The organism is Rossellomorea aquimaris TF-12, assembly GCF_001648555.1.
In the GTDB taxonomy this organism is placed as follows: Bacteria; Bacillota; Bacilli; order Bacillales; family Bacillaceae_B; genus Rossellomorea; species Rossellomorea aquimaris.
In genome coordinates, this window is the sequence record NZ_LQXM01000021.1 from 1 (window position 1) to 115,343 (window position 115,343).

At 36.2% G+C, this 115,343-nt stretch carries 123 protein-coding genes and 1 other RNA gene (1 of these 124 running past the window's edge); 17 read left to right on the forward strand and 107 right to left on the reverse strand.

Annotated features, from left to right (window positions below):
* Positions 1-24: 24 nt before the first annotated feature.
* From IQI_RS03605 to IQI_RS03665, 13 genes are all read right to left on the reverse strand, one after another.
* Positions 25-747: a lysophospholipid acyltransferase family protein gene (locus IQI_RS03605; RefSeq protein WP_231893379.1), complete on the reverse strand. Its 723-nt coding sequence runs from the start codon at positions 745-747 to the stop codon at positions 25-27.
* 167 nt (positions 748-914) lie between these two features.
* Positions 915-1,400 carry a dihydrofolate reductase gene (locus tag IQI_RS03610; RefSeq protein ID WP_064091373.1) on the reverse strand — a complete coding sequence of 162 codons (486 nt, stop codon included), beginning with the start codon at positions 1,398-1,400 and terminating at the stop codon, positions 915-917.
* Positions 1,397-2,191: a thymidylate synthase gene (locus tag IQI_RS03615; protein ID WP_064091374.1), complete on the reverse strand. Its 795-nt coding sequence runs from the start codon at positions 2,189-2,191 to the stop codon at positions 1,397-1,399. Before IQI_RS03615 ends, IQI_RS03610 begins: the two co-directional genes overlap by 4 nt.
* A 19-nt stretch (positions 2,192-2,210) precedes the next feature.
* Positions 2,211-2,891 (reverse strand): anthrax toxin lethal factor-related metalloendopeptidase, encoded by a 681-nt coding sequence (locus IQI_RS03620; protein WP_082892575.1) that lies wholly within the window; start codon positions 2,889-2,891, stop codon positions 2,211-2,213.
* A 761-nt stretch (positions 2,892-3,652) separates the two neighbouring features.
* Entirely contained in the window at positions 3,653-4,243 is a 591-nt protein-coding gene (locus IQI_RS03625) for a YpjP family protein (RefSeq protein WP_064091376.1), read from the reverse strand.
* Between the two features lie 301 nt (positions 4,244-4,544).
* Positions 4,545-5,321, reverse strand: a complete 777-nt coding sequence (locus IQI_RS03630; protein WP_064091434.1) for a class I SAM-dependent methyltransferase — start codon at positions 5,319-5,321, stop codon at positions 4,545-4,547.
* Between the two features lie 442 nt (positions 5,322-5,763).
* On the reverse strand, positions 5,764-6,198 hold the full coding sequence (locus tag IQI_RS03635; RefSeq protein ID WP_064091377.1) for a BrxA/BrxB family bacilliredoxin: 435 nt from the start codon (positions 6,196-6,198) through the stop codon (positions 5,764-5,766).
* A gap of 1 nt (position 6,199) precedes the next feature.
* On the reverse strand, positions 6,200-7,348 hold the full coding sequence (locus IQI_RS03640) for a conserved virulence factor C family protein (protein WP_064091378.1): 1,149 nt from the start codon (positions 7,346-7,348) through the stop codon (positions 6,200-6,202).
* A gap of 80 nt (positions 7,349-7,428) precedes the next feature.
* The gene (locus IQI_RS03645) at positions 7,429-9,318 is read right to left on the reverse strand and encodes an ABC-F family ATP-binding cassette domain-containing protein (protein ID WP_064091379.1); all 1,890 of its coding nucleotides are present in this window, start codon (positions 9,316-9,318) and stop codon (positions 7,429-7,431) included.
* A complete protein-coding gene (locus IQI_RS03650; protein WP_064091380.1) occupies positions 9,315-9,962 on the reverse strand; it encodes an HD domain-containing protein in 648 nt (215 codons plus the stop codon). The genes IQI_RS03645 and IQI_RS03650 overlap by 4 nt, the downstream gene beginning before the upstream one ends.
* 136 nt (positions 9,963-10,098) lie before the next feature.
* Positions 10,099-10,962, reverse strand: a complete 864-nt coding sequence (locus tag IQI_RS03655) for a DegV family protein (protein WP_064091381.1) — start codon at positions 10,960-10,962, stop codon at positions 10,099-10,101.
* 51 nt (positions 10,963-11,013) lie between these two features.
* Positions 11,014-11,502, reverse strand: coding sequence for a hypothetical protein (locus IQI_RS03660; protein ID WP_064091382.1), 489 nt, complete (start codon positions 11,500-11,502; stop codon positions 11,014-11,016).
* A gap of 43 nt (positions 11,503-11,545) precedes the next feature.
* A complete protein-coding gene (locus tag IQI_RS03665) occupies positions 11,546-13,234 on the reverse strand; it encodes a formate--tetrahydrofolate ligase (RefSeq protein ID WP_064091383.1) in 1,689 nt (562 codons plus the stop codon).
* 224 nt (positions 13,235-13,458) lie between these two features.
* Between IQI_RS03665 and IQI_RS03670 the strand changes: the two genes are divergently transcribed.
* Positions 13,459-14,592: an MGDG synthase family glycosyltransferase gene (locus tag IQI_RS03670; protein ID WP_064091384.1), complete on the forward strand. Its 1,134-nt coding sequence runs from the start codon at positions 13,459-13,461 to the stop codon at positions 14,590-14,592.
* A gap of 68 nt (positions 14,593-14,660) precedes the next feature.
* Here IQI_RS03670 and IQI_RS03675 read toward each other — a convergent pair whose 3' ends face one another.
* Entirely contained in the window at positions 14,661-15,335 is a 675-nt protein-coding gene (locus IQI_RS03675; protein ID WP_064091385.1) for a class I SAM-dependent methyltransferase, read from the reverse strand.
* 195 nt (positions 15,336-15,530) lie between these two features.
* Here IQI_RS03675 and IQI_RS03680 point away from each other — a divergent pair, with 195 nt between their 5' ends.
* The gene (locus IQI_RS03680; RefSeq protein WP_064091386.1) at positions 15,531-15,749 is read left to right on the forward strand and encodes a DUF3892 domain-containing protein; all 219 of its coding nucleotides are present in this window, start codon (positions 15,531-15,533) and stop codon (positions 15,747-15,749) included.
* Between the two features lie 76 nt (positions 15,750-15,825).
* On the opposite strand, the gene mntR is transcribed toward IQI_RS03680, so the two are convergent.
* From mntR to IQI_RS03705, 5 genes are all read right to left on the reverse strand, one after another.
* On the reverse strand, positions 15,826-16,242 hold the full coding sequence (gene mntR / locus IQI_RS03685) for a transcriptional regulator MntR (RefSeq protein WP_064091387.1): 417 nt from the start codon (positions 16,240-16,242) through the stop codon (positions 15,826-15,828).
* Positions 16,243-16,324: 82 nt separating this feature from the next.
* Positions 16,325-17,200, reverse strand: a complete 876-nt coding sequence (locus IQI_RS03690; protein ID WP_064091388.1) for a metal ABC transporter permease — start codon at positions 17,198-17,200, stop codon at positions 16,325-16,327.
* Entirely contained in the window at positions 17,190-18,485 is a 1,296-nt protein-coding gene (locus tag IQI_RS03695; RefSeq protein WP_064091389.1) for a metal ABC transporter permease, read from the reverse strand. Before IQI_RS03695 ends, IQI_RS03690 begins: the two co-directional genes overlap by 11 nt.
* 16 nt (positions 18,486-18,501) lie before the next feature.
* Complete coding sequence (locus IQI_RS03700) at positions 18,502-19,248, reverse strand: metal ABC transporter ATP-binding protein (protein ID WP_064091390.1); 747 nt, start codon at positions 19,246-19,248, stop codon at positions 18,502-18,504.
* Between the two features lie 18 nt (positions 19,249-19,266).
* The gene (locus tag IQI_RS03705; protein ID WP_064091391.1) at positions 19,267-20,205 is read right to left on the reverse strand and encodes a metal ABC transporter solute-binding protein, Zn/Mn family; all 939 of its coding nucleotides are present in this window, start codon (positions 20,203-20,205) and stop codon (positions 19,267-19,269) included.
* Positions 20,206-20,615: 410 nt separating this feature from the next.
* Between IQI_RS03705 and cspD the strand changes: the two genes are divergently transcribed.
* Positions 20,616-20,816: a cold-shock protein CspD gene (gene cspD / locus IQI_RS03710; protein ID WP_064091392.1), complete on the forward strand. Its 201-nt coding sequence runs from the start codon at positions 20,616-20,618 to the stop codon at positions 20,814-20,816.
* Positions 20,817-20,911: 95 nt separating this feature from the next.
* Here cspD and IQI_RS20115 read toward each other — a convergent pair whose 3' ends face one another.
* Positions 20,912-21,088: a zinc-finger domain-containing protein gene (locus IQI_RS20115; protein ID WP_064498963.1), complete on the reverse strand. Its 177-nt coding sequence runs from the start codon at positions 21,086-21,088 to the stop codon at positions 20,912-20,914.
* 75 nt (positions 21,089-21,163) lie between these two features.
* Positions 21,164-21,859, reverse strand: a complete 696-nt coding sequence (locus IQI_RS03715; protein ID WP_328585726.1) for a reverse transcriptase-like protein — start codon at positions 21,857-21,859, stop codon at positions 21,164-21,166.
* 355 nt (positions 21,860-22,214) lie between these two features.
* Here IQI_RS03715 and IQI_RS03720 point away from each other — a divergent pair, with 355 nt between their 5' ends.
* Together IQI_RS03720 and IQI_RS03725 are read left to right on the forward strand one after the other, a co-directional pair.
* Positions 22,215-22,601, forward strand: a complete 387-nt coding sequence (locus IQI_RS03720; protein ID WP_064091393.1) for a reverse transcriptase-like protein — start codon at positions 22,215-22,217, stop codon at positions 22,599-22,601.
* Between the two features lie 13 nt (positions 22,602-22,614).
* The gene (locus IQI_RS03725; protein ID WP_064091394.1) at positions 22,615-23,532 is read left to right on the forward strand and encodes a DMT family transporter; all 918 of its coding nucleotides are present in this window, start codon (positions 22,615-22,617) and stop codon (positions 23,530-23,532) included.
* Positions 23,533-23,620: 88 nt separating this feature from the next.
* On the opposite strand, the gene IQI_RS03730 is transcribed toward IQI_RS03725, so the two are convergent.
* Both IQI_RS03730 and IQI_RS03735 read right to left on the reverse strand, forming a co-directional pair.
* Positions 23,621-23,887: a DUF6123 family protein gene (locus IQI_RS03730; protein ID WP_064091395.1), complete on the reverse strand. Its 267-nt coding sequence runs from the start codon at positions 23,885-23,887 to the stop codon at positions 23,621-23,623.
* A gap of 34 nt (positions 23,888-23,921) precedes the next feature.
* Positions 23,922-24,410, reverse strand: a complete 489-nt coding sequence (locus IQI_RS03735; protein ID WP_064091396.1) for a divergent PAP2 family protein — start codon at positions 24,408-24,410, stop codon at positions 23,922-23,924.
* Positions 24,411-24,527: 117 nt separating this feature from the next.
* Here IQI_RS03735 and sspL point away from each other — a divergent pair, with 117 nt between their 5' ends.
* Complete coding sequence (gene sspL, locus IQI_RS03740; protein WP_064091397.1) at positions 24,528-24,665, forward strand: small, acid-soluble spore protein L; 138 nt, start codon at positions 24,528-24,530, stop codon at positions 24,663-24,665.
* A 96-nt stretch (positions 24,666-24,761) separates the two neighbouring features.
* Here the strand turns inward: sspL and IQI_RS03745 are convergent, their stop codons facing one another.
* The 6 genes from IQI_RS03745 to IQI_RS03765 all read right to left on the reverse strand — a co-directional run bounded on the left by IQI_RS03745 (position 24,762) and on the right by IQI_RS03765 (position 33,098).
* A complete protein-coding gene (locus IQI_RS03745; RefSeq protein ID WP_064091398.1) occupies positions 24,762-25,658 on the reverse strand; it encodes a 5'-3' exonuclease in 897 nt (298 codons plus the stop codon).
* Positions 25,659-25,879: 221 nt separating this feature from the next.
* Entirely contained in the window at positions 25,880-26,716 is an 837-nt protein-coding gene (locus IQI_RS03750; RefSeq protein ID WP_064091399.1) for a sulfurtransferase, read from the reverse strand.
* A 201-nt stretch (positions 26,717-26,917) separates the two neighbouring features.
* The gene (locus IQI_RS03755; protein ID WP_064091400.1) at positions 26,918-30,547 is read right to left on the reverse strand and encodes a dynamin family protein; all 3,630 of its coding nucleotides are present in this window, start codon (positions 30,545-30,547) and stop codon (positions 26,918-26,920) included.
* A gap of 642 nt (positions 30,548-31,189) precedes the next feature.
* Complete coding sequence (locus tag IQI_RS20510) at positions 31,190-31,360, reverse strand: hypothetical protein (RefSeq protein ID WP_156509831.1); 171 nt, start codon at positions 31,358-31,360, stop codon at positions 31,190-31,192.
* 101 nt (positions 31,361-31,461) lie between these two features.
* Positions 31,462-32,028, reverse strand: coding sequence for an isoprenylcysteine carboxyl methyltransferase family protein (locus IQI_RS03760; RefSeq protein WP_064091401.1), 567 nt, complete (start codon positions 32,026-32,028; stop codon positions 31,462-31,464).
* Entirely contained in the window at positions 32,028-33,098 is a 1,071-nt protein-coding gene (locus tag IQI_RS03765; RefSeq protein WP_064091402.1) for a type III polyketide synthase, read from the reverse strand. Before IQI_RS03765 ends, IQI_RS03760 begins: the two co-directional genes overlap by 1 nt.
* A 240-nt stretch (positions 33,099-33,338) precedes the next feature.
* Between IQI_RS03765 and IQI_RS03770 the strand changes: the two genes are divergently transcribed.
* Positions 33,339-33,800, forward strand: a complete 462-nt coding sequence (locus IQI_RS03770; protein WP_064091403.1) for a chemotaxis protein CheX — start codon at positions 33,339-33,341, stop codon at positions 33,798-33,800.
* Positions 33,801-33,875: 75 nt separating this feature from the next.
* On the opposite strand, the gene IQI_RS03775 is transcribed toward IQI_RS03770, so the two are convergent.
* On the reverse strand, positions 33,876-34,646 hold the full coding sequence (locus tag IQI_RS03775) for an SDR family NAD(P)-dependent oxidoreductase (RefSeq protein WP_064091404.1): 771 nt from the start codon (positions 34,644-34,646) through the stop codon (positions 33,876-33,878).
* A gap of 408 nt (positions 34,647-35,054) precedes the next feature.
* On the opposite strand from IQI_RS03775, the gene IQI_RS03780 reads away from it, so the two are divergent.
* Genes IQI_RS03780 through IQI_RS03790 form a run of 3 tightly spaced genes read left to right on the forward strand, consistent with a single transcriptional unit; the run spans position 35,055 to position 37,353 of the window.
* Positions 35,055-35,204, forward strand: coding sequence for a hypothetical protein (locus IQI_RS03780; protein WP_064091405.1), 150 nt, complete (start codon positions 35,055-35,057; stop codon positions 35,202-35,204).
* A gap of 21 nt (positions 35,205-35,225) precedes the next feature.
* Entirely contained in the window at positions 35,226-35,702 is a 477-nt protein-coding gene (locus IQI_RS03785; RefSeq protein WP_064091406.1) for a cupredoxin domain-containing protein, read from the forward strand.
* Position 35,703: 1 nt separating this feature from the next.
* Positions 35,704-37,353 carry a b(o/a)3-type cytochrome-c oxidase subunit 1 gene (locus IQI_RS03790; protein ID WP_064091407.1) on the forward strand — a complete coding sequence of 550 codons (1,650 nt, stop codon included), beginning with the start codon at positions 35,704-35,706 and terminating at the stop codon, positions 37,351-37,353.
* Positions 37,354-38,032: 679 nt separating this feature from the next.
* Here the strand turns inward: IQI_RS03790 and IQI_RS03795 are convergent.
* The 12 genes from IQI_RS03795 to IQI_RS03850 form a co-directional block, all read right to left on the reverse strand.
* Positions 38,033-38,503 (reverse strand): GyrI-like domain-containing protein, encoded by a 471-nt coding sequence (locus IQI_RS03795; protein ID WP_064091408.1) that lies wholly within the window; start codon positions 38,501-38,503, stop codon positions 38,033-38,035.
* Between the two features lie 25 nt (positions 38,504-38,528).
* Positions 38,529-40,043 (reverse strand): carboxypeptidase M32, encoded by a 1,515-nt coding sequence (locus tag IQI_RS03800; protein WP_064091409.1) that lies wholly within the window; start codon positions 40,041-40,043, stop codon positions 38,529-38,531.
* Positions 40,044-40,269: 226 nt separating this feature from the next.
* Positions 40,270-42,195: an ATP-dependent DNA helicase gene (locus IQI_RS03805; protein ID WP_064091410.1), complete on the reverse strand. Its 1,926-nt coding sequence runs from the start codon at positions 42,193-42,195 to the stop codon at positions 40,270-40,272.
* Positions 42,196-42,319: 124 nt separating this feature from the next.
* Positions 42,320-42,502, reverse strand: coding sequence for a hypothetical protein (locus tag IQI_RS03810; RefSeq protein WP_064091411.1), 183 nt, complete (start codon positions 42,500-42,502; stop codon positions 42,320-42,322).
* Between the two features lie 86 nt (positions 42,503-42,588).
* Positions 42,589-43,737, reverse strand: coding sequence for a THUMP domain-containing class I SAM-dependent RNA methyltransferase (locus IQI_RS03815; RefSeq protein ID WP_064091412.1), 1,149 nt, complete (start codon positions 43,735-43,737; stop codon positions 42,589-42,591).
* Positions 43,738-44,057: 320 nt separating this feature from the next.
* Positions 44,058-44,445: RNase P RNA component class B (rnpB, locus tag IQI_RS03820), an RNA gene on the reverse strand.
* 60 nt (positions 44,446-44,505) lie between these two features.
* Positions 44,506-44,811 carry a cell division regulator GpsB gene (gpsB, locus tag IQI_RS03825; protein ID WP_064091413.1) on the reverse strand — a complete coding sequence of 102 codons (306 nt, stop codon included), beginning with the start codon at positions 44,809-44,811 and terminating at the stop codon, positions 44,506-44,508.
* Between the two features lie 98 nt (positions 44,812-44,909).
* Positions 44,910-45,464 (reverse strand): SLOG family protein, encoded by a 555-nt coding sequence (locus IQI_RS03830; protein WP_064091414.1) that lies wholly within the window; start codon positions 45,462-45,464, stop codon positions 44,910-44,912.
* A 283-nt stretch (positions 45,465-45,747) separates the two neighbouring features.
* Positions 45,748-46,089, reverse strand: coding sequence for a CotD family spore coat protein (locus IQI_RS03835; protein ID WP_064091415.1), 342 nt, complete (start codon positions 46,087-46,089; stop codon positions 45,748-45,750).
* 342 nt (positions 46,090-46,431) lie between these two features.
* Positions 46,432-47,694, reverse strand: coding sequence for a ribonuclease H-like domain-containing protein (locus IQI_RS03840; protein WP_064091416.1), 1,263 nt, complete (start codon positions 47,692-47,694; stop codon positions 46,432-46,434).
* 17 nt (positions 47,695-47,711) lie between these two features.
* Entirely contained in the window at positions 47,712-49,976 is a 2,265-nt protein-coding gene (locus IQI_RS03845; protein ID WP_064091417.1) for a DEAD/DEAH box helicase, read from the reverse strand.
* Positions 49,977-50,020: 44 nt separating this feature from the next.
* Positions 50,021-50,275, reverse strand: a complete 255-nt coding sequence (locus IQI_RS03850; RefSeq protein WP_064091418.1) for a hypothetical protein — start codon at positions 50,273-50,275, stop codon at positions 50,021-50,023.
* Between the two features lie 96 nt (positions 50,276-50,371).
* Here IQI_RS03850 and IQI_RS03855 point away from each other — a divergent pair, with 96 nt between their 5' ends.
* Positions 50,372-50,836, forward strand: a complete 465-nt coding sequence (locus IQI_RS03855) for an Hsp20/alpha crystallin family protein (RefSeq protein ID WP_064091419.1) — start codon at positions 50,372-50,374, stop codon at positions 50,834-50,836.
* A gap of 38 nt (positions 50,837-50,874) precedes the next feature.
* On the opposite strand, the gene IQI_RS20230 is transcribed toward IQI_RS03855, so the two are convergent.
* Positions 50,875-51,360 (reverse strand): YppG family protein, encoded by a 486-nt coding sequence (locus IQI_RS20230; RefSeq protein ID WP_082892573.1) that lies wholly within the window; start codon positions 51,358-51,360, stop codon positions 50,875-50,877.
* 211 nt (positions 51,361-51,571) lie between these two features.
* On the opposite strand from IQI_RS20230, the gene yppF reads away from it, so the two are divergent.
* Positions 51,572-51,751: a YppF family protein gene (gene yppF / locus IQI_RS03865; RefSeq protein WP_064091420.1), complete on the forward strand. Its 180-nt coding sequence runs from the start codon at positions 51,572-51,574 to the stop codon at positions 51,749-51,751.
* Positions 51,752-51,837: 86 nt separating this feature from the next.
* On the opposite strand, the gene IQI_RS03870 is transcribed toward yppF, so the two are convergent.
* From IQI_RS03870 to IQI_RS03880, 3 genes are all read right to left on the reverse strand, one after another.
* On the reverse strand, positions 51,838-52,188 hold the full coding sequence (locus IQI_RS03870; protein ID WP_064091421.1) for a YppE family protein: 351 nt from the start codon (positions 52,186-52,188) through the stop codon (positions 51,838-51,840).
* 214 nt (positions 52,189-52,402) lie between these two features.
* Positions 52,403-52,657 (reverse strand): hypothetical protein, encoded by a 255-nt coding sequence (locus IQI_RS03875; protein ID WP_064091422.1) that lies wholly within the window; start codon positions 52,655-52,657, stop codon positions 52,403-52,405.
* Positions 52,658-53,042: 385 nt separating this feature from the next.
* Positions 53,043-54,053: a DUF2515 family protein gene (locus IQI_RS03880; RefSeq protein ID WP_231893378.1), complete on the reverse strand. Its 1,011-nt coding sequence runs from the start codon at positions 54,051-54,053 to the stop codon at positions 53,043-53,045.
* A 113-nt stretch (positions 54,054-54,166) separates the two neighbouring features.
* Between IQI_RS03880 and recU the strand changes: the two genes are divergently transcribed.
* Together recU and IQI_RS03890 are read left to right on the forward strand one after the other, a co-directional pair.
* A complete protein-coding gene (gene recU / locus IQI_RS03885; protein WP_064091423.1) occupies positions 54,167-54,775 on the forward strand; it encodes a Holliday junction resolvase RecU in 609 nt (202 codons plus the stop codon).
* Between the two features lie 100 nt (positions 54,776-54,875).
* Positions 54,876-57,572, forward strand: a complete 2,697-nt coding sequence (locus IQI_RS03890) for a penicillin-binding protein 1A (RefSeq protein ID WP_064091424.1) — start codon at positions 54,876-54,878, stop codon at positions 57,570-57,572.
* Positions 57,573-57,693: 121 nt separating this feature from the next.
* Here IQI_RS03890 and IQI_RS03895 read toward each other — a convergent pair whose 3' ends face one another.
* The 19 genes from IQI_RS03895 to IQI_RS03980 all read right to left on the reverse strand — a co-directional run bounded on the left by IQI_RS03895 (position 57,694) and on the right by IQI_RS03980 (position 75,765).
* Entirely contained in the window at positions 57,694-58,227 is a 534-nt protein-coding gene (locus IQI_RS03895; protein ID WP_064091425.1) for a YpoC family protein, read from the reverse strand.
* Entirely contained in the window at positions 58,224-58,880 is a 657-nt protein-coding gene (gene nth, locus IQI_RS03900) for an endonuclease III (protein ID WP_064091426.1), read from the reverse strand. The genes IQI_RS03895 and nth overlap by 4 nt, the downstream gene beginning before the upstream one ends.
* Before the next feature lie 332 nt (positions 58,881-59,212).
* Positions 59,213-59,920 carry a DnaD domain-containing protein gene (locus IQI_RS03905; protein ID WP_064091427.1) on the reverse strand — a complete coding sequence of 236 codons (708 nt, stop codon included), beginning with the start codon at positions 59,918-59,920 and terminating at the stop codon, positions 59,213-59,215.
* Between the two features lie 182 nt (positions 59,921-60,102).
* A complete protein-coding gene (asnS, locus tag IQI_RS03910) occupies positions 60,103-61,395 on the reverse strand; it encodes an asparagine--tRNA ligase (protein WP_156509832.1) in 1,293 nt (430 codons plus the stop codon).
* Positions 61,396-61,551: 156 nt separating this feature from the next.
* Positions 61,552-62,742, reverse strand: coding sequence for a pyridoxal phosphate-dependent aminotransferase (locus IQI_RS03915; RefSeq protein ID WP_064091429.1), 1,191 nt, complete (start codon positions 62,740-62,742; stop codon positions 61,552-61,554).
* A gap of 18 nt (positions 62,743-62,760) precedes the next feature.
* On the reverse strand, positions 62,761-63,237 hold the full coding sequence (locus IQI_RS03920; protein ID WP_064091430.1) for a cell wall elongation regulator TseB-like domain-containing protein: 477 nt from the start codon (positions 63,235-63,237) through the stop codon (positions 62,761-62,763).
* 12 nt (positions 63,238-63,249) lie between these two features.
* Positions 63,250-63,420: a YpmA family protein gene (locus tag IQI_RS20120; protein ID WP_064498961.1), complete on the reverse strand. Its 171-nt coding sequence runs from the start codon at positions 63,418-63,420 to the stop codon at positions 63,250-63,252.
* A gap of 185 nt (positions 63,421-63,605) precedes the next feature.
* Positions 63,606-64,448: a ComEC/Rec2 family competence protein gene (locus IQI_RS03925; protein WP_064091055.1), complete on the reverse strand. Its 843-nt coding sequence runs from the start codon at positions 64,446-64,448 to the stop codon at positions 63,606-63,608.
* Positions 64,449-64,527: 79 nt separating this feature from the next.
* A complete protein-coding gene (gene dinG, locus IQI_RS03930) occupies positions 64,528-67,326 on the reverse strand; it encodes an ATP-dependent DNA helicase DinG (protein ID WP_064091054.1) in 2,799 nt (932 codons plus the stop codon).
* A 482-nt stretch (positions 67,327-67,808) separates the two neighbouring features.
* Complete coding sequence (gene panD, locus IQI_RS03935; RefSeq protein ID WP_064091053.1) at positions 67,809-68,192, reverse strand: aspartate 1-decarboxylase; 384 nt, start codon at positions 68,190-68,192, stop codon at positions 67,809-67,811.
* Positions 68,185-69,054: a pantoate--beta-alanine ligase gene (panC, locus tag IQI_RS03940; RefSeq protein ID WP_064091052.1), complete on the reverse strand. Its 870-nt coding sequence runs from the start codon at positions 69,052-69,054 to the stop codon at positions 68,185-68,187. Before panC ends, panD begins: the two co-directional genes overlap by 8 nt.
* Positions 69,051-69,890 (reverse strand): 3-methyl-2-oxobutanoate hydroxymethyltransferase, encoded by an 840-nt coding sequence (panB, locus tag IQI_RS03945; RefSeq protein WP_064091051.1) that lies wholly within the window; start codon positions 69,888-69,890, stop codon positions 69,051-69,053. Before panB ends, panC begins: the two co-directional genes overlap by 4 nt.
* A 291-nt stretch (positions 69,891-70,181) precedes the next feature.
* The gene (locus IQI_RS03950; RefSeq protein ID WP_064091050.1) at positions 70,182-71,165 is read right to left on the reverse strand and encodes a biotin--[acetyl-CoA-carboxylase] ligase; all 984 of its coding nucleotides are present in this window, start codon (positions 71,163-71,165) and stop codon (positions 70,182-70,184) included.
* Positions 71,150-72,346, reverse strand: coding sequence for a CCA tRNA nucleotidyltransferase (locus IQI_RS03955; RefSeq protein ID WP_064091049.1), 1,197 nt, complete (start codon positions 72,344-72,346; stop codon positions 71,150-71,152). The genes IQI_RS03950 and IQI_RS03955 overlap by 16 nt, the downstream gene beginning before the upstream one ends.
* Before the next feature lie 57 nt (positions 72,347-72,403).
* Positions 72,404-73,525, reverse strand: a complete 1,122-nt coding sequence (gene bshA, locus IQI_RS03960) for an N-acetyl-alpha-D-glucosaminyl L-malate synthase BshA (protein ID WP_064091048.1) — start codon at positions 73,523-73,525, stop codon at positions 72,404-72,406.
* Between the two features lie 2 nt (positions 73,526-73,527).
* Positions 73,528-74,232 carry a bacillithiol biosynthesis deacetylase BshB1 gene (gene bshB1, locus IQI_RS03965; protein WP_064091047.1) on the reverse strand — a complete coding sequence of 235 codons (705 nt, stop codon included), beginning with the start codon at positions 74,230-74,232 and terminating at the stop codon, positions 73,528-73,530.
* 2 nt (positions 74,233-74,234) lie between these two features.
* A complete protein-coding gene (gene mgsA / locus IQI_RS03970) occupies positions 74,235-74,642 on the reverse strand; it encodes a methylglyoxal synthase (protein ID WP_064091046.1) in 408 nt (135 codons plus the stop codon).
* Between the two features lie 12 nt (positions 74,643-74,654).
* Positions 74,655-75,425, reverse strand: a complete 771-nt coding sequence (gene dapB, locus IQI_RS03975) for a 4-hydroxy-tetrahydrodipicolinate reductase (RefSeq protein WP_064091045.1) — start codon at positions 75,423-75,425, stop codon at positions 74,655-74,657.
* A gap of 1 nt (position 75,426) precedes the next feature.
* Positions 75,427-75,765 (reverse strand): nucleotide pyrophosphohydrolase, encoded by a 339-nt coding sequence (locus IQI_RS03980; RefSeq protein ID WP_064091044.1) that lies wholly within the window; start codon positions 75,763-75,765, stop codon positions 75,427-75,429.
* A gap of 172 nt (positions 75,766-75,937) precedes the next feature.
* Here IQI_RS03980 and IQI_RS03985 point away from each other — a divergent pair, with 172 nt between their 5' ends.
* Complete coding sequence (locus IQI_RS03985) at positions 75,938-76,807, forward strand: YitT family protein (protein ID WP_064091043.1); 870 nt, start codon at positions 75,938-75,940, stop codon at positions 76,805-76,807.
* Between the two features lie 83 nt (positions 76,808-76,890).
* Here the strand turns inward: IQI_RS03985 and IQI_RS03990 are convergent, their stop codons facing one another.
* From IQI_RS03990 to IQI_RS04145, 32 genes are all read right to left on the reverse strand, one after another.
* Positions 76,891-77,571 carry a zinc metallopeptidase gene (locus tag IQI_RS03990; RefSeq protein WP_064091042.1) on the reverse strand — a complete coding sequence of 227 codons (681 nt, stop codon included), beginning with the start codon at positions 77,569-77,571 and terminating at the stop codon, positions 76,891-76,893.
* Between the two features lie 59 nt (positions 77,572-77,630).
* Positions 77,631-78,425 carry a sporulation protein YpjB gene (ypjB, locus tag IQI_RS03995; RefSeq protein WP_064091041.1) on the reverse strand — a complete coding sequence of 265 codons (795 nt, stop codon included), beginning with the start codon at positions 78,423-78,425 and terminating at the stop codon, positions 77,631-77,633.
* Between the two features lie 68 nt (positions 78,426-78,493).
* On the reverse strand, positions 78,494-79,087 hold the full coding sequence (gene lhaT, locus IQI_RS04000; protein ID WP_064091431.1) for a lipoprotein heptaprenylglyceryl N-acetyltransferase LhaT: 594 nt from the start codon (positions 79,085-79,087) through the stop codon (positions 78,494-78,496).
* An 82-nt stretch (positions 79,088-79,169) separates the two neighbouring features.
* Positions 79,170-79,946 (reverse strand): menaquinol-cytochrome c reductase cytochrome b/c subunit, encoded by a 777-nt coding sequence (locus IQI_RS04005; RefSeq protein ID WP_064091040.1) that lies wholly within the window; start codon positions 79,944-79,946, stop codon positions 79,170-79,172.
* A gap of 41 nt (positions 79,947-79,987) precedes the next feature.
* Positions 79,988-80,662, reverse strand: a complete 675-nt coding sequence (gene qcrB, locus IQI_RS04010; protein WP_064091039.1) for a menaquinol-cytochrome c reductase cytochrome b subunit — start codon at positions 80,660-80,662, stop codon at positions 79,988-79,990.
* A gap of 13 nt (positions 80,663-80,675) precedes the next feature.
* Positions 80,676-81,185, reverse strand: a complete 510-nt coding sequence (locus IQI_RS04015) for a QcrA and Rieske domain-containing protein (RefSeq protein WP_064091038.1) — start codon at positions 81,183-81,185, stop codon at positions 80,676-80,678.
* 140 nt (positions 81,186-81,325) lie between these two features.
* Positions 81,326-81,790 carry a YpiF family protein gene (locus tag IQI_RS04020; RefSeq protein WP_064091037.1) on the reverse strand — a complete coding sequence of 155 codons (465 nt, stop codon included), beginning with the start codon at positions 81,788-81,790 and terminating at the stop codon, positions 81,326-81,328.
* A gap of 321 nt (positions 81,791-82,111) precedes the next feature.
* Positions 82,112-82,651 carry a ReoY family proteolytic degradation factor gene (locus IQI_RS04025; RefSeq protein ID WP_064091432.1) on the reverse strand — a complete coding sequence of 180 codons (540 nt, stop codon included), beginning with the start codon at positions 82,649-82,651 and terminating at the stop codon, positions 82,112-82,114.
* A gap of 107 nt (positions 82,652-82,758) precedes the next feature.
* Positions 82,759-84,018 carry a tetratricopeptide repeat protein gene (locus IQI_RS04030; RefSeq protein ID WP_064091035.1) on the reverse strand — a complete coding sequence of 420 codons (1,260 nt, stop codon included), beginning with the start codon at positions 84,016-84,018 and terminating at the stop codon, positions 82,759-82,761.
* Between the two features lie 30 nt (positions 84,019-84,048).
* Complete coding sequence (locus IQI_RS04035; protein ID WP_064091034.1) at positions 84,049-84,948, reverse strand: hypothetical protein; 900 nt, start codon at positions 84,946-84,948, stop codon at positions 84,049-84,051.
* A gap of 106 nt (positions 84,949-85,054) precedes the next feature.
* On the reverse strand, positions 85,055-86,347 hold the full coding sequence (gene aroA, locus IQI_RS04040) for a 3-phosphoshikimate 1-carboxyvinyltransferase (RefSeq protein ID WP_064091033.1): 1,293 nt from the start codon (positions 86,345-86,347) through the stop codon (positions 85,055-85,057).
* Between the two features lie 12 nt (positions 86,348-86,359).
* Positions 86,360-87,463, reverse strand: a complete 1,104-nt coding sequence (locus tag IQI_RS04045) for a prephenate dehydrogenase (protein WP_064091032.1) — start codon at positions 87,461-87,463, stop codon at positions 86,360-86,362.
* Between the two features lie 75 nt (positions 87,464-87,538).
* A complete protein-coding gene (gene hisC, locus IQI_RS04050) occupies positions 87,539-88,642 on the reverse strand; it encodes a histidinol-phosphate transaminase (RefSeq protein ID WP_064091031.1) in 1,104 nt (367 codons plus the stop codon).
* Between the two features lie 59 nt (positions 88,643-88,701).
* Entirely contained in the window at positions 88,702-89,067 is a 366-nt protein-coding gene (aroH, locus tag IQI_RS04055) for a chorismate mutase (RefSeq protein ID WP_064091030.1), read from the reverse strand.
* Between the two features lie 63 nt (positions 89,068-89,130).
* Positions 89,131-90,216 carry a 3-dehydroquinate synthase gene (gene aroB / locus IQI_RS04060; protein WP_064091029.1) on the reverse strand — a complete coding sequence of 362 codons (1,086 nt, stop codon included), beginning with the start codon at positions 90,214-90,216 and terminating at the stop codon, positions 89,131-89,133.
* Positions 90,217-90,220: 4 nt separating this feature from the next.
* A complete protein-coding gene (gene aroC, locus IQI_RS04065) occupies positions 90,221-91,393 on the reverse strand; it encodes a chorismate synthase (protein WP_064091028.1) in 1,173 nt (390 codons plus the stop codon).
* Positions 91,394-91,888: 495 nt separating this feature from the next.
* Positions 91,889-92,662 carry a CheR family methyltransferase gene (locus IQI_RS04070; RefSeq protein WP_064091027.1) on the reverse strand — a complete coding sequence of 258 codons (774 nt, stop codon included), beginning with the start codon at positions 92,660-92,662 and terminating at the stop codon, positions 91,889-91,891.
* Between the two features lie 153 nt (positions 92,663-92,815).
* The gene (ndk, locus tag IQI_RS04075; protein ID WP_064091026.1) at positions 92,816-93,262 is read right to left on the reverse strand and encodes a nucleoside-diphosphate kinase; all 447 of its coding nucleotides are present in this window, start codon (positions 93,260-93,262) and stop codon (positions 92,816-92,818) included.
* A 103-nt stretch (positions 93,263-93,365) separates the two neighbouring features.
* Positions 93,366-94,328, reverse strand: coding sequence for a heptaprenyl diphosphate synthase component II (hepT, locus tag IQI_RS04080; RefSeq protein WP_064091025.1), 963 nt, complete (start codon positions 94,326-94,328; stop codon positions 93,366-93,368).
* A gap of 24 nt (positions 94,329-94,352) precedes the next feature.
* Positions 94,353-95,069, reverse strand: coding sequence for a demethylmenaquinone methyltransferase (locus tag IQI_RS04085; protein ID WP_064091024.1), 717 nt, complete (start codon positions 95,067-95,069; stop codon positions 94,353-94,355).
* Positions 95,070-95,073: 4 nt separating this feature from the next.
* Positions 95,074-95,910: a heptaprenyl diphosphate synthase component 1 gene (locus IQI_RS04090; protein WP_064091023.1), complete on the reverse strand. Its 837-nt coding sequence runs from the start codon at positions 95,908-95,910 to the stop codon at positions 95,074-95,076.
* 253 nt (positions 95,911-96,163) lie between these two features.
* Positions 96,164-96,385 carry a trp RNA-binding attenuation protein MtrB gene (mtrB, locus tag IQI_RS04095; RefSeq protein WP_064091022.1) on the reverse strand — a complete coding sequence of 74 codons (222 nt, stop codon included), beginning with the start codon at positions 96,383-96,385 and terminating at the stop codon, positions 96,164-96,166.
* Positions 96,386-96,405: 20 nt separating this feature from the next.
* Positions 96,406-96,972 (reverse strand): GTP cyclohydrolase I FolE, encoded by a 567-nt coding sequence (folE, locus tag IQI_RS04100; protein WP_064091021.1) that lies wholly within the window; start codon positions 96,970-96,972, stop codon positions 96,406-96,408.
* Between the two features lie 224 nt (positions 96,973-97,196).
* Complete coding sequence (locus IQI_RS04105; RefSeq protein WP_034758336.1) at positions 97,197-97,469, reverse strand: HU family DNA-binding protein; 273 nt, start codon at positions 97,467-97,469, stop codon at positions 97,197-97,199.
* A gap of 558 nt (positions 97,470-98,027) precedes the next feature.
* Positions 98,028-99,506, reverse strand: a complete 1,479-nt coding sequence (gene spoIVA / locus IQI_RS04110) for a stage IV sporulation protein A (protein ID WP_064091020.1) — start codon at positions 99,504-99,506, stop codon at positions 98,028-98,030.
* Positions 99,507-99,756: 250 nt separating this feature from the next.
* Positions 99,757-100,449, reverse strand: coding sequence for a hypothetical protein (locus IQI_RS04115; protein ID WP_197489692.1), 693 nt, complete (start codon positions 100,447-100,449; stop codon positions 99,757-99,759).
* Between the two features lie 49 nt (positions 100,450-100,498).
* On the reverse strand, positions 100,499-100,687 hold the full coding sequence (locus IQI_RS04120; RefSeq protein WP_064091063.1) for a DUF2768 domain-containing protein: 189 nt from the start codon (positions 100,685-100,687) through the stop codon (positions 100,499-100,501).
* Between the two features lie 468 nt (positions 100,688-101,155).
* A complete protein-coding gene (locus tag IQI_RS04125) occupies positions 101,156-102,214 on the reverse strand; it encodes an NAD(P)H-dependent glycerol-3-phosphate dehydrogenase (RefSeq protein ID WP_064091019.1) in 1,059 nt (352 codons plus the stop codon).
* Positions 102,215-102,229: 15 nt separating this feature from the next.
* Positions 102,230-103,540, reverse strand: a complete 1,311-nt coding sequence (gene der / locus IQI_RS04130; RefSeq protein WP_064091018.1) for a ribosome biogenesis GTPase Der — start codon at positions 103,538-103,540, stop codon at positions 102,230-102,232.
* 175 nt (positions 103,541-103,715) lie between these two features.
* Positions 103,716-103,907 (reverse strand): capping complex subunit for YIEGIA, encoded by a 192-nt coding sequence (locus IQI_RS04135; protein ID WP_064091017.1) that lies wholly within the window; start codon positions 103,905-103,907, stop codon positions 103,716-103,718.
* On the reverse strand, positions 103,904-104,800 hold the full coding sequence (locus IQI_RS04140; RefSeq protein WP_064091016.1) for a YIEGIA family protein: 897 nt from the start codon (positions 104,798-104,800) through the stop codon (positions 103,904-103,906). Before IQI_RS04140 ends, IQI_RS04135 begins: the two co-directional genes overlap by 4 nt.
* Entirely contained in the window at positions 104,797-105,405 is a 609-nt protein-coding gene (locus IQI_RS04145; protein WP_064091015.1) for a YphA family membrane protein, read from the reverse strand. Before IQI_RS04145 ends, IQI_RS04140 begins: the two co-directional genes overlap by 4 nt.
* A 106-nt stretch (positions 105,406-105,511) precedes the next feature.
* Between IQI_RS04145 and IQI_RS20125 the strand changes: the two genes are divergently transcribed.
* Positions 105,512-105,643 carry a YpzI family protein gene (locus IQI_RS20125; RefSeq protein ID WP_064498960.1) on the forward strand — a complete coding sequence of 44 codons (132 nt, stop codon included), beginning with the start codon at positions 105,512-105,514 and terminating at the stop codon, positions 105,641-105,643.
* Positions 105,644-105,931: 288 nt separating this feature from the next.
* On the opposite strand, the gene fni is transcribed toward IQI_RS20125, so the two are convergent.
* The 9 genes from fni to prsW form a co-directional block, all read right to left on the reverse strand.
* On the reverse strand, positions 105,932-106,987 hold the full coding sequence (fni, locus tag IQI_RS04150; protein WP_064091014.1) for a type 2 isopentenyl-diphosphate Delta-isomerase: 1,056 nt from the start codon (positions 106,985-106,987) through the stop codon (positions 105,932-105,934).
* A gap of 12 nt (positions 106,988-106,999) precedes the next feature.
* Entirely contained in the window at positions 107,000-108,133 is a 1,134-nt protein-coding gene (gene rpsA, locus IQI_RS04155) for a 30S ribosomal protein S1 (RefSeq protein WP_064091013.1), read from the reverse strand.
* Positions 108,134-108,249: 116 nt separating this feature from the next.
* Entirely contained in the window at positions 108,250-108,831 is a 582-nt protein-coding gene (locus IQI_RS04160; RefSeq protein ID WP_064091012.1) for a lysophospholipid acyltransferase family protein, read from the reverse strand.
* 1 nt (position 108,832) lies between these two features.
* Complete coding sequence (gene cmk / locus IQI_RS04165) at positions 108,833-109,501, reverse strand: (d)CMP kinase (protein ID WP_064091011.1); 669 nt, start codon at positions 109,499-109,501, stop codon at positions 108,833-108,835.
* Positions 109,502-109,668: 167 nt separating this feature from the next.
* Positions 109,669-109,860, reverse strand: coding sequence for a YpfB family protein (locus tag IQI_RS04170; RefSeq protein ID WP_064091010.1), 192 nt, complete (start codon positions 109,858-109,860; stop codon positions 109,669-109,671).
* 51 nt (positions 109,861-109,911) lie between these two features.
* Positions 109,912-110,559: a flagellar brake protein gene (locus IQI_RS04175; RefSeq protein WP_064091009.1), complete on the reverse strand. Its 648-nt coding sequence runs from the start codon at positions 110,557-110,559 to the stop codon at positions 109,912-109,914.
* A gap of 161 nt (positions 110,560-110,720) precedes the next feature.
* Positions 110,721-112,067, reverse strand: coding sequence for a germination protein YpeB (gene ypeB / locus IQI_RS04180; protein ID WP_064091008.1), 1,347 nt, complete (start codon positions 112,065-112,067; stop codon positions 110,721-110,723).
* A 14-nt stretch (positions 112,068-112,081) separates the two neighbouring features.
* Entirely contained in the window at positions 112,082-112,891 is an 810-nt protein-coding gene (sleB, locus tag IQI_RS04185) for a spore cortex-lytic enzyme (RefSeq protein ID WP_064091062.1), read from the reverse strand.
* A gap of 150 nt (positions 112,892-113,041) precedes the next feature.
* On the reverse strand, positions 113,042-113,728 hold the full coding sequence (gene prsW, locus IQI_RS04190; RefSeq protein WP_064091007.1) for a glutamic-type intramembrane protease PrsW: 687 nt from the start codon (positions 113,726-113,728) through the stop codon (positions 113,042-113,044).
* 90 nt (positions 113,729-113,818) lie between these two features.
* Here prsW and IQI_RS04195 point away from each other — a divergent pair, with 90 nt between their 5' ends.
* Positions 113,819-114,793, forward strand: a complete 975-nt coding sequence (locus IQI_RS04195; RefSeq protein WP_064091433.1) for an asparaginase — start codon at positions 113,819-113,821, stop codon at positions 114,791-114,793.
* A gap of 118 nt (positions 114,794-114,911) precedes the next feature.
* On the opposite strand, the gene IQI_RS04200 is transcribed toward IQI_RS04195, so the two are convergent.
* Positions 114,912-115,343: the 3' end of a YpdA family putative bacillithiol disulfide reductase gene (locus tag IQI_RS04200; RefSeq protein WP_064091006.1), read on the reverse strand. Its footprint extends 531 nt past the window's final position; only the last 432 of its 963 coding nucleotides appear in the window; its start codon lies beyond the right edge, outside the window; the stop codon is at positions 114,912-114,914.

A 115,343-nucleotide genomic window follows, 5' to 3' on the forward strand; every position in this document is an offset into this window, starting at 1 on the left:
GCTAATGAGTTCGCCTTTTTATGTTTATGAAACTTTTCTTTCCTCATCTAAAGAGGATTGTATCTTACTTTGAATTTCACAGGATAATTCTTTTACATCTCTATTTATTATAGAAGCAGCAGGGATTGGCGGTAGTACTTCTACATGTATGTGTGAAGGCTTTATTCCCCAGGAATGGTTCTCGAACATGGAAGCTGTTCCTCTAATTGCAATCGGAACAATTGGTACCTCAGCATCTTTTGCCATCCTGATACCACCTGTTTTAAATTCTTTTAAACCCTTTCCCTTATTTCTCGTTCCCTCTGGAAAGATTAGAAGAGAATGTCCCTTCTTCAAAAGGTGGCTACCTTCTCGAATAGATTGAATTGCTTGTTTCCTATTTTTTCGATCGATAAAAATACAAGATATCATTTCCATCCATTCTCTAATAATCGGCATTTTTTTTATCTCTATTTTCGAAATGAATCCAAATGGTTTTTCAATATATCCTAATAGTACTGGTATATCAAAGTCCCCAACATGATTGGATACGAATAAAACCGGTCCCTTGGGAATATATTGTTGACCAGTAATATATACCGTGCTACCTGACCTTTTCATGATTCCTTTAGACCATCTCTTAGGTAGCTCATGTATAATCCGATCTCTTTCTTCTACCTTCATTACTCCACTAAGCCTCTTTACTTTATAAAGAGTGGGTATACTGTATAGAAGGTATAAACACATATAAATTAAAACATATATCATTCTGAACACAAAATATCCTCCTTGAAATTCCTCACTTTATTATACAAGAAAAAATTCTCTAATGGAGGAGAATTTCAATTTTTCAAGACTCTTTACTTTTTTTCTCTGTGATCATTACCGAAAAAGAAAAGGCACTCCAAATTTTTTGGAGTGCCTTTTCTTAATATTTATTTTCTTACAAACACCTTAAATTCATAATCATAAGGGTTTTTTTCATTCCTCTTACCTTTATCAGAGGAGATGCAAGTGAAATTCCCCCAAGGGATGCTGGGCATATATGTATCTCCTTCAAATTCATTATGAATAACTGTTACATAGAGTTTGTCTACATAAGGAATGAATTGCCTGTAAACTTCCTTACCACCCATAATAAATGTTTCACGCTCATTTGCTTCTGCTAATTGAAGAACATCTTCAACTCTATGAAGAACGATACAACCTCTTTGACTAAAATCAGTGTTTCTTGTAAGGATGACATTTTCTCTATTAGGAAGAGGCTTACCAATGGAATCAAATGTTTTTCTACCCATCACAATGGGATGACCGTCCGTTATTTTCTTAAAATATTTTAGGTCTTCTGGTAATCTCCAAGGTAAATCATTATTCTTTCCAATTAAGCCGTTCTCATCCATTGCCCATATAAAAGAAATCATACGCTCACTGCTCCTTTAATATGTGGATGTGGATTGTATTCCTCTAAGGAAAAATCTTCAAAGCTAAAACCGAATAGATCTTTTATGTCAGAATTTATTTTTAAAGTAGGTAATGATTTCGGCTCTCTTGATAACTGAAGTTTGACTTGATCCAAGTGGTTTTGATAAATGTGAACATCTCCAAATGTATGAATGAATTCTCCAACCTCTAAATCACACACTTGGGCTACCATCATGGTTAATAGTGCATAAGAAGCTATGTTAAAAGGTACACCAAGAAATACATCAGCTGAACGTTGATAAAGTTGACATGACAGTTTTCCATCTGCTACATAAAACTGAAATAAACAATGACATGGAGGTAGTGCCATATTTTCAACATCAGAGACATTCCATGCACTGACAATCATTCTTCTAGAGTCAGGGTTCTGTTTTATCGTGTGAATTAGATTGGTAATTTGATCAATGGTCTCTCCATTAGCCCCTGGCCATGACCGCCATTGATGACCGTATACAGGACCTAATTCTCCCTGTTCATCAGCCCATTCGTTCCATATACGAACACCATTTTCTTGTAAGTATTTAACGTTCGTGTCACCTTTTAAAAACCATAAGAGCTCGTGAACAATTGACTTTAAATGCAGCTTCTTAGTAGTAAGCATTGGAAATCCTTCATTTAAATCAAAACGCATCTGATAACCAAAAGTGCTTATCGTTCCAGTTCCGGTTCTATCCTCTTTTATTGTACCGTTTTCAAGTACATGTTTACACAAGTCTAAATATTGCTTCACATTAACCACCCTTTTATTTTTATAGTTCTTCAAAATATTGAAATGTAGCTGGTGCTTTCTCTTTTAAAAGATTTCTAGTTTCTGAGTTTAAAAAATACATAGCAAATGTTTCAGCAAAATATTCTTCTTTGTATTGAAGAAAGTAAGTATCATTAGGAAATAATAACGGGGCTTCTCTTTTCCAAACTGGAATCAAGGTCATATCAGAATAAAAATCATTTAGAACAAACCGGTCAATGCTGTGTGCTAATTCATGTAATTCAAGGTTTACCGAATTATGACCCTTACCCTTTTCACTATTGCCTATTTTCACCAATACAAGCTTAGATCCTCCAATACCTGGAACATCATCCCACGTTATACTTTTATTAGTGTACCCCCTAGGAGTAACTCCTTTCAAGTGACTTGTGGAAGAAAAATCAGTTAAATTTTTTTGAAACAGTCTTATTTTTATATTTTGAGAATTAGTAGACTCCAAAAGAGAAGTAGGAATGTGATCTAATCTCATAATAATTTCTTTAACCGCTTCTTTGTTATATTTTACTTCTGGTAGCAACACCATATTTTCCAGTTGACTGCTGGATTGTAAGTGTAATTGATTTTTTATGGGTGAATGTTTTAAGAGGACTCCACTATAATCGGCTTCAGTTTGATGCCATAAGAAGATTATAGTAGAGAAAACGGAGAAGAGAATAAACATGCGTTTCAATAAAGTACCTCCTTTAGGAGAGAAGTAATCACGAAATTCACTCTAACTATTATTTTACCATAATGAATCAATCCATTTAAGAATAGATTCTTTCCAGTTCTATTTAAAAAAGAAAGATCTTTTCGTAAAGATTGTTGTTTTATAAAACAGGATCTGCATGGCTCTGTCAACCAGTATTTACTGAATGGTGATGGGAACTGCTTTGCTTCCGGGGTCTTTAGCACGCCCGTTTTTCCGCAGGAGTCTACGCAGTTCCCCTCACCATATTAGATAGGTTTGTGTGACAGAGCTTAATAGGGAAAAACAAATTAAAAGAAAAGACTTTTTTTTACATGTTAATATCAACCGATGAACACTTTAAATAATGCTGTTCTTTTAAACGTAGGTAATAATATTACCTATTACAAAGAAACTCTCGCTTAGTAAATTGATTGGAACGGAAGGTGCTCGACTCCTGCGGGAATAGCGGGAAGGTACGAAAAGCGGAGGCGGCTCGCACAGCCACGACAAGCATAAGATGAATGGGCCTAAGAAGGCGCTCTTTGCCTTCTTGGACCATTTAGCTTATGACCTCGAGGGGCTAGACAAGTGAGACCCCACAGGGCTTAGCCCGAGGAGGCTCAACTCACGCCCCGCGGAAGGCGATGAAAATCCACCACTACTTTCCCTTAAAAGCAACAAACATTACCAAAAGAACCCAAAAATAAAACAAGTGCATTCGACGAGCGCACTTGTTTTACCGATTTATAGGATTAAGAAACAGTCCTCCATTGGGGTGGTGTATTTTTATCCCAATATATATTTCCTAAGTCATGATGTGCTTGAAATTGATCATGGACCGTGTGGTAGTGAAAGTTAAAATAATACCCTTCTTTAGGAGGGTTGTCTTTTCGAACGTGAAAACGAATAACATCTTCACCTGAACGATTATCATATATATGAAAAATCTTTTCAGTTTTAGCGTATTGTGGTACTTCTGAAATGATAAGTGACGTTAAGTCTTCTTCTGGAAATTGAGTTGCTGTTTCAACTATAGCCTTCTCAATCTTTGGAAGGATGAAAGATTTAAACTCGTTTTCGATGACAGGTTTAATCTTAGTCCCAAACTTTTCATAAGCGTTTTTTTCAGCTTGTACCACCATACTCTCTATAAATGCCTCACGTGAAATGACTGACTCTTCTTCCAGCTCTTCCTCTCGAGTAGACTCAACAGTGGAAGGTTTGCCATTACTTTTTGCTAGAGTATGACTATCTTCATTTAAAAAGGCTTGTGATGGAGAAACAAGACCAAATGTTAGAATAGATAATAGTATAAAAAACGACTTTCTTAGCCAGATTGACATAGATAACGTCCTTTCATATGTATTACGTCTATTATTATACTATTTTTTACGTACAAAAAGTGAAAAAGGTTTCATTTTTTTGTAGGATATAAAAATATTTATGTGGTAGTATATTATAGAGGATATTTAGTAAGGAGGATAACTAGATGGATACTGGAATTATGATTAACATTGGATACTTACTTCTATTAGGTTATTTTGTGGTACTAGGATTTACAGATTGATGTACTCCTAATCTAACGTTAGACAGGCTATTTGACGCCTGTCTATTTTATTATCCCTAACAACTACGCACGAAGTTCTATACAGTAATGACGCCAAAATGAAATTTAGACGAAGGTCTCTTTTGCACTTTGAAATTCAATTTATCAAATAGCGGAGACTGGTAATGCTCTTTTAAAATGACTCTTTTCTTCGCTACTCTCTTCGCTTGTGTTACCACCTCATTTGATAAACCAGAATAATGGGCCCAATTTCGTATTGGATTAATTCCATTTGAATCTGTAAGTGCTTCTTCGAACATTGGATCAAAATAAACTACATCATATCGATTATCAGGAAATGATCGTAATACTTCCTCGAAGTAACCATTCATAACGGTGATTCTACTCATAGCTTCATTTAGTTCACGAAGTGGTGATTTCCATTCCTTCAAACCTTTTGCAATAATATGTGAAATATACTTATTAGCCTCTATACCTACTACTTCTCCACTTTCACCACAAACATGACTGGCGATAATACTGTCTGATGCTAATCCTAATGTACAATCAAGAAAGCTCATTCCTTCCTCAAGTTCTGCTATTTCAATGAGGGGATCACTTTCATTTCTTAGTACTCTTTTAATTCGGAAAGATGCTGAATTTGGATGAAAGAAAAATGGGTCACTTTTTCCTTCTCTCGTGTATAATTCTGCCCTTTCTTTTCCAATAACCAAACAATCTTGATCATATTCATTCATGTGATCTGGAATGGACCTTTTATTTCTAGGAATATAAGAAAGACCCAGTTCCTCTGCTGTTTGATTTGCTTTTCTTATCACTTCTGGATTTACTTTTCCACATGTTGTTACAAACACCATTCTATTCTCCTTTGTCAGGCTAAGAGGAATTCCTTTCATTTCTCCGTATGAGAAAGCGAGGGGATGTTCTCCTTAATAGGAGTGACATCATACCTTATATCATTTTAAATCAATCTTTGAGAAAGGCTCTTTTCGTAAACTTTGTGGCTATTAAGGAACAGTAGTGGTTGTTGTGGTTAGGGGAACTGCGTATTTTCCTATGGAAAAACGGGCGTGCTAACGACCCCGGAAGCGATGCAGTTCCCCTCACCTTTCAGTATATACCAGAGCCTTACAGATCCTGTTTTATAAAACAACAATCATTACGAAAAGAGCATGAATATAAGAGCCTTCATTAAAAATCACCTGATCATATTCATCTTTTTATATTTTATCGTAACATATAAAGAGGCGGGTGACTTAATTAAGTCATCCGCCTCTTTTTAATAGTCTAAGCTAATTAACAATGTGAGTTAAATGCGGTTGTTAAGTTATTAATAATAGAAGAAATATCATGATCTTCAATTTCTTCACGTGGAATAAAATGAACTACTTTGTTTCCTTTTAATAGTGCCATTGAAGGTGAAGATGGTTCGTATCCTTCAAAATAATCTCTCATTTTAGCTGTTGCTTCTTTATCTTGACCAGCAAAAACGGTCACAAGGTGATCAGGAGTTTTTTCATTATTCATAATGGATTGGGTGGCAGCCGGTCTCGCTAACCCTGCTGCACATCCACATACTGAATTTACTACTACGAGAGTTGTGCCTTCTGTGTTTTCCATATATTTCTGAACATCTTCTTCTGTTCCAAGCTCTTTAAAACCTGCTTGTGTAAGTTCTTGCCTCATAGGTTGAACTAACTGTCTCATGTATTCTTCATATGCCATTGACATTCTATTCATTCCTCCCTGATGATGGTTCTGTATGACGAGCTTCAGTCATTTGTTTCCAAACTGAGCCTTTCGCTTCCTCTCCGCCTTCAATTCGTTCAATTGCCATTTTTACTTGTAATTTCACTTCAAATTCTGGATCATTTTCCGCTTCTTTCAATCCTGGTAATGCAGATGCATCTCCTACCTCATATAGAAACATAGCTGCTCTCCATCTAACAAGCTTACTTTTATCCTTTAAGGCTTTAACCATTTCCGGCATAGCACTTTCATAACCTAAATCTGATAAACAATCTCCAGCTGTTCTTCGCACCGTTACTGACTTATCAGTAAGGCCTCTATATAATAATGGAAGAACGTTTTCATCTTCAATCATTCCTAAATATACAACAGCAAGGCGACGAATGGAAACTTTTTCATCCTCAAGAGCCTTTTCTAATAGAGGAAGATCTTCAATAGAGGGATCGTCCATTGATTCAAGAAGTTGGTACCTTGTTTGCCAATCAGGGGCGTTGAATTCCTCTAAGGATACCTTCTGTTTTTTCTTTTGAGAATGCTGAAGCTGCTGATTTTTTTCTTCAGTTCTATCTACCATGCTTGATAGTCTGGATGGTGGATATGCAGCCACTAACTCTTCAATTACACTGTTCCCTATCTCATCTAAATCACCATAACGTATTCCATAGTCCTTCCACTTTCTAAGAAGCACTACATTGTCACCTTCTTTTTGAGCATGACTAATGGCTTCGAGAAATGAACCCGGTAGTGAGAATCGTTTTTCTTGTTCTCCATCAGTGACTTTGACCTGCATAGGAATCTCTTTGAACACTTGGACTGAAACATTTATTTCTCCAAAGTGTTCCTCCATATGAGATTGACCAGAATGGTCTGAAGCTTCCTCACCAAATGCCTTTCTCACATGAGGTAAAAGCTCCTCCCAATCAAATTTCGCATTTCGTTCTACTGCCAAAAAATCCGCTACATGGTAAACACCTTTAATACCCTCTATGTTTAGGATTTCTTTAATGACAGAGGGTGCACCTTCTGTTTGATTTTGTTTATAATTATTGCTTTTCCCTGCCTGTAGTTCTTCATTTAGAAGAACTTTCATTGTATTGGGGCTAGGTGTAGGCTCAATTGATTTTATCTTCAAAATAATTCCCCTTTCGATTCGAAAGTCATCACTTTGTATTCAGTTTAACATAGACATTCACATGTAATAAGCGAAGAGCATTACTCAGCCAACTCTGAAAGATACGTCCATCGTTCAATAAGTTGTTCTAGTTGATTATTTAACGTTTGGCTTTCATCCATTAACTGCTGTGCTCTTTCAAAATTACTGCCAACACTTTGTAGTTCTGTTTCTACATCTTCAATCTTTCCTTCTATTGCTGCTATCTTATCTTCAATTTCATCCCATTCACGCTTTTCCATATAGGAAAGTCTTTTCTTTTTGTCTTTATCTTTAGACACATTTGTCGTTGTGTCGACTTGCTTTTTCTGACTTTCTTGCAGCTTTTGCTCTGCTTCTGCCTTCTCTAAATAGTCCGTGTATTCTCCATAATAGAATTCAATATGACCTTCTCCATTAAAGACAAGTAATTGTTCTGCTGTCTTATCCAGGAAATAGCGATCATGTGAAACGGTTACAACCACTCCACCAAATTCTTGTATATAATCTTCTAACACTGTCAGGGTTTCTGTGTCCAAATCATTTGTAGGCTCATCCAGTAAGAGAACATTCGGTTTTAACATTAATAGCCTGAGCAAGAACAGCCTACGCTTCTCTCCACCAGATAGTTTCCGAATGAGGGTACCGTGTGTACTCATAGGAAATAAAAATCGTTCCAGCATAGATGTGACAGAAATTTGCTCACCTTTTTCAGTTGTTATATATTCCCCAGCTTCTCTAATGTATTCAATCATTCGCATACTTTCATCTAATTCTTCATGGTCCTGTGTATAATATGCGATTTTAACTGTTTGTCCTTTTATTAACTCACCACTCGAAAGCTCATCTGTACCAGCTAGAATGTTAAGGAGTGTCGATTTACCACTCCCGTTTTTACCAACTACCCCTATACGGTCACCAGGTTTGATAAGATAGTTAAAATCACTTAGAATCACCTTATTCTCAAATGTCTTAGTGGCATTCTTTAGTTCAAATACTTGCTTCCCTAAACGGTTGCCCCCTATTGCCATGTCCACCTGGCCATTTGAAGGTCCTGATTTCATATTGTCTTCTAAATTTTCAAATCGTTGGATACGAGCTTTTTGTTTTGTTGAGCGAGCTTTTGCTCCTCTTCTCATCCAAGCAAGTTCTCTTCGGTATAAGTTCTGCTGTTTCTCAGACAGTTGACGCTCAGTCTCTTCCCTGGATGCTTTAGCTTCGATGAATGATGCATAATTCCCTTTGTAGGAGTATAACCTTCCCCCATCCAGCTCAAAAATTCTATTTGTCACTTTATCTAAAAAATATCGATCATGGGTAACAATCAACACTGAGCCATTATATTTCCCTAAATAATCTTCAAGCCATTTAATTGACTGATAATCAAGGTGGTTTGTTGGCTCATCTAAAATCAATAAGTCAGGGGTTTCAATAAGAACGCCTGCAAGGGCAACTCTCTTTTTCTGACCACCTGACAGTTCTTTCATTTTCTTAGAGAAGTCTTCAATCCCTAACTTAGTTAGAATAGATTTTGCATTTGCATTTGCATCCCAGGCATGAAGGACATCCATTTGTTTTTGAGCTTCAAATAACCTATCTTGAACACCAGGGTCCTCAGGATGTCTTTCCAAGCTCATTAATGCCATTTCATATTGCCTCATGGCTTGAATGATTTTGGCTTCACCTCGAAACACTTGCTGAATAACAGTGAGATCTCCATCAAAAGCAGGATCTTGATGTAAATACGAAATTTGGTAATCATTTGGCATGGTTAGCTCACCAGTATCATATTCTTCTATTCCTGCGATGAGTTTTAATAAACTCGACTTACCTGTTCCATTTACACCAATAAGACCGACTCGCTCTTTTTCGTTAATAGAAAATGAAATCTCTTTAAAGAGGGTTTTTTCACCATATGTCTTTGATAGATTCTCAGCTGCTAACATTCTCATTCTTGACCATTCCATTCCTTATAAAATTGCTCTAAAAATTGAAGCATATATGTATGACGTTCTTCTGCTAGTTGTCTGCCTGTTTCAGTGCACATTAAATCTTTTATTCTCAATAACTTTTCATAAAAGTGATGGATACTCGAACTTTTTCCATTTCTATATTCTTCTACAGTCATTTCTTTCCTGACACTAATATTTGGGTCATAAATCGGCTGACCTTTATATCCTCCATAGGCAAATGCTCTGGCGATACCAATTGCACCTATGGAATCCAGTCGATCTGCATCTCTTACCACTTTAGCTTCAAGAGAAGTCAAAGGTGCTTCGTTTCCGCCTTTAAAAGAGATAGAATAAATAATAGAAATAAGCTGACCTTTCTCCTTAAGTGTTAGAGATAAGCTTGAAATGATTTTTTCTAATTTTTCATCTCCAGCTTCTTTAGATGAATTTAATTTTTCATCAGGGATATCATGAAGCAAAGCTGCAAGCTCAACTATATGTAAATTTGTGACGTTTTCTTTCATAGCAATTATACGTGAAAGATCCTTAACACGTTCAAGGTGATACCAATCATGGCCAGTACACTCAGAAAGATATTCACTCTTTAAGAACTTCATTACATTTCCTAATTCTGTTCGATTCATATATCTTCCTCACCTTCTATACTATTGTAACAAAAAAGGCACCCTAAGATAAGAAAAGGGAATTTGACAAATATTGTTCTTCTCTAAAAAAGGAGAGAACGATAAGATCATCAACCTTATCGTTCTCTCCTTTTTTCTATATCTCAATATTCTCTTCAAACCAACTAATCCCTATTGTATTCGCTCCAGCATGTACCCCAATGACGGCTCCTAATGGATAGGCACCGAATTGGATATCTGGATATGCATGACTCAATTCCTCTATCCAGTCCAATGCTTCATTACGATTTAACCCGTGTAATACTGAAACGTTAGTAATATTCTTTGTTTTTAATGCTTCATCTAAAAGGTCACTCATTCTACTTAACCCTTTTTTAATACTTCTTACTTTATCCTTGACCTCTAGTTTTCCGTCTTGGATTGAAAGCATGGGTTTAATGTTAAGCACACTTCCTAAAAAGAAAGACAAACCGTTCATTCTACCACTTTTATGTAGTTGCTCTAAGCTCCCGACCATTACATATACCTCACCGGTAACTAATTTTTTCTCAATAGCTTTCTTAATGTCTTCAGGACTCTTACCAATTGCTTGCAGTTTCTGACCAAACATGATTAGTTCTGTTAAGGGATTGGACAGAGTCTTTGAATCTATACAGTAAATGTTCGGCACCGATTCTTTTAAAAGCTCTGCTGCTTGATAAGCAGATGAAAAAGTACCACTAAAATGAGAAGATACATGGATTGAGATTATATAGTCATACTCTAGTGAAAGTTGTTCAAATAATTCTTTAAACGTTCCAATTGAAGGTTGAGATGTTTTCACTTCTACCTTTTCCTCTTTTAACTTGGAAAATAATTCTTCTAGAGATAGGTCCACGCCATCTTGATATTCTGTTTCTCCAAAAATAATATTCATTGGAACAATATAAATATGGTTCTCTTTACTAACTGAACGATTTTGGACGTAAGCAGTACTATCTGTTACCCAAGCAATTTTCATTGTAAAATCCCCTTTTTAACATTTATATGAACTTATACCTTTGCTAGAAGTCTAGTTGTCCATCTCACCTAACGTTTTCACTGAAAAGGAAATCATTTGAAAAAGATCATCTACCATTTCTTCTGTAATGACTCTATTAAATGTTAACACACCTTCTACTTTAGAGGGATGCAGGGTGGACTCCACTTTTCTCCATTCCCAGCTTTTATCCATTCCCCAAGTTTCTTCTAGTGTGCTTCTCTCATTACTTAACGTTTCACTGCCAATATAAATAATTTTTATTTCAGCACCAGCCTTATTTTTATCTGTCATCATTTTTCTTTCTGCTAAAAAATGACCCATATTTGCTTTTAATTGAAGGATGATGGAAACATTTCTGTTTTGTGGTAGACAATATTGAATTTGATAACAACGTTCATAATGAGCAAAATCAAATAAATCTTTCCGGTCAATTATTTCTATTTCACCCGTAAGATCTTGATCATACACTGCTCCTTCTAGTACAACCTTTAAGTTGTCAAAAGCGGTTGGATCAAACATCTTTCTCCCTCCATACAACTTTTATTATTTAGGTTTACCCCTGTTAAAACAATCCTAGAGCCTTGCCATCTTTATCTACATCCATGTTAAGGGCAGCAGGTTTTTTAGGTAAACCTGGCATCGTCATTACTTCTCCTGTTAAAGCAATGATAAATCCAGCTCCAATTCTCGGTTGAAGCTCTCGGATCGTGATGGTAAAGTCCTCCGGTCTACCACGTTTCGATGGGTCATCAGATAATGAATATTGAGTCTTTGCCATACAGACTGGTAACAAACCCCACCCTTGCTCTTCAAATTGTTTGAGTTGCTTTTTTGACTTACCAGTAAATTCTACTCCCCGTGCTCCATAAACCTTTTTAGCAATCGTTTCAATTTTGCTCTGAAGGGTATCTGAAAGATTGTACAGTGGACTGTATTCATTCTTATTTTTATCTATTTCTATCAACACCTTTTGAGCCAGTTCTACTCCCCCTGCTCCACCATTTGCCCATACTTCTGTTATCGAAACCTGAACACCTTGAAGTTCACACCAGTTAATAAGTAAAGCTATCTCCTCATCGCTATCAGAATCAAAGCGGTTGACTGCAATCACGTATGGTACATTAAATTCAGCTATCGTTTCCATATGTTTCTTTAGATTCGATAGGCCGTTTTTCAATGCATCAACATCCTTAATGTGAAGCGTGTCCTTCTGTTGTCCACCATGCATCTTTAATGCACGAACAGTTGCCACAATGACTACAACATTTGGAGAGATCCCAGCTATTCGTGATTTAATATTTAAAAATTTCTCTGCTCCTAAATCCGCACCAAACCCTGCTTCTGTGACTACATAATCAGCAAGCTTCAAGGCAGTTTTTGTTCCCATGATACTGTTACAGCCATGGGCAATATTAGCAAAAGGTCCACCATGAACCAGAGCAGGTGTTTGACCGATAGTTTGAACTAAATTTGGCTTTAAGGCGTCCTTTAATATTAGAGTCAAAGCACCTTCTACTCCAAGATCACCAACAGTTACTGGTTCATTAGAATCGGAATAGGCTACCACCATTTGAGCCAGCTTTGCTTTTAACTCCTCTAAATCATTAGATAAACATAATACAGCCATAATCTCTGAAGCCACTGTAATGTCAAAGCCATCTTCTCGTGGAACTCCTTGAACTGGTCCACCTAAACCTACAACAATTTTCCTTAAGGCACGATCATTCATATCCAGAGCTCGTTTCCAGACAATTTTTCTTGAATCAATATTCAACTCATTTCCTTGATGAAGGTGATTATCAAGGAAAGCAGCTAATGCATTATTTGCTGTCGTTATAGCATGAATATCACCAGTGAAATGGAGGTTGATATCTTCCATGGGCAAGACTTGAGAGTAACCTCCACCTGTCGCCCCACCTTTCATCCCCATAGTTGGACCTAATGAGGGTTCTCTCATGGCGATAATGGTTGATTTATTTAATTGATTTAGAGCATCTCCAAGTCCTACTGTTACCGTTGATTTCCCTTCACCAGCGGCAGTTGGATTGATCGAAGTAACTAAAATGAGTTTTCCATCGGAATGATCTTTTAAATTATGTATAGCTTCATATGAAATTTTCCCCTTATATTTCCCGTAAAGCTCAATATCATCTTCTTTAAGTCCCATCTCCCTGGCAATATCTAATATAGGAAGGAGCTTTGCTTCTTGGGCAATTTGTATATCTGGTTTCATATTCTTAGTTGTTGTCATGTATGTACCTCCACCGTTTTCAATCTTTATGTATGATAAAAAAATTGAAAAATCATTTACAAAAATACCTTATTTTCCTTATACGTACTTTACATTGAATTTGTACTCTAACTATATGGTTATCTAGTTTATATTGTACACCAAAAGCCTACTATAACACTGAAATTCTATTCAGGCTAAACTTGTAAATTTTACTCATTTACCTTTTTTCAGGGGGTATACGATTGCGACAAGAAAAGTCCATTTTAATTTTAACTTCACATTTTGGGGAAGGACATATTCAAACAGCCCAGACTATTGCCAATGAATTTAGAGCAAAAGGATATTCCCAAGTTCACGTGTGTGACCTTTATGGTGAAGCCTATCCCGCGATTCATTCGTTAGCTCAAAATTTACTTAAAAAAGGATTTTCAAAGTTTGGTGCACCTTTTTATAAAGCTTTTTATTATGGTACAGATAAATTATCCTCAAGAGGCCTAAGCTATTTTTATCAGCATCTTGGAAAAAAGAGATTAATGGAGTTAGCTAATGTCTATCATCCTTCCCTTATCATTACAACGTTCCCACTTCATGCTGGACCTTATTTGCGTTCAACATTAACGATTCCTACCTATACCATAATAACTGACTATTGTGCACATCCCCTTTGGGTACATCCAAAAATAGAAAAATATTATGTTGCTTCAGAATATGTCAAAAACACTCTTATATCTTACGGAGTAAATGATCATCAAATACTAGTTAGCGGCATACCCATTCGATCTAATTTCCAACACCTACAACCTAATACCAAACATGAATTTAATCTAAATAAAAACAAAAAAACCGTTACCATTATGGGTGGCGGATTAGGACTTATCCCTAATTTAGAACCCCTATTGAACTCGTTATCTCAGAACAAGAAAATTCAAGTTGCCGTTGTGTGTGGTAAAAATAATGTGTTACGTAAGCACTTAAATGAGTGTGCAACGAATTGGAACAAAAATATTGTCATCCTTGGTTATGTACCCAAAATAGAAAAACTTCTTTCAATGACCGATTGTCTAGTTACAAAATCAGGAGCTTTATCTTTAACTGAGGCTGCTTCATTAAAGTTGCCTATTATCTTATTTAAGCCCACACCTGGCCAAGAACTTGAAAATGCAAACTACTTTTTACAGCAATCTGCCGCTCTAACCTATAAAAATAAAGAAGAATTGTTGGACAATATTAATAAATGTTTATTTGATGAAAAAATACGTAATCGTTTATCAAACCAAATATACTCTCTTTATAATAAACATGCTTGTCCTTCAATCGCAGTTGACATTTTAACTCATCAAAAGGGAAACAAAACAATCAGGAAGAGGAGAGTGTAAACGGAAACCTTAACAACTGTCCTTCCCTTTATCCATTTCCGAAGGGAAGGACAAATTCATAGGCTCCCTTACACTTTAAACATAAATAAAGTCATAAATGTAAGAGCCTGTTTTAATTCATTTGAAAGAGATTCAGTCAATGTATCATTGACTCCTTTTTTATATACCCATTCCTCATCAACTTTCTTCCATCCTTTTTCACTCGCAAGTCTCTCTAATTCCCAGGGCATCAGAGTGTTACAGATAAAATCTTCCCCGTATAGTCTAGGGTAAGACTTATCCCTCGGGTGAGCAGTAGGACCAAGTAAACCTATACAAATAAAGCCTCCAGTATCTACCACTCTTTCGATTTCGTTCAGTGTATGAAGTGGTGTCTCAGTCCATTCAATCGAATTAATAGCCATCACTGCTTGAAATCGTTTATCTTCAAACGGGAGTGAAGATAAATCTCCTTGAATGAACGTTAATCCTTCTTTTTCTTGTTTTTTCGCGATCTCAACCATTTGTTCAGAAAAATCCATCCCTGTCACTTGATATCCGTTTTTGAATAAAAGGTAAGATCCATAGCCATCTCCACATCCTAAATCACCTACATTTAACCCTTTATCTATATGTTTACTAAAAAAAGGAATGATTTTCTTCCTACTTCCGTTTGACCAGTTTTCTACACTCTTCGAATGCCAATTCTCTGCGTTTGAATCCCAAAGATTTTTTGCACTGTTATGCCATGTTGATTGATCCATTTTTACACCTCAAATTATTATTTCTTTCTCTCTAATTTAAATTCTTAATTAGAGCTAAAAGTCCTTCTTTTTCCAAGCTGTTTCTTTATAATTGTTCGTTTGAATAACCTACATCTTTTCCTTTTCCTCTTATGATTACCATATAAATTGTCCATACTATTCCTACATACTCAACATGAAAGGAGAACAGCTCTTATGGAAGAAATCACAAAAGTCCAACGAAACTATCTTGGTGAAGTTATTAGTTTTCAAACCTCTACCGGTAGAATCATCTCCTATAGAAAAGCAGTGTTAGAAGCCTCTGAAGGCCTATTACAAGGTGTTGCAGTCCTTGAAAATGAATGGGGAGAAAGTGAATTAACTAGTGAGGGTTTGAATGATACCAGTTTTAATGAATATCCAACGATATTCTAATTTCTGTTTTTTAAAAAATTAGCTCAAACAAGTAAAAAGGACTGAAATGATTATTACCATTCAGTCCTTTCTCTTATTACTCGTTGCGACTTTGAATTACTCGTAGTTCTTCAATTCTCTTTTTTTCTTCTTCAAAGAATTGAACAAGATCACCAATTCGATCGATGGAATCCCAACTTAAGTGATGCTCAATTCCTTCAACATCTTCATAGATATGCTCTTCTTTTACCCCAATTACTCTAAGAAATTGTTCTAATAGCTCATGTCTATATACTAAACGTTTTCCAACTTTACTACCTTTTGGAGTTAGAACAAGACCACGATATTTCTCATAAACGAGGTAATCATCCTTATCTAACTTCTGCACCATTTTGGTAACGGAGGAGGGATGGACAGATAAAGCTTCGGCGATATCTGATACTCTTGCATAACCTTTATTCTCAATCAACATATAAATCTGTTCTATATAATCTTCCATACTTGGTGTAGGCATTCTGTACCCTCCAAATTCCCATAAATATCATTAAAAATTTTACTATAAGAATAGAAGTAATACAACCCAAGCATATTAAAACTTACTCGTGAGTGAGTTTTTGATTCAACCAAATAGACAGCAATCCATAGCGTGGGGAAAGAATCCATACTACAAGAAATACTAGTCCCGCAGCTACTGCCATTGCACCTGAAATGGAAACATCAAACATTTTTGCTCCATAATATCCTATGATACTATCTAAAACTCCTATTCCACCACTTAATAGCAACATCACTTTATAGCGATCTGTGATTAAGTAGGCAGTTGCACCAGGAGCAATTAACATTGCAACCACTAATATGGCTCCAACACTATCAAAGGCTGAAACGGTTGTAACAGATACGAGCCCCATTAGGATGTAATGAACAATCAATACAGGAATTCCAATAGCAGCAGCCATGCTTGGATCAAAGGAAGTTAATTTTAACTCTTTAAACAGTAATACAATCACGACGATATCGACGATGAAAATAGATCCTAACATAACCACTGACTTGGGTATATTTCCAAGCAGAGGAACAGCAACGGTATTCCAGGGTACAAATGCGATTTCCCCCATTAAAGCATGCTCAACGTCTAAATGAACATTCTTCGCAAATATTGAAATCAGAATAACACCTAATGCAAATAAAGATGTGAAAACGACACCTATGGCTGCATCTTCTTGAATACCGCCGGAATTTAATAATTGAACCATAAACGTTGTGAGGAGTCCTGCAATGACTGCTCCAATCAACATGTAAAATCCATTCATACTTTGACTTACGATAAATGCCATGACAAGGCCAAGAAGTACGGTATGGCTGATTGCATCTGCCAGCATAGACATTTTCCTTAGTATTAAGAAGCAACCGACAATTCCACAGGATAACCCAACTAAACTACCTGTAAGTAGAATCCAAAATTCATAGCTCATATCCTTGCCCCCCTCTTCTATCCACTTTTAAACTTAAGAAAGGATGTTGGCGATAAATCTCTGACATTTTCGATTGAAGCTTGAATAGTTGTTCCTTGGTAACAGCCTCTTTTTCTTGCCTTTCAATCCAATTCAAATCAAGTGTACCGAGTTCACTCGGATACATTTCTTTCAGTTCTAAAATTTCATCTACAAAGCTACATTGCTCTGCTTTTATTAATCCAACTTTTGTAATGGACAATTCTTTTTCTGTCTTTTTAAGATAACCCTGCTTCACTAATTCCTTGGTAATGCGGTTAAACCTTCTTTGAGAAAGGTTGCTTTTTGTATACAACAGCTCTTCATTAACCGTTTGATTCTCCACTAAATACACTTTCTTTAGAATGAATCGTGTAGCTAAGCGATCATCGTTCTTGATTCTCTTGACTAATGTTGAGATTATCCCTCGACTTGGTGAAAGTAAGATAGAGAAAACGAAAATGACTGTAGCTGTTAATACAATAAACGGTCCTGTTGATAAGCCTTTTCCAAGAGTACTGATTAATGTTCCTACCGCACCTGAAAGCCCACCTATTATTCCTGAGATCAGAACCATTTTACTTAGTGAGTCTGTCCAGTACCTTGCTGAAATAGCTGGTGTAATAAGCATCGCTGCCATTAAAATGACTCCTACAGCCTGAATTCCAATAACAACCGTTACAACCAATAACGATACGAAGAGGAAATTAAGAAAACCAACAGGAAGACCAATTCCTTTTGCAAATTGGGGATCAAATGTGCTCACTTTAAATTCTTTAAATAAAAGTGTAGTGACAACAATCAATGTAATCGCTGTAAATCCCATTAATTGAACATCTCTTCCAACTAAAGACGCTGCCTGCCCAAAGATAAAATCATCTAATCCACTCTGATTTCCTGTAGGCATTTGTGCGACCTTAGTAAGTAGAACGATTCCTAAACCGAAAAATACAGACAACACTAAACATATTGCCGTATCTTCTTTAATTCGAGTTGTGAACGTAATTAACTGAATTGTATATGCTGCAAGCAACCCTGTTGCAGCAGCCCCAATGAGAAGGACAAAAAAATTCTTCTCTCCTATAAACATAAACGCAAAGCATATTCCTGGAAGAGCTGCATGAGCTACTGCATCTCCAATCAGACTCTGTTTTCTTAGTAATGCAAAACTACCTAATACGCCACTTGCTATTCCTAGTAAAAGGGTACTAAATAAAACCCACTGGGTATTACCATCTGATAAAATCGATTGCCAAATATGATTCATCTACTTCCCCCCCTCTCTATGGATTAATAAACATTTGATCTCTCTCAAGGAAAGATAATTTCCCTCCATAAGTTAACTGGAGATTTTCTACTGTAAAAACTTCTTTTGTTGGTCCATATTCAATTGTTTTTCGATTTAATAGAAGTGTCCAATCGAAATACTCTGGAACTGTTTGAAGATCATGGTGGACGACAAGCACCGTTTTCCCTTGTTCCTTTAACTCATTTAATAATGAAATGATTGCCTTCTCCGTTGCTGCATCTACCCCAACAAACGGTTCATCCATGAAATACACTTCAGCTTCTTGTGCAAGAGCTCTGGCTAAAAATACCCTCTGCTGCTGTCCACCGGATAGCTGACTTATTTGTCGAGATGCATATTGAGTCATACCCACCTTATCTAAGCATTCCATTGCAAATGCTACATCTTTTTTAGAGGGTCTCTTAAACCAACCCACATGACCATACCTTCCCATTAATACCACATCAAGGGCATTGGTTGGGAAATCCCAATCTACCGAGCCTCTTTGCGGTACATATCCTACTATCTTACTTTTGGGAGAATATGACTGATCAAATATTTTGATGTCGCCTGATGAATTTGGGATTAAACCTAAAATCGCTTTAATGAGCGTTGACTTTCCAGCTCCGTTCGGTCCTACAATTCCTATAAGTTTCCCTTTAGGAACTGAAAACTCAACATCTATTAACACGGGCTTCCGATGATATGCAACGGTTAATCCTTTAATTTCAACTGCATTCATAATAATCCTCCTTTTAGCTTACTTCAGTGCGTTTACAATCGTCTCAACATTATGTCTATACATTCCTATATATGTTCCTTCTTCAGTTCCCTCTTTGCCCATAGCATCTGAGAACAATTCTCCGCCAATCGTTACTTTGTGTCCTTTATTATTAGCACCTTCAATCACAGCATTAATTGACTTTTCAGAAATGCTTGATTCTACGAATACCGCCTTGATGTTCCTCTCCACTAACGTATCAACAAGATTTTGAACATCTGCCAACCCATACTCTGCATCCGTACTTAAGCCCTGTAACCCCATTACTTGTAAATTGTACTTCGCTCCAAAGTAATTAAATGCATCGTGTGCGGTAACGAGAACTCGTTGTTCTTCCGGTACCTTTGCAAGTTCCGATGACGCATAGTCTTTGAGTTTATCAAGTTCAGCGAAATATTTTTCTGTGTTTTTGATATAATCTTCTTTGTTCTCAGGATCTTGTTTAATCAATCCATCTCGGACTTGTTCAAGAGCAATTTTCCATAAATCAATATCAAACCATACATGAGGATCTGTTGCAGTTTTATCTAGTACGTCTTTTCGAAGTTGATCCTTTGGTATGCTATCAGCAATTGCATATGTTGGTTTTTCCTCATTCATTTTTTCAAAGATCTCAAGCATTTTCCCTTCCAAATGAAGGCCACTATAAAAGATAATATCCGCTTCTTGAAGTTTTCCGATATCCGATTGCTTCGCTTTGTATAGGTGAGGATCTACTCCAGGTCCCATCAAGCTCTGTACTTCAACATGTTCTCCACCGATATTCTTTACAGCATCACCGATTTGACCAATTGTAGTTGTCACAACGACTTTATCTCCATTATTTTCACTGCCCAGGTTAGATCCACACCCACTTAAAATGAGTGCTCCCATTAGTACAAATATTAGTCCTATCAACCCAAAAAGTCTTTTATTCATTCTCACTCTCTCCTCTCAAAATCCATCCATTTTTTCTAATACACATTATTATTCATAAAGTGTTAAGTGTGTTCACTTTTTTTTACATAAGAAATTATTTTTTTACTAAGCTACAAAAGTTTCCCTAGTGCAAATTTTATTTCCTTATTCAATTTTTGTCAATACATAAACTTACTTTTGTTATCTTTTTTGCCGTATTCTTAGAAATGCTCCTGTTAGAAGAGAGAAATGATCGCTTAAAGTACCCATGTTTTAAAAAATTAGCAATTTCAAATGGATCATGTTGACTCAAAAATTCTCATATTGTATAGTAAAGACATCATCGAGGCGAGAGGTCTTTTCCCTCTCAATTCTTGATAAATATTTTCCAGTAGCACATAGTGCTCGAAAGATTTAGGAGGATTCGAAAAATGCAAAATGGTAAAGTGAAATGGTTCAATAATGAAAAAGGCTTTGGATTTATTGAGGTTGAAGGTGGAGACGATGTATTCGTACATTTTTCAGCTATTTCTGGAGAAGGATTTAAGTCTTTAGAAGAAGGTCAAGAGGTTTCATTTGAAATTGTTGAAGGTAACCGCGGACCTCAAGCTGCAAACGTAGTTAAATTATAATATTTCTACCAATAGATAAAAAAAGCGGACGATACATTGTATCGTCCGCTTTTTTTAAAAAATCAATGAAATATTCTTCCGTTTATTTTTTCTGACTAGGATAGCTTATTTCCATAATGGCGTATTTGTTCTCCTATCGTACATTGCTCTATACAAAAGCGGTGAGCATATGTTTTACCATATTCTTTTCGAAAATGTGCTTTCAATAAGCATTCATTACAATAGGTATCAATTAACTCATCTACTTTATCCACCACTTGTTTTCGATCCATTCAATCACTCCTAAAGCTCTTCACATGCTAACTAATCTTTCTTCTTAATTATAGAGTATATAATAGACATATAAATTATTCTATTCGTTTGTGACTCTGTACCTTCATTCCTTGTAATGCTTGATTTGCAAGTTTATCCGCTTCTTTATTTTCTTTTCGATTTATAGAAACCAGCTTTGTTTTTAGTCCTAGTTCCTTTATTTTGCTCTCAATTCTATCCAGCCACGAATTTAAACCATCTTCAAAACATGGCCACTCACCATCTAATTGCTTTAAGACTACTTGTGAGTCACCTTTGATTGTACAGGGACTATTTTTAACTCCAATTTCTTCTAATAAACGCAAAGCATTATGTAAAGCAGCATACTCAGCTTCATTATTATTTTCGATTCCTTCTAAAAGTTCATTCTGCCGTATTCTAAAGGATTCATCTCCTTTATCATAATAAACTACTATACCAACACCTGCGAGACCTGATTCTAAATCAAACCCTCCATCAAAATAGACAACGATATTTTGCGGTTCTTTGTCAAGCTCTTCATTAAGTTTGATAAATTCTTTTCGTGTCCATGCATTTTCCATTTCATCAATAATTTCAATGTCAATAATTCTTCCCGTCTTCATAAGATCATCAACATGAATTAACGTTTCTTTACGCGGGAACCAAGTCGATTCAAACCATATTTTTGATGTTGTCTTACTTTTATATTTATATTTTAATTTCATGTTCATTTTTTCATCACACTTCCCTACTTCATTTTTATTGTTCATGTTAACCTTTATTTGTATAATTAGTACGATTGTTTTATTAGGCTCTTTCCTTAAAGTTTAACTGCAATTTCGAGAAGAAAGTAGTAGTTGATTTCCTCTACAGGATGCTCCCTTTTCACCGAGGCGGACGGTTCAGTCTCACCATTTAGCTCACACTGGTTGAAAGAGCCATTGACAACACTCATTCTATAAAACAATAATCTTTGCTTTATTATCACCATTTACTTTTTATTTCTTGTAGTGTTCTTAGGCAAATCGTTCCCTAAAACGATGCAATAAAAACATCATGATGAATCTATAACCATTTATTATGCTAACATGATGTTATTCATACATATATAATTGAGGTGAAATTATGCTTGAAGTACATATTGATGGGGCCAGTGCAGGAAATCCTGGACCAAGTGGTGCTGGAATTACAGTGAAAGAGAATGGAAAAGTTGAACATTTCTCCATACCGTTAGGCATAATGGACAATCACGAAGCGGAATTTACTGCATGCAAAAAAGCATTGGAAATTTGTTTAGAAAAAAAAGATGAATTGATTTGGTTTCGGAGTGATTCTCAAGCAGTTGTTCATGCAATTGAGAAAGGATATGTACGAAATAATACCTATAAACAGCTCCTTACCGATATACTAAATTTAACGAGGCAGATGGATTTATTTTTTATTAAATGGGTGCCCAGCAAAGAAAATAAAGTGGCTGATGAATTAGCAAGAAAAGCTATTCATCTGAATTAATGGAGGATATTTTTTGAATAAACAACTTTTTGCTGACCTGTCATTGTTATTAGTTGCTTTTATATGGGGATCTACATTTGTTATGGTACAATCTGCGATTGAGTTTATCCCTCCATTATTATTTAATGGAATTAGATTTTTCTTAGCGGCCACACCATTGGCTATCTTCCTTATGTTCACTAGGTCGAAGCTAACGAAGAAAGGCCTCATCCACGGAATGATATTAGGGATATTTTTATTTATAGGCTATGGATTCCAAACATTGGGGTTATTATATACAACTCCTTCGAAAGCAGGCTTCGTTACTGGATTAAGTGTGGTTTTGGTTCCTTTTTTAGTTTACTTACTAGTTAAAAAGAAGCCTTCTTTCGGAGCTCTCATAGGATCTCTCTTAGCAGTAACCGGATTATATTTACTTATGACCGGCCATACGCAATCATTTAATAAAGGAGATGCCCTTGTTTTTATATGTGCATTTGGTTTTGCCTTTCACATCATTCTTACTGATATCTTTACAAAGAAAAATTCCTTGTTTGTCATTACTACCGTACAATTATTTACGGTTAGTATACTATCGAGTGTATGTTCATTGGTTTTCGAAAAGCCATTCATAAGCATTCATTCTAATATGATTTATAAAAAAGACGTAATAAGTGTACTCTTGATCACTGCAATACTAGCTACACTTTTCGCTTTTATTATACAAACCTTCGCTCAACGCTTTACTTCCCCTTCACGAGTAGCAATCATTTTCACCATGGAGCCAGTATTTGCCGCTCTATGCTCCTATTTTTGGATAGGAGAATTATTAGGACCTTGGGCTATTATTGGCTGTCTATTTATTGCACTGGGAATGCTTTTATCAGAGCTACCACTGAAGAATTTGATTTTTAAAATACGAAAAAAAAGAAAAGATAGCTTTTCCTCTTAAAAATAGAAAAAAGGAGACCTTTTTAGAGGCTCTCCTTTTTCTATGTAAATCCATGCAAGAACATATAGGCATTTATGATTTTACATTCTCATGCCAATCCTTGATTCACCATCCAACTCAAAGCTTCTTCACGCGTTGAAATCTTTTGTGAATGTAATCTTTCCAAAATAGACATATAAAAGCTACTATCAAATTGTTTTTGTGCTTTCAATGTTATTTCAATGGCGCAATTGACCAGTTCATCTGAAGCATCCGTATACTTCTTTCCAAAGTAGATAAATCCAATCGCGTCTTCTTGAAACTTGAATCCTTTGTTTTCTAAATCAATAAGAAAATCTTCGGTTGTTTTTTTCACGCTTCTCCTCACCTTATTGGAACATTATCATCTATTATCTTACAGAATATTTCTTCCTTTGCCTATCCTTTTTTGTGAGGAGAAAACCTAAAACCCCCATTAGCAACCCCAAAAATGCTCCACCAATAACTTCTTGAGGCTGATGCCCTAGCATTTCCTTCAAGCGTTGTGGTTTCTTTTCTTCAAACTCAACAGACTCTTTTTCATGTGCTTTACGAACAAGATCATCTAAGCTATTCACTTTTAGCGTTAGTTCACCTGTTTGTCTTCTTATTCCTTGCGCATCGTACATTACAATTAAGCCAAACACAAACGAAAGAGCAAAATCAATCGTCTTAAATCCTCTGCTCAATGCAATAAACGTGGTTAATGATGCAACTCCTGCACTATGGGAACTTGGCATTCCTCCTGTTTGAAAAAAAAGTTGAGGTTTCCATTCCTTTTTCTTCAAAAAATGAAGTGGTATTTTTAGTCCTTGTGCTAAGACTATACTTAAGAGTGCTGTTACAATTCCTTTATTCATCCTAACACCTCCCTTTTCCAATAGTTTGTCCTAAAATTCATTTCACATAGGATAATTTAAATAACACATAGCCAAAATAAATACAGAGAACACACTATATCTTATGGAGGAATCAACATGACAAAGGGAAATAATAAAAATAAGGGGCAAGGAGCAAAGAGTGTAAATCCACAAGGAATTTCACAAGATGCCGAATTTGCCATCGAGCCAAAGAGCAAATTAGAAAATGCAGCAAAGAAATCAAATAAAAAATAATTAACCACTAAAAAAGTGTCCGTCCCTCTTTAAAGAGGGACGGACACTTTGCATGAAGGAATTCAGATCCAATCATTTTCCAGAGAGAACTTAATATTAACTAGATGCCACCATGACATTGGCAGTTATTAAGTATCTTCTTAGGACTTTCAATTCTAATTCTTCGACAACTGTCATTGTCTCCTGAGATACATTGTTCCATTTTGCATCTTGGAATGAAACTGACAGAGGAACTTCACAATGAATTTCTGCTAACTTTCTAGACACATGAAGCATATCTAAGTCACCTTCTATCTTTTTTCGTTGAGAAGGCGTTAATTTATCTAAATTATTTAATATTCCATCAATATCGTCAAATTGTTGGATGAGTTTCACAGCCGTTTTCTCACCGATACCTTTCACACCAGGATATCCGTCACTCGAATCTCCCATTAAGGCCTTTACATCGATAAATTGCTGAGGTGTGATTCCTTTTTCTTCAATAAAGAGATCTTTTGAGTATGTTTGATAGTTTCCGAACCCTTTTTTAAGAAGCATGATCTCAATATCATCATCTAATAGTTGTAAGAGGTCTTGATCACCGCTAAGAACTGATACTTTTCGTTCCTTATGGTGAGCCTTTGCTAAAGTTCCAATACAATCATCTGCCTCGTATCCAACTACACCAACATTGGAAAGGCTAAACCCTTCAGCAACTTCCTTCGCTAAATCAAATTGCGGGATTAGTTCAACAGGTGGAGCATTACGATTTGATTTATAATCATTGTACACTTCGTTACGGAACGTTTTACTTCCCATGTCCCAGCACACCATAATGTGAGAGGGTTTCACATGCTCTGTTGCCATTAATAAGTGTTTCATAAACCCTTGTACACCATTCGTTGGCAACCCTTTTGAATTCATCATAAATTGTCCTGTAACTGCCGTAGCAAAAAAAGATCGAAATAATAATGCCATTCCATCTATCAGTAATAAATGCTCATTTTTTTCCAAAACATCCACTCCCCAAACCATTTCTTAATCACTCGTACATTTCTAATGATACCAATAGAAGTATATCACAAATAAGCTCGTTCTCCATTTGGAAAACAGATGAATCTCTTCCAGTGATTCATCTGTTTTTTGGTTTGGTTATTTTCATAAACTATGTTTCTATCGTTGTTTGCAGTTCCAGGATGCTGTCTATTTGCTAGGTCCATTTCACCTGTAGGATATCATTGAGATTTCTTTTCCACTCTGTTTCCCTCGTATGAAACCCAATCACTATAACTGCCAACGTATAATTTCACGTCTTGAAACCCAGCCTCTTCAAGAGCCATAAAGTTAGGTGTTGCCGTTACACCTGACCCGCAATAAACAATGACAGGCTCATTTTTATTCAAGTGCTCAAATCGTTTCTTCTGTTCTTCTACACTTAAAAAGTAACCACCTTGAACTCCTTCTGTCCATGGCGCGTTTATTGCTCCTGGTATATGCCCAGGGATACGGTCAATAGGTTCTTCAATACCGAGATATCTTTCTTTATTCCGGGAATCAATGATTGTTACATTCCTTGCTCCGTTTAAAGCCCCTTTTATTTCTTCCTGGGAACTTACAATTTTTTCATTGAAAGATGGTTTATAGCTTGTTGGCCGATAAGTGGGAACAATAGAATCCGTAGTGAATCCGGCTTCCTTCCAGGCTTTGATGCCTCCGTTTAGGACATAAACATTTTTATGACCTAAGTACCTGAATAGCCACCAGCACCTGCCTGCATAAGCCCCTTCATTGAAATCATAAGCAATAATTGTTGTGTCGTTTTCAATTCCTGCTTCTTCTATTTTTCTCAGGAAATTTTTCATATTCGGAAGGGGATGTCTTCCACCATGCTTTTTTATATGTCCTGACAAGTCCTTTTCAAGGTCGAAGTACACAGCACCAGGTATATGTTCTACCGCGTATTGTTTACGCCCTTCAATTGGATTTTTTAACGAAAATCGACAATCAAGCACTTTGACATGAGCTTTATCAATGTTCCCTTTTAACCAGTGGATATCCTTAACATACTTCATTACTTCAACCCCTTCTTCTTCATCAGGATTTTAACAGCATCTTTAGGCTCCCAACAAGAAAATTGATACGTCGTTTTAGTCTCGTATCCTAATCGCGTACAATAATAGCTTGTCTTTTGATGGGTGTCTCCTTTCATTCCTTTAATATGAATACAGGTAGCGCAACAGTGAAAGGGATTAGACAATAACATTCACCTGCTTTTACTTAGAATTCTTTAGTATTTCAAAGTTTCTTTGAAGTTTTTTAATATCTTGTACCGTTTCCAAGGCGTCTATATTCGCATTGATTTGATCGTTCACTTGATGAGTAATTTCATCTTTCATTCTGTTAAACTGTTTGTTTAGATAGTCACTTCCCCAGTTGTTCAATCGATCTTTCTCATTGTTTAAATATTCATCTGTAGGTTCAGAAAGTAATTGTTCTAATTTTTCCTGAATGCTCTTTTTTCCACCTTTTTCAAAGAATTGCTTAGGATTTTTAAAAGAAGTGAAGGCTTTTTCAAAATAACCTATGTCTTCATTTTTAAATGCATTATCAAATTGTATTGTTTTTGCAGCTTCAACGTCTTGAGGAGATAAGACGATATCCATTTCCCATTCTTTAATGTGTTCTTCAAGCTCATTCCAATGAAAATCTAATTGATTTTGAATATATTGCTCGACCCGTAAAGAAGTAGCTCTCATTTCTTGAGATAAATCAAATCCAATACTGTGAATGAACTCTTTTATCCCTTCTTCAATGGCAATGGAATGATTAGAGTACTTTACAAAAAGTCCAGAGTGAAAAGCTTCTTTATAAAAATCAGATACACGATAAAACACACGCTGCTTAACATAATGAACAAGCTCTGAAACTTCCTGATGTATTTCAATTTCCAATGATTCTGTTGTCCTTTTTGCAATAAGTAGAGTAAGATTTGATTTTGCTTCCATAAGCTTTTGTATTTTTACTTTTTTATTGTTTTTATCACTTGAGGCCATATCGATAAAATGCTCGAATCTTTTTACTCCCCGCTCCCACTCATTTAATGCAGACTTAACACTCATACTTACCAATTCATTCTGTATAAAGGATTGAAAATCCTCCTGAAAAATGTTTAATCCAGAGTTTGAATCATTTGGATTCTTAAGTGCTTGCAGAGAAGATACACCATAGATTCTTGGGAATCTGATTCCATATTGAACGAGTTGGGATTCAACGTAGGATAAGACTTCCTGTTTCTCCTCATCATCCTTAGCCAGGTCAATAGCATTAACTACAAAAAACATTTTATCTAATTCGAAGGTATCCTTTACTCTCCCTAATTGGATTAGAAACTCACGATCTGCTTTGGCAAAAGCGTGATTATAATAAGTAACAAATAATATAGCATCTGCATCTTTTATATACTCAAAAGCAACGCCAGTATGTCTTGCATTGATTGAATCCGCTCCTGGTGTATCTACCAATGTAATACCTTGTCTGGTCACATCACAATCATAATACAGATCAATAGACTCAACAAAGCATGACTGGGTTTCATCTGCTACAAACCCTTGATATTGCTGGAGGTTGGCATTTACTGTCGATCCTAGTAAGCTTTGAAAACGCTCATACCCATCATAAAAGGCTTTAAGAAAAGAAAGATGTACCTTTTCTTTCCCGTTTCCATCTTCCTTTTCTAATAGGGTTGGAATGATTTCAATGGCTTCCTTCAATCCACTAATCGATTGATTAAAATGAGAAAGGGAATGACTGATGTCCTGAAATAATTGTTCTCTTGATTTTATTTTGACATCAGCTGTTTCATGGTAATGGTTTTCTGATACGGGCATAATTCGATTTATGGATGCAGTTGTCGGATTAGGACTAACAGGTAATACCTTCTTACCTAACAATGCATTTGCAAATGAAGATTTACCTGCACTAAATGCTCCAAACAAAGCAATTGTAAAGGATTGGTTAGACAACCTCTTTTTCTTTCTATCTAGAATATCCGCCATATTACTAAAACCTTTTGTATTTCTAAATACATTTGTCATTGATTCTAAACGGTTTATGACATTTTCTAATGATGGAGTTTCATTTTGTGCAGGTTGGACAATCGTTTCTTTGACTTTTGTTTTATCTGGCTCTATCTCTACTTTTGGTTTAAATTCAGAAACGACTCGATACTCTGTTTCCTGTTCATACCACTTATCCTTCCAATTCTGAATCGTATTGTTAAGGCTATTTGAATACGGCATTTGTAAGTTAATTAGATTGTTTAATTGGTTTCTCTTTTCTTCATCTATAAGAATCCACTTATATAAATAAGCTGTCTTTTTTTGTAGCTGGTGAAGCTTTGCTTCTTGAGCCCGATTCTTACCCTCTGTCTGATTTTTTATGTCTTGCAGCATTCGATCCATTAATTCGTTGGTTAACATTCTAGCCTGTTTTTTGATATCCTCTGCAAGATTGTCACAGTATTGAAGAACATAATCTCCGTTTACCTTTGCACCTGGTTTGATTAAACCAATAAGATACTGACCTTTTACTTCAAGAGATAATTGATCCCAAACGGTTACGAATTCTGATGATGATAGATTGTATTGTTTTAGGAATGACTTGCCTAAAGTTTTTAAATGCCAATCAATTTGAGATTGGATTTGATTATTTAGTTCATCCATAAAACGATTAAGCCGAGCGCTTTTTTCTTCTTCAGTCTTTCCTTTAGAAAAAAGAAATCCAACCTTAAAATCCGATTGTCTGCTTTCAAGAAATTCTTTAGCTAAATCTCTTATTTCAAATGGCATTAAATAGGCATTTTTAAGAATTTTACTTCTTTCTTCTTCAAATTGTTTTTTGGCAAATTGAACATTATTCTCATGGAGCTTTTCCATTAAATCTTTCTCTTCTTGCAGTAAGCTTTCTTTGTTTTCCCAATCTTGTTCAGTCAGAACATCTTTTCCATTTTCTATAATTGAGTCTAATTGTTCGTTGAACCATTGCTCATGCTCGTCTATTAATTGAGATATAGCTGCCTCAGCGGACCTTTCCATAAGGTCTTCCTTATGCTGAACTTGCTCATGAATTAATTGCTCTAGATGAGTTAAGTCATTCTCAGGATATTGAGAATTCTTTAAACTAGTAAAGAAAAACTGATCTGGAATAACCCCCCAAGCTGCAAACGAATTTTTAACCCCTTCCTTAAATTGAGAAAAAGTTAACTCTTCTTCTTGATGTTTATCAATTTGATTGATGACCAAATAAAGCTTGACCCCATGGCGAGTTAATTCCCTAGTAAATTCAAAATTAACTTGAGATTGCACGTGATTATAGTCCATTACATAAAAGACGGCATCTGCTAAGTGAATGGCCGATTCAGTTGAAAGCTTGTGAGCATCATCAGTACTGTCTACTCCCGGAGTGTCAAGAACCGAAACACCTTCAGGCATATCACCTCTACTTCTTCCGATTTCAATAGAGTACACCTCTTCACCATTTTTACAAAAGTCTTTTATAGTAGAAAAATCATAAGGTTCTTTAAAATAAAGAGGTTTATCATGATGATAATGAACCTTGGCAAAATCCTCTTGAGATTGATGAACTTTGACTAAATTAGCACTTGTAGGTATAGGACTTGAAGGTAATATTTCTTCTCCCATTAAATGATTAATCATGGTTGATTTACCTGCTGAAAAATGTCCACAAAACGCCAATATGAACTCACGATCGTTCAGTTTTTTGGCAAGCCTCTCAACCTTTAATGATCGATCTTCATCTCCAGCTTGGAGGAATATCTCTTGGCAGGCAGCAAGATGTTGAATTGTATGATGTATATGGATAGTCTCTTGATTTGTATGGCTCATTGAACGTAACCCTTTCTGTTTATATAAAAGTTGATAGCGCTTATATTTTACCGTACTTCATAAAATTTCTCTATGAAATCCATTCTTTTAAAGTATATTGCCAAACCTTGTTGATGTTAATTCTAGCAAAAGTGACTTTTTTGCCAGGTCGGATGACTTCGAAGTCCCCACACTCCGACGGCAGGTCTCTCCTAACCCACTTTTTGCGACATTAGTCTAAACATCCCCATAACAATAATCAGAAATAACATTACCGATCTAAAGATTTCTACACTAGAAATGAATCACCAATGTAAAAACTTTTTAGGAATTAATGTTAAACAATTAGAGAAGAAATAATTATTGTATTTTACGAATGAATTATAAATTTTGATTGTGTAAAGAAAGGGAGGTCTATATAAAAACGTTGAAGTAGGAATCCTGAGTTAGACATTGTGGCAGAAGCCTTAGAATTATTTGGAGAAGAAGAAGCACATAAAAATAAAGTGAACTTAGAGAAAAATGTTACAGGTACATTTATCAACTTACAAGGACGATTTTCAATTTAATCATTGTTTTTTACAAAAAGAATACATCAATTGAGCAAAACAAAAGAGCTTGGATATTTATCCAAGCTCTTACAGTTGGTTATTCATTATATATCTATCTGGTGGTTTCAGTTGGGATAAGTTTTGATTGAACAAAAGATCTTGAATGCCCCTTGAAAGAGCGTACTTTTTCAACTTTATTCTGATCCTTCATTACGTTTGATAATACATGCTTCATGACGAACGCATACGTTAAAGCTGTGAGCAATATTAATGACCATACCATTTATGTCCCCACCCTTTTTATCATTATTTTAATTGATTGAGAATAATTTTCATCTTCAATTAGAATCTTATCAGAAATGATAATCGTTTTCAATAAGAAATTTATTTTTCTTTTTTAAACATAGGAATCCACCCTTTAGTATTGAAGTGAACATGATTATAATTGGTTTCCTTTTTAAGAGCTCGCTCTTCTAATGGTATTCGAATAGCTAATATGATTTGATTTAATAATGCGAAGATACATAATGTCCAATAGGCATTAAATAATAACGGAATAATGATTAATTCAATTGTTACAATGACATAATTGGGATGTTTAACATACTTAAAAGGACCCGTTGAAATGACATTTGCCTTTGGAAGGACAATAATTTTTGTGTTCCAGTACCTCCCAAGGGAATAAATCACCCATATTCTTCCGATTTGTGTCAACAAAAAAATGGACAATAATAATGGCCATTGGGAATGAACACCTGCGTTAAACATCCCCCCTTCTATTAATAATGAAACAAAGAAAGCAAAATGAATCATCACCATAAATTTATAATGCTTTTGTCCATATTCAATGGCACCATTTTCTTTCATCCATTTTTCATTCGTTTTTGCAATTATTAATTCTACAATCCGTTGAATGACGAGAACGGTAAAAAACAGGATGAAATACGTCATTATTCCCACCTCATCAACAATAATTCTGAACTAAAGCCCGGACCCAGAGCTGTACCTAACCCAATATCTCCCTTATTGCAGCCTTTTTTCATAAATTCTTTAAGTACATAAAAAATCGTGACAGACGACATGTTCCCAAACTCTTTCAGAACATTCATTGATACTTTTGTCATTTCTTCATCCATCCCTAATGCTTCTTGATAGGCTTCAATCACTTTCTTTCCACCTGGATGGGCAACAAAATGCTTGATATCTTTTAAGCTTATTCCATTTGATTCAATGAACTCCTCTACGTTGGGTCTCAACCATTTCTCAACAAGAGTTGGAATATGTTTTGAAAATACTACGTACATTCCTTCATTCTTTACTTCCCACCCCATAACATCTAAAGAGTCTCTTAATAAGGTAGACTGAGTAGCGAAAATTGAAGGCAAAGGCTCTTGTTTGGATACTAATGCATTACTGTCATCCCCACAAACTAAGGCACAGGCAACACCATCTGCAAATAGAGATGTACCGATCAAATTGCTCTTTGACCGGTCTCCATGCTGAAAGGTTAAGGAGCATAGCTCAATTGAAAGAACCAGTACATTAGCCCTCGGAAAGGCTAAGCAGTATTCATATGCTCTTGATAGTCCACTTGCTCCCCCTGCACACCCTAAACCCCAAATGGGAATTCGCTTTACATGAGCGGGAAATGGAAGAACATTCATGATTCTTGCTTCGATACTTGGAGTGGATAAACCTGATGTACTAATGGTAAAAATAGCGTCAATTTCATCAAAGGCAGAATCGTTACGTTGTAAACATTTTTTGACAGCTTCACTACCTAGTTCGACGGCATATTGAATAAATAAATCATTTTTTTCTTGAAACGAATGATTTTCTGAAAACCATTCCAATGGATTAACAAAATAACGACTTTCAATTTCACCGTTTTGAAATACAGAAAGAAGTCTGCCGATATCCTTGAAATTTTCTGAAAATAGATTCTTTGCAAATTCAGCTGCTTCAGATTGGGTAATTTTATATTTGGGAACTTCCGTTTCGACAGAGAGAACTTTAGGCATATGACTCGCTCCTCACATTTCCATGTAAGGGTAGCTTTTCCAAAAACGAACAAAATATGTGAAGGTCTCTCTCGATTTTTATTTATATAAAACAGCCTTAACAGTTAATCACTCTATGAGGATTTACTCATAAAATCAATTTTCATATAGGTAATAAAACATTAAAAAATACCATCATACCATTCTTTTATCCTAGGTAATATGGTATGATAATTGTGACAAAATATTGGAGGATTCGACATGAGCCTAACAAAAAGTGTCACAGATATTTTAAATAGTTCCATTCAAGCAATTAAAAGTGTTATCCCTCTTTCTGTTAGTGTTTCAGCACCTTTAGTATTAAATGAGCCATTTAGTCAGCATAAAATAGGTGTTCTAATTGGGATGACAGGAGATTTTAGGGGCAGAATCATTATTGATGGTGAGGAAGAAAGCTTTCAAGGTCTTGGAGCCTCCATGTTTGGAATGCCATTAGACGGTGCCATGCTAGAATCCTTCGCTGGTGAACTAGGGAATATGATTGCAGGAAATCTAGCCACCATACTTGCCCAGGCAGGACATAGTGTAGATATAACACCTCCAACCGTCATTGTAGGACAATCAAAGATGTATGGTTTTGATAAAGCTATAAAGCTTCCTATCGTTATTGAAAATGTGGGAGGATTCCTGGTTATTCTCATGATCGAAGAGAATATAGGATAAAAATCGACTTTTATTTCTATAAAACAAGGCAAGGATCATTACAAAGTGATCCTTGCCTTGTTTTATAGAAATTCATTAAAAACCATTAATAGTCATGCCGCCATCTACAAATAAAGTTTGACCACTAACATAGTTTCCTGCATCTGACGAAAGAAATACAGCTGGTCCTACTAATTCTTTCAAATCTCCTATTCTCTTTAAAGGAGTAACAGCGAGGATTTCATTTACATACTCTTCATCTTGAAGGAGCTTTTCTGTTAAAGGTGTTTTAAAATACCACGGACCTATACTATTTACATTAATATTGTATTTTCCCCATTCCAACGCTAATACTTTTGTCATTTGAATCATTGCAGCCTTTGTTGAGGCATAAACGACTCCTGTCCGTAACGCAACATGACCGGCTACTGAAGCGATATTTATTATTTTCCCTTTATTTTGCTCTTTCATGTGTTTACCTATTTCCTGACTCATCATAAAAGCCGACTTCAGATTTGTATCCATTATCGTCTGCCATTCTTCATCAGTCACGTCCAGAGCACTGGAACGAATATTCATCCCTGCATTATTTATTAAGATATCTATGGTTAACCCTTGTGTTTCTATGTACTTCACTACATTTTGAATATCTTCTCTAATTGTAACATCTGTAGGTAAAACATATGCTTTACGTCCAATCCCTCTTATAGTAGCTGCCGTCTTTTCTAAGTCATCTTTTGTTCTTGATAAGAGGACTACATCTCCTCCAGCCTCCGCTATTCCTATACTGAGAGCTTGTCCAATTCCCCTACCTGCACCGGTGACAACGGCAAGTTTATTTTCCAACGAAAATGAAGGTAAATACAATTCTGACACCCCTATTCATTTAGTAATCTCCTTTATTTTAACATAATTCTAATTCATATTAATTTCATAACTTATTATTTCGTTTTCTTAGAGTTCTGATTGTGTACTTTTATTAAAAGTTTCGTCTCCACTCTTACTTTACATTGGGAACATACTGTCATCTCATGATACAACTGGCAACACTTTTTACAATAGAACATCTCCATACTATACCTCTTCCATCCATTTTTTCTTTTATTCTATGCCGACATTCTTAACTGTTGCAAAAAGGTAGAAAAATAGGTGGAACTTCACATTTATTTCACAAATTCATATACAACCTGTGATATTTATCACAGATTAGAATGGTTTACACCTTTATGATAGTGATAACAAAACGTTATCCATTTGGTGGAAGGAGTGAGCAAGATGGCCAAACCGCAAATGAATCAAAAAACTCAAATTAAAGTCGAGGACTCTTCATCTTTAAAAGGTACTTTCGCTTCGGTTTTAATTCTAGGTGGTTTCTTGGTCCTAACCTGGTTAGGTGTTTTCTTATTATTTATTAATCGTTTTTAACATTGAAGGAGTGGATTTAACATGCATATGCATCGTTATGAAAAATGGTGGTTAACTCTAGGTACTGGGTCTCTTATTTTATTTTTAATTATTTTAGGTATAAGCGCTTTTCATCAAGGACATCAGCCTCCAAGCGCAAAGGCTTATGTGAACCCTGAGCAAGTGGATCAAATTGCCCCTTTTAATGAGCCTGGTTTAAAAAAGGTGGAAGGAAAAGACTGGGATTATGAATTAGTTTTTGTAGCTTCAGCTTTCTTTTATAACCCTGGAGAAGTTGAAATACCTAAAGGGTCTACATTAAAAGTTATTGCTACTACAAAAGATGTAGTTCACGGCTTCGAGGTAGCTGGGACAAACATTAACATGATGCTTGAGCCTGGATTTATCAGTGAATACACAACAACTTTAGATAAAACCGGGGAATTCCTCATTGTATGTAATGAATATTGTGGTGTTGGGCACCACACAATGAAATCAATGATTAAGGTGGTGGAATAACATGAATAATGCCTTTGTCAAAGTTGACTCTAAAGACTCTAAATTAGCCATGGCACATATTTATGTTGGTTTTATAGCACTGGCACTAGGTGGGTTAGCCGGACTTTTACAAGTATTAGTTCGTTCAGGAAGATTTACTTTACCCGCAGGAATTGGCTATTATCAAGTGTTAACAGTGCACGGAGTCTTATTAGGCCTCGTCCTTACGACATTTTTTATTTTAGGCTTTCAGCATGCGGCCATTTCTAGAACATCCGGTACTTATTCCAGTAAATCACGTTTATTCGGATGGTTAGGCTTCTGGGTTATGCTCTTAGGAACCGGGATGGCAGCTGTTATGATTCTCTTAAATGAAGCTACTGTTCTTTACACTTTTTATGCTCCTTTACAAGCTCACTGGATCTTCTATCTAGGTCTTACATTCGTTGTCGTTGGTAGCTGGTTAGGCGGAACAGCTATGATTATGAAATATGTAGAATGGAGAAAACAGAATCCTGGTCAACCAAGTCCTTTGTTAACTTTCATGGCAATCATCAATACGGTGCTATGGATTGTTGCTACCTTAGGAGTTGCTGGAACTGTATTATTTCAGCTTCTTCCATGGTCACTTGGTCTGGTTGAAAGAGTGGATATTCTTGTAAGTAGAACTCTCTTCTGGTATTTCGGTCATCCACTCGTTTATTTCTGGTTATTACCTGCCTATATGGCATGGTATGTAATCATTCCAAAAATTATCGGTGCAAAGATTTTTTCAGATTCTCTTGCAAGACTCTCATTCATCCTATTCCTACTATTCTCAATACCAGTTGGTTTTCATCACCAGCTTGTTGAACCAGGAATTGATGCGTATTGGAAGTTTTTACAAGTTATCTTAACCTTTATGGTTGTCATTCCATCTTTAATGACGGCGTTTTCTTTATTTGCCACATTTGAAATGTACGGACGATCTAAAGGAGCCACTGGATTATTTGGTTGGTTTAAAAAGTTACCTTGGGGAGACGCTCGTTTTACAGTACCATTTATTGGAATGGTTGCATTCATCCCTGCTGGAGCTGGTGGACTTGTCAATGCATCGAACCAAATGAACCAAGTTATTCATAATACGATTTGGGTAACGGGACACTTCCACTTAACCCTGGCAACTTCAGTCGTGTTAACTTTCTTCGGAATCGCCTATTGGCTTGTTCCACATTTAACAGGAAGAGTATTAACAAAAGCAATGAACAAAGTGGCCATTATCCAAGCAATTGTTTGGACTGTTGGAATGGGTATTATGTCTGGAGCTATGCATGCTGTTGGTTTACTAGGTGCACCTAGACGTTCTTCTTTCTCAACTTATGGAGATGCACAACAGGCGATGGATTGGATTCCTTATCAAGTTGCCCAGGCAGTGGGAGGTACTATTTTGTTCATTGGCATTATCCTAGTTCTATACATCTTTATTAACCTTGCTTTCTTCGCACCTAAAGGCGAAGAAGAATTCCCAGTTGGAGAAAAAGCAGAGACAGCTGAAAAAACACCAATGGCATTAGAGAATTGGAAAATTTGGTTAACCATTCTTGCTGCATTAATTTTAGTTGCCTACACAGTACCATTCATGGATATGATACAAAACGGCCCAATTGGATCAAAAGGATATAAGCTTTGGTAAGACGAATGTTTTAACAAGACAAAGCTACTTGAAAGGCATGGTTTGCCTTTTGGTAGCTTTGTTTTTTTATATTTTTCTTAAAAATGAACTAGTTTCGTTAATTTATCATTTACTTTGGTTGGATTTACGCGTTGGATTGGTTGATTTATACGTAACTATTTAGATTTATCCGTACGTATCTTCCTTTTATCCGTAGAATTTACACTTTTATCCTTTTTACTGTGAACAATGATAATAATTCTAATATGTCTTCCTCAGCAGACCCTTATTTGATTCTGCTTTGATTTTGTTTATCAGGTACTTTGATTGATTTACGCGTTGGATTGGTTGATTTATACGTAACTATTTAGATTTATCCGTACGTATCTTCCTTTTATCCGTAGAATTTACACTTTTATCCGTTTTACTGTGAACAATGATAATAATTCTAATATGTCTTCCTCAGCAGACCCTTATTTGATTCTGCTTTGATTTTGTTTATCAGGTACTTTGATTGATTTACGCGTTGGATTGGTTGATTTATCCGTAACTATTTGATTTATCCGTACGTATCTTCTTTTTATCCGTTTCACTGTGAACATTGATAACATTTCTAATTTAAAACCAAAGGTTATCCAAGACTCTAGAAAAAAGAGTATGAAACCTAAATGGTTTCATACTCCTTTAATTCTTTCTTAAATTATGATTTCTTTTTGATTGGAACAAATAATTCTAATTTCCTTTTTTCTTGAGTTTGGTTGATTTCTCTATCCTGTTCGAGATACTTCTCAACGCTCAATCGGGAGTAATCTTTTTCATATCCATTTTCTTTGATCCAGTTGAATATGGAAAAATAGGCCTGTTCTACTTCAGATGAATTTCCATCATATAGACTATGAGCATATTCCCCAGCAGGAAGAGAAAGTTCTACTAAGTCTGGATGAAGATGCTCGACTCTATCAACTTCTACTGTACAATAATAAGTAAAATCAGTGGCTCTGTCATGAAAAGGAGCTAAAATACATGCGTCTCCACTTAGATGTTGGATAGTGGGAATCATCTCTTGAAATCTTGCAAATAACAGTGGGATTTCAGATCCTCTTCCATAAGGACCGGTCCAGGCCATTCCTACAAGCAATTTGTCTTCAAGAGTCTTAATTGTGATATCCATGTTTTTAGCCTCCCAGATTTTTTGGTTAATTCAGTGAGTATACAGTAGAATACTTGTCAGTTAAGTATTCTACTAAGTATTTTGCATTCAATCCTTCTCCCGTAACTTCCTGGAGTATCTCAAGTGGCTTTTTCATCTTGCCCCATTGATGGACATTGTTTGTTAGCCATTCTTGGATCGGAGTTAGATTTCCATCTGCTAATAATTCTTCAAAATTCGGAATATCCTTTACCATTGCTCTTTTTAATTGTGCTGCATACATATAGCCTAATGCATAGGAAGGGAAGTAACCAAAGCTGCCTCCTGCCCAATGAACGTCTTGGAGAACACCTTCTCCATTATGGGTAGGTCGGACACCTAGATACTCTTCATATTTTTGATTCCAAATTTCAGGAAGATCCTTTACTTCAATTTCATCATTAAACAATCCTTTTTCAATTTCATAACGAATAATAATATGTAATGCATAGGTTAATTCATCCGCTTCAATTCTTATTAAGGAAGGCTTAGATTCATTGATCGCCTTGTAAAAAACATCGAGATCAACATCATTAAATTGACCGTTGGAATATTCTTTAAGCAATTCAAAATTCTGTTTCCAAAACGAATAGTTTCTCCCTACAAAATTTTCATAGAACAAGGATTGAGATTCATGTATTCCCATGGATGTTCCTGTACATAGAGGGGTTCCCACTAATTGTTTTGAGATATTTTGTTCATATAGTGCATGACCACCTTCATGGATTGTGCCAAATACCGCTGTCCTCCAATCTTTTTCATCATACTTAGTAGTTACCCTTACATCTCCTGGATTTAAACCAATGGCAAAGGGATGAACCGTTTCATCTAATCTGCCGGAGTTAAAATCATACCCCATTTGTTCCAGTACTTTTAAACTGAATTCTTTTTGCTTTACTTTAGGGAATGTTGTAAAAAGAAAATCTGTTTGAGGTTTTTCTTTCGCTTCAGCAATTTGATGTACAAGTGGAACAATTTTTTCTCGTAACTCACCAAATACTTCATCCAATACATCTACTGTTACTCCAGGCTCATACATATCAAGCAAAGTGTCATATTTATTTTTTTCATATCCCCAGTAATCGATAAAACGCTTTGTAAAGCTCACTAATTTCTCCAAGTAAGGTTGGAACATGCTAAAGTCATATTTGTCCTTTGCTTCTTCCCATACGCTTTCTGCTTTTGATTGTAAAACTACGTATTCTCTATATTCAGAGGCAGGGATTTTTTTGTTTCTGTCATATTCTTTTTGACATTCTTCTAATAATTTTTGTGTCATCGTATCTAACTGTTGTTTCTCTGGAGAAAGTTTAGCTAAATAAGCTGCCATTTCATTTGATGTGGACATGGCAAATAAATCTGAAGATAACAGACCAATTACTTCAGATCGTTGCTCCACTCCATTTTTAGGAGCACCTGTTCTTAAGTCCCAGAACATTAACCCTAGTGCTTCATTGTATGCTGACATTTTCTTTACATAATCTAAGAAACTATTTTTCATTTCTAATAAGTCTTTCTTCATCTTGAATCCCCCTTTATTGAATCCATTTTATTTTATCATATTTTTCTGACAATGCTTATTAAATAGATTTGAAATCCAAAGATTCACAGATGGGTTCTACCATTACCTATAGCAAACAATGTGGGATGGAACAAAATTTATCCTAAACCGAATTTCTAGTAGAAAGAACCTATGCAACAATCTTAAGCCAATAAAAAATACCGCCTCAAGGGCGGCATTCAAATGACTACATTTTGACTAATTCAATATTTACCGGTAATACTGATTGGACATTTTCTTTAAATTGGCTTTCTTCCTTATTCAATAAAAGGTGAATCGCCCCATGGTCTTCACTTGTCCGAATGAGACGACCAATTCCTTGTCTTAATCGAAGTAACATATAGGGAATGTCAACCTCTTCCAAAGAATGCTGAGCATGCTTTCGTTTAGCATCAAACACAGGGTCTTTCGGAGGGAATGGAAGTGAGAATATGATGACTTGAGATAATGATTCTCCAGGCACATCTAATCCTTCCCATAAATGATAGGAACAAAGAACTGTTGAGACTTCCTTTTGAAATTCTTCAACTGTATCGCTAATTTCTCGGTCTCCTTCATATATTACTTTCCATTTCTGTTCACTTTGAGTGTGCTGGTACTTTCTATACTCATTCATTTCTTGTTTTGATGAGAAAAGGATTAATGACTTTCCTTCATTTTTTTTCAATTCTTTGAAGACATATTCATGCTTCGAATCTTCATGAGTTGCTAGTTTTGGTAAATAAGCTGTCATCATTTCCTCATAGTCATAAGGAGACTCCACAGAAAACTTTTCATACTTTTCTATTCCAAGGGATTGTGAAACATATGAAAAATCTCCATTATAAGAAAGGGTTGCAGACGAAAAGATAAACGGGATCTTTTGAGAAAATACCTGATTCTTTAAAATTTCCTCCACTAATCTTGGCATAACGACAAAGGTGTGCTCTTCTTCAGAAGCTTCAAGCCAATAGATGCCTTTTTCATCTTCTAAAAAGAGCTTTAATGAATATTGAATTTGCTCTAAATACTCTTCTACCACTTTTAATAAGTAATCATCCATTACGTACATTTCAGATTCAAATACAAGCTCATTTAACAAATTTTCGATTTTCGTCGTCAACGTTTTTCCTTGCTGTAAAACGGATTCCGATCGGGCAATATATTGACGAACTGAGCCTGTTTCTGCCTTCGCTTCATTTTCAAGGGCATGGAACCACTTTTCATTATCTATCATAATATCTTCTATTAAATAAAGGGTTTCTTCCCTCATATCTGCTGAAGACAATTTCTCTAATAATCCCTCAAGGGTTTCCATTCTCATTCGATAGGTCATGGCTTTTTGTGAAGCAAACTCGAGCAAATGTCCTTCATCGAATATGACTGAGCTCGCTTCTGGTAACAGTGGTAACTGCCCTTCACGCTTTCTGGAGTCTTTTGTCCAAATATGCTCCATATAAAAATCATGTGAGCAAATAATCAAATCTGTTGCATTTCGATAATGTTCTCTATGAAGGGTTTGACCACAGCGATGCCGATATACACATGACATACAGTCCTGCAGGGAGTCCCAACCTACTTCATTCCAATCTTCATCTGACAAATGAGGATAATCTTTTCGATCCCCATAGTGGTTAAAGCTTTTCATTGATGAGTTTTCGTGGACAAATCCTGGTAATTTCTCCCACATGGATAGAAACTCATCTTTATGTGACACTTTCTCTTCTAGCTTTTTGATACAAAGATACTGTTCTCTAGATTTCGCTAACCTTACATCAATATCCAGTTCTAATGCATTTTCGAGTTTTTGAATATCCCCTTCTTTTTTGACGATCTGCTCAATAAGGGTTTCATCTGCACAGGCGATAATGGCTGGCTTGCCAGTATATCTCGCATAGGATAATGCATATAAAAGATACACAAGGGTTTTTCCTGTTCCTACCCCCGCTTCAGCAAACATTACTTGTTTATTTTTATAGGCTTGATTTAATTGAAAGGCCATAAATACCTGTTCGTCTCGCAAATCAAATCCTTTTTCAGGCAAGATATCATAGAAGACATCTCCTACCCAATCGGATAATGCCTCATAAAAGGACTGTTCTTTCGTTAAATCAAAAGGTAATTTTTTTCGCATAGAAGACTCCTCCAACACAGTATTACTAATTTACTAGAATTCATTTAGAATCAAACGAAAAAGAGACGTCCATACAGAAGGTGAATCTACCATTTGTATGGACGTCCCTATCAATAGAAATTTCTCAATCATATTTATTATTTCGTTCAAATAATTCATATTGAAAAGCCAGGTTTAAATTTCTTGCTGCTTCCTGCAATGATAAATAAATATTATTGTCCTTGTCATCCTCTTCTATCTGTATGGATGATAATGAACTTTGCAATGCTTGATAGATCTTCTGATAATCCATCAAAGTATGCTCCATTCTCATTCACTCCTCGAAAAATGATAAATCTATTATACGCAGGAAATGAAATGGATATTCATTGCTCTTATAATTTAGAATACGTTTTAATTGTTTAATTCTTTTCTTGGTGGACGAGGTCCCCAATACTGATAATAATCCGTTCGAATAAAGCCGTTAAATAATTTACGCTTCTTAGTAGCTAGCTTACCATAGCATTGTTCGAAATGTTCATGAGAAGTCATCATATATACAGACCAGGTTTCTAACTCTTTAAAAGCTTTCCCCATATCACTATACATTTTTTCGACTTCTTTTCGTTCACCTAATCGTTCTCCATATGGAGGGTTCCCTATGATCACTCCATAGTCTAATTCAGAAGTGAAATCCTTTACCTGCATTTGCTTGAATTTGACCAAATCTCCAAGCCCAGCCTCGAGTGCATTTTCTTTTGACACCTCAATCATTCTATGGTCGATGTCTGTCCCTAAGATTTCAAGGGGTTGATCATAATTTGCTAAATCTTCGGCTTCCATTCGTACTTTGTCCCAGACATCTCCTGAAATCATTGGCCAGCTCTCTGCCAAAAATTCTCGATTAAACCCAGGGGCAATGTTTTGTCCTATTAACGCAGCCTCAATTGGAATTGTTCCAGATCCGCAGAAAGGATCTACTAAAGGACGATCAGCATTCCAAGTAGTTAGCTGGATAAGAGCAGCTGCCAACGTTTCTTTTAATGGAGCCTCTCCTTGACCTACACGGTATCCTCTCTTATGGAGTCCTCTGCCGCTTGTATCAAGTGTAATACTTGCTACATCTTTATGAATGGCTACCTCAATTTTAAAAAGAGGGCCAGTTTCGTCTAACCAGGATGTCCGACGATACGCTTTTCTTAATCTTTCAACAATGGATTTTTTCACGATTGCCTGACAATCAGGAACACTGTATAATTTTGATTTAACTGATTTTCCTTGAACTGGAAACTCTGCATCTTCCGGAAGATAATCTTCCCATGGTAACTTTTTTGTATTTTCAAAAAGTTCATCGAAGGAATAAGCTTTAAATTCACCGACCAGAATTTTTATTCTATCTGCTGTACGAAGCCACATATTTGCTCTGGCGATGGCTGTTTCATCACCTTCAAAAATAACTTTTCCATTCTCAACTTTGCATTCGTACCCTAAATCTTTTACTTCTTTGGCGACTATCGATTCAAGTCCCATAGCTGCCGTTGCAATTAATGTATATGTACTCATGGTATACACCTCATCAGTAAATTGTCTCTATTCTGTTATTATAGTCTAATTATAAATAAAAATAAGGTTCCGCTAACGTTTCATGTTGTTTTTATGAAAATTGCGAAGGATTATGCTTCTATTTGCTATTTTAAAAAGAAACCTTGTCCATCTTGATCGGGGCTTTCCTCAAGTTGTTTCACTAAATCATCAACATAATAGCATCGTGTAATAATGTAAAAATAAAAAGGACTGATACGTAAGGTAATGTATTACCTGCATGTATCAGCCACTTGCATAGTTGTAATCATTAAAACAATTGCTTTACTCCCGTTATAACGTTCTATAAGCCATGTTTTGTTCCGTCGTACTACAAGCGACTTATCGTCTCGTACTCAGGCGGTAATCATCTATCTACAAAGGATTAACCTTTGTCCCTCTCTTCGTTCAATTCCTTTGAGAGGATTCCCCTACCTAAATTTGGGTTTCTCGCTCGTGGGGTTTACCTCGTTCCACTCCTGCCATTTCTAACAGGACTTCGTCACTGTGGCACTTTCAAGGTAGTCAAACCATATCTACGAATAGACTTAGGAATTTTCCCTGCCATCAACTCATAAATGAGCTGCCCTAGCTTATGAATTGGCTAGGCACGAACACTACGGGCATCTCAGCACCGTGCGAGCATGGACTTTCCTCTACAACAAAATGTTGCAGCGATTACCCGAACGCTATAAAGGATCAGCAATTCCTAATTATAAAGGAGTTTAGTCGATAATTCAACAGGAAAAATCAGTCATACAATTTATTTCCAAATACATGCTTTTCTAAATTAGACAACCTCTTTAAAATATCAAAGTTTGTTGTTCCTGTCTGCTGAGGCTGTGCTATTGGGCGCTTGTTTGCACCATCTACTTGTTTTTTCAAACGAAGATTTTCTTGTTGAAGTTCTTCAATCTCTTGATGAAATGTTTCATAATCCTTGATAATCAAATCCAAAAATTTATCCACATCTTCTTGTTTATAACCTCGCATACCACTTTTAAATTCTTTTTCTAAAATGTCTTTTGCCGTTAATTTAACTTTATCTGAGATCATTATATTCACCTCTATATTTATCTCTATCATTTTTTCAAATTACTTATAATTTGTCAATTATATAAATGGAAAAAAGGGATGAAACTGAGAAACCAATATTATGATTTCCATTGTTCTTCTTCTACCACCCATTGTAAGTCATCAAAGGATATCGTTCTGATTTCAAAATAAGGATTTGATTCTTTTATTTTTTTTGCTTCTTGAAAAAAATATTGTGGTGACCCTTCTTTTTCTTCATCATACAAAATAAGTAGCGATTGACTTTTTTGTAAAAATAATTGATTTCTATTCCGAAATTGTTGTGGGTTTTTATAAGGCTCTTTAGAGATAGATTCCACAAAATCAGCTTGGGAAACAATCATTTCATAATACTCTTTGTTTTGTTCGTTCCATTTCTCTTCTTGATTTATAAAAGGCGTAAGAATCGCTAATTTGAGATTGGGGTAATCTTCCTGCAGTTCAAATACTACTTCAGCTCCCCAAAGCTCTACTCCAAGCTGACCACTTATTAATACCCATTCCAAACCGTTATCCAAAAGATCGATCAACTCTTTTTTCAGAGCTTGTTTAATATAATACACCGCTTTGTCATCTTGTTTAAAAATGCCTAATTCGAAAGATTTGTAACCTGTTAAGCACACAACTTTACTCAATCTGATAAAACTCCTTTTTGAAAAGGTTGGTTCTACAATGTATAGGGTTCTGAAACCCTAATGAAATTTCGATTCAATTCTATATCTCTTATGTAATTCTAGTGTACCCAAACTTATACACACTATTGTAACACATTTCAATATTTTGCTTTATAGAAAATGAAAAAAGGGTAACTCAGTCAGAGTATGACACCCCCAGGAATAAAAAAGTACAATAAACATCCTGTATTATCTGAAGTCACACTCTTATAAGTTACCCTTTTAAGAGGTTATCTAAATAAAATTATCGCCCCATACCGTATGGTCCGAAAGGTGGTCTTGGTCTAGGGCCTGGGCCTGGGCCTGGGCCGAATCCTGGACCGCCTGGGCCAACGCCGGGTCCCTGACCTGCTCCTGGACCTCCAGGGCCGCCTCCGCAGTTAAACTGTTGGTTTGAAACACTGTCTACAGTTGATTGTGTTTGTGGAAAATAATGTTTATGTTGGTACATAACATTGTTCACTGTTGTTGTATGTTGTGGATGAATATGAGGAACCTCATAGGTAGTAAAAGTATGGTTCACACAACATTTAGTAGGGTGCTTTACTGCTGGAAGCACATTACTAGGTCTTGGTCTACAATGCATAGTAATAATCTCCTTTCATCAATTAGTTGTTACATTAACAGCCTATGATTTGAAGGGAGAACATGTACTAATGAAAATACCTATTTTTGTAGCTTCATGCTACATAAAAGTATATAGACTTTCAGAATAATTAGAAAAAACAAACACAGTTAAACCAATGACGACAAAAAACAAAATTAAGATCGCACGGTTCATTTTCATCATCCCATCTAAAGAAAAAATATTTCAACACAATTAAATATTTTACAACTTCTTTAGAAAATTCTCAATATAAATATAAGAGGAATGAACCATTTTTTATTTTTTTCTGATTCTTTGCCAAAATATGCTTTAAAGTCGGAATTACCCGCTTTTTTTGACTAACCGATTGATTCGATAATTCAATTTTTCTAAGGAGGATTTCACCTTTCCTTCATCCTCAGAGTCGGAATATTGTAGTAAATGGACCAGCTCGTAGCACTTTTTTAAGGCCATTTGGTAATCCTTGGTTTTATGCTCGTACAGCTTTGCTAATTCTAATAATACTTCTTTCTTTATACGTAACGATGAAGTGTTCGAAGCTTCTTCCCAAAGCTCGATGGCCTTTTGTACGTTTTTTTCTTTTTTGTATTGTAAAGCTAATTGATGCATTGCTTCATAATTCTCATTTTTACTGCCTTTTAGAATGTTTTCATACCGTTCCTTAGCAATCCCCTTATTACCTGTATATTCAAGCCATCTTCCAACTTCAAATTGTTCCTGATCCGTTGATGTTTCATCTACATTCAACAACTGAAATGAAAGATGAGTATACAACGTAATTAATGATAAGATATCTAATTCATTATGCTTCATGACCTGTAAAATACCTTCCGGATCTCTCCGGTCAATATAATCAAAATAAATCATAGGAGCCAGATAGCCTGGAACGTCATCCTTTCTCTCAAAACCTAAAATTTCTTTTTCTACATTTACTAATTTAACGGAATCTAATTTATGCTTAAATAGCCTTCTTGACCCATGGTATAAATCAAAATGCCCAAAGGAAGGAAGTTGTGGAACATGATCTTTAAGTAATCTATGCCTCGTCTTCACTTGTGGCCAATCAAAGGCTTTACCATTGTACGTAACGAGAGTAGTATAATCTACCTTGCTTAAAAAACTATGATATAAAGGAATCTCGCTACCTGGTTGTGGTAAAAAATGTTGCGTTACAATCACTTCATCCCCAACAATTCTTCCATGCCCCAATAAAAAGATTGTATTTCCAACCCCTCCACCTAAACCTGTTGTTTCAGTATCGAAGAAAAATAAGTCCTCTGGATGTAATCCTTTTGTTGAAAGTGGATGTTCACCATTAAAGCTTTGCCAAGCCTTTACCGCTTTTAACAAATCCTTAAACGCATACTGGCCATGTTTATGAAGGATAGAATACCTTTTTTCACGGACCAAACAATAATCCCCATCTACTTGGTAAGTTGTTGTTCCATTTTGTATCCAGCTCTCCTCATGGGCGAGGTTAATCGTTGAGTCCTCAAATAAAGGTAATGGTTTAGTATCCTTTTCTTCATTTTCTTCTCTAATAATATGCTTTTTCATTCGATTCAATTTATTCTTTAAAGACATTATGTCTCCTCCCTTGTTTACTGAAGGAAAAGATAGAGAAGCTTTAGGGCATCGCCTTTAGCCGATTCTAAGGAGTGCTCTGTTCCTATACAGGATGGACATCCATTTTGACAAGGACAACGTTCAATCATCATTGTGGTTTCATCAAGTATATTCTCTATTTGTTCATATACCTTCTCACTTAATCCAACTCCTCCTGGATAACGATCGTAAATAAATACAGTTGGTTTTTCATTATGAGCTGCTTTAACTTGTGGTACTACGAAAATATCGCTTGGATCACACATAACGTATAGTGGAACTATCGCCTTTAAGCTTTGTGCTACGCCAATCAAGCCTTCTTCTAGTCGCTCTTGAGTAAATACCGATTGATCATATAGGGAAATCCAGCTTGAGCTAGTATGAAGTTCTTCTTCAGGAAGATGAATTGGACCAGATCCTATATTCTCATGAGTGTCAAATTTAATTTTTTTGAAAATAGTTGCCATGGCTTGGACTGTAACGTCTCCAAAAGCAATTTCACATGAACCAGTTTGTCTATTTTTATCCGTCTCAAGCACTCTGAGTTGAACAGCTAAATTAGCATCCGTAAAATAATCCACATCCACTTCTCTTACAAATGCCTTCTTTTCATCCCAATCCAATTTTTCCACTTGATATTGAACACCTTGATGAAGATAAATAGCTTCGTCATGTAATAAAGTCATTGCAGAAAAACGATCCATCTCTCCGATCACCTTCACTGCAGCAATTTCTGTTTGATCAATAATGATCACATTTTCTTGAGACGCGGAACGAAGACTTATGTTATGGGCAGGAAAGACATCATTCATCCAGTACCACTTTTCACCGTTTTTATGAACAACTCTCTCCTCCACTAAAAACTCCAGGATATCCTCAATATTATGCTGACCAAATTCCTCACCTTCCTTGAATGGGAGCTCATATGCAGCACACTTTATATGATCTATAAGAATAATGAGATTATCAGGATTAATTCTTGCTGTTTCAGGAGTCTGATTAAAGAAATAGTCTGGATGTTTGATGATAAATTGATCAAGAGGGCTAGAACTTGCTACCATAATAACGAGAGACTCCCCGTGCCTTCTTCCAGCTCTCCCAGCCTGTTGCCAAGCACTTGCAATTGTTCCTGGGTATCCAGTCATAATACATACCTGCAATTGACCAATGTCTACTCCAAGTTCAAGGGCATTCGTACTCACAACACCATATATTTCTCCTGAACGAAGACCTTTTTCTATTTCTCTTCTTTGGGTAGGAAGATATCCTCCCCTATATCCTCTAATCGATTTTGGCCCTAATTGATTCTTGACCAAATTTTGTAAATAAGTCAGAATAATCTCTACCCTCACTCTACTTCTAGCAAAAATAATAGTTTGAATTTTGTTTCTTAACAGCTCTCCGGCAATTTTTCTAACCTCAAGGGTTGCGCTCCTACGAATGTTTAAGGGTTTATTAACAATTGGTGGATTATAAAATAAGAAGTGTTTCTTTGCGCTAGGTGCTCCGTTATTGTTTATCAAACTCATTTGAGTCCCTGTTAACTCCTCTGCTAATTCCTTTGGATTGGCGATGGTAGCCGATGTACAGATAAAAATAGGCTTGGCTCCATAAAATTCGCAAATACGTTGCAACCTTCTAATTACGTTACTAACATGGGAACCAAACACACCCCTATATATATGAAGCTCATCTATAATGACATATTTCAGATTTTCAAATAATGATACCCATTTCGTATGATGAGGTAATATAGCTGAATGAAGCATATCTGGATTGGTTATCACAATATGACCTGCTTTTCTAACCTTTTGACGAATATTTGCAGCTGTATCCCCGTCATATGTGTAGCTATTAATGTCTGCTCCCGCCTCTGAAATGATTTCATTTAACTCACTCTTTTGATCTTGCGCGAGAGCTTTCGTAGGAAATATATATAAGGCTCTGGCATTTTCATCTTCTAAGATTGACTGAAGAACAGGAAGGTTATAACAAAGTGTCTTTCCAGATGCTGTAGGGGTCACAGCAGTAAAACTCTTTCCCTCCATAGCTAATTGGAAGGCGGAGTGTTGATGAGAATATAGTTTTTGAATCCCTTTTCCCATTAAAGCTTTCTTGATTCGATCATCCACTTCATCAGGCATGTTGACAAGCTGAGCAGGTTTTTCTTCGATAGTATGCCAATGGACAACCTGTTGGTTAAATTGTTCATCCTTTTTAAATACATCTATAATTTGTTGCAGGTTATTCTTCTTAAACACACGTTTCACCTCTTTACTCTATTTTAGCGAATCTATGTTCGAACCTAAAGTAAAAAAAACGAATTAGCCTGTTTTTGCTCCATTTCTTTTTTTAAAAAAGCTCCTTTCGCAAAGATTGTTGTTTTATACATGAGTCTGTTAATGGCTCTGTCAACCAGTGTGTGCCAGGTGGTGAGGGGATCTGCTTCGCTTTCCGCGAACGTTCGGCCGAGCCTCCTCAGCTTCGCTTCCGGGGTCTCGGCACGCCCGTTCTTCCGCAGGAATCTACGCAGTTCCCCTCCCCATCTATGCACTTCCATTGTTATTCTCCTCATTATTTGGTAGACAATAGCACAATTTTCAACCTGTTTCATAGACTACTATGAATATGTTTGCATGAAAGGAGTATCTACACTATGAAAAAAGAATTTCCAAATGAACCTACAAATAAAAATGGTTTTGGGGATTTAATTCACACAATGAATGAGTTTTTTCATGAACGACCGATGAAAGGGATGCTACAAAGCATCGATGATTTTTTTGCTTCATCGGCCAATCCTTTTGGTACTTTTCCAGTGGACCTGAGAGAAGCAAATAATCATTATATTGTAACAGCAGAGCTTCCAGGAATTAAAAAAGATCAAATCGAATTAGACGTTTTCCCTCAATTCATGACTATTTCGGTTACAAATATTGAAAGTTACTCGGAAGAAAATGAAAGGCATCAAGTCATTCGAAGAAAGCAATCAACCAGGAAAAGCACTAGAACGATTAATTTTCCAAGAACCGTTAATGAAAAGAATGTAAAAGCTTCATACAAAGATGGATTATTAACCGTGAAAGTAGATAGAGAGTCTGGGAAAAGAATAAATATCGAATAAAAAGAAAGAAGAGCAGCCAAAGCTGCTCTTCTTTCTTTTTAAAGTTTAAAAATACCTCCAAGTCCTTTAACAAGTGATGATACTTGATTTACGGCTCCCATTAATTGACCTGTGGTATTCATCACCTTATTGAAATCAAATGATCCGTCTTGTGACTTAAAAGAATTCATAATGCCATTTACTCCAGTTGATGGCGGTTTATTCATAAACGATGCTTTAGGATAAGGGTTTGCATACTGTGGCTGCTGCATGGCCTTCATTTGATAAGGGTTGTATTCTTCCTGTTGAAGAGGATTTTCAAAATAAGGATTCATTTGATTATGATTCCCCTGCTCCTGAAAGGGTGAGAATGCATGATTAGGCTGTTGATAAAAATTTGGATAGCCAGGATGGTAATTGGATTGGGCTGTAAAAGGTTCTTGAGCAGGATAGTTTAACATTTGCCCTTGGGCTGGATAGGGTGGATTGGGATAAGGAATAGAATAGTAATTGTGCATTTGCCTTAATTTACGTGAAGAATTCATACTTAGCCCCCTTACATTTAAATAGTTACTACACCATATGAGAGGATGAAACGATTGGTGAAAAAACCATATAATATTTTTCGACACAGTTGAAAATAATGTCGGAAGTTACACTATTCTTAAAACTTAAAGAAAGCGTTTTCTATGTTACCATACGAATAGAAGGTAGCTATCATTTTCTTATGAAATATTAGTATTAGGAGGAATATTTATGACACTGAATGAATTGCTTAAAATGTTCGAGAATCGAAAACAGTATGAAGCAACAGATCAACTAGAACTCCTTACAATGGCCAAAAAACTTTATATTTCAAATGAAATATCCTATCAAGATTATAAAAAGCTCGTTAAAGAAATAAATGAAACTGAAGATACTGCAATTACAAATTAAGTTTTAACTCTTTTGCCGGTTATCTTGATTATTCCTTTACTGAACTATAATAAAAAAAGGAGAAGCCATATGGCTTCTCCTTTTTCTTACTGGAGTTCATCCAGTTGTGTTTGAAGTACATAAGATACTGATTGGAAGTGACTAATAAAACGATTATAGCTAGATTCAGGAAAGAAACAGTGAACTGATAACATTTCAATATTATCATAGGTGTTAATGACCTGAGGTAAATGCAGGTGCTTTGGTTTATCTTCTCTTATCCATTCCATAGATAACTCTTTCCACTTATCGTTTGTTGCCTTCACCTTATCTGCAAAGGGTTTAACCTCAGTATAGAACTCCCCCTTCTCTCCAGTCGTTCTCCTATTTTTATATTCAATTATCATTTTTTCTGCATAACTCAAAAGCTCATTTGTTACAGGTATTAATTCTTTCAATTAAAGACCCCCTGGATAACTAATACTTTGCACAGTTGTTTCAATAGCAGCGTATGTTCAATTTAATCTGTAAATGGTACTGATAAGCTTTTATATGTAAAGGCAAGTAAACGATTTGACCAGAATTACGTGGAAGAAGTTTCAGCTATACACGAGCTTTCCACATTTAGAAAACAAAATAGAAAGTAGCATAATGCTACTTTCTATTATAAGTTTATGACGTCTTATAAGATAATTCAAGCTTCTGCATCATGAAGACATTTTCCTTTTCCCAATTATTATTTGTTGTGGACCCCACTTTCCTTTCAATCCCAGACATCTTTATGTCCAGCTTTTGCAACTGATTCTCTAACCTAGCACTTCCTTCTCGATCTTCTGCAGATACTCTGTCATATAGGCGTTGTTCCAATTGATTAAGACTTTCTTCAATTTCAGCTAACTTCAACATGATATCTTGTTTTGGAAGCATGTGCCTTCCTCCTGGCATTTTAGATTTAGTTAAATTATTCTCTCTTTTTATGACCATTCCTTCCCCCGTGACAAAACTAGAAGGGATTCGTCAAAGAAAGTGCAAATAGGACATTTGACTGATTATGATTCGACATTGAGCAGTATAAATGATTCAAAAGAACAAATAATGTAAATGGAGGTGTTTTGAGATGAAAAATCAAAAAAACAAACAAGGAAAAAAGCCTACGGAAAACACTGCAGACACGAAAGCTGCTAAAGGAAACCCTAAATTAGAGGGTCCTAATCGTCCTGCTACGTGATTCCCCTTTACAATATGTAAAGACCTATATGAGTTCGTTTAAAACTGCCCCACGCTGTATACAGCGTGGGGCAGTTTTAATTTTTCATTTTTTAAGAAAATGATAAAGTGACTTCTTTACTTTTACCATTCTCTTTAATTGTTTTTGCTTTTGCGAAAACCATTCAGTCAAATCTACTTCTTTAGGTAATAAGGGGTCTTCAAACCATTTAGGATTTATATTTACATGATTAGACCAATCCTCTATTTCTCTCCAATGATGAGAGACTTTTTTATAAGCTTTGTGTAGAGGCGGTGTCCTAGTTGAAAGCTTATTCTTACAATAACCTTCATAATCCGTTCTGGAACCTGTATGTTTGATAGTTGAGGAAAATTCAAGAAAGTCGTGAAAATACTTTGGATTAAATAATATGTTAAATAATATTTTCCCTAGTTCAATTCTGTTATCTACATGTCTAAAGCCATGAACACTGGCTCCAATTAACTCTCCATTCAAAGTTGGGAAAATAACGGAACAAAAATGGAAATGTTCTTCTAAATAAAATAAAGAAGATCCAAAAATTCTTTTTTTATATACAGGATGCTCAATTACAGGATGTTGAATTAAGTTCTGTTCATTAATAATTAAGGCTTTCACCAATCTACTTTCATCTCGTGTATCCCAATACATATTCCATTCATACTCCATAAAGCTCGAAACATGAAATTCCTTTAAAAGGTGAAACATTTTCTTATTATATTCCGTCGAATAATGATAGATAAGCAGTTGAGGAAATGCATCTTGAAATATGGACCAATTTGCTCTTTCATATGTCATAAACAAAAGATCTCTAGTTTTTAGATTTATCAACTCAGGAAAAGTGGCTCCTTTTAGATCCGTCATATTCCACCCTGCATTTCTAGAAACCATTGAAGCTAAGTAAGCCCACTTCACTTCAGGATGAATAAAAAAAAATTTTTGATAAGCGATTGTTCTTGATATATTATCTTGATTATATAATTGTACGCATGATTGAATACACTTAATCCACTCAGCTTTAAGTTTATCTTCAGTTAAATGGGGTATAAAGCGATAAGTATTGTTGATTTGATCCACCATTCTCCCCCTTTTCTCCTTTAGCCATATAATGGGGAGATTTGTAATGATTTATTCACACAATTAGGAGTGGTTTCTGTTATGATATAGATTAGTCTGTGAGGTGAATTGCCATGAAATTCCATTATCCAAATGGGAAGAAATATGTGGAAAGGAATGTACCCTCAAAAAAAATTTCGTCTCAATCGAAACAAGTATCATATAGTAATCGAGGTATGACATTAGAAGAAGACATCAATGAAACAAATCAATATTATCTATCTTTTGATGTTGCTGTAATTCATAAAAAACCTACACCCGTCCAAATTGTAGACGTCCATTATCCAACTAGGAGTGCCGCTGTGATTAAAGAAGCATACTTTAAACAACCTTCTACAACGGACTATAACGGTGTGTATAAAGGACGTTATATCGACTTTGAAGCGAAGGAAACGAAAAATAAAACGTCATTCCCTCTTCAGAATTTTCATGAACATCAAATACAGCACATGGAAATGGTTTTTAAACAAGGTGGGATTACTTTTGTTATACTAAGATTTTCTCTTTCTGAAGAAATGTTTCTCCTTCCTTTTGAAGCATTAAAACATTTTTGGGACCGCATGAAAAATGGTGGAAGAAAATCAATGAAAAAGGAAGAAATTCAAGAAAAGGGTTCACCTGTTTCTTTAGGGCTTCACCCTAGAGTTGATTACTTAAAAGTAGTTCGTCAGATTTATTTTTAATTCCTACAATACTTTAACTATAATTTTTTTTGAGAAAAGTAGTATAATTTCTATCTTAGACAATACTAAAAAGACAGAAGATTGAAAGTGAGGAAATAATATGGCTGGTCAATATAAGTCAAGGGAAGAAAAGCGCCAAGCCCAACAGAAAGCTAGCACTAATAAGAGCAAAAAGGGCCATTTATTTAAACGTGTCATTATATCATTATTTATAATTGGAATTATAGGGATGTTAGCAGGCGCTGGATTATTTGCTTTCTACGCATCAACCGCTCCAAAGCTAGATGAAAAACTATTAAAGGACCCAATCGCTTCGGAAATATATGATATGAACGGTGAATTAATTACTACCGTTGGAAAAGAAAATAGAGAATATGCCAATTTTGATGATATTCCTCAAATCATGCAAGATGCCGTATTGGCCACAGAGGACAATCGATTCTATAAGCATAACGGGATTGATCTCATTCGATTAGGTGGAGCAGTTATTGCAAACGTAACTCATGGATTTGGCTCTGAAGGGGCATCTACCATAACACAACAGGTCATTAAGGGTTCTTTCCTCAGTCAGGATAAAACCTTAAAAAGAAAAGCTCAAGAAGCATGGTTAGCTCTAAAATTAGAGCAAGAATATACAAAAGAAGAAATTTTCGAAATGTATTTTAATAAAGTGTATATGTCTGATGGTATCCATGGGATGGCAACAGCTGCCGATTATTATTATGGAAAAGACATCAAAGATATTAAACTTCATGAAGCAGCCATGATTGCCGGTATGCCTCAGAGCCCGAATAATTATAATCCATTTGATTATCCGGAAAAAGCAGAAAAAAGACGAAACATCGTTTTATCACTAATGGTACAGCACGGAAAGATTTCGGAGAAAGAAAAAGAGCAAGCACAACAAGTTCCGATTGCAGAAGGACTAGTATCGAAAGAACAACGTGAAAAAGAAAATGGAAATAAATATCCAGCATTCGTAGATGCAGTCCTAGATGAAGTTCAAAAGCTTGGAGATTATAATCTGTTTTCTGACGGTTTAAAAGTATATACAACGTTAGACACAAATGCTCAGAAGCGCGTGGAAGAAATTTTAGCTGGTGAAAACATTTCGTTTGCTTACCCAGAGAACGAAGAGCCTATGCAAGCTGGAATTACCCTCCTTGATACAAAAACAGGTGAAATTCGAGCGATCGGCGGCGGCCGCGAGCAAGACCCAAATGTACAGCGTGGATTTAATTTTGCCATAGATAGCAAACGTCAGCCTGGGTCAACAATCAAACCATTGATTGATTATGGACCAGCAATCGAGTATTTAAAATGGTCAACTTATCACATCTTAGATGATGAGCCTTACAAATATTCAAATGGTGATGAAATTAATAACTACGATGGGAAGTTTAAAGGCCCTATCACAACAAGAGAAGCACTCTGGGATTCCCGTAATATCACAGCGTTAAAAGCGTTCCAAGAAGTGGGCCCTGAAAAAGCTGAAGAATTTGTAAATGGATTAGGATTAAAATTCGACCATTATTTTGAAGCTGCTTCAATTGGAGGGGTATCTCCTGGTGTAAACACCGTTCAAATGGCCGGAGCATACTCTGCCTTTGGTAATGAAGGGATTTATACAAAGCCTCATACAGTTAAAAAAGTCGTCCTTCGCGACGGTGAAACCGAAATCAAGAATGATGTGAAACCTAAACCGGCTATGAAAGAATATACAGCCTACATGATTTCTGACATGCTGCAAAGCGTCATTGATCATCCTAGAGGAACTGGCGTTTACGCTAAAGTACCTGGTCTGCCTATGGCCGGTAAATCTGGAACAACCAACTATTCTCAGAAAGATCGTGAAAAATATGGTATCCCTAAAGCAAATGCCCCTGACTCATGGTTTGTTGGCTATACAACTAATTATACTGCTGCAGTCTGGACAGGATACGATAAACAAACGAAATATAGCTTAACACCTACTGACCGAAGAATTTCACAATATATTGTCAGCGACTTAATGAGCTATGTTCATGATGGAGTAGAAACACCTGACTTTAACAAGCCTGGAAGTGTAGTTGAGTCTAAGGTTGAATTAGGAAGTAACCCAGCAAGATTACCAAGCGACTATACTCCTGACGACCGTATCATCACTGAACTGTTCGTAAAAGGAACTGAACCATCCAAGGTCTCAGATGAGTTCGATAAAATCGATGCACCAAAGAACCTTAAAGGTAAATTCAACAAAAAAGATAAAACCATCACTTTAACATGGGATTACGATAAGAAAAAAGAAGACGAAAATCTTGAATTTGAAGTGGCGGTTTCAATCAATGGCGAAAGCAAGCAAGTCCTCACTACTACTAAGGAAAGAGGATTGAATGTAGAAAATATAACTTCTGAAGGAACATTTACATTCCAAGTAGTCGCGGTTACGGATAATCAACGAAGTGATCCCGCAACAGTTGATGTGAAAGTAAAAACAAAGGATAAAGAAAAAAAGGAAAAAGATAAAGAAAACGAAGGCAACAATGGAAACGGCAATGGTAATGAAGAAGACAATTCAAACGATGAAGAAGGTTCTGACAACGGTACAGATGACAGCTCCGATACTGGTGATGGAACTGGAACCGGAGATGGTACTGGGGACGGTACTGGAACTGGAACCGGAGATGGTACTGGGGATGGCTCTGGTACCGGAGACGGTACTGGAACTGGCACTGGAACCGAAACTGAAGGTAGCACCAGCAATGGAGGTTCTACCTCATCCTCTCAGAGTTCATCTAGTAGCACTACAAATCAGTAATAAACAAAAGGCAACAAGGGAATTTTTCCTTGTTGCCTTTTTCCATTTAGGCTGTTTATCATTCAGTTTTTTAACATATTTCTTTTAAGATTTTTTAAAATTAATACATAAGATTCTTACATTAAAACGAATTCTTTCTTAATGATTTCTCTAACGAAATACATTTTGCAAATTGCTTATGGTGTTCTCCAAACAATTGAGAGAGTTGAATATAAGAATGATATAAACGAATATTTTCCCTAACAAATAATAACCTGTCTTTTACGTTAACTGGTTTAATAGGCAGGTTCTCTAGTTCACCTATCCAATTATGTAATTTCACCGGCTTAGCGTTACTCCAAAACAACAACATATAATACAGGGCAATGCCTTTTTTCATTACAATTTCTACTTTACTGGAGCGTTCCTTTAGTAACGTAGCAAGCTCTCCCTCTACTTCTCTCCACATACATAGAATAGCACTTACTGCATGTTCAATATCATTCCATGGCGCATAAGGAAGGCTTTCTCCGTTGTAATATTGAATTTCATAATCGAAATATGGGTATTCCCATTGAAAATCTCTTTCTGGACTGCTTCTTAAAGTAACTTTCTTTTCCGCAAAGAAATAAGCATCAAAGATTTCTTCTGGAACCTCAATGGATATTCCACTCATATTTTTTCCTTCTTTTTCATTCTCTTCTGGCCCTCACGACATAAATCTAATAAAGGACACCGATCACATTGTGGAGACTGTGCCTTGCAATGATATCTTCCAAAGAAAATCAATCGATGGTGGGTTTCGGACCATTCTTCTTTAGGAATTTTTTTCATTAGGGTTTTCTCGACCTCTAACACACTATCCTTCCACTTACAGATACCCAGCCTTTTACTTACTCTTTCTACATGTGTGTCAACAGCAAGAGCTGGCACTCCAAATGCGACAGAAACCACTACATTTGCGGTTTTCCTGCCAACTCCAGGTAACTTTACTAAATCTTCATGACTTTGTGGTACTGTTCCACCATGCTCCATTAATATCATTTCACTAAGCCTACGAATATTTTTTGCCTTATTTCGATATAAACCAATTGAGCGAATATCCTGTTGGAGTTCTTCTAATGTGACATTTAGATAGTCTTCAGGCTTCTTATATTTTTCGAATAAACTCTTTGTTACTTTATTCACTAATGCATCTGTACATTGAGCTGATAAAAGAACGGCTATTACTAGCTCAAAGGGATTTTCATGCCGTAGTTCACAGTGTGCATTAGGAAACATCTTTCTCATTTCATCTAAACAAATGTCAATTTGTTTTCTATTTAACATCATTTACCCTCTTCTCTTAACTCTTCTACTACTATTTTAAAAAGAATGAAGACATCAATCAACTTTTATAGATTAATCTCCATGATTCTTTTAATAATCGAGCCCGTTTTGTTAAAAAACGAGCCGGAAAATGCTAAAATCGGTCCGATTTCATGGGAGTCAATCCGAATTGAAGGTGCATCAATCCAATCCAAAACTGTAAAGAATCGAGCTGTTTTACATTAATAACCAATTACACACAAAAGAAGAATCTACCTAAAAACAGCAATTCCAAGAACAAAATAAAAAGACTAACCCAATAACATTTTGGGTCAGTCCCTCTAGTTCTTGATTTATTGTTCGAGCCAATTGTAGAAAGGAACCGATTTTCTTTTGTTCTGATTATCATCGTTAGAAGGTGCAGTTTTTTGATGAGGACGAAAGCGCTGACTTTGATTACGGGCGTCTTCTATCGTTTTTACACCATTTTTCTTCCATTCAAATAAGATACGGTCAATATACCTGAAGTTCAACTTACCTGATATAACAGCCTCTCTCAATGCCGCTTTAATAATGATAGCATTATGCTCGTCTTGATCCAGCCACATCGATAGTGTCTCACATTCTAATGGTGAAAGAGGACGACCAAATTCCTGTTCAAACGTGGTATAGATATCTTTTTCCTCTTCCATTGCTTTTTGTGTTTGCTTCACCTTAGAATCTTGAATAACAAAATCTGCAAGCTTTTCCCAAAGTGGACTAATAGAGTACTTCTCAAACAATATACCATCAGACGATGATCCTTCATCAATCGATAGAAACTGTTGTTGCATTAATTTCCTTAATATAGATGAACAAACCTCCGTTGATATACTCATATTTTCTGATAGTTCTTCTGGAGTCGGAAAATAATTACCTTTTTCTAAATGACCATATATTTGAAGAAGTAAAACAAACTCTGATTCATTTAATCCTAATGTATTGTAATTTGATAATAATAATTGTGGAATACTTACTGTTCCTTCCTGAATCCAGGAAGCCATTAAACGTTTATAATCCATATTCTGTACACCTCGCCTTCTAGTATATCATGCTTATGTATATGTGGACATGGTAATGTATTAGAAGAATAAGGAACAAGAAAAGGCACAAAGTCTTCTAGTGGTTTGAGATGAACCTTGTAAATAAAAGAAAGGGCTGACGAAAATGCTGTAAAAGCAAGTTCGTCAGCTCCTTTTTCTTTTTAAGGGTATAAGCGATTAAGCAGACGTGGGAAAGGAATCGTTTCCCTAACGTGTTCTACTCCACTAATCCAGGCAACAGTTCTTTCTAAGCCTAGGCCAAATCCTGAATGAGGAACAGATCCATATTCTCTTAATTCTAAATACCATTTATATGCATCAGTAGCAAGTTCATGCTCTTCTATACGTTTTTTCATTAGTTCAGCGTCATGTATACGCTCAGAACCACCAATAATCTCTCCATACCCTTCAGGTGCAATTAAATCTGCACAAAGGACAACATCATCACGATCAGGGTCAGGCTGCATATAGAACGGTTTCAGAGACGTTGGATAATGAGTGATAAACACTGGCTTATCATAGCTTTCGGCTATCGCTGTTTCATGTGGTGCTCCGAAATCATCTCCCCACTCAATATCTTCAAACCCTTTTTCATGTAATAATTTAATGGCTTCATCGTACGTAATACGTGGGAAAGGTGCTTTCATTTGTTCTAACTTCGAAGTATCTCTTTCTAAACGTTCCAATTCAAGCTTACAATTTTCTAAAACGGCTTGAATAATGTAAGAAACATATTGCTCTTGAACCTCTAAATTATCTTTGAAATCATAGAAAGCCATCTCAGGCTCAATCATCCAAAATTCAATTAAATGACGACGAGTTTTTGACTTCTCTGCTCTGAAGGTTGGACCAAAAGAAAATACCTTTCCTAGTGCCATTGCTGCTGCTTCCATATAAAGTTGTCCACTTTGTGAAAGATAAGCATCCTCTTCAAAATACTTAGTAGCAAATAGCTCGGTAGTTCCTTCTGGCGCACTTCCTGTTAGGATTGGTGGATCTACCTTTACAAAGCCTTCTTGATTAAAAAATTCATATGTTGCACGAATAATTTCATTTCGAATTTTCATCACTGCATGCTGCTTACGAGAACGAAGCCATAGATGACGATGGTCCATAAGGAACTCTGTACCATGCTCTTTTGGTGTGATTGGATAGTCTACTGCTTCGTGAATGACTTCAATGCTTTTCACTTGTAGTTCGTATCCAAATGGTGAACGAGAATCCTCTGACACTACTCCTGTTACATATAAAGAAGTTTCTTGAGTTAGTGATTTAGCTTTTTGAAACATTTCTTCTTCTACTTCACTTTTCACCACGACACCTTGAATAAATCCGGTACCATCACGAAGTTGAAGAAAAGCAATTTTTCCACTTGAACGTTTATTAGCAAGCCAAGCACCCATGGTTACTTCCTGGCCAACAAATTTACTTACTTGAGATATAGTCGTTTTCATTATTTTTTCCCTCCAAAAAAACTAAGACACTTTACATTATGTATCGTTATTATTATACATTTACAGTTATCTCGCCGCAATAGATAGAGCAAAACGAGCATAATACTTAGGAAAAAAGCAGACCGATACTTAATTAACCGGTCTGCGTTATTGGAATTATTTACTTTTACTTACTACAAATTCATGGATTCTTTCTATAGCCTGTTCTAATGCATCCAGACTTGTTGCATAAGAAAGACGAATATTATCGTCTGAACCAAAACCTGACCCAGGAATGACCGCTACCTTCGCTTCCGCTAATAATGCTTTAGTAAAGTCATCCACATTATCGTATCCTGTCATATTGGCTGCCTTTGATACATTAGGGAATAAATAAAATGCTCCTTGAGGTTTCAAGCAATGAAAACCAGGAATGCTGTTTAATTTGTCAAACACAATATTCAAACGCTCTTCAAATGCTTTTCTCATCTCTTCAACCGGCTGTTGATCGCCTAAATAGGCTGCGACTGCACCATATTGAGAGGTTGTAGTTGGATTTGATGTGGAATGACTTGCCAGGTTTGTCATTGCTTTAATGATTGAAGCATCACCTGCTGCATACCCTATTCTCCATCCTGTCATAGAATGGGACTTAGACACTCCGTTTATCACAATAGTTTGTTCTTTAAACTGTTGTGATACTTCCGCAATGGATGTGTGTGCATTGTTATCATAGACTAACTTCTCATAAATCTCATCCGAAACAATAAGAATGTTTTTCTCTACACATACTTCCCCAATTGCTTTTAATTCTTCAACGGAATAGAGCATTCCTGTTGGGTTACTTGGAGAGTTTAGAATGACTGCTTTTGTTCTATCTGTAATGACATCTCTTAATTGGTTTGGAGTGATTTTATAAGAATTATCTTCTTTTCCCTCTACTATAACAGGGGTGCCTCCAGCTAGCTTCACCTGTTCTGGATAACTAACCCAATATGGAGTTGGGATGATAACTTCATCACTATCATTTAATAAAACTTGAAACAATGTGTAAAGGGCATGCTTTGCTCCACTCGTCACAATGATTTCAGATGGAGAATACGATATGTTTTGGTCAGTCTTAAACTTCTCGATAATCGCTTCTTTCAGCTTTGCTAATCCACCTGCTGGAGTGTATTTTGTATGCCCTTCCGTCATTGAATCATATGCAGCTTTGATGATATGTTCTGGAGTATTGAAGTCAGGTTCCCCTGCCCCTAATCCAATCACATCAATACCTTGTGCTTTCATTTCTTTAGCTTTAGCAGTTATGGCTAAAGTTGTAGATGGTGTTAATGCACTGACTCTTTCTGCTAATGAAAATTTCATGCAAGTTCCTCCCAAAGATTATAGGTTTTCAATCTTTCTCCACCACTCTCCATTTGAAAAGAGAATGTAATAATAATTCAAATGATCGTTCTTATCTAAATATGTGATTTCCCATACGGGACCGACAGATTCATGACCAAGTCTTATGGAAAGCAGTTCCTTTGGTTGCTTTTCATCATTTAGTTTATTGATCGCTTCATTTTTCGTAATACCATCTGCCCATTTTTCCTCAATAATTTTACCATTTTTATTTGGGACAAAGGCGATGGCCTTTTCACCTTTATCATCCTTACCAGTAATAACAACGTAAGGTTTTGAGCCATTATAAAAACTGGTATTTTCTACATTTACTATTGAAGTTTCTTCCTTCACTCTCTCCATTGCTTGTTCCATATCTTTATTCAAAGGTGATCGGGCTACTTTGTAAAGAATAACTGAGGCTGACACAAAAACAATAAGCAGTAAAATAGTAATAATTGTTAGCCATTTTTTCATTTAAATCACTCTTTATGTACGATAAATTGTTAAAATTGCTTGATTTTGATCTTCCGGATCTAACGCCAAACCAAACATATAATCATCTTTTTTTAATGTTCTATTTAATGCATCTACTATTTTATATAAATTGTCCGTATAGTCAATACGAACTGTAGATAGTATCTCAATCTTACTGTCCATCTTATTCCTCCCTTTCCTACGAGCCAAACCCGACAATGCTACGTTGAATATATAAGGTGACCATCCTAAACACTATACACATTATAACAACAATGATGCTGTTTTTGGTAGGTTGAAACTCAAAAACTAAAGATTATTTCCTTCATAGAAAAGACTGACAAGTTGTCAGCCAAATGGTTGGGAAGTTAATTAGAAAATGTCTCTTTATTAAATACATCTTCTTGATCAAACGTAATCACTTCATAATTACTTTGATTAAATTTAATTGAAATTAACCCGTGTTGACCAGTTAGATATAGATCAATCCAGGCTTCATTTATGGCTTCCAATGTGTCACCATTCAATAGTTTTTCTTTCGAACGATAAAGCACAGCAGTCTGGGGATCGATATGCATTAATAGTCGATTCGAAATGCTCTCTGTTTTAGAATGGATAGGTATCTTAACGATATTTACACTCCCCAATTTCTTTTTTAACAGTACATTTTCGGAGTGCAACGACTGGGAGCTTAGCCAAAGAAATCGATGATGAAAAAATGTAATAGAAAAATCCAATCCTTCTCTCACTTCGTTTCCTTCATGTATCACTTCAATTGATAACTCATTTGATAATGAAAATGACTGATTTTCCAGTATAGGTGTAACCTTTATTCCATCATTTTGCTTTATTGATTTTGCTAATGAAGATGCCATTATGACATTATTGATTGAAAAAATTTTATTCAACTTCAAAATTGAATCGGGATGATATTCTCGATCTTCAGTGATTATAATGCCAGAAAATGTACTAATATTGATCTGTTTTAAGTAATATAGCAATTGATCATATTCTGCCATTGGGCCAGTATTAATTAAATAATTTTCTCCAGACCCCAAATGAAGCATAGCTACTTCCCCTCTTTTTAAAGGGAGAAAGGTAATGGCATATTCATCATGGGACACATTCAAATTAACTTGAGGTATTTTCATACCCATAGTGCTTGAAATTACTATGAAAAAAATGAGTATTGTTGAAATGACCACTCTCATAACATTTTCCTCCAGTATTCACATCTACCTTCATTAGGTTGTGTTAAAGAGAAAAAATTTATCACTTAAGTTTTTAGAGTTAAAGCCAATCATCAATCCATTGTATCAATTCTAATAAATTCCCTTCTTTCACTTGCATGGAAGGAATTGATTTTAAAAATGCATTACCGTATTTTGTTGTGACGACTCTTCGGTCATATACGATTACGATTCCCCGGTCACTGCTTCTTCTAATAAGCCTGCCTACTCCTTGTTTAAAGCGAATAATCGCTTCAGGTAATGAATGTGATGAAAAAGGGTTTTTCCCCTGTGACTTAAGTATTTCTGATTTCGCTTGAGTGACCGGCTCATCTGGTGGAGTAAAAGGTAACCTTACCAATGCAAGACAAGATAGATCCTCACCAGGAATGTCTACCCCTTCCCAAAAGCTACTCGTTCCAAAAAGAATGGCTTTATCGAATCGCTGAAAGTTCTTTGTTAATCGAGTTCTACTTCCAGAGGTTATCCCCTGAGCCATTAGTACATACTCCTCTAGTAAACCACTCTCTTTCATCAGTTCGTATGTTTTCCTTAACATGTCATATGAAGTAAACAAAATAAGCATTCTTCCTTTTGTAGCTTGGGCAACTCCAATGAGATGAGAGCTAATGGATTCAACATATTCGTCGTTGTGAACCTGCTGAATTTCAGGCACATCATTCGGGACAAAAAGCCTAGAGATCTCATTATAATTAAATGGTGAAGTTAATTGTAAATGTTTTACATTCCGGTCAACTAGTCCCACTTCATTTAAGAAGTATTTAAATGAACCGCTTACTGTTAAAGTAGCTGAAGTTAAAACAACACTTTTCTTCTTGTTGAAAATCTCCATCTGCAACTTTTCGTCAACTGAAATAGGTTGAGCCTGAAGAGTTAAGCTGTTAGGTAAGGACCTTGTGTCTCCATCAAGCCAAAAAACATGGTTGTTTATCTCTCCTAGGAAAATGTAGTGGAAATTCAAGCGTAATTCTTTCCACTCTTCTAAAAAGCTGTAAAATTCCTCTAATAATGCTTTTTCCTTATCTTGAATCTTTATTTTTTTATCCTTGATGGTGTCTAATATGCCATAAAATTCTTTTTCTATTAACTTCATACCAGAGATGACTCTTTCCATGGCCATTTGTACAGGCTGCCAAAAACTGCTTCTTCTGATTTCTTCTGAAATCCTTAGTTGAATCTTTTGAGCACCTGTTCTCTTTTTTGCTTTTTTATAAAATATACTCGTCAGAACGGCTATCGCTTCTTCCAAATCAATATAAAATTGATGAATCGAAGAGTCCAGCTCAAAAGAATGTGTTTTGTTTTCAACGGAATATTTTTCAACAAACTCATTTAGTTTGTAATATAACTGTTTCTGATCAAGAGTTCCCAATTGAGATGTACTAAATTTAATGGATAGATAATCCATCATGATCCCAAGATGCTGTCGTGCGGATTTCTCTAAATGATGGGCTTCGTCAATCACTAAATAATCAAAGCTTGGAAGCATACTCCTCTCCTTTGCAATATCTGTAAGGAGCATTGAATGATTTGTAAGTATGATATCAGCTTCTTGAGCATTCTTTCTTGCATACAAATAGAAGTCCTTGTTTACCCAGGGATCCTTATTATGTGGTAAATGCCAACCATCATGGCGAAGTCGATTCCAAAATAATTGTCCACCCGAGGTTAAATTTAGTTCATCCAAATCCCCAGACTCCGTCTTTGTTAGCCATACAAGAATTTGCATTTTAGTCAGTACGACATCATATTGAGTTTCAGTTTCACGTAAGGACTGTTCAAATTTAAACAAATTTATGTAATGATTTTTTCCCTTTAACAATACGGTTTTGAAAGGTACAGGACTAATTTTTTCAAGTAATTTGATTTCTTTATTCAGCAATTGTTCTTGTAATTGAATGGTAAACGTACTGATTACGATTCTTTCGTTCCGTCTGAGGGCAAACATAACTGACGGCCACAGATAGCCTAATGATTTTCCTACTCCCGTACCTGCTTCAATTACAATGTGTTGTGATTGCTCAAAGGCACGTTGGATTTCCATCATCATTTCAATTTGTTGTTCTCTTTTCTCGTAAAAAGGAACATGTTTACCCAGCATTCCCTCAACATCCAACTCATAATCTAAATCATGATGGCTTTCTCTTTTTTGAGAAAATGAATGTTTTTTACGAAGAGCAATGCCTCTATAAACTTCTAATGCTATTGGTAAATCCTCAACATGTTTTTGCTTTTCGTTCACAATCTCATCGAATAACAAAGAAAGATCACTTTTCAAATAGTTTGAGAGCTGTTGAAGCTTTTCTAACGTAACGAGAGGTAAGTTCGTTAGCTCTTGAATAAAATAGAGAATAAGTTCTGCTGTTACATATGCGTCACTATCAGCCTGATGAGGCTTTACATGACTTAACGATAATGAAGATGAGAGCTCCGTTAATTTAAAGCTATCTGCTGAAGGTAGTACAATTTTCGCTAATTCAACCGTGTCAAATGCAGGACCTGAAAATGGATTATAACCTGCTTCCTCTAATTCTCCCTGAAGAAAAGACAAATCAAATTGAACATTATGAGCTACAAATACACCATTATTCAAAATCTCTAATATTTTTGGAGCGATCTCATGAAAAGCAGGAGCATCTTTTACCATTTCATCATTGATTCCCGTCAATTCCTCGATAAAGGGAGGAATAGTCTTACCTGGGCATACAAAGGATGTAAATTGGTCAATGATTTTTCCACCTTCAATGATCACCGCCGATAATTGTATTATTTTTTCCCCTTTTTTAGGGGAATTTCCAGTCGTTTCTAGGTCTATTACTACAAGTTTAAAAGGTAACATATTTTCACTGCCTTTAATTTAAATCCTTCAATATTCTCTCTTATTCTTTATGATTTCTAAATAAGTGTACCATAATACAATTTAGAAGAGCTAGAAAGAACAAAATACCTTCCAATAATTAAAAAAGGCGATTTCGTCTAAGTTGTGCCTATATAATATAGATCGATGGGAAGGTGGTTTGCTGCTCTTCTTAGGGGCCTTCCCCATTAGCATAACTTTAGAAAAATAACTCGTGTTTTTGATGAGTGGTAGAAACAGAACTTGAACGTTCCTTTCCGCTCCAACCTACACTGTGCTTCTTTATTCTGACTGAATAATAAATGAATAGACACAACATACGAAAAACAGCCAATCAAAAAAGCAAGACGCATGAAATTGCATCTCGCTTTTTTTGTATGCTCATTTAATCAGTTTTGTTCATTTACGCACTTGCCTTCACTGTCAATGAGACAGTGTTCAACCACATAAAAAATTGGATATGTTTAATAAATAGTCGCTTCAGGTTCTGTTCCAATCATTTCAACAATCTGGTTGTTTTCATCCATGATTGCTACTTTAGGTACATGATCATGAACATATTCTTCAGCCACAAGTTTGTATGAAATGATTATGACGACATCCCCTTTTTGAACGAGTCTTGCCGCTGCGCCGTTTAGACAAATTACTCCACTTCCTCTTTCTCCAGGGATAATATAGGTTTCAAGACGGGCACCGTTATTGTTGTTTACGATTTGAACCTTCTCGTTTGCCATCATCCCTACTTGTTCTAAAATATCTTCATCGATCGTAATACTTCCTACATAATCTAAATTTGCTTCCGTCACTCTTGCTCTATGAATTTTCCCACTCATCATTGTTCTAAACATTCTTATTCTCCTTTGCATTAACGGTGATGATCTGATTATCGATTAATCTGGCTTTTTCAAATTGAACAGCTAAAGCTATAATGATTTCCCCATCTAAGGTGTCTAACTCCTTCAAACCTGGAAAAGAATATATTTCCACATAATCTACGATCCCTGATGTTTCATTGTTTATTGTTTCAGAGACCATACTGATAATCTGTTGAGGATCCCTTAACCCTGCTTGTATACTATTTTTTGCCTTTAATAGACTTTGATGGAGGGCAGGTGCTTCAACTCTTTCTTTCTCTGATAAATATACATTTCTGGAGCTTTTTGCTAGTCCGTCTTTTTCTCGGACGGTTGGTACTCGAATGATTTCAACCGGAAAGAAATAGTCTTTCACTAAACCTTCAACAACCGCTATCTGCTGGGCATCTTTCAATCCAAAATAAGCTCTTGTTGGCTGAATAAGATGAAAAAGCTTCGTTAGTACTGTGACTACCCCATCAAAATGACCTTCTCGCTTTCTACCACAAAGGACATTTACCCTCTCGATTACACTCATTCGAGTAGATAGATCTCTGCTATACATCTCACCCGTTTCAGGTAAGAAAAGTATGTCTACCCCATTGTTTCTTGCTAACTCTATGTCTCTTTCATAATCACGTGGATAACGATCAAAATCTTCATTCGGACCAAATTGTAATGGATTCACAAAAATACTCATGACTACTACTTCATTATTCTTTCTTGCCTCTGACACGAGGGTTAAATGCCCCTCGTGTAGATATCCCATAGTAGGGACAAACCCGATTGAAGAACTTGATTGCTTAAGCAGAGTAATTTGTTCTTGTATATCTTCTATTTTTGTTGCAATTTTCATTTACCTATACCACCATATAGAGATTGTAATTCTTCATCACTCATTGTAAAAGAGTGTTCTTCAGAGGGAAATTGTCCTTGTTTTACTTCTTCGTGATAACTCTTGATACTGCTTAAGATCGTTTCAGACACATTGCTATACTGTTTTACAAACTTAGGAACCCGGTTCACTCCGTAAGTTACTAAATCGTGAAAAACTAAAACCTGACCATCCGTGTCTATTCCAGCACCTATGCCGATTGTCGGAATCGTTAAGGCTTCAGAAACCTCTTTGGCTAATTGTTTGGGAACACACTCTAATACAAGTGCAAATGCCCCTGCTTCTTCACATTTTTTGGCATCATCAAGGAGCTTTTTTGCTGATTCAGCGGTTTTCCCTTGAACTTTATATCCACCTAAAACTCCTACTGATTGGGGAGTTAATCCTAAATGTGCCATAACAGGGATACCTGCGGCTGTTAATGATTGAATTCGATCAATCACTTTGCCTGCACCTTCTACCTTTACAGCATGTGCTCCACTTTTTTGGAGAATTTCCGTAGCAGTCTTTAAGGTTTCATCCGTAGACAGATGATAGGTCATAAAAGGCATATCTGTGACGATAAATGTATGTTGAGCTCCTCTTTTTACTGCTTTAGTATGGTGAATCATATCGTCTACCGTAACTGGTACAGTTGAATCATAACCTAATACGACCATACCTAAAGAGTCACCTACTAAAATCAAGTCCACTTCAGCCTCTTCAGCCAACTTCGCACTCGGAAAATCATAAGCGGTAAGCATTGAAATTTTTTCTGACTTTTTCTTCATTTTAAGAAAATCTGTTGTTTGTTTCATGTGTTCCTCCTTCTTTTCAGTCAGAGGTGACGAAACAGAATGAAAGCACTTTCATTTATGCAATAAAAAAACCTTCTGAAATAATGACAGAAGGATCATAAGTGTTTAGAATCATTGTTTCGACCCTCTGTCCCAGTCCAATTTGGATCAAGGCAGAATTTTAAATTTTATCAAACATTCAGTTTACAGGTGCAGTTCCTAGGATACTGCCCACTGAAATTATACCATAAAAAAAGAGATGGAAGAAAGAGTTTTAGTTCTTCTTCCATCTCTTATAGAAAAAAAGCCAGACTATACATTCACTTCAATATCAGCAGAATATATTTGATGGACAACACCTGAAGTGTCTTCTATCTTTAAAACACCCTCATCAGTAATTCCAAGTGCCCTGCCTTCAATATTTCCATTTATCGTCCTAGCAATTATTTTTTTTCCAATACTTATAGCATAGCTTTCCCACAACAGCTTGATTGGAGTGAAGCCTTCTTTCATATAGAGGTCATAGAGGACCTCCATTCGTTCTAAAATATTCTGAACTAACTCTGACCTAGAAAGCTGGTTTCCTTGTTCAATAGCCAATGACGTAGCAATGGTCTGCAGTTCATCAGGAAAATGTTTTTGTGTATGATTCACATTCATTCCGATGCCTATAATAATGGAATTTATTTTATCTGATTCCGCTTGCAACTCAGTTAAGATCCCTGTTACTTTTTTGCCGTTTATGAGAATATCATTCGGCCACTTTATTTGTGGATGCAAATCTGAGACCTCTTCTATGGCTTGAACGACAGCTACTGCAGTAATCAAAGTGAACTGAGGAGCTTTTTGAGGGGGCAGGAGAGGCTTTAATATGAGACTCATCCATATACCTGTCCCCTTAGAAGAGTGCCATTCCCTCATTAGCCTGCCTCTTCCAGCCGTTTGTTCATCCGCAATAACCATAGTCCCTTCTTGGGCTCCATCACCTGCTAGAACATGGGCAATTTTTTGGGTGCTTTTAACTGATTCCTCGTAATGAATGACTTGACCTAATGTTTTAGTTTGTAACCCTAATCGAATTTTATTTTCAGTTACACTATCAGGTGTTTCAAGTATACGATAGCCTTTTCTTCTAACTGCTTCGAGAATAAAACCTTCTTTTCGAAGTTCTTCAATATGCTTCCAGATGGCTGTTCTGGAACAACCTACAATATCAGCTAATGATTGTCCAGATAAGAATTCATCTTCCGAATGAGAGAAAGCTTCTAATAACTTTTTTCTTATTGCTGATTGCATTCCTTAAGCCACCTCCGTATAGGTTCTTTTTCATTGATTATGATTCCGTTTATGATAGCTGATTCAATTCTATTTAATTCTTCCTTTATCCATGGACCTTCCTTTTGTTTAGCCCATTCCATTAAATCTTTCCCACTTACAGCAATCTCTCCCTTTGATTTTATCGGTAATCGATCATAGTTCTCTTCGAGGGTAATTAAGGAAGAAAATGTAAGGTTGTGAATACAGCAATATACTTTTTCAACGTTTAGTGCAGCTTCTAACCCGGCATTATAAAGTAAACTCTTGGTCCAACCAGAACTCTCTCTGCGTTTTAATATTTGAATTTCTTTGCTACGATTTTTTATCATTTTTGATGGAAGTCTCCATTTTTTCAAAAAGGCTTGTACATTCGTTTCAGCCATAAAGGATAATAGTAGTAACCAGGCTTGTTCCTTATTCAATTGATGAATATTTGAAGTTTCAGTGAAACACTCCAATGCCTCAGGGTAGCGAATTAATTCAGGTAATTCTTTGTAAATGCCTGTCTGAATTAACAAAGAAACAGCTTCCTTCTTAAAGGGTGCACTAAGAATTTTTTCAAATTCCATTGTTTTTCTTTCAGTTGCAATATGAGAAAGGAGTGGAACATTTTCAGATAAAGCTTTTAAAGTAGACTCTTCAAGAGCAAAGCCTAATTGACTGACAAACCGAATTCCCCTCATCATTCTTAATGCATCCTCTGAAAACCTTTGCTTAGGAGGGCCTACTGTTCGAATGATTCTATCGTCGATATCCCTTTTTCCGTTATACGGGTCTATGATCATACCTTTTACGTTCATAGCCATGCTATTCATTGTGAAATCACGACGCTCCAGGTCACCATTTAAAGAGCGGATAAACTCTACCTTATCTGGTCTTCTGAAATCCTTGTAGGTAGATTCTGTGCGAAAGGTGGTAATTTCATATTCTGAATCTTGATCCATCACCAGTATCGTCCCGTGCTCGATTCCTACATCAACCGTTTTCCTGAATATTTTTTTTAATTCCTCGGGGAGTGCGGAGGTTGCAATATCTACATCATTAATCGGTCTATTTAAGTAATAATCTCTGACAGAACCTCCGACAAAATATGCTTCATACCCTGCCCGTTCGATTTTTTCAAGAACAGGTATTGCCTGTTGAAACATTTTAGGTAACATTATTAACCACACCTGCTTACATTAATAAAGAGTTTCAAATCACATCTCCATTAAAAATTAGAATAAACCTCGATATACTTGTTCGTATTGTTCTAAAATTTTACTAGAATGAAACTTAGTTCTTGCCGTTTCAAGAGCATTCTGAGAAAAAGTTCTGTGTAACGTTTCGTCTTTTAGAAGAGTTAAGGCCTTTGTAGCGATTTGTTCTACGTTTCCTACTTCACAAATGTAGCCATTAACCCCGTCTTCAATCACCTCTGGAATCCCTCCAACATTGGTACCAATGCTTGGTACTCCACAAGCCATTGCTTCTAATGCTACTAAACCAAAGCTTTCTTTTTCTGAAACTAAAAGCTTTATATCACTTAAGGAATACAATTCTTCAAGATTATCCTGCTTTCCTAGGAACAATACTTTATTTTCTAACCCCAGATCTCTTACCTGTTTGCAGATAATCGTCATTTCTGGTCCATCTCCGACAAGGAGTAGTTTAGAAGGAAGCTGTTTTTGGATTATATGGAATGAAGCAACTACATCTGTTACCCTCTTTACGCTGCGAAAATTTGAAACATGAATAATGACTTTTTCTTCTTGAGTAATGCCATATTCACTCTTTAAGTGTTGGGAGTCAACGGCACGATATACCCGTTCGTCAATAAAATTATAAACCGTTTTTATTTCTTTATCTGGCTGTATAAGCTCTTGCGTCTGTTCTACCAACGCAGAAGATACAGCTGTAACCACATCAGATTTTTCAATACCAAATCGAATTGCTCCTGTTAAAGATGGGTCGTAACCGAGTACCGTAATATCAGTACCATGTAGGGTAGTTACAATCTTCACATTCTTCCCTGCCATTTGTTTTCCTAATATGGCACATACAGCATGTGGAATTGCATAATGAACGTGCAGGATATCTAAATTCTCTCTTTCAATAACCTCTGCCATTTTATTTGCAAGAGCAATATCATAAGGGGGATATTGAAATACAGAATATTGACTAACTTCAACCTGATGAAAATAAATATTGTGGTACATTTTATTTAATCTAAATGGAATGCTTGATGTAATAAAATGTATTTCATGACCTTTTTCTGCTAATAATTTACCTAGTTCTGTTGCTACTACTCCAGATCCACCTACAGTAGGATAGCATGTAATTCCAATTTTCAATTTCATCTTTAATCTCCTAACAAATCTTGATGAAGAATAAGTGTATTATAGGAGAAGAATCCTTCTGCATAGTGTATACCTGCATCTTTTCCCATCATTCTTTCCCTTGCTTCAACAGCCTCTAAATACCCTTCCGTTAACGGGGTGGAAACATTGCCTTCCCCCTTGGTGAATTGACTTTCGTAGGCTTGCAAGCTTAAGAGTTTTGTATGAATATGATTTTCAATATTAATAACAAAATCAGGTTTATGGAACCCATTAATCATATAAAAATAAAGATTCTTTGCCTTATGGTGAGAGCTTCTGTCTTCAACTTTTCTAATTCCAGCTGAAAAAAAAGCTTCTTTCACCAATTTCGAAGCATTTCCATGATCTGGATGCCGATCCTGATCAAATGGAGCGAAAATCACTTTAGGTTTATATTTTCTAATTATCGATACCACTTTTAAAATATTCTCATCTGTTATGTAAATCCCTCTGTCAGGAATGTCCAGAGTTTCTCGCTCCAATACACCTAATAATTGAGCTGCTTTCTTCGCTTCTTTTTTCCTTAAAGGAACTGACCCATTAGACGATAACTCAGCCTGGGTAATGTCACAGATAACAATTTTCTTTCCTTCTGATGCATATTTGGCTATTGTACCACCCATACCTATTTCAACATCATCTGAATGAGCACCAAAAGCAAGTATGTCAATATGTTCTGGCTCCATGGTTACTCCTCCTTACCTCTTACAATACTTCTCCATTCTATATCCCCTCGAGCTAAGCCTTTCACCAATACTTCAGCAGTTCCCATATTCGTAGCCAAAGGTACTGAGTATACATCACAGAGTCTAATAAGTGCCGTAACATCAGGTTCATGAGGCTGAGCTGTTAATGGGTCTCGAAAGAATAAAATTAAATCCATTTTATTATTTGCAATATATGCTCCAATTTCTTGGTCTCCACCTAAAGGACCGGAACGAAAACGATGAATGGACAAGCCCACTTCTTCGCTGATTCGTTTTCCAGTAGTTCCTGTTGCAAATAATGAATGTTTCTCAATAATTGGCTTATAGGCTAATGCAAAGCGAATTAAATCGTCTTTTTTCTTATCGTGAGCAATTAATGCAATATTCATGGCCATCACCCTTTAATCTAAAATATTCTCTAAACCATAAACTAGTGTTTCTAGGTTCATGACCGTTTCGACAGATACCTTAACACCTGACATAAAACTTCCTCTGTTAAAAGAATCATGTCTAATCGTCAATGTTTGACCCTCAGCACCAAACATAACTTGTTGATGAGCAATCAACCCTGGAAGTCTCACACTATGAATGTGCATTCCGTCTATATTTGCTCCTCTTGCCCCTTCATGGGTTTCTTTTTCACTTGGATGTCCTTGCTGCTTCTCTGTACGAACTTCTTTTATCATTTCTGCTGTTTTTACTGCTGTCCCCGATGGTGCATCTAATTTTTGGTCATGATGAAGCTCAATGATTTCTACATCATTAAAATACTTGGCAGCCATTTGTGAGAATTTCATCATGAGAACAGCACCAATTGCAAAGTTAGGTGCAATAATGCAACCTAAGTTTTTTGACTGTGCCAACTCTCTTAACTCTTGTAGTTCATCATGTGAAAACCCTGTTGTTCCAACAACGGGTCTCACACCATATTCTAAAGAAGTTTTCGTATGTAAATATCCAACCTCAGGGGTGGTTAAGTCAATTAAAACGTCTGGAGCTTTGTCTTTAAAACATTGTTCAATATCAGTATAGACAGGAACATCCATATTCACATCGTTTTTATGATCAATTACACTGATTAATGAGAAATGATCTGTTTCTTTTACTAGTTGTACTGCTTCTCTTCCCATTCTGCCTCTTGGTCCTGCGATCGTTACAGTGATTTTCTTCATTTTATTCTCCTCTTTCTATTCTAGTCCATCGATCTTTATCTCTAGTATTAAATTTATTCATCACTCGATTATGGGCTTCTTCTAAGCTTATATCTAAAGAATTCGCTAAGCAAATCACTACAAACAAAACATCACCTAGCTCTTCCTCTATCGTTTTCTCTTTTTCTGTACTTTTTTTAGGTTTTTCCCCATAGTAATGGTTCACTTCTCTTGCAAGTTCACCTAACTCTTCCGTTAATCTTGCCATCATCGCCAGTGGGCTAAAATAGCCTTCTTTAAATTGTCCTATGTATTGATCGACTTCAGCCTGCAATTGCTTCATTGTTTTATCATTATTCATAAGAAGTCACACTCCATCATTATCTTCTATCATGTTAGCTAAATCTATCCACTTTTACAAATATTACGTTCAATCCTACGAGGTATTCTTCACCTTAGATTGCTAGTTTCCCTTTCTTCTTATATAATGTCTCTGACAACAAGGTAATTCAACAAAAAGGAGGGGTTAAAAGATGGTAGAATTAAGATTAAAAAATATATTTTTCATTCTACTGGGTTCAGCCATTTTTGCTTTCGGTTTAGTACATTTTAATATTCAAAATGAACTAGCTGAAGGTGGATTTACAGGTATTACATTAATTCTTTATTTCCTTTTTCATATTGATCCTTCCTATTCAAATCTTGTCCTAAATATTCCTTTATTTATCATCGGATGGAAGTTACTTGGAAAAAGAGCATTTTATTATACTATCATAGGTACAGTTGGTCTATCAGTGTTTCTGTGGATTTTCCAGCGATATCAGATGCAAATAAATCTCGAAGGTGATCTTTTTCTTGCAGCTTTATTCGCTGGCGTGTTTATCGGCATTGGGCTCGGAATTATTTTCAGGTTTGGCGGGACAACTGGTGGAGTCGATATACTTGCTCGACTGGCTCACAAATACATAGGTTGGAGCATGGGAAAAACCATGTTCATGTTTGATGCAATCGTCATTACTGCCTCCCTAATAACATACCTTCAATATCGCGAAGCCATGTATACTTTGGTTGCAGTGTTTGTAGGTGCAAGAGTCATTGATTTCATGCAGGAAGGTGCTTATTCTGCAAGAGGAGCCATGATCATCTCTGAATATCATGAAGATATTGCTCAGAGAATCAATGAAAAAATGGACCGTGGCGTCACTGTATTAAGAGGACACGGATCCTTTACTAAACAAAATCGTGAAGTTCTGTATTGTGTAGTGGGGAAAAATGAGATTGTACGCCTAAAAAACATCATCACTTCAGTTGACCCACATGCATTCGTTTCTGTCACTGTTGTCCACGATGTATTAGGTGAAGGATTCACACTAGACGCAAACAAAAAACCATTGCACGACTAGAAAAGCGGTACCGACCGGTAAGATTTGGTCAGCATAAAAAAAGCTAGACTACTTATTGTAGTCTAGCTTTTTTGTTTAATTCATTAATCGTCACCATTCATACCAGTAAAGATTAATACTAATCGTAGTAATTCAATTACTGCAACGGCTGCAGCAGCTACATACGTCATCGCTGCGGCATTTAACACTTTGCGAGCATGTCTTTCTTCTTCGTTACGAATCAATCCCAGTGATACAATTTGATTCATCGCTCTTGAAGAAGCATTAAACTCAACAGGGAGGGTAATTAACTGGAATACGACTCCAGCTGCCATTAAAATTATACCTAATAGGAACATACCCGTTAATTGAGTAAACATTCCAATCAATAAGAAAACCCACGACATATTTGAACCAATATTCGCTACGGGAACTAATGCGTGACGGAATCGAAGAAAGGCATAACTCTCAGCATCTTGGATTGCGTGTCCGACTTCGTGGGCAGCAACCGCTGCTCCTGCTACTGAGTGTCCGTGATAGTTGTCAGGTGACAGAGCAACCGTTTTTGTTATTGGATTATAGTGGTCACTTAGAAATCCTCTTCCTTCTACTACCTTAACATTGTGTAAACCGTTTTCGTCTAATATTCTTCTAGCCATTTCTCTTCCAGTCATACCGGATGTGGTGGCAACTTTCGAGTATTTCTTAAAGGTACTCTTTACACGCATTTGAGCTCCAATAGGAATAAGAGCAATGAGTAAAAAGTAAATTAAAAATCCTGCCATTATCACAATAACCTCCAGATGTTTAGATACCTAAATTTTATAGTGATATAAATGTTCTGTCAATTTTTTTGACGTTCGGACTTCTTCGCTTCACTTTCTCCTTTATACTTTCTCCAACCTACATAAGATAATGTAGATACAATGATACTTCCAGTGGATATGATCACCCACCAAAGAGATGGATCAGCTTCATCCTCTGTCATATTATTAAACAGCTTCTCCAAATCAGTTTCTAAGGAAGATAGTTCTGCCATAGCTTCCGTGCTTTCTAAAACTTTTTGACGATAATGATCCAAGTAAGAAATTCTGGCATCTAACGCTTGAGCTCTTTCCACAGGAACGTCAAGTTTTATACTTGGCTCAATTATATTATATTTTGATAAAAACACATTTAGTGTTGTATGGTATTTTTCTACATTCCCTTCTTCAACAGCCAGCTTTACGCCACTATAAGCTTCCATTAAAGGATCTTCCATCTCCACCCACAATGGTTGGTATTGACTATACAAAGCATCCATGACGAGACGAAACTTCGTTACTGCATTCACCTTCTGCTCTAGATCACCAGTCGAGTTATTGATACTCTCTAAGGCAAGATTGTGTGAGATCGTAAGAATCCTAAGTTCATCCATTGAAAAGGATTGTTGTGCGTTTACGGTAGTAAATTCATTGGAAAAATCGTTTAAAAGCATTTTAGCTTCTTCAAATCTACCTGCTTTCGTCATTTGTAATGTTAATTCAGCCATTTCATCAAGCTTGTTTAATGGAGACGACGACTCTGCTGCAAATAATGGTTGAGGCATTAAGAATAATAAAAAAAATATTATTGTTACAAAAAAGCGTACTAATTTCATACTTGTCCCCCCTAAAACTACTAATAAAGTTTATGAGTAGTTGGACAAGAGTAGACCAAAATTATTTACTACGATAATGAAATTTGCTTTCTAGTCGTTTTTTGAGTATAAAAGTATGCGATTGCAATTGATATAAGACTGAGCCAAAAGGTAAAGTATCCTATATTCTGTATGTACTCATATAGCCTGGAGTAAACTGGAAACTGCATATAAACATAGTCAATAATGTCATTATGGATTGTCCAAACAGCCCCCACTACTAGATGCCACATCTTAACCTTGTAATAAGAGGAATATAATATTCCTTGTACAGCCATAGCACCATGAGACACCATTAACATATACCCTTCCCACGGGAGATCACCCGATACCCATAATGTTAACAAATTCATGACAACGGCCCAAACTCCATATTTAAATAAAGTGATAATAGCCAAAACTTCAAAAATAGGCCAATTCCGGTTCAATAGAAAGGCAATTAATACAAAGCAAAAAAATAGACTAGCAGTTGGGCTGTCAGGAACAAAGATTAAAAATTGTGAAGGAGTATTTCTTAGTTGAGGAAGATACCAGATATACCCGTAAATAGTACCGAGCAAATTCACGAAAAGTAAGAGCCATAAAAATGGTTTATATTTTAAAACAGGAAAAACCCAGTGCATTTTTCTAATCCTCTCTAAAAAGAATATAAATACATTTTTTGTAGAAAAAAAGAGCCAACTTTAGCCGGCTCTTTTTTAACTGTTATTCTGCTTTTAAACCAGAGATAAATTCAGCTAGTTTATCTAACTCTTCATCTGTCCCTTTGAATAAACCAGAAGGCATACCTGGTGGTTTACCATTTTTAGCAATATCTTTAATTGCATCTGGTTCTAACCCAGTTCCAACTAATGATGGAGCTGCAGCTCCCCCTGTCATGTTTTCACCGTGACAAGTAATACAGCTATTCTTTTCATCTGAATAGATTTTATATCCTTCAGATTCTTTATCAATTTCTGCTTCAGCAACAATTTTCCCTTGTTCTTTAGCTGCTTCCCAGTCATGAGTCGCAACAGATTCCCAAGTCAGGAAGTATGTAGCTGCAAGTGCAAGTAACATAAATCCTGTTGCAAATGGACGTTTAGTAGGACGACGTTCAGGTCCTCTATCAATAAATGGAGCCAGAAGAAGTGCTCCAAAAGCAATTCCAGGAATGATAAATGCTCCAATAACGTTGTAAGGTCCAGATGCATATGTGTACTTAAGTAATTGGTATAAGAATAAGAAATACCAGTCAGGCAATGGAATATATCCAGTATCTGTTGGATCGGCGATACGCTCTAACGGAGACGGATGTGCAACCGTTAAGCATAAATAACCGATTAGGAAAACAGCTCCAACTAACCACTCTTTTAATAAGAAGTTTGGCCAGAAGGCTTCTGTTTTACCAGGGAACTCCGAATAATCCTTAGGTATATTCGGCTTTCTGTCTGCCGGAACTCGTGAGTCCCCTACAAACTTCATCCCTTTTCCTCGATGCATAGTGTCCCCCTCCTTTTAATTAGGTTAAATTCAATCGTATCTTATAGTGGTCCAGAAATACCTTGCTTACGGATCATCAAGAAGTGAGCTCCCATTAATCCAAGTAATGCAGCAGGTAAGAAGAATACATGAATAGCGAAGAAACGAGTTAATGTTTGTGCACCAACGATTGTAGCATCTCCAGCTAACAACATCTTCACTTGATCTCCAATAAATGGAGTCGCACCCGCAATTTCAAGACCTACCTTCGTTGCGAATAACGCTTTCATATCCCATGGTAATAGATAACCAGTGAAACCAAGCCCTAACATAACGAAGAAAATAAGTACTCCTACAACCCAGTTTAATTCACGAGGTTTTTTGTATGCACCTTGGAAGAATACACGTAGTGTATGTAAAAACATCATTACGATAACTAAACTAGCCCCCCAGTGATGCATCCCACGGACAATTTGTCCAAATGCTACTTCATTTTGTAAATAATACACAGATTCCCAAGCGTTTTTAATATCTGGAACATAGTACATTGTCAAGAACATACCAGATAAAATTTGAATAACGGTTACGAAGAAAGTTAAACCACCAAAACAGTAGACAAACGCTGAGAAATGATGCGCCGGGTTTACATGTTCAGGTACTTCGTGATCCGCTATGTCGCGCCACAAAGGCGTAATGTCTAAACGCTCGTCAACCCAATCATAGATCTTGTTCAGCACAGATTACGCCCCCTTACTTAACATATTTATTTGGTTCAGGTTGTCCAAGGTATAAAATACCATCTTTTTCTTTTGTTGGATAAGTATCCAACGGTGCTGTCGGTGGAGTTCCCGGTATGTTTTTACCGTTTTTCTTATACAATCCACCATGACAAGGGCAATAGAACTTATCTGGGTTATTTTTGTCTCCCGCCCAGTTTACTGTACATCCAAGATGTTTACATACTGGTGAAAGCGCAACAATGTTCCCTTCTTCATTCTTGTATACCCAAGCAGTTTGTGTTACTTCTGATGTGTACCACGCATCTTTTTGTTCATAAGAAAAATCGACACGAACTGGTTCATTTTTTAGTTCAGAGATTTTTTGCTTAGTTGCTTTAAAATCTCCAGCTGCTTCCGTTTTCAAAACTGGATCGACAGCGAATCGAACCATTGGCATTAGCATTCCTGCTGCCATGAAACCGCCTACACCCGTAAGTGTATAGTTAAGGAATTGACGTCTGGATACACGATGTTTGCTCATCCTTTTCCCCCCTCTATCGTAAGGTAAGTCCATCGGACATATTTCGCACAAATATAAAACTAGGACATAACTATGATATATTAAACTTTAATCAAGGTCAATAACTCTATAATCTAAATGATGGACACAATGTGAAGTTTTTATGAATTTTTTTGCCATTTTTGAACAATCACATTTAAAAGCTGTTTTACCTGGTCTTCCATGATTGAATGCTTATAGTTTTCGTCCAAGTGTTCCAATGGAATTGAAGGTACCCAAATCAAGCTTTCTTCAAGTTGGTTCTCTACCTTTTTCCACTCACTATCTGCTGTTAGAAAGAAGGTATGTTTTACACCACTTTCTTTCAATTCTTTCTCCCATCTAGATAATTCTTCAACCTCTGATTCTCTAGATACTGACATCAAATAAGAATATGGAGGTACAATCATCATTCTTCCTTTGAATTGTCTTTCAAGGTGAAAGGTTAGTAAGGAAATAAATTCAGACTGTGCACCTGAAATTCTAATATTGTTTCCAAAGTCAATAGGGACAACTGGTATTACGGCTGTATCTATGTAAGCTTTTTCTGATTCAAAAACCTCTATGTCTTTAACATTCCAATTCATTTAAAACCCTCACTTTGTTATTCTAGCATTCCTTTCCATCCATCTTATCACTTTCCTGCTTAGGATTAAAAGTTATATTCCTTAATTTGTAGTATACCCCTGTCCTAATTTTGTATGTTGACGTATGTTTTTTAAATAAATTCTCGGTACCTACGATTGAACAATAAATCATGGTTTTTGTTATGGGTCAATTGGATAATTGGGAATCGTATCATGCGACACCCAATTGCAGGCTACCCAGGAGATCAAAGTATAACTAGGTCTCAAGAATAAAAGAATTCAAAAAAAAGCGAAGAGACTTTTTTATCTCTTCACTTGAATTTATTTTAAACTATTCAATTGTTTGGTTAATTTTTTAAAGGTTTTTTTATCACCCGAATCAAGGGCATCATCAATAGCTTTCAAAATACGGTCTTTCTGAAATGTTTGTAGACTTTGTCGTAAAAATTGCTCAGCCACAATTCTGTCTTTTTCATTTATTAACAGATATTTCGGCATAAACGGATTTTCTTCAAGAACTGCTGCAAATTGATAACTTGAATTCGCTTTACTAAAATTTAATTGAATGTAGATATCTTCATCTTTATTTAATCGAATATCATGGAATGATTTCTCTGCATCCGTTGTCATAATATTTTCTTTATAAAAACGAAACGGTACATCCTCAACACAATGAGTCGACATGACTAAGCCTCTTGGACAGTATTGGGACTCTTCAACAAAATGAACCTTTTTCATCAATTGATCATGGCTCATCAAGTAATTTAATATCCAGACACATTCTCTTCTCTTTAACTGATATCGGTTTAAAAACCAGCGTATAAATTCTTTCTTCTCGTTGACAGATACAGGGGTGGTCATGGTTTTCCCTCCTCTGCGAAATCCTATTTGATTTAACTTTATTCCAATGACAAACCCATTAGATTGAATAATTATTTACTATCCTTTTCGCTCAAACAAAAAATCGATTAGTCTTGTAATCTTTCAATTAGCTCTTGCCATTCATCATTTGAAGGATCCATTTTAATGAGATGTTTATAAACTTCGATCGCTTCACCTCTAAGTCCTTCCTCTACTAAAAATTGACCGTATTCTATTAAAAACTGTTGCTGATTCTTAAAGTAATTATATGCAATACGGTATTGTTTTAATGCATAATTATATTCTTCAAGACCCTCATAAGCTTTTGCCAGGTCCCAATTCACTTGAGGTTCCTCTTCCCCTTCAACAGTAAGCATCTGAGCAATTTCTAACACATCTTCGTATCGATCTTGCGTAAAAAATAATTTATTAATAAGTAAGGCCGCCTCAACATATCCTGGATCTAGAGCTAAAGCCTCCCTTAGAAACTTCTCTGCTTCCTCTTCTAAACCAAGCTTTAAAGAAATTTTCCCTCCAAAGAGGTTCAATTCCTTGTTAAACTCGTCCTGTTTTACCCCTTCTTGAATAGTTTCAAGGCTTTCTTGTAATTGTTCATCATGCTCATAAGATTTTGCTAACAGCAAATAAACTGAGTGATATTCTGGATCCAGCTCTTTAACAGAAACAAATTTTTCAATTGCCTTTTCATAAAACCCTGCTTGAAAAGCAGTAAATGCATAGCCAAAAAGGGTATTAATTTCTAAGTTTTTTTCGAGAGCTTTTTCATAATGTGTTAACGCCTCTTCAAAGGCTCCCCCTACACTATATGCTTCTGCGAGTCTTTGATGGACATTTGTCCCACCTAATTCAGTTATTCCGTTTTTAATTAGGGTGTCATAATGTCTGATAGCTTCTAAAAACCTGCCCGTTTCCGCATATAATTCACCTAAACCAAAATCAATAACGGGTTCTTCTGGTAAGATTTTTTTGGCTTGTATCAATTTTTGTTCGCTAACTTCAAATAACCCTTGCATTTGATACAAGTCGGCTAATAGTAATAAAGCTCTGGGGTAAGTAGGGTCATCTTCCTCTATGAGAGCAAGATTGTTAATCGCTTCTTCCTCTTGATCCATTTCTACTAATACTTCTGCCACTTCAACCAACAACTCCCCTTCGCCAGGATAGTATTGAAGTAGGTTTTCATATAATTCTTTTGCTTCTTCAAGAAAGCCAAGTTGATGTAATTCTTCAGCTAAACTGAATTTATCTTCATGGGATCCAAACTTTAATACCTGTTCATATTGCTTTTTTGCTTCTTCTAAGTTCCCTTCTTCTAAAGAAGTGATCATTTGTTCACCGTATGACATATACAATTCCTTTCTTTCCTTCGCATAATATTAAATAAAATATCCAGGAGTATGGATGATTATTTCTTCCCCGACTCCAGGATAAAAATATCCTTGATTGAATGAATAAAAACATTTTCCTTTATTCATGGTACATTTTAGCACATGATCTTCATATTTAAACGTAGAGTGCTCTTCATTAGATGAGTTTTCTTTCCTCATATAGAGGTTATAACTTATTTCTCCACCTACGATAAAATTTCCTCTATGAGGATATATCCCAATTTTTTTCAATTGTTCCATAGGAAGTGGAGTCTTTTGTTGGATTTCATCCGAAAAATGTTGAATCCTCTCGTTTTTCATCATTTTTTGCCATATTTTAAGATGCTTCATTTTTAGTTTTTTGTCTATATTTGTCGTAAAAAAGGGGACAAAAGTAATGGGGTAATTATACAAAAGTCCTTTAATCCATCCCCATTTTATTTTTTTCAATTGTTCTATGTTATCTAATGCTACCCAGATAATTGGTATTTTATGATCTTTACAAAGTTTTACCGTGTTTTGAGTGATAAGGTCAGCTGGTACAGAAATACCTAATGTGTAATCAAGGGGACTATTTAGCAAAGAGGTTCGTTTTTCTTTAAGCTTCTCAAGAAACTGGTATTCATATTGAAGTGAAAAAGAGGTGAGAATGGTTGTACAACCTTTTGAAATAAACTCATTTATAAAATAATTTTTTAAGGACGAAAACTCTTGCTTAAGAGGTAACTCCAAATCACACATTACATGAACAGGAGTCATAATAAATGGGTCTACTCTCATTTTCATAAAAGCATAATAGGTAAAGCTGTCCTTCATAGCAGAGATCTTATTGTTTTCAATTAAAATAGATGATTGTACAATTTTAGAATCTTTAACCAAATTTGCTTTATCTATCACAAACGCATTCACTTTAATCACCTTCCTTTATAGACAAGCTATGAAGGAAGGACAGTATAAATGACTGGAAATCATTAAAACGGGAGGTGAATACACCTCCCGTTTTAATGATAATGTATTACTTGCTAATTAAAAGCTGTTCAAGATCTTTAAAGAACTGAGGATATGAGATGTTTATTGCTTCGGCATTTTCTAAATACACATCTGTTTTTGTAATTAAAGATGCAATAGCGAGTGTCATACCAATTCGATGATCTCCCCATGAATGAACATTACCTCCGTTTAAGGAAGTTTTCCCTTCAATGATCATTCCGTCGTCGGTCGCTCTAATGGAAGCACCCAGTTTTTTTAATTCAGCTACGATAGCATCAATCCGGTTTGTTTCTTTCACCTTTAATTCCTCTGCGTTTTTAATGGTTGTTGTTCCAATTGCTTGAGTGGCAAGTAGAGCAATAACCGGAATTTCATCGATTAGCGAAGGAATAAGGTCACCTGCAATTTCAATTCCTTTTAACTCAGAGGTCACTATGTGAATGTCACCTATTGGTTCACCTTGTTTCGAATGTTCCAATACTTCAATCGTTGCTCCCATTTTCTCCAAAACTTCAATGATCCCTATTCTTGTTTCATTTAATCCTACGTTTTTAAGAATTACATTGCTGCCTGGTACGATGGCTGCTGCAACCATAAAAAATGCTGCCGAAGAAATATCTCCAGGAACAAACACTTCCGTTCCCTTTAGACTTTGACCGCCTAATACTTTTATCGTCTTCTCTTCTCTCTCAACACTTCCACCAAACTCAACGATCATTTTCTCTGTATGGTTTCTTGTTTTTTGAGGCTCAATAATTTCTGTACGCCCCTCAGCCTGTAATCCCGCTAAAACAATGGCAGATTTCACCTGTGCACTCGCTATTGGAAGCTCGTACTGTATTCCTTTTAGACTTCCCCCACGTATAGTTAACGGAGTAAAGTCCCCTCCATTACGTCCGTCGATATGAGTTCCAAATAGCTTTAAAGGATCCGTCACTCTTTTCATAGGACGACGGGCTATGGATTCATCTCCAATCAGAACCGAATGAAAGGGTCTGCCTGCTAAAATACCCATGATCAAACGCGTTGTTGTTCCGGAATTCCCCACATCAAGTATTTCCTTCGGCTCTATTAGACCACTCCAGCCTTTCCCGTTAATAATAACTTCATCTTCCATTAGAGAAATGTCGACCCCCAACTTTCGAAAACATGAAATTGTACTTAGACAATCTTCCCCCATTAGGAAATTATGTATCGTTGTCTTTCCTTCTGCAATGGAACCGAACATCACTGCACGGTGGGAAATCGATTTATCACCAGGGACATGTAATTCGCCATTGAGCCCGTTTTTAGGCTTTGCTAATCTTCTATCTGCCATCCTTTTCACCCTCTACCCTAAGAATAATTCATAATTTGTATTTGTCTTCAAGCACTCTATCGCTTGTTCTCTATCCTCAAATGTTTGAAAACTAATGACAAGAACTCCATATAGATCTTCTCTTGTTTCTAAAATTCTAATATTGGTCAAGCTTATTTTTTCTTGCGCAAGGTAAGCAGTAACTTCCGAAATAACACCAGGATAATCAGGAACATCAACAAATAAATCATAAAAAGACGGAATCGCACCTTTAGATAATATAGGAAGGTCATCTCGAAAACGCTTTGCTTCACTAAAATATTCAAATATTTTATGTGTATTGTTGTCTTCGATCATTGAAATTACTTTTTCCATTTCAACTTTCCATTGCCCTAAAATGTTTAATAGGACAGAGCGATTTTGGATTGTGATGTCTTTCCACATGGTTGGATTTGAGGATGCAATTCGTGTAATATCACGAAATCCTCCAGCTGCAAGCCTTCGAATATACGGGTGTTCTTCGGAAGACTCCTTAGCTTGATGTACAAGAGAAGCTGCTATGATATGTGGGAAGTGACTGATGGTTCCTGTTATTTCATCATGCTCTCGTGGATCTACCAATATGAATTTAGCCTTTGTTCCCTTTAACCAATTCATAAGAGCATTAACGTTTTCTTCGCTTGCGTTATTACTAGGTGTTAATAAATAAAATGCATTCTCAAAAAGAATTTGTTTACTAGCTGTCACTCCACTCTTATGAGAACCGGCCATAGGATGCCCACCAATAAAAAATAGACCCTTTTCGGTTAAAATGCTGGATGCATTCATGATTTGTTCCTTTGTGCTTCCTGTGTCTGTAATGATTGCATCTTTTTTAAGAGTAAACCCTTGAAGCTGTTTTACTATATTTTCCGTTTGAAAAACGGGTGTTGAAATAATGATAAGATCAGCTTGTTCTGCTGCATGCTGTAATGAGATGGACATTTCATCAATAACACCCATTGTTTTCGCTAACCTTAATTCTTTATGATTGATGTCATGCCCGATGATTTTCGAGTTTGGGTGTTCACCTTTTATACAAAGAGCTAATGATCCTCCTATTAACCCCATGCCGACTACTAAAACAGTTCCTTCCATTTTCCTCCACCTCGTGTAGTTTGAAAAAAGTCGGAAAGGGTTCACGACGTGATTCCCTTCCGACTACTTCCTAAGTCATTTTGTTTTTTTTAACTCTTTAAGAAACTCTTTCATTTTTTCTATTACTTCCTCGTTTTGTTCTTGGGATCCCACAGTTACTCTAACAGAGTTCGGATATCCTAGAGCCTGTCCAGACCTTACAATAAAACCTTTACTCATTAGAAATGTAAATACCTCATCACCATTAACACCAAAGTCAATGAGTATAAAATTTGCTTGTGATGGAATGTAGTGCAATTGATTCTCTTCACAAAAACGATAGTACTGATTAAGCCCCTCTCGATTCTGCTCACTACATTCTTTGATAAATGCTTGATCTTCAATAGCCGACGCAGCAGCACCTTGACCTAAAGAATTATTATTAAATGGTTCGCGTATAGGCTCAAGCTTACTTATTACTTCATGGCTTCCGATTCCATATCCTACCCTGAAGCCTGCTAGACCATAGGCCTTTGAAAAAGTTCTAGTAATTAGTAGTTGAGGATAAGACTTTAGTAATTCTAATGAATCATAATAATCTTCAGCCACGACATATTCAAAATAGGCTTCATCTAATACAACCAACACGTGAGGAGGAACAGAATTAAGGAATGAAACTAACTCATTGTGTCGAATATATTCACCAGTTGGATTGTTCGGAGAGCAGAGCCATACAACCGATGTAGAGTCATCTATCTCTTTCAGCATTCTGCCTAACTGATGTTTTCCTTTTAAGTCAAGTGGTACTTCTCTAACTTCTGCCCCTTCTACAATTGCGTTATGTTTATATTGTGGAAATGTCGGTGTTGCCATTACTGTATTATTACCACTATCCAGTAGAGCCCTAGCGATCATTTCTATTACTTCATCGGAACCATTTCCGAATATTAATTGAGTTGGTTCAACTGAAAGATGCTCCGCTACTTTTAATCGTAAATCCTTAGCATATCCATCAGGATAGATTGCTTGAGATAAAGCTGTTTCTTGTAAGTACTTTTGTACATTTGCTGAACACCCAAAGGGATTTTCATTTGAAGCTAGCTTCACCACTTTCTCAAGCTTATAAAGCTTTTGTACATCCTCCATAGTTTTTCCGGGTTGATATGCTTTAAGAGATTCGATCTGGGGTTTCCACTTCATCATAAAACTTCCTTTCAATCATCTTTCATAAGAAGGTTATTTAACACAATGGAAAAATGTTACTCTTCTTTTAAGTCAGGCCTTAGGCTAATGGCCCTTTTCATATAAATATGTTGAATTTCCCGTTGGGGTGTTGACGTATTATAATGAATCATAATTCTAATACAACGAGATAAACCATTAGGTACATCGAGCTCTTGCATACACATTACAGGAACATACTTCCATTCATCAAATTTCCGTAATGCCTTAGCAGGAAAAGAACTGGTTAAATCATTCGTAGCCGAGATAAATACAGAAGCTACTTCCTCTGCTTTGATTTTATTATGTAAAATCATTTCTTTAAGAAGCTCATTAGTTGAATGGAGAATTTCTTTTTCACTATCCACATCTACTGTGGTTGCACCACGAATTCCCCTAATCATTCTACTCACACTCCTTTTTTATTCCTTGCACTTGCAACTCTATTCTTCTCAGAGCCTTTAAGATTATGTTATTTGTCTAATAAATCCATCCGCCTTAATCAGATCTTCCTTCGAAACCTTGACCATCTCAGGTTCACCAATACTTCTCAATAAGACAAATACAGGCACCCCGTCTTGAGACTTCTTATCATGCTGCATTCCTTGGTAGAGAACCTCAAAAGAGATTGAATCTGGAACTTTTAAATCATAACCAATCGACTTGATCCAAGTAATAAAGGTGCTCAGATTAAAGGATAGATTATAATAGATCTTACTTAAGTATAAAGCATAAATCATTCCGATCATGACTGATTCACCATGAGTCCTATTTCCATAGCCACTTGAGCTTTCAACAGCATGTCCGTACGTATGGCCAAAGTTCAAAAAGGCACGAATATTTGATTCTCTTTCATCCTTGGATACAATATCTCCTTTCACCTCTATGCCCTTAACTAAACAGTCAATAAGAAATTTCTTGTCTAGATTATTCACAGAATGAAACGAGCTCATGATCTCTTCTAAAAATGATGAACTTGATAGAAAAGCGTGTTTAATCACCTCTGCAAAGCCAGATAAAACTTCTTTTTCCGGAAGGGTTTTAAAATAATTCAAATCAAAAAACACACCTTCAGGCTGATAAAACTGGCCCACCATATTTTTCCCTAAAGGGTGATTGATCGCTACTTTTCCTCCAACAGCACTATCATGAGCCAATATTGTGGTTGGTACTCCAATAAAGGGTATCCCTCTCATGTACGTGGATGCTACGAATCCAGCAAGGTCACCAATCGCTCCTCCTCCAAACGCTAATACAAGTGAGTGACGATCTACTTTATGTTCTAAGCCATGGGTAATTGCCTCTTCATAAACACGAAAGCTTTTGGCGTATTCACCTTTAGGAGCTTTGTAAATGGTCAATTTAAAAAAATCTTTTAAAGTTACTGCAAGAGAGGTTCCATGAAGTGTAAACACTTCTTCATCTGCAATAATCCACACGTTGGATACTTTCGGAAAACGTTTCTTAATGAACATCACGATTTCATTCGTCATTTCTTCCCCAATCTTCACAGGGTAAGTCTTGGAAGGAGTTTGAATGGTCACCTGTTTCATATCATTAAAACTCCTTTGAGTCTTGACGTTGAATATCAATTGCTTCCTTTAGTTTTTCAAATTGATCGCTATGAAATTGCTCCACCAAAGCCGATGCAAGTTCCCAAGCAACCACAGCTTCTGCTACAACACTAGCTGAAGGAACAGCGCAGCTATCAGATCTTTCAATACTCGCTTTAAAAGGCTCCTTCGTTTCGATATCAACGCTCTGTAAAGGTTTATAAAGGGTTGGGATAGGCTTCATGACTCCTTTGACATGGATTGGCATTCCAGTCGTCATTCCACCTTCGAAGCCGCCTAATCGATTCGTCTTGCGGAAGTAGCCTTCCTCTTCACTCCACGCTATTTCGTCATGAACTTCACTTCCAGGTTTTCGAGCCATTTCAAACCCCAGACCAAATTCGACACCCTTAAAAGCATTTATACTCATCACTGCCATGGCAATCTTTGCATCAAGCTTACGGTCATAGTGAACATAACTGCCAACACCAGGAGGCATCCCCTCGACAATAACTTCTACTACTCCTCCAATAGAATCTCCATTCGACTTTGCTTCATCTATTAAGTTCATCATACGCTGAGCCGCATCTTCATCAAGACACCGAACGGGAGATTCTTCTGTATTCTTTTTCAGCTGGTCAACAGAATCATATTGTACTTTCTCTGCTTTAATACCACCGATTTCTAGCACATGTCCAACGACATCAATTCCAAGAAGCTTTAATAATTTCTTTGCCACTGCACCTGCTGCTACCCTTACGGTTGTTTCTCTTGCAGAAGACCTTTCCAAAACATTTCTAAGGTCCCTATGTCCGTATTTCATTCCACCAACCAAGTCAGCATGACCTGGTCTCGGCCTAGAGATTTTTCTCTTTACCTCTTCTGCTTCACCCAGTTCTAAAGGTTCAATTCCCATTACCTTTGTCCAATGAGTCCAATCCTTATTCTCTACAACCAATCCAAGTGGAGAGCCTAGAGTATATCCATGTCTGACCCCGCCTACGATTTGGGCACGGTCTTTTTCTATTTGCATTCTTCGGCCACGGCCATAACCTTTCTGTCTTCTTGCTAAATCTTCATTTATATCCTCAGACTCTAATGGCATTCCCGCCGGTAAGCCTTCAATAATTGTCGTTAATTGTAGTCCATGTGATTCACCTGATGTTAAGTATCTCATTTACTTTCCCCCTTCAACTCGTTAAAGAATTATGTATCAATATAACATAGAAATTACATTTTTTCATAGTACCTGAATTTAAAAATTTTGAAGATACTAACTCTTTTTTCGGATTTTAAAAAAATGCTGTTCATACACCTTTTTAACTAATGACTGTTTTCGTAAAGATTGTTGCTATTTTAGATGAGAAAGTGATGGTTGATTGCAGCGAAAATCAGCTTTCTAACCATTAGTTACTAAATATAGACTAATATAAATACCTTTCAAGTGAAGAAACCTGCATTTTTCAATTGTGGAGTGATCGATTTTATCTTGTATAGTAGAATTACTTTTGCTTTTTGTTTTTATTTAGCTCTGTCACTTTTATCCTTATAGATGGTGGACAGAATTTTCAAAAGACAGGTTATTGAACAACAATCTTTGCGGGAACAGCCAAACTAAAAAAACGATGGGTAGCAAAGTGTATTTGCGATTGACCCCCATCGTTTTTAGACATTATATTTTTTTATAAAAAAACGTATCTTCTGTTTCAAACCCATATTGACCCGGATTAAAGATTTGCTCTGTACTCCCTACAAAAAACACTCCATCTTTTTTTAAAGAAGAATTAAATTTTTTATAAAGCAAATCCTTTGCCTCTTCAGTAAAATAAATCAATACATTCCGGCAAACAATCAAGTCGAAGTTATCTTCAAACCGATCAGCTAATAAATTTTGATTTTTAAAGGTAACAGTTCTTTTCACTTCTTCTGTCACCCTAAATAATGAACCTTCTTGAGAGAAAAATTTTTCTTTCATATCAATTGGTACTTCATTTAAGGAGCGTTCAGGGTAAACACCATTTTTCGCTCGCTGAATTGCATTTCTATCAATATCCGTTGCAAGAATTGAAATTTGAGACGAAGGTATGTATTTCGATAACATCATGGCTAAGGTATAAGGTTCTTCACCTGTTGAGCAAGCAGCACTCCAAACTTTAAGGGTTCTGTTTCCTTTTAAAAGCCTAGGTAGTATTTTCTCTTCTAAAACCTGCCACCTCTTATAATTTCTATAAAACTCAGAAACATTAATTGTCATCCGATCTAGAAACCCTTCCATCTCTTCAGCATCTTGGTTAATAAACTTAAGAAATTCTTGAAAACTCCCGTAGCCTTTCTTTTCATATAAAGCTGTTAGTCTTCGCTTCATTTGTGCCTCTTTGTATAGAGACAAATCAATTCCTGTTTTTCTTTTTATTCCATCAATAAAATCCAGATAATCCTTTGACATGGTATCCACTCTCTCTGCATATGAAACGGTTTATATGTTTATATTGAATATATCGAACAAAGGCTGAAATTGTTAAATGAAAATTAGTTTATTATACAAAAAAGACAAGTCGATTTTGTCGACTTGCCTTCTTTTTCATATTATAAGGATGGATTAGTAAATCCACTCATTCATTAATTTAGAATATTCAACAAGCTCTTCTTCTTTGAAGAATAAGCCAATTTCTCTAACAGCGCTTTCAGAAGAATCCGAACCGTGAATAATATTTTTCCCTACTGTTAAACCAAAGTCCCCACGGATTGTCCCAGTAGCAGCGTCCTTAGGATTTGTTGCTCCCATCATTCCACGTGCTGTTGAGATAACATTTTCACCTTGCCAAACCATTGCAAATACAGGACCAGAAGTAATAAAGTCAACTAGTTCTCCAAAGAATGGTCTCTCTTTGTGCTCACCATAATGCTCTTCTGCAAGCTCAGTAGAAATACTCATAAGCTTAGCTCCAACTAATTGAAAGCCCTTTTTTTCAAAACGTGATACAACATCACCGATTAACCCTCTTTGTACTCCGTCTGGCTTTACCATTAAAAAAGTCTTTTCCATCTTCCCCACTCCTAATTATGTATGTATAGTCTGTCCGAGGACGTCCCACGAAAAATAGTAACACTGATTAGGGATTTTGGCAACGTTTCCATTTTAAATTTTCTTAATATTTTCTTTTTCCAATAAAGTTTGCAATATTCTTTAACGTTTTCTTCACACGGTTATAAGGAAGAGCATCCAAGTCTTTCAATGCCCGATCTAAATAAAGCTTACTAATACGGTGAGAACGTTCTATTGCATCTGAAGCAACAATAGCAGATATAATGGATTTCATTTCGTCTGAAGAAGTATGTTCTGTGACCCTTTCAATTTTCTTCTTTAATTCCGAATCCTCCATAGCATAAAGAATCGGAAGGGTTATGTTCCCTTGCCACAAGTCACTTCCAGCAGGCTTACCCAGCTCTTCTTCGCTTGCTGTGAGATCCAATATATCATCGGTAATCTGAAAGCTCATTCCAACATTATAGCCGAATCTAAATAATCGTTTATGTACTTCTTCAGTGGCCCCAGCAGCAATGGCACCAAGCTGACAGCTAACAGCAATAAGTAAAGCCGTTTTGCGCTTAATTCTTAACAGATAGTCACGTAAATTTTGATCAAAACGATACTTATCTTTAATTTGTGCAATTTCACCCTTACAAACCTCTACAATCGTTTGGGACAAAATTTGATGGGCTTCAGGTGCTTTAACAATTGTCATATACTCAAGAGCTCTTGCAAATATATAATCACCTGTATACATAGCAATCCGGTTATCCCACTGGGCTTTAATTGTTGGTTTCCCTCTTCTTAACTCAGCATCATCAATTACATCATCATGAACAAGGGATGCCATATGAATGAGCTCGAGTGCAACAGCAACATTTTTCACACTATTGATATCATATTGTCCAAATTTTGCTGAAAGCAGGACAAACACAGGACGAATTCTTTTTCCCCCTGCTTGCAGAAGATGAAGGGACGCCTCTTGAAGAAGTTGGGATTCAGATTCGATTGCAACTTCCAGTTCCTTTTCAATTTCATCTATATCCGTCTTCAGAAACGAATACATTCTGTTTAGCTTCATAGTTTTTCCACCTAGTTTACTAATTTACGATTTACTTGCTTTTTTATAACCTGCATGCATGGCAGCGACCCCACCACTGTATGGTTTCACATGTATATCCTTGAAGCCTGCTTCTTCAAACATGTTGGCTAATTCTTTCATACCTGGGAAGTCTCTTGCTGACTCTTGTAGCCAAGAATACTCTGAGAAGCTCTTAGCGAACACTCTTCCAAATATAGGCATAACAAAGCGGAAATACATATAGTAAAGCTGTCTGAAACCAACCATTGTTGGCTGAGAAGTTTCAAGACAAACAGCCATACCGCCAGGTTTTAATACCCGGTTCATTTCTTTTAAGACATGCAGATAGTCCGGAACATTACGTAAACCGAATCCGATCGTTACATAATCAAACGTATTATCCTCAAAGGGTAACTCCATGGCATTCCCATGAATGAGCTCAATATTATTCAAGGGGGATTCTTTTACTTTCTCTTTTCCGATAGAAAGCATATTTTGGCTGAAATCCAAGCCAAACACTTTGCCAGTGTCCCCAACTTCCTCACCAATGGCCAGAGTCCAATCAGCAGTCCCACAACAAACATCTAATGCATCAGATCCTTGGCGGACATCCATATACTTCATTGTCTCTTTTCGCCATTTCTTATGCTGTTGGAAGCTAATGACCGAGTTCATTTTATCATAATTAGAATATATTTTTTCAAAAACACCGTGTACTCTTTGTTCTTTTGACTCGTTCATTCTTTTACCCTTCTTCCGCATATAGTTTCGTCAATGGTTGTAGATTAGCATATGGCAGTAACTCCACTATAAACTTTTTAAAATATGGTGAAAGTGGTTCTTTATTTTCCAAATGTGAATGGATGGTCTTTTTTGTTTTTTCAATTAACTCATCAATGGTCGTTTCTAAGAGTTGGTACTCCTCGTTCGTATTCGTTAAGGGGGTAGATTGACTCTTGGATGAATGCAGCATTAACGACGATAAAGCTTTTAAAAAGGTAGTATCTTGATTCCTTTGTAAGCCATCTCGCTCTTGAACAAGCTTTTTATAAAGGAGTGCTTGCTCTACAACCTCAACCCAATTGTCCTCATGAAAAAAGGAAAAAAAGTTAGAGACGATTGCTGACTCTCTTGTTTTTAAACTAAACAATAATTCATCAAGATTCTTATATTCTTCTTTATATATAGATATTTTGCTTTCATTAATTTCTTTAATGGCTCTAGCCAGTGTAGAAATGAGGTCAACATCATCTGTATCTGCAAGAATTTTATAATAAAGACTACTAAAGTACACTCCGGCAAGAACAGTGAGTTGTCTTTCTTTTAATGAATCATGTTGAGATAGTGTAACCTTCTCATGGGTATCAAGGGCTATCTGCAATAACATAGCAGTAGAAATCCACTGTACAATTTCTTTATTGAAGGTCCGTCCCTCATTCATAAATGGAAGGAGTAAAAAAAATATACGATCACGGTCGATGGTCGGTTGATCGATATACTCCTTTAAGTACGAGTGGTGTAGCTGCTCATCTATGTATTGATGAATGATATTCGCTTGATGGTTACAATCAATGAATTTCATACCCTTTTATCCCCATTTCTACTATGTATCAGTCTAAAAATTTCAGCATTAGATATTATACCATAAAAAGTGCTTTTATAGGGAATCAGTCTTTCCCTGGGTCTTTACATCTTGTTCTGACGATATGGGAGGAACGACCATCTACGAAGATTGATTTAGAGGAGGTATTACCGGGTCTCTCTTGTCATCTGAATTGATAACAAAGGGGACGACTAGGAAGAATCATCTTCATTGTCTACCCCTCATCCTGTAATCATTTCTTGTTTTCGCTTTCAACCTCACCGTAACTAGTCATGATTGTCGCTTTACCTCTTACTTTGATGGCAGAAGTATGATCAGTAAATTGCGCAATCATCACTTCCCCTTTATCAAGCTTTTCAGAGTGATGGAATCGTGTGTCTGTACCTCTCGTTAATCCGATTACGTTCACACCATCTTCAGTCGCTTTTATGACCACATATTCATTTGAATTCATCTTCGATCACTCCTACTTTCTTAATTCTTTATGAAAGAAAGAACTTCGTTTCGAGCTTGAGAGTCCTCTTTAAATGTTCCTCTTACGGAAGTTGTTATCGTACTTGACCCTGGCTTCTTCACGCCTCTCATGGTCATGCACATATGTTCAGCTTCCACTACTACCATCACACCATAAGGTTCCAATGTCTCCATGATAGAATCAGCAACTGTTGAAGTAATTCTTTCTTGAAGCTGCGGTCTTTTCGCAACAGACTCTACTGCTCTTGCAAGTTTACTTAGACCTGTAACCCTTCCGTTACGTGGAATATATGCTACGTGTGCCTTTCCGTAAAAAGGAACGAGATGATGCTCACACATGGAGTAAAAAGGAATATCCTTTACAAGTACCAACTCTTCATGATCTTCACTAAATATAGTTTCAAAGTATTCTTTCGGATCATGATCCAACCCTGAAAATACCTCTGCATACATTTTCGCAACTCGTTTTGGAGTATCTAATAAACCTTCTCTATTAGGATTTTCTCCAATTGCCTCTAAAATTAACCGAACTGCTTCCTCTAATTGGGCATGATTGACTTCTGCCATTATGTTGTCCTCCTAAAATAACTTAAAGAAATAGTAACATTGTTAATATTAGCATAAGCCTATAAAGTCATCAAAGACTAGTGCTTTAGAAGTTTAGAAAATATAAAGATCCGATAAAAATCACAAATTTTTTACATAAAATAAAGCTGGCTCAACCATACTATAAAAAAGAAAAAAAGGCCGCATCTTCATGCGACCTTTCTTACGCTCATCAAAGTATGTAATTATTTTACAGCTTCTTTAAGCGCTTTACCTGGTTTGAAAGCAGGTACTTTGCTAGCTGAGATTTCGATTTCTTCTCCAGTTTGTGGGTTGCGACCTTTACGGGCTGCACGCTCACGTACTTCAAAGTTACCGAATCCAATTAATTGTACTTTATCACCGTTTGCAAGTGAGTTTTGAATTGTATCAAAAACAGCGTCAACCGCTTTTGTAGCGTCCTTCTTAGATAACTCAGCAGCTTCTGCAACAGCATTAATTAGTTCTGTCTTGTTCATGCCATTCACCTCCTCCCAAGGAAATGTCTCAGTCATGATTCATTTACTTTATTATCATTAGTAAACAACTTTAGCGGATTCTATACATTATGTAAAGAAAAATCGCTTGAAAACGTTGTTGAATCAATAATCAACAACAATTCTGTTAAAAGATTATCACAATAGATTGTCCTTAGCAACAATTATTCAAGAAATAATGGGAATCTTTTCTTATTTACGATAAAAATTGACTAAATTCACCTTATTTTCATGATTTTCACCTTAAATACAATCTATCACTTTATCACCGATCCTACAAAAAAAGCATCATTTTATTTAACAGTTACTCTACCTTACTTCCCAAACATACATTTCCCTAAACATTTTTTCTAGATAATATTTAAAGAAATCTCCAACATTGAGTCAATTTAACGGCATCTTTACTATTACCCTGTATAGTAGAAATACTTTTTATGGGCCTCTGTAAATTAGAGTAGCTTGAGGATGCACCCTCTCAAAAGGGATGGGAAACACAAAAAGACTCCCTGTGAGGAGAGTCTTTTTGTGTTTCTTGTTATCTTATAAGATAATGGCGATTAATCCACCAGAACCTTCATTAATGATTCTTTCTAACGTATCTTTCAACTTATATCTAGCATTCTCCGGCATTAATGATAACTTTGCCTGTATGCCTTCTCTAACAATTGAGCTTAAGCTTCGGCCGAATATATCTGAATTCCAAATGGATAGTGGGTCATCTTCGAAATCTTGCATTAAATAGCGAACCAGCTCTTCACTTTGTTTTTCAGTACCTATGATCGGTTCAAATTTTGATTGTACATCTACCTTTATCATGTGAATAGAAGGAGCTACAGCTTTTAAACTGACCCCAAATCTTGCTCCTTGTCTTATGATTTCAGGTTCATCTAAGCTCATATCATTAAGTGACGGTGCGGCAATACCATAACCCGTTTGCTTAACCATTCTTAGAGCATCAGAGATTTGGTCATATTCAGCCTTGGCATGAGCAAAGTCTTGCATTAATTCTAATAAGTGATCTTTCCCACGAATTTCTACCCCTACAATCTCTTTTAATACTTCATCGTATAGTTCATCCGGAGCATATAAATCAATTTCTGCTATACCTTGCCCCATATCAATTCCTGCCAGTCCTGCCCTTTCGATGTGATCAAACTCACTAAAGTAATGTACAACTCGATCGACATCTCTTAATCGTTTAATATCCTTTACTGTTTCCTTCACTGCTTCTTGATAATTTTGACGTAACCAATGCTCTTCTTTCAGCACCATAACCCAACTAGGAAGGTTTACATTCACTTCCAGCACCGGGAATTCAAATAATGCTTCTCGAAGTACATTTAATACATCTGAATCTCTCATACTTTCAACACTCATAGCAAGAACAGGAATATCATATTTATCCTGGAGCTTCACTCTTAGGTCTTCCGTTTCAGGGGCATGGGGCCTAGCTGAGTTAATCACCATAATAAATGGTTTTCCTACTTCTTTTAACTCTTCAATTACACGTTCTTCTGCCTGAATATAGTCTCCTCTTCCGATTTCCCCAATAGAACCATCAGTGGTCACGACTACACCAATCGTAGAGTGTTCCTGGATAACTTTTCGAGTACCAATTTCAGCTGCCTCGTGAAACGGTATAGGCTCTTCGTACCAAGGTGTATTAATCATTCTAGGACCATTCTCATCCTCATATCCTTTAGCTCCTGGTACAGTATAACCTACACAGTCCACCAATCTCACATTAACCTCTAGGCCTTCATCTACATGAACTGAGATGGCTTGATTCGGTACAAACTTTGGTTCTGTTGTCATAATGGTTCTTCCAGCTGCACTCTGAGGAAGCTCATCCTGTGCTCTAGCTCTCTCTGACTCACTAGCAATATTAGGAAGGACTACTAATTCCATGAACTTTTTTATGAAAGTAGATTTCCCCGTTCGTACTGCTCCTACCACACCTAAATAGATATCTCCGCCAGTTCTTTCGGCAATGTCCTTAAATAGATCGACTCTTTCCAAGAGATTCCCTCCCATCTTATATTCCAGGGATGTTTCATCCGTGTATTCTGTCTCACATTCTATATTTATGATGTTGTCCTAATGACTTATGACTATTAATATGTTTTTTTTACCTCCTTATGATAAAAAAATGAAATTTATTATGTCTTAGCATTTATGATCATTTGTATTAAAGTAAACCCTTTATAAAAAATGACATAAAAATAATAACCCTTCCCCTACAATATATTTTGTAAGAAAAGGGTTATGCCTATTTTGTCATAAAGACAGGTTCAGATTTTTCATTAATGGTATATGGTAAAGAATATGCTGGTACAAAAACAGAGTCTTTCGTGAGTAATCCCCTAATATCTTCGCCTGGTTCGGGCATATTTTCTGCTGTTTGAATTTTTTCATATAAGTCCATAGAGTAGTCAACAAAAATATCCCCGTTACCATTGATGACTAAGGGAAGATTTTTATTAGAATAAGGGCTATTGACGTACACTTCTCCATCATATCCTAACTCCTTGTAATTCAGAGTATATACATTTTTAGATATTTCTTCTTTAAATGGAGGGTATCCTTGTGCCTGTATTCTAATTCTTACTTCTCTTATCTTTTCAGCCATACGCAAATCGAAAATGTTTACTGTGGGGTTTTCCTCTACATCTGTTAGAACGTATTGAAAGACACCACCGTTTTCAAATGCGTTTCCAGGAATTTCTGCCAGAAATTGAGGACTAAGCTTTCTGAAGTCTATGGGATACTTTTGATAGATAGGAGTGTCTTGATCTTTTGTTTTTATAGGAAGTAATCCATTATTGTTATTTTTGTACTGATCCACTGCTTCCTGAACAGTTTTCACCTGAGTATCGTAAGGAATTTGATTCTGATTTAGTTTTTGCTCAGGGTATAAGCATCCAGACAGTATCGTCATTGTTGAAATAAGAAGTATTGCCATTAATCCAAAGCGCTTCAATCTAAAACGTCCTTTCACTTGTAGAGCCTCTTTAATTGGTAGGCCCACTAAATACAATATAGATCATCATCAAACCACCGGCAATCATTAATATGTACGCCACGAAAGCAGTGATAAATCGTAAAAATTTTTGTTTGATTTTATATCGACTGAAATAAATGGTTAAAATCGCAAAGAACATGAACCCCATAGAACCAAATGAGATCCACATTTTCATCATCGAATTCAAGAAACATCCCTCCTGTTATCGAATGTATTATATCATAAGTTTTTTCTAAAAGAATAGGGAAGATTCTTTGTTCAATAAAATGTTATAAACTGCAAATAACAGCTACATAAAGGCACTATTCACAAAGGTTGTTGTCTTTTTAATAAGAGTTCAGTCAATGGCTTTGTCAACAAGGTTTGCTTAAATGATGAAGCACACCGACGAGGATGCTCACCGCATTCCCTACTGCAAGCGAAGGTCAACTTCTCCTATACAAGGTAGCAACAAGCTTCAAGAAATGAACCTACATAAAAGAAGAGCACTCACCTGTTTTAATACCAACTTTACAAGTTGGTTTTAAAACAGGTGAGATGCTCATAAATGAGACCTACCCATCTATAGGCAAAGCTGTATATATTCATCACAGTGTATGCAACAGAGCTGCTATCCGCATCCTCGAATGCCTATAATAGATGGATTTTATTCTTCTTCTATGAAACGTTCACCTAATATATTCACCAGGTCTTCCATTTCATTGGTTTTAACACGTGCCATTAAATGATCAACGGCTTCTTTTGCTTCTACATTATTAAATAACACTTCATACAAAGCATCCGTAATCGGCATTTTCACTTCATATTTCTCAGCCAGCTGATGAGCTGCTTTTGTTGTGCGAACACCCTCTACAACCATTCCCATGTTATCGAGCACCTCTTCAAGATTACGACCTTTACCAAGCATATTACCTGCTCTCCAGTTTCTTGAATGAACACTTGTACAAGTAACAATAAGGTCGCCTATTCCTGTTAACCCTGAGAAGGTAAGAGGATTTGCCCCCATTTTAGTTCCTAAACGAGCGATTTCTGCTAGACCTCTAGTTATAAGGGCAGCTTTTGCATTATCGCCATAACCAAGTCCATCAGTTATTCCCGCAGCTAGAGCAATAATATTTTTTAAAGCTCCGCCAATCTCTACCCCAAGTAAATCAGGATTCGTGTAAACTCTAAAGTTTTGATTCATAAACATATCCTGAACCGACTCAGCAGCCTTCATATCCTTCGAGGATACCGTTACAGTAGTTGGGTGTCTCAAGCTCACTTCCTCCGCATGACTTGGTCCTGAAAGCACAACAACTGCATGTAAGTTTTTTGACTCCATCTCATCTTCAATCATTTCAGATATTCTTAATAGAGAATCCGGTTCAATTCCTTTACTAACATGAACAATGGTTAAAGGAGTACTTTGAACTTCTTGTATTTGACGTAATACTGGTCGAATTGCTTTCGTTGGAACAGCTAGAATAATGGTATCGATTTCCTCAATAGATTGTTGAAGGTTAGAATACCCAATAATAGACTCTGGGAGTTCCACTTCTTTTAAATACTTTTGATTTGTATGGTGTTGGTTAATTTCATTGATTTGATCTTCTTTATGACCCCATAACCTTACCTCAAGCCCATTATCTGCAAGGACCATTGAAAGTGCTGTCCCCCAACTACCTGCTCCAATTACCGTAATCTTTTGGGATTTTTTCAACATTTCACACCTACCTAATTATTTTCTAGCACGAGCGATAATACGAATAGGAGTACCTTCAAATCCAAATGCATCACGTATTCTATTTTCTAAGAAACGCTCATACGAAAAGTGCATTAATTCTGGATCATTTACAAATACAACAAAGGTTGGCGGCTTAACAGCAACCTGTGTAGCGTAATAAATTCTTAACCTCTTACCATTATCTGTTGGAGTAGGATTCATGGCAACTGCATCCATCACTACTTCATTTAGTACACTGGATTGAACACGTAATGCATGATTTTCACTAGCTATATTAATGACTGGCAGTAATGTGTGAATTCTCTTTTTCGTTATTGCTGAAAGAAATACGATGGGAGCATAGTCTAAAAATTGAAAATGGTCACGAATGTTCTGTTCCCATTTATTCATGGTTTTTTCATCTTTTTCAACAGCGTCCCATTTATTCACTACGATCACTACTGCTCGACCAGCCTCATGAGCGTATCCAGCAATTTTCTTATCTTGTTCAATAATTCCCTCTTCCCCATCAATAACCACTAAGACGACGTCTGAGCGTTCAATGGCTCTAAGGGCTCTAAGTACACTATATTTCTCCGTTGTTTCGTATACTTTTCCCCTTTTTCTCATACCTGCAGTATCAATAATGACATAATCTTGTCCTTCAAAGGAGTAAGATGAATCCACTGCATCTCTTGTTGTACCTGCTACATTACTTACGATAACTCTATCTTCACCCAGTAATGCGTTAACGAGTGAAGACTTTCCTACGTTTGGTCGACCGATGAGAGAGAACTTAATAACATCTTCAGCATAATCGTCTTCTTCATCCTTTTTAAAATGTCTAACCACGTCATCTAGCAGATCTCCTAAACCAAGCCCGTGAGATCCCGAAATTGGGTATGGTTCTCCAAAACCTAATGAGTAAAAGTCATAAATCATTTCTCTCATTTCAGGATTATCCACTTTATTAACGCCTAACACTACCGGTTTTTTTGATCTGTATAAAATTTTAGCAACAATCTCGTCTGCAGCAGTGACACCTTCACGACCATTCGTTAAGAATACAATGACGTCTGCTTCATCGATGGCAATTTCTGCCTGCTGTCTAATTTGATCTAAAAATGGTTCATTACCTAATTCTATACCACCTGTGTCGATCATATTAAACTCATGCGTTAACCATTCAGCTGAACTATATATTCGATCTCTTGTAACTCCTGGAACATCTTCAACTATTGATATTCTTTCTCCAACAATTCTATTAAAAATCGTGGACTTTCCTACGTTTGGACGCCCTACGATGGCTACGACTGGTTTTGACACGTTTTTCACCCTTTCTGTAAGAAACTTTTTACTTTTCTTACATTTCCTCTTTTAAGCCTTTTCAATTCTTGATGTCAAGTACTATGAATAAGAAAGACTGGCCCTTAAGGTCTTATTTCCTTATGGGACAGTCCCCTAACTTTACTATTTTATCAATAAAAGAATAATCTAGCAATCAATGTTTCACAATGATAAACAGTCCTTCATCTAATTCATGGGCAATACCATCTAAAATGGCTTCTAAATTAGCACATATCTTTTGTAATTCCGAATCACTTTTACAATGAAATACGGCAGTCCCACTTGGTACTCTTTCAGGTGAAGTAGTAACAGCTGCAAGAATGAATTTCTGGATTGTTGTGCTCATTCTAACTTACTCCCCTTCTTATTAGCTTTTGATTCTGAAGGCATTCTAATCGCATTCTCCAATGTAGGCACTTGACCTAAAATGGCAATGGCTTTTTCGATATCCTTCCTTTGTGGAAGGACAAATACACCAATGCGACCATCATCTAGATCTCTTTTAGCGAGAGGAGTTAGAGCTGGAGTTCCTGAATCTTTAAAAATGCCTAAGGATGTGGAAATGTCATGAAGAATGGCCTGTCGTTGCCCCAGGTTTGCGATAGTAGACCTTGCATCAAATGATTTAGGAGAAAGAACAAAGCCCATACCATACTTTAAAATCTCTTCTTGTCTGACTTTCAAACCGATATTCATAATATAGATATTATCGACATAAAGCCCTGCCCCATCAAAATGAGGCTCAACATACTCAATATCGACTATGTCCTGAAGTCGACCACCAGCCATTAATTTATGAGAAATGAGCATAGAGATAAGCCCAATGACTAAGGCAACATAAAAATTGAAAACAATAAAAGCAATAGTCGCAAGGAGCGAAGAAAAAATGACCAAATAATTTCGACTTTCAAATGCAATGGCTATCCCTTCTATGTAAGTTGCGCCTCTTGGAACAAGCTCATAAGCATCTAGTTCTGTTAACGTATTCCTTTCCATATTTCGAACATCACGAAATTGAGAAGCTGCAACAGTCAAAAACGTAATCGCTGTGAAATTCTCTTCCAATAATGCGGGTATTGCAATCGTACCTAATCCAGCAGCGATAAACCCTAATGCGATGTGTATTATTTTACCATGTAAGTAAGTAGGGTATTGGCGATAATCTGTGCGAAGCATATAAATTCTAGTTAACGTTCCCACCATCACACCAAAAATAACCGGGTACACATATTCATTCATATATTATTCATTTCCCCTTTGGTTTGTAATTTCATATTGACCACATGGTTGATATCATTCAATACCTTAATGACAATAAGAGTGAAAAGAGAAATTGTTAGAGAATCTAAAAAATTCCCATTACCTACTGAATATAAAAAACCAATTTTATTTAACGAAAAACACAAGAGAAAATCACCGGCAATACAGCCTAACACGACAGCACTCACTCTGTATTTCATTGAATGAGACGGATAAAAAAGAAAACTTAATATTACAGAAGAAAAGGCTACAACTATTCCAGTATCCAAAAACATTAAAATAGGATCGTAAATGGATATGAGTCCTAAACCTGAGTTAGTCAGTCCGATTGTTAATAAGGTGATAAACAAATATAATTTATCTCTTACTCTCAGCGAACGTATATAAATAAAACAACCAATAATTATCACAAGTACAGGTACTGCTATTCTCATTGAATATATCGTTACACCATATGGAAAAACGATGATTAACACCAGGCTTAAAAATGAAATATAAAATCTAAACGTGTCTTTTTTACTCATAATAAAGGTTGAGTATGTCCAACATCCCCAAAGGAACCATAAATAGTAAATTCCATCCACATTGTTTCACTCCCTCTTATTATCTACATTATGGAAAATCTTTATGTATCTCATTCATGCATGAATAAAAAACTTATAGAAAAAATAAAGGAAGGAGGTGTTGATAATGGGTAAAGATCGACAAGAAAAGAAATTAAAACAAAGCAAACAGGTGGAATCTGATCGAGATCAAGCTTTGCATTATAAAGGATCAACAGGGCTACAAAGCCCGGAAGAAGCAAGAAACAAACAAAGATAAGGTAGGATTAACTCTTCATGCGATGGGTATGAATTTGCGAGAATAAATAAGTGAAGTCCACTTCCTTAAGGGGGAGTGGATTATTTTGTTTGGTTCGAGGAACAATTACTGGATGTGAATGGTTTGGTTTGATTTGATGATGATGCATGCTTTGGTGATGAGTGATCATTCTTTTTGTAGATTTTGTACTTATCTCTATATGTATCAGCATCATTAAATTAGAAAGCAATAAAAAAGACGAATTCTATAAGAATTCGTCTCCTTAAAAGATATGAAATTTTTTAAAAATCATTGTTTATTACGATTGCTGAGCTCTTTAGGATTCAAGCCTCTTAGCTCCAACCAATGATAGACATTTCCTGACAATACCACTGGTACATGATGAAGCTCGCTCAGATTTTTGCAACCTAAAGCGCACATTAAAAATTTAAGATCTGATTGAATTTCGTTTACTTCTTCAATTGTACTATCCAGTCCAGAATCAAGAAGTGTTTTCAAGATAACTCCTGCCATCCCCACGGCCGAAGCACCTAAGCTTAAGGATTTCACAATGTCTAAGCTGCTTTGAACACCTCCAGAAGCAAGGATTGGCAAGGAGGTGGAAGAATGACATTCAACGATGGATACTGCTGTTGGGATTCCCCAATCATCAAAAAATCCTAACATCCTGCTTCTTCGTTTATTCTCAATTTTAGAGAAGTTCGTTCCCCCAAATCCACCAACATCAATTGCTGCAATATTCGAATGTGATAGAGATGCGGCCACTTCCTTGCTAATTCCAAAGCCTGTTTCCTTAACGATGACAGGAACGGATATCCCATTAGCAATTTGTTGAATCCTTTCCAAAGCACCCCTAAAATTACGATCCCCTTCTGGCATCGTTAATTCTTGAATCACATTAAGGTGAATTTGCAAGGCATTTGCTTCTATCATTTCAACAGCATCTTTTGCTTGCTGAACAGTTGCCTCACTTCCAAGGTTTCCAAAAACGATTCCGTTCTGATTCGTTTTTCTAACCACTTCATATGTATGACGCTCATTTGAATCCTTCAATGCAGACATTTGAGAACCAACCGCAATGGCCATACCTGTTTCTCTTGCCAATATAGCCAGTTCTTCATTTATTTTAGAAGTGGATTTTCCACCGCCACCAGTCATAGCATTGATAAAAATTGGCGAACTCCAATTAAGTTCGCCAATTTGAGTATGCAGATTAACATCATCTACCGCTATATTAGGTAAGCTATGGTGGACAAAAGTAACATCATCAAAACCCGTTTTTCGTTGTTGACCTGTTGATAGTGCATAGTTAATGTGGTCTTGTTTTCTTTGAGCTCTCGTCACTGTCCATCACCATCATTTAAGATCTTTTAGTTTGTCTCCGATCATTTCACCTAACTGGAATCCAGTGTTTTCTTCTGGCATTTCGTAGTCGGTCACTTCTTCTTCCTTTTCTTCCAGAGCTTTTATACTTAAGGATAAGCGTTGTTCGTCTTCGTTGACATCCAATACTTTTACTTTTACCTCTTGGTTCTCTTTTAATACTTCATGAGGGGTACCAATATGGCTATGGGATATTTGTGAGATATGAACGAGTCCTTCTACTCCTGGAAGAACTTCAACAAATGCACCATAGGACACTAAACGTTTTACAACTCCATCAAGCACGCTTCCCTTTGGAGCCTTTTCTGAAATATTGCTCCAAGGTCCAGGTAAAGTTTCTTTAATAGATAGAGAAATTCTTTCATTATCTCGATCAACACTAAGGACTTTGACATTTACTTTTTGTCCTTCTGTTACGACATCTGAAGGTTTCTCAACATGCTCATGAGAAAGTTGTGAGATGTGAACTAAACCATCTACTCCTCCGATATCTACAAATGCTCCAAAATCGGTAATACGCTGAACTGTACCCTCAAGGACAGCCCCTGACTTTATATCTGTTAATAACTTTTTCTTTTGTTGTTGTTTTTCCGCCTCTACAACTGCTCGGTGAGATAAAATAAGTCGATTTTTCTCTTGGTCTAATTCGACAATCTTAAAGCTTAAAGATTTATCTTTATAATCAGAGAAATCTTCAACATAGTAGTCTTCTACTAAGGAAGCAGGAACAAATCCTCTAACCCCAAGATCTACAACTAATCCACCTTTTACAACATCTTTTACTTCTGCTTCAAAAATGTCTCCATTTTCAAAACGGACTTTCATTTCTTCCCATGCTTTTTCAGCATCTACTTTACGTTTTGAAAGAACCAATAGCTCTTCTTCCACTTTCGTCACGATTAACTCAAGTACATCTCCTTCACTGACTACATCAGAAGCTTTTTCAATATGAAGGCTTGAGAGTTCACTAATTGGAATGATGCCATCCACTTTGCTATCTTGAACATCAACAAGGACTTGTTTCTCTTCGACCTTAGTGACTGTTCCTTTAACTTTTTCACCAATTTCGAGATTTTTCACTTCAATTCCATTCATGTCTTCCATTATGTACTCCTCCTTAATCCATGACTACAAAAATTTTAAATCCATAAATCGAAAATTTATAATATTCTTTCTACTAACTTCTAATAAATAAAGCTTTTTGTCAAGCAAGAAAGCTCATATTAAACATGCTCATTTATTAGTTTTTCAATTTCACCCATGATAATTTCAGTTGTTTTTTCTGCATTTAACTTCTGTTCTCTTACTTCATCCATGGGAATAGGGGGACCGTAAACAACCTTTAGTTTTTTAAATGGCTTGTAAGGTCCAATAATGGCACAAGGAACAACATAAGCATTGGATCGAAGAGCAAAAAATCCTGCACCGGCTAATCCCTTTCCAATCTTCCCTGTTTTACTTCTAGTACCCTCTGGAAACAGTCCCAAAACATCACCCTGTTTAAGGACGTTCAATCCCTTACGCAGGGCCTCTCGATCACTCATTCCCCTTTTAACTGGAAAAGCGCGAAGTCCAGGCAGAATCTTACCAAGTACTGGTGCACTAAATATCTCTTCTTTCGCCATAAAAGAAACAGGTCTTGGAGCAGTAATACCTACTACTGGAGGGTCTAAATTATCAATGTGATTTGCACATAATAAAACCCCACCGTCTTTAGGAAAATGCTCTAAACCAACAACTTCTATTCGATAAAGGGGGGTAAGAACCGTTTTTACTAAGCTTTTAGCAAAGGAATACAAGTTCACGTTAACCCTTCCTTTCTACTAGCAACATAATTTGGCTCACTACTTCTGAAATCGACAAGGATGTGGTATCAATCTCAATGGCATCTATTGCTTTTTTCAAAGGGGCCACTTCTCTTTCAGAATCAATCTTATCTCTTAGTGCAATCTCTTTCTTGAGTTGTTCTAAGTCTGATGGGTACCCTTTAGTAACATTTTCTTCATGTCTTCTTTGAGCTCGTTCATCAACACTGGCTAGTAGAAAGACTTTGATTTCAGCATCAGGTATAACATGGGTACCTATATCTCTTCCATCCATTACAACAGCTCCTTCTCTTGCTAACTGTTGTTGTCTATGAACCATTTCCTCTCTCACTAAAGAATGGACTGCAATATGAGATACAGAGTTGGTAACAGAAGATTGACGAATCTCATCTGTTACATTTTCTCCATCTACATATACTAACTGTCCATTTTCTGATGGTTCCAATTCAATTGTTGTATTTGCTAACAACTTCGTTAGCTCCTGTTCATTATGAACGTCTACATTCATTTTCAAAGCTTTATATGTTAGGGAACGATACATCGCTCCAGTATCTATATAAAGATAAGATAATTTCTCTGCTACAATTTTTGCCACTGTACTTTTACCTGCAGCAGCAGGGCCGTCTATTGCGATTCTTAATTTTTCCAAAAAATCCACCTACTTATATTCCTAATTATTTCTCCATTATTTTAACATAAATCAAAAAGAACGTTTAAAAAATCTTTATTCTAAAAACTTTGTTAAACATTGCAAGCGATTTCCTTTCAATCAACTAATGTAAAAAATCACATAGCAAACCTATAAAAAAAGCAGGTCTAATCACCCGCTTTTCCCTTTGATAATGTTTCAACAATATCACTATATTCCATTTTTTCTACCCCTTCATAAAATATTATTTTATGAAATACAGGAAGGAAATTGAACTCATGAAATAGCACTTGAATTCCCAATAATAAAATAAAATGAATAATCGCTAGTTTAATAAGGATACGTTCTACCAATTTCATCTGCTCACCCTTTTTCTTTACATAGAAAAAGTATGTGTCAATTTACTGTTTTTATTCAAGAAGTCCCTTTTTCCTTAACTCTAATTGTCTTTCGAAGCAATATCTAAGGATAAGCTGTCGTTGACTTTCCGTTAGTTTGTCAAACTCAATACTTGCAATACTTCTTGCATCTTTCTCCCATACACGAATCACTCTTCCTTCTATTTCAGCGTAATGACATTCACCATTTTGCATTGGAAGTACTATGATCGTCGTCAGTTTTGTTCCACCCTCAATCTTCATTTCCTTATTCACTATGGCAGCACAGCCTCCTGCACTAATGTCTTCGGTGATGGTGGGGTGATATTGGTTATTAAATTTCAACGAAATATCAGCGTTGGCATCTACACGTACAAATTGCCTGCGTTGAATTTTTACTAATTCGTTTTCGCCAGGATAATGGATGTGAATCATCGGAATCTTTGATAGTTTCCTCCCAAGAACCTCCGTTTCAAACATAAGTACTGTCTGATCATTGTAGATAAAACTGGCTTTAAGCTGAGTGCCATCTATTAAAAAAACAGTCTTTTCTGTTTTTGTATGGATCGGATAATCAATATAGATACCATTTTGCCCTAACTCCACCACTCTACATTTATATTTTTCAAATTTCTCATTATGTAAAGGCTCTAATTGCAACGTCATTCCAGCTTTAATCATAGTCCAAAACTCTCACTTTCTTACTTCCATTATGTGTACCCTTATTATGGCATGTGACAATCTACCTTTCCATACTTTTTTATACATTTTCATTCTTTTCTGAATTTAAACAACAAATGAGGGACGGACCTCCAAATGGAGGTCCGTCCCTCATAAAATAATTATACTACTTCTTCATATATTGGTTCTGCATTTTTAAGTCTTTCTACTTTTTCTTCTTCTCCGGTTTTTGCATTTATAAAGATTCGATACGTATCTTTACCTAGCATACCCAGGAACTCAAAACAGAGTACTTCTTCATTTAAGTCATTTACGATGACAGCCTTTCTCTCTTCCATGACTTTAAGATTTGGGTTTGTTGTGGCTCTTGCTTCTTCTTTGGTAATGGAAGGCTTCGGCAATTCTCGTTCATGATTATTTTTCAAATATTCTTCTGCAGCAAATCCAATGATTTGTCCGTTGTCTAAAGCTACTTTTATTTTCACAGAATCAGGATATATCCTTGTTTCATCTACAATCGTTACATACGTGAAGATTCCAATATTATTATATTGAGCACTTTCAAACAGCTCTAATTTCTCAAATTTATTTTCTTTTAAAAATTGAGTAGCTTTCTCAGCAGCTTTATTTAAACTAATTTTCGTATCTTTCACTTCTCGATTATGAATGTACCAAATAGGATATCCTCCCTTTTTAGTTATATCCATACTCGCTTCAGTTTTTCCGTTGCCAATTGACACACTATAAAATTCGTAATTAGAACCTTTTCCACTTTTAGCTACCTTGGCATTCTTGGTTTCCTTCAAACCTGAATATTTTCTTAACACTTCAACGGCTTCTTTTTTAGAAATTGCTTTACCTTGTAGCTTTTTGAAATTATCATCTTTTTTCTCTGTATTTACAAAAGTGGTGTTTCCGAAATTTGCTTCATCGTATCCAGAGACATTTTTTTCAACCGTCTTAAATCCATCAATGATTGTATTGTCTGACTGCTCTTTTCCTGATGCTAGAGCCAGTTCCACGTCCATCCATCTTAAGTTATTCTTAATAACTAAATATTGAACCCTTCTTAACTCTTTCTGTATATCGGCACTTTGTTTATATAATCCTTCTAATGATTTGTATTCTTTTTCAGATAGTGGATTTTTATCAAGGTCCCTCACGGCTACTCGGTAGCTGAAATCTCCGATATTGCTTAAAAACTCCTCCGTTTTATTAAATGGTAAAAGGGTCAAAGGAAGTTGACCAACGTCACTATGAGCTTGGGAAGTCAGTCTCCATACATCTGCAAGAGCAGGAGATAGAGATTTCCGTGAGTTCATTGCTAAAGTCGAACCTATTTTATCGTGGAGAAGATCCATCTGGTAAGTTAATTCATGAAACGCACGCTGGTAATTATTTTCAGCATTTATTAATACCGCATTTTTCTCCTGGTGTTCTTGATACCCCCAAAAGGCTGTACCTGCAACGCCCAGAACGAGTACAGTGATTAGAATTACACGTAGCACTTTACTTCACCTCATTAATTACAGAATATGTGCTTTCCTATTTTCTTTATTTGTGGACGGGACCAAATCCATTTACTTGTAGCTGTTGCAGGATTAAAATAATAAATGGCACTAGAGGATGGATCCCAACCATTGATAGCATCCAACACAGCTTCCTTCGCCTTTTCGTTTGGTGTCAGCCAAATTTGCCCATCTGCAACAGCAGTAAACGCACCAGGTTCAAATATTACTCCTGCAGCTGTGTTTGGAAATGCTGAGCTATCTACTCGATTTAAAATAACTGCTGCAACTGCAACTTGACCTTCGTATGGTTCACCTCGTGCTTCACCATAAACAGCATTCGCCATTAATTGGATGTCGTTTTGAGAAAAGCCATTTGGTGTATTCACCGCTGTTGGTTTGGAAGGGGTTTGCTTTTGCTGTTGTTGTGGCTGCTTAGCACTAGTCCCTTTTCCTCCGCCTCCCTCAGCTTGTTTGTTAAGATTAGTACCTCCGTAATGACTAAAGTTTTTCCCTTTTTGGATCTGTTCTTTGACAAATTGTTTATTATACTTTGAAGCTTTCACTAGTTTATTTTTTGTCTCTTGACCTGCTAAACCGTCAATTTCTAGACCAAATTCATATTGGAAGTTTCTTAAAGCCCAATATGTCCCCCAACCAAAGACTCCATCAATATCCCCATTGTAGTACCCTATATACTGTAACCTTGCTTGTAGCTCTATTACATCTTCACCAGTTGCACCATGCTGAATGACTTGGTTTGAAAAAGCGTCTGCCTTCTCTCCTTCTGATGAAATCATTAAAAGAGAACACATAAGCACCATGACGACTGAAGTAATAGATATTTTGAAGCGACTATTCATAATGCTTTAACCTCCATATCTTCAATTAACATTAACTCTAGTTTTTGTAGAGACTCCCATTTTATACAAGCGTTATAAGAAAAAAAGACGTCCTCAATTTGAGAACGTCTTTTATTGAACCTTTTCTTTATATAATTGATTGTTGTATTGTTTTTCTGTTAGTCGATGTGCATGTTTTACTTTTTTCAAACCAAGCCACCATAGAAAGAACATGAAGGGAATCATATAATAGATCCAATTTTTTTCAGCAAGAAAAATATAATTATATGTTCCGTGTAAAAAGATCGGAATAAAAAGGGAAATCAATAACCACTTTCGTTTTTCTTCTTTTAAAGAAAATTTGGCTTTTCCTAAGTAATAACCCATAATAACTCCAAATAAGGCATGACTTGAAACAGGAAGCAATGCTCTACCAAATGCATACTCAACGCCATTTGCTACTAAATATAATATGTTTTCCACTGTAGCAAAGCCTAAAGACACACTTGCACCATAGACAATACCATCATAAGGGTCATTGAAATTAACGTGCTGAAAAATTGCAAACATCAAAATAAACCATTTGAAAAACTCTTCAAGTAATCCTGAGGAAATATATGCATTGGCCAAATTTGATGGAATGAACCCTTCAACTCCCAATACATATTGAAGGAACATAATAGGGAAGGTTATGATAGTTCCATAAATAAATGTCTTAAACACTAATGTAATCGGTTCTGATTCATATTCGTCGCGCAAATAAAAATAACTCAGCAACGCTAATCCTGGTGCTATACCCGCTGATAAAATCACCAGCATAAAAAGTCCTCTTTTCTTTCGGTTTTCTTAATCGTATCATGTTAAAGTAAGATTGGAAATAACATTTTATTTGACAGGAGGAATGCCCATATGAAAAAAAATATTTTAGTAATACATACAGGTGGAACGATTTCTATGATGGAGGATGTTAGTACAGGAGAAGTGATTCCAGGGAAAGAAAATCCTTTATCCGTTCAAACTTCCATTGTTTCAAACTTAGCTAATATCACAGTAGAGGAAGCATTTCACCTACCTTCTCCCCACATTACTGAACAGCATATGTACCAACTTAAAGAACTAATAGAAGAGAAGTACAAGGAAAAGGCGTTTGACGGGGCAGTTATTACACATGGAACAGATACTTTAGAAGAAACAGCTTATTTCTTAGATCTTACCATATCCTTACCTATTTCTATTGTCGTTACAGGGGCCATGAGATCGAGTAACGAAATTGGAGCAGATGGATTGTATAATCTTATATCATCTGTTCGTGTAGCAGCAGATAGTAAATCAAAGAATAAAGGTGTATTAGTTGTATTAAATGATGAAATTCATTCAGCAAAAAACGTAACAAAAACACACACAAGCAACGTTTCTACCTTCCAAAGCCCGCAATATGGACCAATTGGAATTGTTACAAAAAGAGGCGTACTTTTTCACCACCAACCTACTTCCTCTGAGAGCTATCAAGTTTGCGATATCTCAAAACGAGTTACTTTAATCAAAGCATATGCTGGGATGGACTCGGGCCTGTTAATTGCAATTAAGGATTTACAATTTGATGGTGTGATTATAGAGGCACTTGGACAAGGGAATCTTCCACCTGAAGCCGTCCATGGTATAAATGAATTGTTATCTGCAAATATTCCCGTTGTGCTTGTTTCAAGATGCTTTAACGGGATTGTTCAAGATATTTATGGTTATAGTGGTGGAGGAAAACAATTAAAGGAAAAGGGAGTCATTTTTTCTAACGGCCTTAATGGACAGAAAGCCCGTATAAAATTGATGGTTGCTCTTTCTCAAACCAACGATTTCCACGAACTTGAGAAGATATTTAAAAACTAATGACTTTGTTAGATAGGCAACAAAGTTAGCAAAAATATCCTAAAAAAACGACTCGTGAAATCCGCGAGTCGTTTTGTAAATTATAGATATGAAAAATATTCATGAAGTTACTTTATGATCAATCTTTACCTACAATAGAGCTTGCTATTAATCCTCCATGTAATCTCCCGTTTTCAATAAATATTTCATTGGCATTATTTCCTGCTGCTATAACTCCTGCGATGTATACTCCATTCACATTCGTCTCCATAGTGTCAGGATTAAAGGATGGTCTTCCTGTTTCATCATCAATGCTAATTCCCATCTTAGTAAGAAAACCGTGATCTGGATGATACCCTGTCATAGCAAAAACAAAATCATTGTATATCTCCTTTTGTTCTCCTTGAGTATCATAGATTACAGACTGTTCCTTTATTTCTTGAACACACGAATTAAATTCCATATTTATCTCACCACTTCGAACTAATGCATCGAAATTAGGAAGTATCCATGGCTTTACACTTTTTGAGTATTCACTTCCACGATAAATCACCGTTACTCTTGCTCCTGC

Bases quoted from the DNA above. Each gene is read 5' to 3' on its own strand.
- IQI_RS03705 (WP_064091391.1), bottom strand. From the start codon at position 20,205: ATGAATAAAAGACTTTTTGGGTTGATAGGACTAATATTTGTACTAATG.
- IQI_RS03635 (WP_064091377.1), bottom strand. From the start codon at position 6,198: ATGTCAATGGCATATGAAGAATACATGAGACAGTTAGTTCAACCTATG.
- sspL (WP_064091397.1), top strand. From the start codon at position 24,528: ATGACAAAGGGAAATAATAAAAATAAGGGGCAAGGAGCAAAGAGTGTA.
- IQI_RS04020 (WP_064091037.1), bottom strand. From the start codon at position 81,790: ATGAATTGGAATGTTAAAGACATAGAGGTTTTTGAATCAGAAAAAGCT.
- cspD (WP_064091392.1), top strand. From the start codon at position 20,616: ATGCAAAATGGTAAAGTGAAATGGTTCAATAATGAAAAAGGCTTTGGA.
- IQI_RS03785 (WP_064091406.1), top strand. From the start codon at position 35,226: ATGCATATGCATCGTTATGAAAAATGGTGGTTAACTCTAGGTACTGGG.
- IQI_RS03795 (WP_064091408.1), bottom strand. From the start codon at position 38,503: ATGGATATCACAATTAAGACTCTTGAAGACAAATTGCTTGTAGGAATG.
- IQI_RS04170 (WP_064091010.1), bottom strand. From the start codon at position 109,860: ATGAAATTGGTAGAACGTATCCTTATTAAACTAGCGATTATTCATTTT.
- IQI_RS03985 (WP_064091043.1), top strand. From the start codon at position 75,938: ATGGTAGAATTAAGATTAAAAAATATATTTTTCATTCTACTGGGTTCA.
- IQI_RS03655 (WP_064091381.1), bottom strand. From the start codon at position 10,962: ATGAAAATTGCTTGGGTAACAGATAGTACTGCTTACGTCCAAAATCGT.
- panC (WP_064091052.1), bottom strand. From the start codon at position 69,054: ATGAAAATTGCAACAAAAATAGAAGATATACAAGAACAAATTACTCTG.
- aroA (WP_064091033.1), bottom strand. From the start codon at position 86,347: ATGGCAGATAGAAGATTAGCAAAGCCTAAAAACGGGCTCAATGGCGAA.
- IQI_RS03875 (WP_064091422.1), bottom strand. From the start codon at position 52,657: ATGCTTCCAAAACAAGATATCATGTTGAAGTTAGCTGAAATTGAAGAA.
- panB (WP_064091051.1), bottom strand. From the start codon at position 69,890: ATGAAACAAACAACAGATTTTCTTAAAATGAAGAAAAAGTCAGAAAAA.
- IQI_RS20125 (WP_064498960.1), top strand. From the start codon at position 105,512: ATGGGTAAAGATCGACAAGAAAAGAAATTAAAACAAAGCAAACAGGTG.
- IQI_RS04030 (WP_064091035.1), bottom strand. From the start codon at position 84,018: ATGTCATACGGTGAACAAATGATCACTTCTTTAGAAGAAGGGAACTTA.
- IQI_RS03925 (WP_064091055.1), bottom strand. From the start codon at position 64,448: ATGAGAGTGGTCATTTCAACAATACTCATTTTTTTCATAGTAATTTCA.
- IQI_RS20510 (WP_156509831.1), bottom strand. From the start codon at position 31,360: ATGGTATGGTCATTAATATTGCTCACAGCTTTAACGTATGCGTTCGTC.
- IQI_RS03690 (WP_064091388.1), bottom strand. From the start codon at position 17,200: ATGAGCTATGAATTTTGGATTCTACTTACAGGTAGTTTAGTTGGGTTA.
- aroH (WP_064091030.1), bottom strand. From the start codon at position 89,067: ATGATTAGGGGAATTCGTGGTGCAACCACAGTAGATGTGGATAGTGAA.
- IQI_RS04120 (WP_064091063.1), bottom strand. From the start codon at position 100,687: ATGATGAAAATGTGGATCTCATTTGGTTCTATGGGGTTCATGTTCTTT.
- IQI_RS04025 (WP_064091432.1), bottom strand. From the start codon at position 82,651: ATGACCACCCCTGTATCTGTCAACGAGAAGAAAGAATTTATACGCTGG.
- IQI_RS04085 (WP_064091024.1), bottom strand. From the start codon at position 95,069: ATGAACGAGTCAAAAGAACAAAGAGTACACGGTGTTTTTGAAAAAATA.
- IQI_RS03920 (WP_064091430.1), bottom strand. From the start codon at position 63,237: ATGAAAAAATGGCTAACAATTATTACTATTTTACTGCTTATTGTTTTT.
- IQI_RS03835 (WP_064091415.1), bottom strand. From the start codon at position 46,089: ATGCATTGTAGACCAAGACCTAGTAATGTGCTTCCAGCAGTAAAGCAC.
- IQI_RS03990 (WP_064091042.1), bottom strand. From the start codon at position 77,571: ATGGCAGGATTTTTAATTTACTTTTTACTCATTGCTCTTATTCCTATT.
- IQI_RS20120 (WP_064498961.1), bottom strand. From the start codon at position 63,420: ATGGACAGTAAGATTGAGATACTATCTACAGTTCGTATTGACTATACG.
- IQI_RS04090 (WP_064091023.1), bottom strand. From the start codon at position 95,910: ATGAAATTCATTGATTGTAACCATCAAGCGAATATCATTCATCAATAC.
- IQI_RS04015 (WP_064091038.1), bottom strand. From the start codon at position 81,185: ATGAGCAAACATCGTGTATCCAGACGTCAATTCCTTAACTATACACTT.
- IQI_RS03790 (WP_064091407.1), top strand. From the start codon at position 35,704: ATGAATAATGCCTTTGTCAAAGTTGACTCTAAAGACTCTAAATTAGCC.
- IQI_RS04175 (WP_064091009.1), bottom strand. From the start codon at position 110,559: ATGATTAAAGCTGGAATGACGTTGCAATTAGAGCCTTTACATAATGAG.
- IQI_RS20230 (WP_082892573.1), bottom strand. From the start codon at position 51,360: ATGAATTCTTCACGTAAATTAAGGCAAATGCACAATTACTATTCTATT.
- dapB (WP_064091045.1), bottom strand. From the start codon at position 75,425: ATGAAGAAAATCACTGTAACGATCGCAGGACCAAGAGGCAGAATGGGA.
- IQI_RS03955 (WP_064091049.1), bottom strand. From the start codon at position 72,346: ATGTTACCTAAAATGTTTCAACAGGCAATACCTGTTCTTGAAAAAATC.
- mntR (WP_064091387.1), bottom strand. From the start codon at position 16,242: ATGCCTACACCAAGTATGGAAGATTATATAGAACAGATTTATATGTTG.
- IQI_RS03780 (WP_064091405.1), top strand. From the start codon at position 35,055: ATGGCCAAACCGCAAATGAATCAAAAAACTCAAATTAAAGTCGAGGAC.
- IQI_RS03650 (WP_064091380.1), bottom strand. From the start codon at position 9,962: ATGAATCGAACAGAATTAGGAAATGTAATGAAGTTCTTAAAGAGTGAA.
- IQI_RS04135 (WP_064091017.1), bottom strand. From the start codon at position 103,907: ATGAGCACAACAATCCAGAAATTCATTCTTGCAGCTGTTACTACTTCA.
- IQI_RS03950 (WP_064091050.1), bottom strand. From the start codon at position 71,165: ATGCAATCAGCAATAAGAAAAAAGTTATTAGAAGCTTTCTCTCATTCG.
- IQI_RS04140 (WP_064091016.1), bottom strand. From the start codon at position 104,800: ATGAATGAATATGTGTACCCGGTTATTTTTGGTGTGATGGTGGGAACG.
- IQI_RS03755 (WP_064091400.1), bottom strand. From the start codon at position 30,547: ATGAGCCATACAAATCAAGAGACTATCCATATACATCATACAATTCAA.
- IQI_RS03720 (WP_064091393.1), top strand. From the start codon at position 22,215: ATGCTTGAAGTACATATTGATGGGGCCAGTGCAGGAAATCCTGGACCA.
- IQI_RS03695 (WP_064091389.1), bottom strand. From the start codon at position 18,485: ATGAATCATATTTGGCAATCGATTTTATCAGATGGTAATACCCAGTGG.
- IQI_RS03770 (WP_064091403.1), top strand. From the start codon at position 33,339: ATGAGCCTAACAAAAAGTGTCACAGATATTTTAAATAGTTCCATTCAA.
- IQI_RS03895 (WP_064091425.1), bottom strand. From the start codon at position 58,227: ATGAGTGGAATATCCATTGAGGTTCCAGAAGAAATCTTTGATGCTTAT.
- prsW (WP_064091007.1), bottom strand. From the start codon at position 113,728: ATGCTGGTGATTTTATCAGCGGGTATAGCACCAGGATTAGCGTTGCTG.
- IQI_RS03905 (WP_064091427.1), bottom strand. From the start codon at position 59,920: ATGGATTATAAACGTTTAATGGCTTCCTGGATTCAGGAAGGAACAGTA.
- IQI_RS03620 (WP_082892575.1), bottom strand. From the start codon at position 2,891: ATGTTTATTCTCTTCTCCGTTTTCTCTACTATAATCTTCTTATGGCAT.
- IQI_RS03765 (WP_064091402.1), bottom strand. From the start codon at position 33,098: ATGCCTAAAGTTCTCTCTGTCGAAACGGAAGTTCCCAAATATAAAATT.
- IQI_RS03800 (WP_064091409.1), bottom strand. From the start codon at position 40,043: ATGAAGAAAGACTTATTAGAAATGAAAAATAGTTTCTTAGATTATGTA.
- IQI_RS04195 (WP_064091433.1), top strand. From the start codon at position 113,819: ATGAAAAAAAATATTTTAGTAATACATACAGGTGGAACGATTTCTATG.
- IQI_RS03810 (WP_064091411.1), bottom strand. From the start codon at position 42,502: ATGGAGCATACTTTGATGGATTATCAGAAGATCTATCAAGCATTGCAA.
- IQI_RS03980 (WP_064091044.1), bottom strand. From the start codon at position 75,765: ATGAATAATGATAAAACAATGAAGCAATTGCAGGCTGAAGTCGATCAA.
- IQI_RS03625 (WP_064091376.1), bottom strand. From the start codon at position 4,243: ATGTCAATCTGGCTAAGAAAGTCGTTTTTTATACTATTATCTATTCTA.
- IQI_RS03735 (WP_064091396.1), bottom strand. From the start codon at position 24,410: ATGAATAAAGGAATTGTAACAGCACTCTTAAGTATAGTCTTAGCACAA.
- IQI_RS03850 (WP_064091418.1), bottom strand. From the start codon at position 50,275: ATGGAAGTGCATAGATGGGGAGGGGAACTGCGTAGATTCCTGCGGAAG.
- yppF (WP_064091420.1), top strand. From the start codon at position 51,572: ATGACACTGAATGAATTGCTTAAAATGTTCGAGAATCGAAAACAGTAT.
- panD (WP_064091053.1), bottom strand. From the start codon at position 68,192: ATGTTTAGAACAATGATGAGTGGGAAAATTCATAGAGCAAGAGTGACG.
- IQI_RS03750 (WP_064091399.1), bottom strand. From the start codon at position 26,716: ATGAAGTATGTTAAGGATATCCACTGGTTAAAAGGGAACATTGATAAA.
- IQI_RS03760 (WP_064091401.1), bottom strand. From the start codon at position 32,028: ATGACGTATTTCATCCTGTTTTTTACCGTTCTCGTCATTCAACGGATT.
- IQI_RS03605 (WP_231893379.1), bottom strand. From the start codon at position 747: ATGATATATGTTTTAATTTATATGTGTTTATACCTTCTATACAGTATA.
- IQI_RS03700 (WP_064091390.1), bottom strand. From the start codon at position 19,248: ATGAATGCAGTTGAAATTAAAGGATTAACCGTTGCATATCATCGGAAG.
- ypjB (WP_064091041.1), bottom strand. From the start codon at position 78,425: ATGAAATTAGTACGCTTTTTTGTAACAATAATATTTTTTTTATTATTC.
- sleB (WP_064091062.1), bottom strand. From the start codon at position 112,891: ATGGTGCTTATGTGTTCTCTTTTAATGATTTCATCAGAAGGAGAGAAG.
- aroC (WP_064091028.1), bottom strand. From the start codon at position 91,393: ATGAGATACTTAACATCAGGTGAATCACATGGACTACAATTAACGACA.
- IQI_RS04070 (WP_064091027.1), bottom strand. From the start codon at position 92,662: ATGTCAAAGGATTATCTGGATTTTATTGATGGAATAAAAAGAAAAACA.
- IQI_RS20115 (WP_064498963.1), bottom strand. From the start codon at position 21,088: ATGGATCGAAAACAAGTGGTGGATAAAGTAGATGAGTTAATTGATACC.
- IQI_RS03660 (WP_064091382.1), bottom strand. From the start codon at position 11,502: ATGTTTGATCCAACCGCTTTTGACAACTTAAAGGTTGTACTAGAAGGA.
- IQI_RS04045 (WP_064091032.1), bottom strand. From the start codon at position 87,463: ATGGAAGGAACTGTTTTAGTAGTCGGCATGGGGTTAATAGGAGGATCA.
- IQI_RS03675 (WP_064091385.1), bottom strand. From the start codon at position 15,335: ATGGATCAATCAACATGGCATAACAGTGCAAAAAATCTTTGGGATTCA.
- hisC (WP_064091031.1), bottom strand. From the start codon at position 88,642: ATGAAGTGGAAACCCCAGATCGAATCTCTTAAAGCATATCAACCCGGA.
- mgsA (WP_064091046.1), bottom strand. From the start codon at position 74,642: ATGAATATTGCATTAATTGCTCACGATAAGAAAAAAGACGATTTAATT.
- aroB (WP_064091029.1), bottom strand. From the start codon at position 90,216: ATGAAACAGGTGACCATTCAAACTCCTTCCAAGACTTACCCTGTGAAG.
- hepT (WP_064091025.1), bottom strand. From the start codon at position 94,328: ATGAAGCTAAACAGAATGTATTCGTTTCTGAAGACGGATATAGATGAA.
- IQI_RS04005 (WP_064091040.1), bottom strand. From the start codon at position 79,946: ATGCATCGAGGAAAAGGGATGAAGTTTGTAGGGGACTCACGAGTTCCG.
- IQI_RS03645 (WP_064091379.1), bottom strand. From the start codon at position 9,318: ATGAGAATGTTAGCAGCTGAGAATCTATCAAAGACATATGGTGAAAAA.
- dinG (WP_064091054.1), bottom strand. From the start codon at position 67,326: ATGTTACCTTTTAAACTTGTAGTAATAGACCTAGAAACGACTGGAAAT.
- mtrB (WP_064091022.1), bottom strand. From the start codon at position 96,385: ATGAATTCAAATGAATATGTGGTCATAAAAGCGACTGAAGATGGTGTG.
- IQI_RS03815 (WP_064091412.1), bottom strand. From the start codon at position 43,737: ATGAGTACATATACATTAATTGCAACGGCAGCTATGGGACTTGAATCG.
- bshB1 (WP_064091047.1), bottom strand. From the start codon at position 74,232: ATGGAGCCAGAACATATTGACATACTTGCTTTTGGTGCTCATTCAGAT.
- IQI_RS04105 (WP_034758336.1), bottom strand. From the start codon at position 97,469: ATGAACAAGACAGAACTAATTAATGCTGTTGCAGAAGCTGCTGAGTTA.
- IQI_RS03840 (WP_064091416.1), bottom strand. From the start codon at position 47,694: ATGTCTTTAAAGAATAAATTGAATCGAATGAAAAAGCATATTATTAGA.
- ndk (WP_064091026.1), bottom strand. From the start codon at position 93,262: ATGGAAAAGACTTTTTTAATGGTAAAGCCAGACGGAGTACAAAGAGGG.
- IQI_RS03890 (WP_064091424.1), top strand. From the start codon at position 54,876: ATGGCTGGTCAATATAAGTCAAGGGAAGAAAAGCGCCAAGCCCAACAG.
- IQI_RS03610 (WP_064091373.1), bottom strand. From the start codon at position 1,400: ATGATTTCTTTTATATGGGCAATGGATGAGAACGGCTTAATTGGAAAG.
- nth (WP_064091426.1), bottom strand. From the start codon at position 58,880: ATGTTAAATAGAAAACAAATTGACATTTGTTTAGATGAAATGAGAAAG.
- IQI_RS04115 (WP_197489692.1), bottom strand. From the start codon at position 100,449: ATGGCAATACTTCTTATTTCAACAATGACGATACTGTCTGGATGCTTA.
- IQI_RS04125 (WP_064091019.1), bottom strand. From the start codon at position 102,214: ATGTTGAAAAAATCCCAAAAGATTACGGTAATTGGAGCAGGTAGTTGG.
- gpsB (WP_064091413.1), bottom strand. From the start codon at position 44,811: ATGATCTCAGATAAAGTTAAATTAACGGCAAAAGACATTTTAGAAAAA.
- IQI_RS03855 (WP_064091419.1), top strand. From the start codon at position 50,372: ATGAAAAAAGAATTTCCAAATGAACCTACAAATAAAAATGGTTTTGGG.
- IQI_RS03680 (WP_064091386.1), top strand. From the start codon at position 15,531: ATGGAAGAAATCACAAAAGTCCAACGAAACTATCTTGGTGAAGTTATT.
- IQI_RS03915 (WP_064091429.1), bottom strand. From the start codon at position 62,742: ATGAAATTTTCATTAGCAGAAAGAGTCAGTGCATTAACACCATCTACA.
- recU (WP_064091423.1), top strand. From the start codon at position 54,167: ATGAAATTCCATTATCCAAATGGGAAGAAATATGTGGAAAGGAATGTA.
- IQI_RS03805 (WP_064091410.1), bottom strand. From the start codon at position 42,195: ATGCGAAAAAAATTACCTTTTGATTTAACGAAAGAACAGTCCTTTTAT.
- IQI_RS03665 (WP_064091383.1), bottom strand. From the start codon at position 13,234: ATGACAACAACTAAGAATATGAAACCAGATATACAAATTGCCCAAGAA.
- bshA (WP_064091048.1), bottom strand. From the start codon at position 73,525: ATGAAATTGAAAATTGGAATTACATGCTATCCTACTGTAGGTGGATCT.
- asnS (WP_156509832.1), bottom strand. From the start codon at position 61,395: ATGAAAACGACTATATCTCAAGTAAGTAAATTTGTTGGCCAGGAAGTA.
- IQI_RS03715 (WP_328585726.1), bottom strand. From the start codon at position 21,859: ATGAACAATAAAAATGAAGTAGGGAAGTGTGATGAAAAAATGAACATG.
- lhaT (WP_064091431.1), bottom strand. From the start codon at position 79,087: ATGCACTGGGTTTTTCCTGTTTTAAAATATAAACCATTTTTATGGCTC.
- folE (WP_064091021.1), bottom strand. From the start codon at position 96,972: ATGGCAGAAGTCAATCATGCCCAATTAGAGGAAGCAGTTCGGTTAATT.